Source organism: Acidovorax sp. 22279 (assembly GCF_052045435.1).
Lineage (GTDB): Bacteria > Pseudomonadota > Gammaproteobacteria > Burkholderiales > Burkholderiaceae_C > Acidovorax > Acidovorax delafieldii.
The window spans coordinates 283,324-392,056 of sequence record NZ_JBQEOV010000002.1; the positions used below are offsets into that span (position 1 = coordinate 283,324).

The window sequence follows — 108,733 nt, forward strand, 5'->3', positions numbered from 1 at the left end:
CGACGGGCTATGTCGATGTTGCCGCCGAGGTCTTTGACAACTGAGCGCCAGATGGCGCGGATGACCTCGAAGCTTTTGACCTTGGAGAACACGCCCATAGCGTTAGGGCGCATGAAGGAGGTAGGGACGCCAGCGGTAGCGATGTGCCAGTGCAGGGCGCCGCGCTGTTGAGTCTCATAGACGGCGACAGCACGGAAATCAGGCATGACACGACGGACCCGGCGCACGAACTCTTTCAGGTGCCTTTTTGAAGCGGCAAGATCGGTGAAATTAGCCCGATAGGTGAGCGTGAGCAGGGTATCCGCACCCATGGCCTTGCAGAGCTTGCGAACCTTGGATTTAGCCCGGTTTGCTGCAATCGTGAGGGACTTTTCGCGCAGCTCGTCTGCGTTGTCCTCACGATGCTTGATAACGGTTTCGAGGTACATCTCCAGCGCCATGGGGGACCAATCCAGCTCGACCCACTTTGTGGGAGCAGCCCCTACGACCTCGATATGGCCATTACCCAGATCATGAGCCTTGACATTGATGCCGTCGCCCATCTTGCCCTCAAAAGCAACAAGCGGGACGCCGCGGCGGTGCATATCGAGCAGCTCAGCAGGGGTGAATTTTGCAGTTGGGCGGGTTTCGTCGAAAATGCGAATCATGTTGACCAGTCGTAGTGGTTGACATCACGAACCCCGGACAGTTGGCGCTGTTGCGGGGTTCACCTTTTTTCAGGCTCCGTGGCCTGATGTTCCAAAGTGTTTATGGGATAAATCTAGGCCGCGCTCCGCGCGGCCCCGCTGGCGCGCTTCGCTTGCGCCTGCAGTGCCGCTGCGGTGCTGCCGCCTACCTCTTCGAACAGATCCATTTGAATGAGCAGGAGAGGGGCCTTAACGCGGGTACGGGTAGCACAACGGTTGACCATGGGGCCTGTCGCCCCATACCCCAACCCCCGAGCCTGCGGCGCGTGGCTATTCGCCACTTCGGGGCCCCCGGTTTGTCTCTCAGTCACAGAGCAGCCCCCCACGCACGAAACGCAGCGCGCTTAGCTGCAGCCCGTGCCGTTGCAGCCTGGTCGCTGTAACAGCGGCCCTGGCCAGCGGTAACAGTGGACGGCGCGCAGCTGGCTGTAACTGCGGCCGGCCGCTGTAACAGTGAGCCGGCGCACTTGGCTGCTACATCAACAAGGAAACGGGCGAACGCTGGGGGCGTGCGCTCGCGATCTGCAGGCGAGAGGTGGAGCGTGCGGCCTTCAGCTCGGTGTAACTGGACGGGCAGCTCGCCCAACTCTTCACGGGTGCAGCCGACGATATAGAGATACGTGGGCTTGGGTGCAGCGTGGCCCCACCAGCCCTGATCGACAAGCAATGTCCACCCACCCCATGCATCCACCTTGCCAGGGTGTGGAAGCTCTGCAGCGTGCCAAAGGGTGCTGCCCCATGGGTGTTCCAGTACGCCGCCACACCGGCGCACCTGTTCAACGGCGAACAGGGCGAGGGCTTTTTCATCGGGGCGAGGTTTGGCCCAGTGACGAAGACGGCCCCAAGCACGGCAAGGAGGATGGCACACAACGGGATTGGAGCCTGTGTAGCCGCGTGCATCGCGCTGGGCGTCCCACACATCATCAACCAGGTCGAAGTAACAGGAATCGGAGCGGGCGAAGAGAACCGACACACCAGGTCTGTGTAACTGCATAAAGTCACTGAATTAACGACGAACGAACTTGGGCGTTGCGAGCAGCAAGGCCCTGCAGGTATTGGCTTTGCGGAGTCTCAGGGCGCGCGGCAGGCATTGGAGCTGGGACAGTGCGCACCGGGTCCACCTGGGCGACTTGCTGGGCTTGCTGGGCTTGCTGGGGCACTTCCCGGGCCTGCCGATAGTCACCCCTATCCCTTGGGCTGAATTCGCCGCGCTGGGACGTTTTCCAATCCATGAAGAAGCCCTGTTGCACGATCTGCACGCAGACAGCGCCGGACACCTGCAGTAGCGTCGCCTGCTGGGTGTAGCACTTGCAGGTTTTGCCCATCTGGACGCAGGCAGCAGGGTATGGAGCCTCTGTCGGCTTGGTGACGTCGTCATAAGCTGGCGCGGTGTGCGGGAAGTCTTTCAGGCGAGCGGTGCGGGCATCCACGTACTCTGCAGCGGTCATGACCTGGCTGACCTGGCGGGCGTTTTGACCTGGCGCACCTGGCGCGTTTGTGCCTGGCACAGGCTCAGCGGTTTTGGCCTGCTTTGTGGCGTTGCTGTACACGCCGGTGATTGCAAAGTACATCGCGGAGGGAACAGCGATAGCGCACGCAGCCAGGACGTACACGGCGCGCGGGATTTTCTTTTTCCCGGTGTGAAGGCTGGCAGAGCGGTACCAGCTGTAGACCTCTTTGGGATAGGCCACCATCGAGACTTCGCCGCGTGCACCTGCGCCGGGTTCCTCGCATTTCATGTCTGGAGCGGAGAAGCGCAGGACGCTGACCACATCAGCACCGAAGGCGCGTTTTAGGTGGCGGTGCCATGACGGCTTATCGATCAGGCGACGCACGAACACATCGATCAACGATGGGTGCGGGCAGATCATCCAGAAGTCGAAACCACGTTTGCGCCGGAACTGGGCAATCGCTTGGATGTACTCGGGGACCTCCGAGCCTGAGCGACGCAATGGAAATTCGTTCTGGCACTCGTCCATGATGCAGATGGACCCATCTGGCAGGCTTTGCCAATCCTTGGGGTCGAACTTCTGCCAGCCGAATTCGGCTGCTTTGGCCTCGTCCATTTCGAAGCCGTGATAGTAGACCGGGCGGTTCTCTTTGAGCTGCTGAGCGCGTACGTCTTTGAGGGTCAGCAGCGTTTTGCCTGCACCGTTGGCGCCTGTCGTGAGGTAGATCATTTGAGAACCCACTTCTTGAAGCTGTCGCCGCTGATGCCGTTGATGATGGCGCGGGCAGCGATGGCGCTGGTGATGATGCTGATGCAGACGCCGACCTTCATGAAGGCGATCAGCGAGAGCATGTCGGCAGGCAGGCCGCCGAGGGCGGAGACTGCACCGGACTTCAACCAGTCCAAGGACGTAGACACGCCGGTGTAGGTCACAACACCGATGCCCAGAGCGATCAGGATGCGACCGGCAAGGGTACCTACGAGGTTGATGAGCATGCCGCCGATGGCAGCAACAAACATTGGCATGGATTACCCCCTTGTGACGATGCGGGCAGCCATGAGCATCGAAACAGCGACCAGAATGTTGCCGAGCATGGCGAGGTATTGACAGAGGCTGGACAACGGCAGAGTCACTGCCTGATTCCAAACGGTGATGTTCAGGTCACCGAAGCACGAGCCACCGCCGAGGGCGTCTGATGTGTCAATGCGGCCCGAAAGGCTGATGGTTTCGTTACCGGGCAAATCAGTAGTGCGATTGCCCTCCTTGCCCTTGTTGGCAGCGTAGAGCTGAGACTCAGTGCTTTCCTTGTCCATGAGCTGACAGGAACGGCGATACTGATCGCGAGCTATGGCGCACTGGATGGCGTCGCCGTCGCAGGTCACTGCCTCACATTGACCACCGAACGTAGAGGGGTCCTTATCCTCGGGGTCCTTGTCCTCAGGCGGCATCAATGGAACGCACTCAGAGCCAACCTTGACATAACCGTTAGGACACTTGCCGTCATTGTCCGGTGGCTGCTTTGGCGGGTCCTTCGGATAGCAGCCACCGTTTGATTTATAGGTGCCATCAGGGCACTTTCCATCAGGACCGGGAGGCGTTGGATTGTTGCCGGGTCCACCCGGCTGCCCACCGGGTTTGTCACCGGGCTTGGGGTCATTTGGACCGGGCGGCTTAGTGCCCTTGTCAGGATCACCATCAGGCTTGTCGGGGTCAACTGGAGTCGGTTTTCCAGGCTCAGAAGGGCCACAGGTGCCGCCTGTGTAGACGCCGTAACCACCCATATACGTAGTGCGACCGCCAGAGGTTGCAATGACGCTGGGCGTAACGCTCATAGTGCAGTAACTACCGTCCTGGCTGTTGTAGAGACAGGTAGCACTGGTAGAAGGGGATGTGACTTCATACCACTGGTCAGACACTGTTCCTTTAGATGGGCATTTGCTGGGCACGCACTTGCCATTGACGCGGGTTTGGCCAGTAGGGCAAGGAGGCTCGGGGACACACACACCATTGACGCGGGTTTCGTTGGGCTTGCATGAATCAGGAACACAAGCGCCGCCTTCCTCATGCTGTCCAACAGGGCAAGAAGGGACCTTGCACTCACCGCCAACCTCGACCAAGGGGGATAGACACTGACAGGTTCCACCGGATAGCGCGGCCCCAAGCGGGCAGGCCGAACCAGCAGCCGTAGGGCTCTGGACATAGGTGTTGTACGTACCCTGATCGTTGCAATAAGAGCCAACTTTGTAGAGGTCAAATTGCTGCGCAGTGACGTTTCGAGCCTGCCATGTCGCAGCCTTATCCAAAGAGCCGCCGCCGCATGCAAATTTAGGGTCATAGGCTTGCCACCATGCGACCAAGCCACTGACAGTATCGACACGACCCAAGCTGTCGCGATACTGGACAACGGGCGTGATGACTGCGGATGCCTGCAACGAGACGAACGCAAGAACAAAGGCAAGTATCAGGCGGTGAAGATGAACCATGCTGCACCGAGGATTGCGAGGATGACGAAAAGGCCCATTTGTTTGCACCTTGGAGAAGCCCACCACGTGAGCTTTTGCAAGGCCCCTGCCGGCCGGTCAGGGAGCGCTTGGGGCGTGGCTTAGGACAGAGCCTTACGCACCCACTTGAAAGCCTTGATGCCCACGTACAGCAGCAGCACAGCGGCGCCGATAGCGGCCACGGGAGCAGCCTGAGCGGCGATGTCAGTGGTAACGGCGGCAACGTCGATTGCAGCGGCATTGGCAGAGCCCACAACGGTCAGGACACCAGCGGCAACGAGGCCGCGCTTGATTGCTTGAGTCATTTCAGTTTTCCTCAGATTGAGTGGATGAATTGCCGTCGATGTTCAAGGCGCGTATGGCCATGCGGAAGGCATAGCCAACGGCCCAGCTCGCGAGGACGGCGCCCGCGATGGCTGCTCCTTCCTCTGCTGTGAGCTGCAGAGGCGGGAGGCTCAATTCGTGCACCACCGTGACCGTGCAGGCGGTGGCGCATTCGATGACTGTTGGGTCAGCCACGTGGCATGGCCCGGAGAATTGCCTGCTGGCGAATGCGTGCCTGCGCGACCCGTTGAAGGGTGCTGGCACGTGCACGGAGGCGGTCAGAGATGGCGACTACTGCGCCATGCACGAGCGTGAACAGCAGGCCGCCGACGAAGCCGCCAAGGATGGCGATCATCGCGACGCGCTGGGCGAATAGCGACAGATCGAGTTCCATCACGCACCCTTAGGAGTGACAGGAGCTGGAGCGGCAGGGCGGGCAGGAGGGACAGGCACAAGGCTTGTGAGAACGCTCACCACATCGCCCTTATCTGGCCCGTAGTCGGGCACGCGGAGAGCGAAGCCAGCCCGATAGGTGCCCACCTTAGCAACGTCCACCAGATCGCGAGGGACACGCAAGCGGCCCACGGTTTCGAGTTCGCCGTCATCATTGATGAGCGCCGTGCGGGCGATGTGCGAGACGTAGGGCTTGCCCGTTTCGGGGTTCAGCTTCTTGCTGAGTTCTTCGGAGACTTTGAGGATTTGGATGGTGCTGGTCAGTTGCATGGCGTGCCTCTATTGGCTGTGTTGATGAATGCCACTGACTCCCAAGCGCGCCGCGTTCGGTCGCAAAGCCTTGCTATTCCAAGCAAAGTTACCGAGGTGTACAGTGGAGTACCCCGTTTGGGTTATTTAATCCAAACGGGATAAATCGACTTTAACTCAGTTGGGATAAAGGATGCAACACACCGACACACACCTGGACGAGCTAAATGAACTACTCACAAGAGCCGCGAAAGCACTTGGAGGCAATGACACGAAGCTGGCGAAGACGCTAGGCGTGAGCCCGCAACGCATATCCAACTGGAGGCACGGACACAAGACATGCCAGCCAGAAGACCAAGCACTTTTGGCAAGCATTGCGGGCATGGACGCTATAGAAGTCCTAGCACGCGCAACAGTAAAACAGCACGAAGGGACGGCCAAGGGCGATTTGCTGATGCGTGCCTTGGGAAAGAGTTTGCTAGTGACTGGAGGGGTACTAGGTTCCGCTGGAGCAAGCGCAGCGGCGATCTTTTCATCGATTCCGACAACTAGCCACATGGCCGAGTGGATGCTGTTCGGACTAAATACGATGTATATTATGTTAACTATCAAATACACACTCTGTGCGGTGTCGAACAGACACTCCACGACCCCCAACCGCACCATGCGTCGGCCTTGGGGGCACCTGCTGTGGCGGCGTTCTCCCAAGTCTTCCTTCCGAAAAGTCCGTCTGGACTGGTTCCAACGCCTCCCACCAAAACGCGAGCGCCGCTGCGTTGAAAGAACCCATGACCACTTACCTTGCGTGTTTAGGCACCCGCCCTGAGATCATCAAGATGGCACCGTTGCATCGCGAGCTAAAGCTGCGTGGCCACCGCGTGGTGGTGCTCCACACCGGGCAGCACGCCGAGGTTGGGCGACCTCACGGCGCTGTTGCTGGAGGGAGTGGACAGGCTGGTGGACGAAACCCAGCCTGATGTGGTGCTGGTGCAGGGCGACACGACGTCTGCGCTGGTCGGAGCGCTGAGTGGCTACTACAACGACAAGCCGGTCGCCCACATCGAGGCGGGTTTGCGCACAGGCACACGCGAGCCGTTTCCGGAGGAAAAAAACCGGGAGCTGATTGCACGGCTCGCCCACTGGCACTTCGCACCGACGGCGCGGACCCGGGACAACCTTTTGCGCGAAGGCATAGCAGACGCCTGTATCTCCGTCGTCGGCAATACGGTGATTGACGCGGCGCGCTGGACGCAGGAGCGCCTGCAGACCAATGCATCGTCCGCGCCTTCTGTCTTGTCGTCCGGTTTGTCTTCAGTGGTACCAGCCATGGTCGCAGAGTTTCTAGATCAGCAAATAAACCAACGGCTTCTGTTGGTGACCGCCCACCGCCGAGAGAACTGGGGCGACCCCATACGCAATATCGCCACTGCCATCGGGCAGTTGCTGGCGGCCCATGGCGATCTGATTGTGGTCTGGCCGCTTCACCCCAACCCAGCCGTCAGTCAGGCGGTGAGGCCGGTGATCGACGCATTGCCGGACGACCTGCGCCAACGGGTGTGTCTGACCGAACCCATGGACTACCCTGCCCTCATCAGCCTGCTGCAACGCTGTTACTTCACGCTGACGGACTCGGGCGGCATTCAGGAAGAAGCCTCTGCGCTGAGGCGGCCAGTGCTGATTGCGCGCGACAGCACCGAGCGGCAGGAGCTGGTGGAAGCTGGTGGTGCGGTACTGGTTGGCACAGACATCCGCCGCATGGTGACTGAGGCGGCACGCCTGCTGCGCGACGATGGGGCGTACCGCAGCATGCAGCTGGAAAGCAGCCCGTTTGGCGATGGCCACACCGCGCAGCACATTGCAGACCGGCTCTGCACGGTGGACTGACAGCGCTTGCGGCCCCACCGCCATCCAGAATGGTGCGGGGACGACGGCCGGTCAGGCGGTAACTGTATCCCGCGCCGCGGGTGCGGTCAGCAGTTGGCTGACCTCTTTGGCAAACCGGCTGGCCATCCGCTGCGCCCTGAGTGCAGTACGGCACTCCACCAGCACCCGCACAACAGGCTCGGTGCCCGAGGCACGCAGCAGCACCCGCCCATCGTCGCCCAGCAACTTTTCGGCCCGCAGCTGGAAGTGGGGCATCCAGGTGTTGTCGGCCATCCCCGCACCACGGGTCACGGGCACATTGACCAGGCACTGAGCGTTCATGCGCAGATCGCTGCACAGCTGCGACAAGCTGCGCTGCGAGCGCTTCATGGCAGCCACCACCCGCAAGGCTGACATCACGCCGTCGCCGGTGCTGTGCCAGTCTAGCCCGATCAGGTGGCCCGAGCCCTCGCCGCCCAAGCGCCAACCCCGCTGCTTGAGCAGCTCCAGCACATGCCTGTCACCCACGGCAGACCTTGCAAAGTCCAGCCCACGGCGCAGCAGCGCTTGCTCCAGCCCCTGGTTGCTCATCACCGTGCCCACCACCCCACCCTGCAAGCCATCGTTGGTCTGGGCATCCACGGCCAGCACGTACAGCAGCTCGTCACCCGCATAGATGCGGCCCTCGCTGTCCACCATCACCAACCGGTCTCCATCGCCGTCCAGCGCCACGCCGACATCTGCCTGGTGAGCCAGCACGGCCTCGCTCAGGTGCTTGGGCGACGTGGCGCCCACGTTGTCGTTGATGTTCTGCCCATCAGGCGTGGCGCCCACCGCAACCACCTCCGCGCCCAACTGTCGGAACACCTCGGGGGCGATGCGGTGGCAGGCGCCATGGGCGGCGTCGATGACGATCTTCATACCCTGCAGGTGCAAACCTGCCGGCAATGCCTGCCTGCAAAACTGGATGTACAGATCGGAGGCCTCCGGCAGCAGGGACACGCGGCCCAACCGTGACGATGGCAAACAGACCATGGGCTGGACCATGGTGCGTTCGATCTCGGCCTCCATGCCGTCGGGCAGCTTGTCACCTGTGGCCGAAAATAACTTCACCCCGTTGTCCTCACAAGGGTTGTGCGATGCACTCACCACCACACCCGCCTGGTAGCCGCGCAAGCGCGTCAGGTAGGCCACGCCGGGTGTGGGCAACTCGCCGCACATCACCGTGTCCACACCGGCCGCAGAAAACCCCGCCTGCAAGGCCGCCTCAAACATGGGGGCCGACCCGCGCGTGTCGGTGCCCACTGCCACCACAGGTCGCGGGTTCAGTCCCGTGTGCTGACGGCTAAGCAGCTGGCCGCAGGCGTGTGCCAGCCGCATGATGGTCTGGGGGGTCATGGGCTCCATACCCACTGGGGCGCGCACGCCGTCGGTTCCGAACATCTTTTGCGTTGTCATGGGTAGTCCTGTTGAATGAGATTCGCCAGATAACCCGCACCCCAGGCCAAGGCGAACACCGACGGTGGGGCCTTGGACCGAAACGGTCTGTGCGCTATCGAACCCGCCACGTTATGTACGGTATCGAACAGGCAGCGCTGTGCCTACACGCTGACCATGGCTTTTCATGCCACGGATCACCCATTGACACCAGACTCTCTAGCTCCCAAGTGCCTTCATCTGTCACAGACCCACTCTGGCCTGAAGCGCTGGATAGGCAACGCTCTGGCGTGCTTCGTTCTTGCAGCACCACTTTGTACGTCGGCGGCTGTGCTCGATCTGGAGGGGTATGCCGATACCTCGGGCGCCATCTCGGTGCAGCACCAGGGCGACACGGTAGATCCCTACTTTGCCTTGCAGGCACTGTTGCTGGCTCACAGCCATGGGCTGGATATTTCCACGCCTGCCAAGGCCTGGGGCGCCTGGCTGGTACAGCGGCAAAAGCCCGACGCGACCTTTGACCGTTTTTGCCGCAACGGCCCTGTGTGGGCCCCATGTAAAACCGCCGATGCCGACGACTCTGTACTCGGCCTGTGGCTGGCGTTCATGGACAGCATGCCTGCCTCACAACGCAGCCAGGCCAGTTGGGTGCGCAGCCGCATGGCTACCAGTGCGGCGCTGGCCAAGTTGGTAGACCCCAACCGGGGAATTTACCTGGTCTCACCGGTGTACCAACATGGGTTGCTCATGGACAACCTGGAGCTGTGGGCCTACCCGCTCACCCACAAGGCGGCACAAAACGCGCGCCACCCCAACTTCACCAAAACTCTGGCGGTCGTGTTCTGGGACGATCAGCGCAAGCGCTACCTGGTTTCCACCCAGCCCGGACAGCGTGAGACCGCACATGCCTTCTACCCCGACGCCGTGGCGCAGATCTTTCCGCTGTTGGTGCGTTTTCCGCTGATCCCTGGTGGGGCGCCCGCGCATTACCGCCGCTGGATGGCTGAGCACCGCAACGAATGGCTGGCCCAGGTGAAGGACGACTTTGCCTGGGGTCTGGTGGCTGTGGTGGCACTGCAGCAAGGCGACATCCCCTCTGCCCGCTGTTGGCTTCGTACCGCCCTGCCCCATCGGCACGGCGCCCACTGGACGGTGACGGACGAAGTCGCCGCGCAAATCCTGCAGTCCAAGGCCATCACTGCCGCCGTGGACACAACTAACTGCACCAGTCCTCGTCACACCCCCGCACGGTCACCATGAACACCCATTACATCCACCGCCCTGCCCCGTCCCTTGTTCTGGCACTGGGGTTGCTGGCCAATGCCTTACCCGCAGCCCGTGCGCAAGACGTTGCAGACCTGCCGGCCCCGGTCCGGGGCATTGAGGCCTACACCAGCCGCCACACCCTCACCAACGGGTATGGCAACTGGCATGAAGCTGGCGTGCGCGGCCAATGGGGTGTGAACAACCAGCTGCTCGGCATGGAAATCGCCACCATGCGGCGGTTTGGAGAGTCGGGCCGGTTCATCGGGCTGTCCGACACCATGACCTGGAACGAAGACTGGTTCTCCATGCTATCGGTGGGCGCAGGCGATGGTGCTGCTTACCTGCCGCGCTACCGTGTGGACGGGTTCATCAACCGCAAGTTGCTGCCCACACGCCAATGGGTGGCCACCCTGGGGGCAGGTTACTACCGAGCGCCAGACGGCCACATCGACCGCAACATCAGCCTCGGGTCCACTTACTATTTCGATCTGCCGTGGGTGGTACAGGCAGAAATACGCTTCAACAACAGCTCCCCCGGTGGCGTGCGTACCCATCAGCAGTTTGTGGCGGCCACCTGGGGGCGCGCGCACCACACGCAGATCATTGCCCGCCACGGCTGGGGAGCCGAGGGCTACCAGGCCATTGGCAATGGGGTATCTCTGGTCAACTTTGACAGTCGCCAGTCACAGCTCACACTGCGGCAGTGGCTGGGCCCACAGTGGGGCATTACTGCGGGCTTAGAGCGCTACCGCAACCCCTACTATTCTCGCAACGGCGCCAAGCTGTCGCTGTTTTGGGAACTGCCCTAGGTTGTCCGAGCCTGCAGCGTCTAAGCGACAGCGCCTGACATGACCCGTTCATAGGTCTCCAGATCCTGGTCAAAGCACCCACAGCTTTGCGCCAGCAATGCCTCCCGGTCCAGCACAAGGATATGCCCGCGCGTGTACTGGATTACACCGCTCTCTTGCAGCTTGCCGGCCGCCAGCGTCACACCAGCCCGGCGTACCCCCAGCAGGTGCGCCAGCGTCTCGTGCGTCATCTGAATGTCGGGGGTGCGCAGCCGCGTTTCGCTCATCAGCAGAAACCGCGCCAGACGCTGCTCCAGCGAATGAAAGTGCCCGCAGGCCACCATCGTGCCCATTTGCGATAGCTCGACATACAGATAGCGGGTGGTCAGCAGGCTAAGCGTCCGGTTGGCCAAACAATGGCTGCGCCAGGCATCCAGCTGGATTCGCCATGCCTGGCCTGCCCCCGAAACCACCGCATCAAAGGCCGAGGCCGTCACCCCCAGCCCTGCGCTGGCACCCAACATGCCCTCAAAGCCGATCTGTCCGGCCTCAAAGTGCCGCGCGCCCTCCAGGTTGGAGAGCAAAGAGATCATGCTGTTGGTGGGAAAGTACACATGGCTGAGTCGTTCACCCGCTCGCCCCAATACTTGCTGGCTTTCCAGTTCGACCCACTCGGCAACGGACAGCAGGCGCGACCGCTCTGTAGGCCGCAAAAGGGCCAGCAGTCGGTTCGCGAGGGATTGGTCGATGTGTGGCTTCTTGACAGCAGGACGGGATCGTTTTGAATTCTCGGAGGAGACGCCGTCTCTGTCTGTCTGCTGGCGTACATGGAGCTTACGCAAGCCAGCCCTCATGCCGCCGTGCTCCCGCCCAACACGGCTTTGGTGCGCAGATAGAAACCCAATTCATTGATGGTGACCAGGCTGCGGTTGGCCGCAAAGGTTTTTTCCATGGCCGCCAGTTGTGTACGCGCGTGGCTGCCCTGCCCTCGAAGCGCGGCAACGTACCCGAGGATGGCCCACGGGAAAGGGTCATAGCGCCCGGTTTCCCAGCCTGGTGAGCGCGTGTTGAGACAGTTCCACCCTGCTGCAAACAGCCCGGTCAGCTCGCGCAATCCAAAGGCCTGCGGGTACACCTGACAAGTGGTGCCAGGATAAAACTCTGCGCTGGGTGCCAGCGCGGCGTCGCTGGCCAAAAATGACTGCTCTGGGACCTTGTAGAGCTGGCGCGCAATGCCTTCTGCGGTATTGGTCGCCAGCAGGTCATAGTAGTTGGCTTCAGACAGTTCGCTGCGCGACCGCAGCACCGCCGCAAAGTCGCGCAGACCTCGGTAACCTTCGCAGTTGTCCATGAGGTAGCCGCTGGCGTTGGTCTGGCTGCGCGGCGCCTGAAACACTGCAGTCAGCCCCGAAGGCTTGGCAGTCAATGCCAGGTTGCGGTAAGCGATATTTTTGAGGGCCGCTTTGCGCGCCTCCCACCAGGCCCAATTGCCACTGGCCGCCACATAGCGCGACGCCAGGGACAGAAAGGTGGATGCATAGGCGTCGTCCGAGTCAGCCAGCACCTTCTTGACCACCGAGGTATTGGCCCGGCCATAGGGGAACTCAATATCCGAAATGGTGCTGGTGGCAGGATCGGTGCTGGCCAGGTACAGATTCAGATACGGGAGGACGTATGTTTCCAGATCCGGCGCACTGAGCATGGGCACCAAGGGCAACAATCCCAGGTTGGCGAAGTACCAGTTCAGGCGTCCATTGGGCGCCAGCTCGTAGCCACCGGCATAGGGACCCGACAGGATGCGCAACGCCTTGATCTCCGCTACAGCATCGATGGGCGCGCGAGCTTCTGACGCCCAGCTGGCCGAACACAAAAGCAACCCAGCCCCCAAGGCTGGCACCTTTTCTAGCAATGAACGACGCCGCATGTGCACGATCTCCGAACGCAAGCCCGGACACCGCTTTCAACATCTGGAGAGCAACAGCGCAAAAAGAAGCGCACTGCCAGGAAGGCCGACACCCCCGGGTGAAGGGTGGCGTACTTATTTTGCAGAAGATGCCTTCGATTTCTTCACTGCGTACGCAGGCGTACAGACAGGTGAACCTGGCAGCGCCGCAGACGGTACGGCTGAACAGACCCGACAGGGGAATGAGCGCCCTAATGTGTAGCGGACAAGGGGGCCGTGCTGGCCGCCCATGCATACAGAGCCACAAACACCATCATGTCGAAAAGCGCCCCGAAACACAGGTACAGCACGAGCATGAATACCACCGACAAGTGCTGCAGAACCAGCAGGTGCACCATGGCTTGCTGCGGCACCATGACCCCAAAGAACAACAGGATAAGCAAGGTATGCACGACCTTGGCCTGCCAGCTGATTTGCAGCGGGTAGTAGCCGAGCGCCATCAGCACCGGTATGGCCAGAATGAGCAAATAGCCAGCATCCAGCAGGTCCATGACATGGTTCAGCACCAAGTGCGGGAACGGCATCGGCGCAAACCAGAAGTACAGCAGCGCCAGCGCCTGCACCACGCACAGCACCCGCACCAGATACTGCGCGGGAAGCCATCGCCCTCGCAGGCGCAGTGCCAGCCCCCAGGCCACCACAGTCAGCACGGCAGCCAGGGCAGCACCAGTGGTGATGGACAGCCCCAGGTCACCCGCGCCTGGCAACCAGCTCATCCCCAACAGGTCCTGGCGTGATGACACTGCCGCTGGCTGCAGCGGCATATGCAGCCACCGCGCCCAGGTGAGCAGGTAGCTGCGCCAAAAACCGTACAGAGGCTCCCGCAAAGCGTAGATCAAAGACAACCACACCACCGGCAGCCCCACCATTTGCAAAAGCAGCCATGGGTTGAGCCGGATGCGGCTGAGAGCGCGGTGGGGCAACTGGTGCCTGTGGGTTTGTTGGGCCTGCGCCAACAGGCCGCGCGCAGCATTGAAAGCCAGCTCGCGGTCTTGGCGGCTGTGGGGAGTAACGGTGGGATGTGGCAAGGGGAAGCCCTCTGTGGCGGTTCAGCGGATGGAACAATGCGAGGGCGCAGGCCACCGACCAGCCATGCAATGCGGGTGCGCCGCGTTCACGCCGACCACACAATGCCCAGTTGGCGGGCCCACACGGTGCCATGCGCCCGGGCGCCCGCCTCCGCCATGATGGTTTCTGCGCTGACGGTGGTGAGGGCCTGCGGCGAGCCCACCTGTACCCCAGCGCCGAGCAGGATGCCCGATTCGGACACCACGGGTCCGGCCACCTGGGCATGGTCCAGGAGCTGGATCTGCTTTTCACTACATAGCGAGCCCTGCACCCGCGCGTGGCCGCCCATGACGATGCCTCCACGGGCTTTCACGTCGCCTTCAATCACGGTGCCAGCCCCAATGAGCAAACGCCCCGTGACCACCAGCGAGCCGTGATACCGGTGCATGCGTGGCAGCTTACAGTCGCCGCGCACGAGCGTCACATGCTCGCTCTGGCGAAGAGCACCCTCCAACCGATCAAAGCTGGCCTCGATCAAAGGTGCATGCTCGCGTTCAGGTTGCAGGGCCGCATCACCACCAAAGCGGATGTGTGGCGCCTGGATCCGCTCAAAACAGCAATCGGCCTCCAGCTCCACGGCGGTCGATGAAGACAGGCGCCGCAGCCCCGAACAGCCCCGGGCCAGATGCATGGACGCGTCGGCATGTGCCCACTGCCCCACATCGCTACCCGCACCCAGCCGCATACGACCCTGCGCCAACAGGCCCACAAAGCGGCTGCGGGCCGGTGCTTCGAAGTCACCATGCACGAACAGCGGTGCAGCACATTGGATCGCTGTCTGCGGCTTGACCGAGCCCAGGCACACCAGGGGTCGCAGCATGCCGGCCCAGTTCACGCCCTCCAGTGACACCGGCGCAAAATCAAACTCGTTGGCATAAGGACCCGGCACTTGCGCCTGGTGGGCCTGCACCAGCGCGCGGAACCGGTCAGCGAAATGGTCGATGTCGGTGGTGTAGTGCGGCAACACCTGCAATGCCTCGGTATCGGTGGGGTGCCGCCACTCGCGCCAGGTGGGACCAAAGGCAATCAACATCAATCCCGAGCTGATCAATACGAAGGCCAGGTAGAACAAGGCGGTGTTCATTGTTCGACGCTCGGTTGCCGGTAGCGCACGGTCTTGTCCCACACCATGTCGCGGCGCAGCAGCTTGTCCATCAACTGCCCCCACACCGATGACGATATGGCAAACAGGCTGATCACGAAGCCCAGCAAGCTGAGCGGCAGCAGCCGTAACCGCCTGCGTTTGCCGTCCAGCAGCACCGCTACGGCGATCTCAAAGAACGCGGCAAAGTTGCCCAGCGTGCCATAGGCCATGAGCGCAAACAAGGAGATCAGCCCCGTCAGCATGTCCCCGGCATTGAAAAAATACAGGCCCAGCGCCAGCAGCCAACCCACCAGCAGCAACGGCGGCAGCACAAATACCCACAAAAGCAGCAGCCCGTCCAGGCGTTCTCGCCAGCTCAGGTAAGGACTGAATGCAAAGCGCAAGCCATAGCGCACCATCACCTGGTTGTGCCCCTTGGCCCAGCGCTTGATCTGTTTGATGCGCACCTGCCAGTCCTGAGGCACCTCTTCATAGCACTCGGACCTATTGGTGTAGACAGTCTTCCAGCCGTTGAGCAACAGCCGATAGGTAATGTCCGTGTCTTCGGCCAGCGTATCGTCGTGCCAGCCGCCCACCGCAGCCACAGCCGAGCAGCGCACGCCACCCACGGTGCCTCCGTACTGGGGCACCAGGCGAAGGTTCATACGGGCCTGCTGGTCCACCTGGTAGCCGCCGCTTCGCTCCAGATCCAGCATGCGTGTGAGCAGGTTCACCCCCGTATTGACCGGCACCACACGGCCCATCACTGCCCCCACCTCTGGGTCGAAAAATGGCGCCACTAGCTGCTTGAGCAGCCCACGGCCGGGCACATAGTCGGCATCGAAGATGATCACAATGTCGCCCTGCGCGTGCTGCAGGGCATCCTTGAGCGCTGCCGCCTTGCCTGGCTTGCCCTTGGTACGGTGAAACGGCACGATTCGCCCAGGGTAACGGCCTACCCAGTCATCGATGATGGCGCGCGTGCCATCGGTAGACCGGTCGTTGACCGGCACCACCTTCAGCCGGTCGAGCGGGTAATTGGTGTCCAGCAGGGCCTGCAAGCATCCGGCGATCACCTGTTCTTCGTTGTGGGCAGCGATGAACACCGTGATCAGCGGCCAGTCCGCCTGATCGATGTCCAGGTACGGATGGCGCTGGTGCCCTAGCAGCCGGTTCAGTGTGAGCACTCCATGCCGGGTGGCATACACCATCATCACCACGATGATCATGGCCAGCAGCGCCGCCATGGTGGACAGCACCGCATATGCCAGAGGGCCAGGCACCCACCGCTGACTGAGCGCTTCGATGGATTCAAGAGGCTGCGCCATCGGGGCCGCCCACGTACTGGCGCTGCCCAACGTGGTGGCAAATGCCGTCACACACCGCAGCCACCGCGCCGGGTGAATATGGGGTGCAGCGCTGCGCTCGGCATGACCAAGCTGTCGGCTCTCTCGATTCACGTGCATAGAACGCCTTTTGTTCCGACCACTGCTGGACCCTGCGCACAAGACGTGGAGTGGCGGCGTCTTGCGACCCCGTTACGTCACACCCTGCAGGGATGTGAGACGGAATGTAAGCAGCAGGCGGGGCACGGTCTGTTCGATGGCGAACACAGGCAAAGTCCAAACGCAAAAGGGCCGTGGATGGGGCTCAATGCACCCGTGCCGTCAGTCGCCGTCCACCCACTGCACGCTATCGAGTCAGCGATGGCGATGGGTTGGGCGAGACAGTCGCCTCGCGGTTTGCAAATTGGAACGCTGCATGGGTACTCAGAAACACCCTGCCCTCCAAACGCAGCCCCAGCGGCGTGGTCTGCAGGCGGTCCAGCACGGGCCCTTTGACCTCCGCCAGCAGCAATGCCATGCCGCGCTGGGCCAAGCTGCGCTCTAGGTCGGTGAGCACACCCAAGGCTGTGGTGTCGATCTGGTTGATGGCCGAGCACACCAACAGCACATAGTGCGTGTCAGGCTGTGCCGCCACCAGAGACTCCACCTTATCGAGTAACGCGTCCGAATTGGCGAAATACAGGCTTTCGTCGACCCGCACGGCAATCAGGCCGGGTTCGATAGTGACTGCATGGCGGGCGACGTTGCGGAAATGCTCCGTGCCTGGCACGCGCCCCACGACCGCAATGTGCGGATGGCTGCTGCGCCACACCAAAGTGCCCAGCGACAACGCCACCCCCATCAGGATGCCGACTTCCACGCCCAAAGCGATCACTCCCCCTGCGGTGGCCAGCAGGGCCATGGCATCCGCCTTGTCGTAATGCCAGGCCTCGCGCAGTGTCTCTAAGTCAATCAGGGACACCACCGCCACGATGATGGTGGCCGCCAGCACGGCATGGGGCAGATAGTGAAACAGCCCGGTCAGCGCGGCAATCACCACACCCATCAGCACGGCAGAAATGACACCTGCCAGGGGCGTGTTGGCTCCGGCGGCAAAATTGACGACCGAGCGCGCAAAGCCGCCCGTGACGGGGAAACCACCCGACAGCGCGCTGGCAACGTTGGCCGCCCCCAGGCCCAGCAGTTCCCGGTTGGGCTGAATGCGTTGCTGACGCTTGAGCGCAAGCGATTGCGCCACCGACACGCTTTCCACAAAGCCCACCAGCGAGATCAGCAGCGCAGGCAACCACAGCGAGCCCACAGACGCCATCGAAACCGCCGGCAGCCCCAGCTGCGGCAGGCCTTGGGGCACTGTGCCTACGATGCTGACGCCCGCTGTCTGATCCCAGCGCATGGCGGCAACGAGTGCGGTGGACACCATCACCGCCAGCATCGGCGCCAGTTTGGATGCGACGTCTGCCAGCCGCGGACTCGCACCCAGACGGACCAGCCATGGGGAGAGGGATTTGCGCGCCAGCAGCAAAAACAGCACGCTGCTTGCACCAATGCTCAGCGTGACCAGATTGGTTGAGGGAGCTGCGTGTGCTAACTGCACCACGGTGTCAAAGACATCGGTACCGCTCGCCTTTACGCCCAGCAGGTGCTTGACCTGCCCCACAGCGATGAGCACTGCCGAGCCAGAGATAAATCCGCTGATGACCGGATGGCTCAGGAAGTGGGCCAGAAAACCCAGCCGCAACACCCCAAACAGCAGCAACATGCCCCCGGAGAGCAGCGACAGCAACATGGCCAGCGCCACGTAGTCGGGCGAGCCAGCGGCAGCCAGGGGCTGCAGGGCGCTCGCCGTCATGAGCGAAGCCACTGCCACCGGGCCCACAGCCAGCGTCATGCTGGACCCCAGCATGGCATACGCAACGATCGGCAGGATGCTGGCGTACAAGCCCACCTCGGGAGGCAAGCCAGCCAGCAGCGCGTAGGCCAGGCTCTGCGGGATGAGCATCACCGTCACGATCACACCGGCAACCATGTCGCCGGAGAGCCAGGACTTCTGGTAGCTGCGGACCCAGCCGGGAATGAAGTTCATGAGGGTTCCCGGTGATCAGGACGCCTCGGCATCCAGGGTCTGCGTCAGTCCAAACAACTGGGCAGACCTGGCACCCGAACGGCAAAACGCCAACGTGGGCTTGGGGGCCGCGATCAGGACCTTGTGCATGGCCTGCACCTGTTCCGGCGTGATCGAGCCACTGACCACGGGCAGGTACACATAGTGCAGCCCAGCCACTGTGGCAGCGCGCTCCATTTCAGGGCTGGTGGGCTGTGCGCCACCGCCCTCCCCGTCCGGCCGGTTGTTGATGATGGTCTTGAAGCCCTGCTGGGCCAAAAAGGCAAAGTCCGTGGTGGCCAGCTGGGGCGACACTGCGAAGTCGGGGGTCAGGGCAATGATCTGCAGCGGCATGTCAGCGGGCTCCCGTCTGGGCGGGTGGGGCGCGGTGAGACATGCGTTCGGCCAGCTCAAACAGCCACATGCCCGCCAGCATCGCCATCACAAACACGATGGCTTTGGGCTGGCCCGCGCCCGCCGAAACGATGGCGGGCCCCGGGCAAAAGCCTGCAATGCCCCAGCCCGCACCAAAGATGAGGCTCCCGACCACCAGGCGGCGATCGATGTCGCGCGACGTGGGCAGATGCATCGCGCCTCCCAGGAAACTGGTGGTGCGTTTCTTGGCCGCAGCGAACGCAAAGACGCCCACCGCAATCGCACCGCCCATCACGAATGCCAGCGATGGGTCCCACAAGCCAGCCAAGTCCAGGAAGCCCAGCACTTTGCCGGGATCGGTCATGCCCGAGACGATCAGGCCCAGTCCGAAGATCAGACCCACCAGGAACTCTGTAATGCGATTTTTCATAGCGATCAATGCTCCGATGTAGGCTGGGTCAGCCCAGCGCGTGCCGAATCAGAAAGACGGTGACAAACCCGGCCCCCATGAAGGCCAGGGTGGCCACCAGGGACCGGGGCGACATGCGCGAGAGTCCGCACACCCCGTGGCCGCTGGTGCAGCCCGATCCGTAGCGGGTACCGACACCCACCAGCAGGCCAGCGACCACCACCATGCCCCAGCTCGCATCAATGCGCGGCTGTGTGGGGCCGACTACCAGCCAATAGAGACTGGGGGCTACCAGCATGCCCAGCACAAAAGCCAAGCGCCAACCAATGTCCCCAGCGCGGGGGCGCAACAGCCCGCCCACAATGCCGCTGATGCCCAGAACGCGTCCGTTGAGGAGCACAAAAAGCGCCGAGGCAAGGCCCAGCAAAACGCCGCCAGCGAGCGCAGCCCAGGGAGTGAAATGGGTCCAGTCGATCAGCATGGCTTGCTCTCCTGGGCGGGGCCACAAAATTGTTCAAACAGCACGTTCATCACCGCCAAGGCCTGGGGGCTGGCGATCTCGTAATAGATGTTTTTGCCGTCACGGCGCGTGTTGACGAGGCCCTCCTCGCGCAATACGCCCAGCTGCTGCGACAAGGTGGGCTGGGAGATGCCCACCAACTCTTCCAGTTCACCCACACGCTTTTCACCCTGCGTCAGCTGACATAGCAGCAGCAGGCGGTCGGGGTTGGACAACACCTTCATCAAGCGACAAGCGCTGTCGGCGGACCTCCGCAAGGTTTCCAGGTCCATTTGTGCTTCTGCGTGCATGGTCGCGCGCTCCTTTTCAAATTCGATGTTGATATTCTATTGACTAACAATCTATACGTCAATAAACTATCAACATAGAAATTGAATACGGAGCCCTTCGATGAAACCCCAGATAGAAGCCTTCTTTGATGACTCCACCTGGACGGTGAGCTATGTGGTGTTTGATCGGTCTGGCGGCCACTGCGCGGTGGTGGATTCGGTGCTGGACTACGACCCGAAGTCGGGCCGCACCCGCACACGGTCTGCCGACAAGATCGTGGAGTTTGTGCAAAGTCAGGGGCTGACGGTGCAATGGATTCTGGAAACCCATGCCCACGCGGACCATCTGTCGGCCGCGCACTACCTTCGCGACAAGTTGGGTGGAAAAATCGCCATTGGTGCGTCCATCACCCAGGTGCAGGACGTATTCAAGAAGGTATTTCATCTGGAGCCCGGGTTCCACCCCGATGGCAGCCAGTTTGACCAACTGCTGCACGACAACGAGGTGTTCCACATCGGCCAGCTGGAGGCCCAGGCGCTGGCAGTGCCCGGCCATACACCCGCCTGCATGGCCTACCAGGTGGGCGACGCTGTGTTTGTGGGAGACACCCTCTTCATGCCCGACGTGGGCACAGCGCGCTGCGACTTTCCCGGCGGCAATGCCCACACGCTGTACCAGTCGGTGCGCAAATTGCTCAGCCTGCCGGATGAAACCCGCCTGTTCATGTGCCACGACTACCCCCCGGCAGGGCGCGCCGTGGCCTGGCAAACCACCGTTGCCGACCAGCGGGCCAAGAACATCCATGTGCACGACGGGGTAAGCGAGGAAGCCTTTGTGGCGCTGCGCACCCAGCGCGACGCAACGCTGGAAATGCCCGTGCTGATCCTGCCCTCGGTGCAGGTCAACATCCGCGCAGGGGAAATGCCACCGCCGGAAGCCAATGGCGTGACCTATCTCAAGATTCCCGTCAACGCGCTGTGACACGCTGCCGCATCTGTACCACCCTACCCACTGCAGGAACGCCGATATGAAAACAGCCCACGATCTCGTCACCGCCGCCAAGGCCCTGGTGCAAGAGGTCCCAGTGGACCAGGCAGACGAAGCCATCCGCGCCGCCGACGTGCTGATCGATGTGCGAGAGTCGGACGAGTACCAGGCAGGACACATCCCGGGCGCGATTCACGCATCGCGCGGGGTGCTGGAGTTCCGCCTCAGCAGCACGCCCGAACTCAGCGCGCGCGACCTCAAGGTGGTGCTGTACTGCAAGACCAGCGGCCGGGCTGCACTGGCCGCGCGCGCCATGCACGACATGGGCTATCTGCAGGTGCAGTCCATTGCTGGCGGCTTTGACGCCTGGGTGGCTGCAGGCAAGCCTGTCGCGGCGCCTGCGTCTCCCTCATTCGACTGACCGAGCAGCGAGCGCATTCCGCGTTCGCTGCGCTTGTGCAACCAGGGCCCATCCCGGGCCACAACCTCAGAGCAAGGAAATCATCATGAACATCAACGTAGGAACCGTGGACCGCGTGCTGCGCGTCTTGGCAGGCCTGGTCCTGATCGTACTGGCCGCCACCGGCACGGTGGGCTGGTGGGGGTGGCTGGGCGTGGTGCCACTGGCCACCGGCCTGTTCCGCTTCTGCCCGGCTTACACGCTGCTTGGCATCAACACCTGTTCCATGAAGAAATAAACCACCGGCAGGCGCCGGCACACGCAGAGGCCGGTGCCCTCAAGGCCCCAGCAAGGAACCATTCCATGAGTACGTTCGACCACACCAGCCTGATCCAGGGCATCAACGAAAGCCTGGCCACCTTCCGCAAAGCACAGCCTGACGCCATGCGGGGCTTCGCTCAGCTTGCGCAGGCCTCGATGACTGAAGGGGCGTTGACCAGCAAGCACAAGGAGCTGATTGCCCTGGCCATTGGCGTCACCCAGCGCTGCTCCGGGTGCATCGGTTTTCATGTCAAGGCACTGCAAAAGCTTGGTGCCACCCGCGCAGAGCTGGAAGAGATGCTGGCCGTGTGCGTTTACATGGGCGGTGGCCCGGCACTCATGTACACGGCCGAGGCCCTGAAGGCATGGGACACCATGGCCGTCGCCAGCGCCCCAGCTGCTGCCTGAAGCTGCTGTCCCGCCATCCATCCGCTGCCGTCGCACGCTCGACACCCCGGCGGGCGATCCGTCCAACCGGTGGCGATAAATCGGTTTACATTTTGGGCATCTATCCGCGAGACTGTTACCAAAACAGGAGGGGGTGTCCATGCAATCTCATCGTCGTCATGGGTTGAAATTGGCGTTGTCCAAGGCATGGGCGGCATGGGTCATCGGCGCGGCGTTGCTGGCAACGACCAATGTGCAGGCGCTGGAGCCACCCACAGGCCCCGTCGTCCTGACCATCGACGGCGCCATCACGCAGACCAACCGGGGCCCGCAGGCGCAGTTCGACATGAAGATGCTGGAGAAGCTGCCGCAGCACAGCTTCTCCACCCAAACCCCCTGGTACCCCAGCGCCGTCACTTTCACAGGCCCTCTGCTCCGCGATGTGCTGGCGGCGGTGGGTGCCAAGGGCACCAAGATCACGGCGGTGGCCCTCAATGACTACAAAACCGAGATCCCGGCAGACGACGCCACCAAGCACGACGTGATCGTTGCGCGCCTGATGAACAACCGGCCCATGCCCATCCGCGAAAAAGGCCCGCTGTTCATCGTGTACCCGTTTGATACCAAGGCCGAGTTGCGCAGCGAGCTGTACTACAACCGGGCGGCCTGGCAGCTCAACGCACTGCACATCCGGTAGTCGCCCTCCCCGCCCCGGCCCACCCGTATGCTGCGCAGCCAACACATCCTGCGGCTCATCATTGCGGGGCTGGTGCTGGCTTATGTAGCCATTGCAGCGGTGCAATACAGCCAGTACCGCAGCGTGGAGGCCGTCATGCGGCGCGGCGATGTGAATGCGCTGTGGTCGTTCTTGCAGCTCAATGTGGAATATGAAAAGCTGGACCATGCGCTGCACCAGTTCGAGCTGGACCCCACCAGCATCACCATGGACCGGCTGGAGCTGCGGTATGACCTTTTCCTGAGCCGATTCAGCGCCTTGGAAAGCGGCACCTCGCGCACGCTGATGCAGGACGAGCCCATCTACAGCAATGCGCTGGCCGCCCTGCAGCGGTTTGTGGCAGCGGGCGACAGCTACTTTGGCGCCAGTGTGGATGCCCTCTCCAGCCAGACCAACATGCGGCGCCTGCGCACCGAGCTGGACGGCCTGCGTGAGACGGTGCAAGAGCTGTCGCTCAGCGCTTCGCGCGTGTCGGCCCTGCTGGGCGATTCCCGCAACGCCGAGGTCAAACACCAGACTTTGCTGACCACCGGGCTCACTGCATTCCAGGCCCTGCTCACGTTTTTGCTCGCCTTTGCCATGGCGCGGCAGTTCCTTCAGCGCGAAAAGGCCACGGCCCAGGCCATGGCGGCGCAGAACGAGCTGGTCGATGCCCTTAAGCGCAACGAGGAGGTGCTGGAGGCGCGCGTGGCCGAGCGCACGGTGGAACTGCAAAAGGTCAACGCAGCCCTGCGCGAACATGAGGACGAGCTGGAGATTGCCCGCGCCCGTGCGGAGGACGCCTCGCAGATGAAGTCGGACTTCCTGGCCAACATGAGCCACGAGATCCGCACCCCCATGAACGCGGTGATCGGCATGAGCCACCTGGCCCTGGGCACCGACCTCACACCGCGCCAGCGTGACTATGTCGAAAAGATCCAGCGCTCCGGCCAGCATCTGCTCGGCCTGATCAACGACATCCTGGACTTCAGCAAGATCGAGGCGGGCAAGCTCGAAGTGGAGGTGGTGGACTTTGACCTGCGTGGCGTGCTGGACAACGTGGCCAACCTGGTCAGCGACAAATGCGCGCACAAGGGTCTGGAGCTGCTGTTCGATGTGGACCCGGCCCTGCCCGACGACCTGCGCGGCGACCCGTTGCGCCTGGGACAGATCCTGGTGAACTACGCCAACAACGCCGTCAAGTTCACCGACAAGGGCGAAATCATCGTGCGCGTCACCGAAACGTCGCGCGACGACACCGGAGTCCTGCTGCGCTTTGAGGTGCAAGACACCGGCATCGGCCTGACCTCTGAGCAGCAGTTGCGGCTGTTTCGCTCGTTCGAACAGGCCGACACCTCCACCACGCGCAAATACGGCGGCACCGGGCTGGGGCTGGCCATCTCCAAGAAGCTGGCCGGCTTGATGGGCGGCGAAGTGGGGGTAGAAAGCCAGCCTGGGGTGGGAAGCACCTTCTGGTTTACCGCCCGTCTCGGGCTGGGCAACCCCAGCCATGCCCCCCTGCTGCCCACCCCCGATCTGCGCGGGCGGCATGTCTTGGTAGTGGACGACAGCGAGCAGGCCCGGCATATCCTGGGCGAGATGCTGGCCCGCATGAGCTTTGCGGTCACCACGGCCTCTTCCGGCGAGGAGGCGGTGGCCCAGGCCCGCGCCGCCGAACAGGCCGGTCGCCCCTGCGAGATCGCATTCGTGGACTGGAAGATGCCCGGCATGGACGGGTTTGACACCCACCGCGCACTTGCTCGCCTGCAGCACCCGCCACTCACGGTCATCGTGACCGCAGCAGGCCGCGACGATGTGCAAAGCGAACTGGAACGCGCCGGGCTGCAGCTGATGCTGTCCAAACCCGTCAGCCCCTCGCAACTTTTTGATGCCGCCATGCAGGCGCTGGGCGGGCAGGTCCGGTCGTCCGACGGGCGTGGCACACAAACACCCCGGCGCGCTGCGCACCTTTCCGCCATTGCTGGCGCACGGGTGCTGCTGGTGGATGACAACGACCTGAACCAGCAGGTGGGCGCCGAGCTGCTGAGCGGCGCTGGCTTGGTGGTGGATGTGGCCCAGAACGGGCAGGTGGCGCTGGACATGCTCGCCCAAGCCCCTTATGACCTGGTGCTGATGGACATGCAAATGCCCGTGATGGACGGCCTGACCGCTACCAGGCACCTGCGCCAGAACCCGTCCTGGGCCCAGCTGCCCGTGGTGGCCATGACGGCCAACGCCATGAGCCGCGACCGTGACCTGTGCCTGGAGGCGGGCATGAACGGCCACTTGGCCAAACCCATCGACCCGGACGAACTGTTTGCTGCCCTGCTGCAATGGATTGCACCCCGAGCCACCGGTGCGGACGAGGCTGACCGCGAAGGCGGAGACCCTCAGGGGCAGCCAGCTGGCGCCCCTTCCAACTCCGACACAGCGCCCCACTCCACAGCCGCGCTTCCCGCCGATGACGCCCTGCGCCGCGTCCCAGGGCTCGACGCGACTGCCGGCCTGCGGCGTGTGCTGGACAAACGGCCTGCCTACGAAGGCCTGCTGCGCAAGTTTGTGGCGGGGCAAGCGCAGGCGGTCCAAGCCACCCGTACTGCCCTGGCTGCCGGGCTACACGACGAGGCCCAGCGCGCCATGCACACGCTCAAAGGCACGGCCGGCACCATTGGCGCCACCGCGCTGGCAGCCCTGGCACAGCGTGCGGAAGAAGCCATCGCCCAGAAGGCCTCGCCCGAGCTGGCAGAGCCACTGCTGGAGCCCGTGGAAGCGGCTTGCCAGGCGCTGGTCATGGCGCTGCAGCAGGCCCTGCCCGCAGAGGAGGTTGCGGGCGCGGACGCTGCGCCTGGCCTGCAGATCGACGCCTCCGCTGCGCGTGCACTGGTGGCGCAGCTTGACGCACTGCTGTCCGACGACGATTCCGACGCCATTGAAATCTTCAGGCAATCCACGCCCACCCTGCAGGCCCTGCTGGGGCCGGCATATGGCCAGATGAAGCGATCGCTGGACAGCTACGACTTTGTGGAGGCACTGGCCATACTGCGCCAGGCCCCCGAGGCGCACAATGACAACAAGGAGGACCCGGTCCATGAATAGCCCATTCGCACCCAGCGGCAAATGCACGGTGCTGGTCGTAGACGACACGCCCGACAACCTCTCGCTGATGAGCGACCTCCTGCGCACCGACTACAAGGTCAAGCTTGCGCCCAGTGGCGAGCGCGCCCTGCAGATCGTGGCGGGCGACAGCAAGCCCGACCTGATCCTGCTGGACATCATGATGCCGGACATGGATGGCTACGAGGTGCTGCGCCGCCTGCAGTTCAACCCCGACACCGAAGACATCCCTGTCATCTTCCTCACCGCCATGAGCGCGGCCGATGACGAAAGCGTTGGCCTGGAGCTGGGCGCGGTGGACTACATCACCAAACCCATCAACCCGGCCATCGTGATGGCCCGGGTGCGCAACCACCTGCAGCTCAAGCGCGCGCGCGACTTCCTGGCCCAGCACAACCACTTTCTGGAGCAAGAGGTCGCCAACCGCACCCGGGCGATGGCCGAGCTGCAGGACGCCACGATCCGCGCCATGGCCTCGCTGGCCGAAACGCGCGACAACGAAACGGGCAACCACATCCGGCGCACGCAGCACTACATGGAAGCGCTGGCCCGCCACCTGCAAAACCACCCGCGCTTCAAGGACGAGCTGACCGACACCGCCATCGAGACCATCTTCAAGTCCGCCCCGCTGCACGACATCGGGAAGGTGGGCATCCCCGACCGCATCCTGCTCAAGCCCGGCAAGCTCACGCCGGAAGAGTTCGAGATCATGAAGACGCACACCACGCTGGGGCGCGACGCCATCATCGCGGCCGAGACGGGGACCACACAGGACAACCCGTTTTTCCGGTATGCCAAGGAGATCGCCTATAGCCACCAGGAGAAATGGGACGGCTCGGGCTACCCCGAAAGCCTGGTGGGCAACACCATTCCACTGTCAGCGCGGCTGATGGCCGTGGCAGACGTGTACGACGCACTGATTTCCGAACGCGTCTACAAGCCCGCGTACTCCCACGAGCAGGCGGTAGAGATCATTCGCGACGGCCGGGGCAGCCACTTCGACCCCGACATGGTCGATGCCTTCCTTACCCTGTCCGAGGAGTTCCGGCGCATTGCCCAGCAGTTTGCCGATGCCGAGCCTGCACGGCTGGCCCAGGTGGACCGCCTGGCCGCCGATCTGCCCATGGAGCGCATCGAACTGACCTCCCGCGAAGAGCCGCTCTGAATGGCTGTGTCCCGCGCATTACCGTAGCGCAGCACGGAGGCACGGCATTCGGTGACGTCGCAGCGGACTCCAGCAGAAGCACGCCGCCGCGTCGGGGGACATCAAGCGCTGTGGCTGTGCCCGTCGAGGGTGGTGGTCGTGGTGCGGTGGCCGTTCAGCCCCAGCTTGGCCAGCAGTTGCACGTCGGCTTCCACATCTGGGTTGCCAGTCACCAGCAGCTTGTCACCATAAAAGATCGAATTGGCCCCTGCCATGAAGCACAGCGCCTGCACCGCTTCACCCATTTGCTGGCGCCCGGCAGAGAGGCGTACCCGGGCCTTGGGCATGGTGATGCGGGCCACGGCAATCACGCGCACAAAGTCAAACGGGTCGATGGGCTCGCTGTCGGCCAAAGGCGTTCCAGGCACGCGCACCAGGCTGTTGATGGGCACCGACTCAGGGTACGGCTGCAGGTTGGCCAGCTGCGCAATCAGGCCCGCACGGTGCACGGGCGCTTCGCCCATGCCCACGATGCCGCCGCAGCACACGCTGATGCCTGCGCTGCGCACATGCTGCAGCGTGTCCAGCCGGTCCTGGTAGGCGCGGGTGCTGACCACATCGGTGTAGTACTCGGGGGCCGTGTCCAGGTTGTGGTTGTAGTAGTCCAGCCCGGCTTCTTTCAGCGCCTGCGCCTGGTGCGATTCGAGCATTCCCAGCGTGGCGCAGGTCTGCAGGCCCAGGCCCTTCACCGCGCCAATCAGGGCGCTGACTTTTTCAATGTCACGGTCTTTGGGCGCACGCCAGGCGGCACCCATGCAAAAGCGCGTGGCGCCCGCGTCCTTGGCGGCCTGGGCGGCGCGCACCACCTCATCCACCTCCATGAGCTTGTCGGCCTTGACCCCGGTGTCGAACTCGGCCGCCTGCGGGCAATAGCCGCAGTTTTCTGGGCAGCCGCCGGTCTTGACCGACAGCAGCGTGGCCAGCTCGATGTCGCCCGCAGGCCAATGCTGGCGGTGCACGGTTTGTGCCTCGAACAGCAGGTCCATCAGGGGCTTGTCGAGCAGCGCCTGGATGGCCTCCACCGACCATTGTCCCTGCACGACCTGCGCAGGGACGGGGCGATGGACCTGGATGGGCTGCGGGGCGGAGAGGGTTGCGTTGGCCATGGGTGGGGTCCTTTCAAGAGCCTGCTGCTGCAAGCACCAGGCATTGCGTCGGTGATCACACAAGGCGCCACTCCAGAGTCTTCCGGAGCACCGCCCTGCATCGCTATCACCATGATTTTGAAGGAGATTTCGGCACAACTGCTCTCAACATGGTCACAAAAGGTGCCACTATTTCCCCGTGCTCAACAGCCGCCATCTCACTGTGCGAGAACGGTAAAAAAGCCGACTGTTGACCACTTTAGAGAGCATGTTGAAACCACCACCAAAACCGCCAAAGCAACGGGCTGACAACCGGCGGCTTTGGCTTCTATCTTTCAGCCCGTGCCACCTCGCAGGCTCCGACGTTCATGAAAGTTAGCCGCTCGTTGCACCCCGGCCAGACCAGCTCAAGGCCCCAGCGCCCGCCACCAGGCACGCCAGGGCCAGGCCATCAGCCACCACCACGCGCTGCAAATGCGCATTGAAGCCGCCGGTGAGCCATGCAAGCAGCAAGAAAGAAAGGGTGCTGACCGCGCCAACGAAAAGGCCCAACCACTGGTAGCCGGGCTTGAACGCCGCCATCATGCAGAGCCCACCCACGATGCTGAACAGCACAGCGCGGTGCCGCAGCAGGATGAGCGTGTTCGGATCGGAAGGGGCCACGCCGTAGAGTCTGGCCAAGTGCTCTGCGCCGAGCACGCCGATCAAGGGAATCAGGTGAATGGCACCTGCGAGCAGCAAGGCCAGAGAAGCAATTTTTTGCATGGGCAGGCGACACCAAAGACAAGGTGCCGCCGTTGTAGCCCCCGCCGGGCCCGGTGACCATGACGCCCCAGGTCATGGACGCCGCGCTGTTCAGCGCCCCAGCATCTGCTCCAGCGCCTCGCGGATGGCGCGGGGCTTGTTGTCTGCGTCGTCGATGGCAGAACAGCTCGGACTGTGCTCCACCTCAGCGCCGCTACTGCCGACGCGACCGAACAGGCGCTCGCAGTCACATCGCAGGGAGGCCAGGGTCTTGCGGGACCGCTGGTGTTTCACTTCCGCCACCCAGCAGCGGTCCGCGCAGCCGCAGGACCGGTACTGCAGGGTTTCCCCCGCCCGGCCCCAGTCGAGCGGATATGCACCCGTGCCACCTGCAGCCCCACCGCCCTGCCCTGCCAGTGCGAGGACCAGCAGGGCGCTCACCTTGGCGCCGGCCTGCAACGTACGCTGGAGCGAAACCATGGGTGCGACAGCGGGCTGTGGTGTTGGGGTTCAGCCCAGCGCGGCGATCACATCCGCCGGTGCCTGCACCAGTTCGATCAACACGCCTTCGCCCGCAATGGGAAACTCGTCATTGCTCTTGGGGTGCAAAAACGTGATGTCGTAGCCCGCCGCCCCCTTGCGGATACCGCCGGGCGCAAAGCGCACTCCTTTGGCCGTGAGCCATTCCACCGCCTTGGGCAAGTCATCGATCCACAGGCCGATGTGGTTGAGCGGCGTGGTGTGCACGGCGGGCTTCTTGTCGATGTCCAGCGGTTGCATGATGTCCACCTCCACCTTGAAGGCGCCTTTGCCCATGGCCAGGATGTCTTCATCGACGTTCTCGCGCTCGCTCTGGAAAGTGCCGGTCTGCTCCAGCCCCAGCATGTCCACCCACAGCGTCTTCATCCGCTGCTTGTCGGTGCCGCCAATGGCCACCTGCTGGATGCCCAGGACCTTGAAGGGGCGTGGGGTTGTGCTCATGATTACTCCTGATTTGATAGCTACCAGCGCATATTCTTCTAGCGCTAGCGGCTAAAAAGACTAAAAAAGGGGCGCAAGGCCCCTCTGGATGGGTTGTGGGACCCTTGGGATCACTGGAATTCCAGGATCACCTGGTCCACCGCCAGCGATTCACCCTTGCCCGCCGTGATCTTGCCCACCACGCCATCTTGCGCGGCAAAGAGGATGTTCTCCATCTTCATGGCCTCGATCACCGCCAGCTTTTCACCAGCCTGCACCTTCTGGCCCGGCTGCACCGCCACATCGACCAGCAGGCCGGGCATGGGAGAGAGCAGGAACTTGGACAGATCTGGCGGCGCCTTGAAGGGCATCAGCTTGTGCAGCTTGGCACCCAGCGGCGACAGCACCAGCGCATCGATCTGCGTACCGTTGTGCGCAATGCGCAGCGCCAGCGGGTTCTTGCCCACGCCGCGCTCCACCTGGGCCGTGAAGCCCTGGCCGTTGCATGCGCCCTGCACGCGGATCTGGCCCAGCGTGGCGGTGCTACTGATCTGATAGCTATTGCAGCCCACGCTGATTGCGCTGGAGCCCGATTTGTCTTCAAAGTCGGACACCGTCACCTCGTGGTGCTGGTTCTGCCCTTCGGCGCCCAGCGTGACCACCACAAACTGCTCCCCCACCTTCACCTCGTGGCCGGCCAGTTGGCCGCTGATACCGGAGGCGCGTGCACGGTAGCGGCGGTTCATGAACGCGGCCAGCGCCACCAGGAACAGCGGGTCGCTGTGCGGCACGTCTTCGGCATGGAAGCCCTTGCCGTAGTTCTCGGCGATGAAGCCGGTGTTGAAGTCGCCCGTCACGAACTTGGGGTGCGCCAGCAACGCGGCCTGGAACGGGATGTTGCTGCTGATACCGCGAATCACAAAGCCGTTCAGCGCCGCGCGCATCTTGGCAATCGCATCGTTGCGGTCCGTGCCGTGCACGATGAGCTTGGCGATCATCGAGTCGTAGTACATGGGGATCTCGCCGCCCTCATACACGCCCGTGTCCACCCGCACGCCCAATTTTTTGGTCGTATCGGACTGGAACATCGACTCCTCCGGCGGCTGGAAGCGCACCAGGCGGCCGGTGGACGGCAGGAAGTTGCGGAAAGGGTCTTCGGCGTTGATGCGGCACTCAATGGCCCAGCCGTCGCGCTTCACATCGGCTTGCGTGAGGGGCAGCTTCTCACCCGCCGCCACGCGGATCATCAGCTCCACCAGGTCGAGGCCGGTGATGCACTCCGTCACCGGGTGCTCCACCTGCAGGCGGGTGTTCATTTCGAGGAAGTAGAAGTCCTGGTCCTTGCCGACCACGAACTCCACCGTGCCCGCGCTCTGGTACTTGACTGCCTTGGCCAGCTGCACGGCCTGCTCGCCCATGGCCTTGCGGGTGGCGTCGCTGATGAAGGGCGATGGCGCCTCTTCAATCACCTTCTGGTGGCGGCGCTGGATGGAGCACTCGCGCTCGTTCAGGTAGATCACGTTGCCGTGGCTGTCGCCCAGCACCTGGATCTCGATGTGGCGCGGCTCCTGCACAAACTTCTCGATGAAGATGCGGTCGTCGCCAAAGCTGTTGCGGGCCTCGTTCTGGCAGCTGGCAAAGCCTTCAAACGCTTCCTTGTCGTTGAACGCCACGCGCAGGCCCTTGCCGCCGCCCCCGGCCGAGGCCTTGATCATCACGGGGTAGCCAATGCCTTTGGCGATCTCCACCGCCTGCTCGGGGCCCGAGATGGCGTCGTTGTAGCCAGGAATCGTGTTGACCTTGGCTTCGTTGGCCAGCTTCTTGGACGCGATCTTGTCACCCATGGCCGCAATGGAATGCGCCTTGGGGCCGATGAAGGCAATGCCTTCGTCCTCGCAGCGTTTGGCGAAGGCTTCGTTCTCGGAGAGGAAGCCATAGCCGGGGTGTACCGCTTGCGCGCCCGTCTGCTTGCAGGCCGCAATGATCTTGTCGACCAGCAGGTACGACTCGCGGCTGGGCGCGGCACCAATGTGCACGGCCTCGTCGGCCAGCTTGACGTGGCGGGCTTCCTTGTCGGCGTCGGAGTAGACGGCGACGGTGGCGATGCCCATTTTCTTGGCCGTTGCAATCACTCGGCAGGCGATTTCGCCACGGTTGGCGATGAGAATTTTTGTAAACATTGCTTTGCCCTACTCAACTTGGAGGTCCCGCGAAGCGGCGGCTTCGCGGTGGTTGATACACATATTGCTTGGGTATTGAGGAATCACCAGAACTTGCTCCACCGAGCATTCTGGATAGATCCATCGTCCCCAATTCGCCCTGAGCCATTCAACAGACAAAGAGCTTGCGTCAGGCTGAAACTTCGCTTCCAGAGGAAGTTCGATCAGCGTAAGCCCAGCTTTTTGCCCCGTACAGACAATCAAACTCAAACCGCAATCGGAGACCCGTGACTCCAGACACATCAAATCAACGACTGGCTCGTATGGCCACTGAGCAGCCGTAATTCGAAGCACAGTTCCGCGCCAAAGCCCTGGCACCACCAACTGCGACAGCGGCTGCCAATCGGCACGAATTTGAGGCTGAAGATCAGCGGTGTCCATGCTCAAGCTCTCAGATCACAGCGGAATGTTGCCGTGCTTGCGCCATGGGTTTTCCAGCTTCTTATCGCGCAGCATCACCAGCGAGCGGCAGATGCGCTTGCGTGTCTCGTGCGGCAGGATCACGTCGTCGATAAAGCCGCGTGCACCGGCCACAAACGGGTTGGCAAAACGCTGCTTGTATTCGGCCTCGCGCGCAGCCAGCTTCACGGGGTCGTTCTTGTCCTCGCGGAAGATGATTTCCACCGCGCCCTTGGCGCCCATCACGGCGATTTCTGCGTTGGGCCAGGCCAGGTTCACGTCGCCGCGCAGGTGCTTGGAGCTCATCACGTCGTACGCACCGCCGTAGGCCTTGCGGGTGATGACGGTGATCTTGGGCACGGTGCACTCGGCATACGCGTACAGCAGCTTGGCGCCGTGCTTGATGATGCCGCCGTACTCCTGGCTGGTGCCGGGCATGAAGCCGGGCACGTCCACGAACGTGACCACGGGGATGTTGAACGCATCGCAAAAGCGCACAAAACGCGCGGCCTTGATGGAACTCTTGATGTCCAGGCAGCCCGCCAACACCAGCGGCTGGTTGGCCACGATGCCCACGGTCTGGCCTTCCATGCGGGCAAAGCCGATCAGGATGTTCTTGGCGTACTCGGGCTGTAGCTCGAAGAAGTCCCCATCGTCCACGGTCTTGAGGATCAGTTCCTTCATGTCGTAGGGCTTGTTGGGGTTCTCGGGCACCAGGGTGTCCAGGCTCAGGTCCATGCGGTCGGCCGGGTCGTTACTGGGGCGCACCGGGGCTTTTTCGCGGTTGTTGAGCGGCAGGTAGTTGTACAGGCGGCGCAGCATCATCAGCGCCTCCACATCGTTCTCGAACGCCATGTCGGCCACACCGCTCTTGGTGGTGTGCGTCACGGCGCCGCCCAGTTCCTCGGCGGTGACTTCCTCGTGCGTCACGGTCTTCACCACTTCGGGGCCTGTCACGAACATGTACGAGCTGTCTTTCACCATGAAGATGAAGTCCGTCATGGCGGGCGAGTACACGGCGCCCCCAGCGCTGGGGCCCATGATCATGCTGATCTGCGGAATCACGCCGCTGGCCAGCACGTTCTTCTGGAACACATCGGCATAGCCGCCCAGCGACGCCACGCCTTCCTGGATGCGCGCGCCGCCGGAGTCGTTGAGGCCGATGACCGGTGCACCGACCTTCATGGCCTGGTCCATCACCTTGCAGATCTTTTCGGCGTGGGTTTCGCTGAGTGCGCCGCCGAACACCGTGAAGTCCTGGCTGAACACGAACACCAGGCGGCCATTGATCATGCCGTAGCCCGTCACCACACCGTCGCCGGGGATCTTGTTGTCCTCCATGCCAAAGTCGGTGCAGCGGTGCTCGACAAACATGTCCCATTCCTCGAACGTGCCGTCGTCCAGCAGCAGCTCGATGCGCTCGCGCGCCGTGAGCTTGCCCTTGGCGTGCTGCGCATCGATGCGCTTTTGCCCGCCGCCCAGGCGTGCCAGCGCACGCTTTTTCTCCAGTTGATCCAGGATGTCTTGCATGGTCGTCCTTTGGTGAATGGGTTGGTGTCTACTATTTATTTGATAGCTGCCAGCGCATGATTGGATTGCGCTAGCAGCAGATTTCGTGCTGCAGTGGATGCTGCGATGCGTCCGGCGGCCACGTCGGCCTGCATCTGGGGCAGCAGCTCGCGCACCTGCGGGTGCTGGCGAAAAGCGAGCTTGAGGCCCGCGTCGATGCGCTCCCACATCCAGGACAGCGCCTGTTTCTCGCGCCGCGTGGCCAGGCGGCCGTTGGCGGATTGCAGCTGGCGGAATTGCGTGACAGCGGCCCAGAAGCTGTCTACGCCCTGCCCCAGCAGCGCGCTGATTTGCACTACCTTCGGGTGCCACAGCGTTTCGTCGTGGTGCGCGTTCTCGGGGTTGCCGTGTTGGCTGAGCAGACGCAGGCTCGATGTGATCTGCGCCTCGGCGCGCGTGGCAGCGTTCTTGTCGATGTCGGCCTTGTTGATGACCACCAGATCGGCAATCTCCATCACACCCTTCTTGATCGCCTGCAGGTCGTCGCCCGCGTTGGGCAGCTGCATCAGCACAAACATGTCCGTCATTCCAGCCACCGCGATCTCGCTCTGGCCCACGCCCACGGTCTCGACGATGACCACGTCGTAACCCGCCGCCTCGCAGACCAGCATGGCTTCGCGGGTCTTCTCTGCGACTCCGCCCAGCGTGCCGCTCGACGGGCTGGGGCGGATGTAGGCCTTTTCGTGCACCGACAGGTGTTCCATGCGCGTCTTGTCGCCCAGGATAGAACCACCCGAGACGGTGCTGGAGGGGTCGATGGTGAGCACGGCCACGCGGTGGCCCTGGCCGATCAGGTACAAGCCCAGGGCTTCGATGAAGGTGGATTTGCCCACGCCGGGCACGCCGCTGATGCCGAGGCGGAAAGCTTTGCCGGTGTGCGGGAGCAGCGCGGTGAGCAGCTCGTCCGCCTGCGCGCGGTGGTCAGTGCGGGTGGATTCGAGCAGCGTGATGGCTTTGGACATGGCCCTGCGTTGCACCGCCGCTGTGCCCTGCACCACCCCGTCAAGAAGCGCCGCAGGTGTCACGCCACCGCCTTGCGAATCTGCTCCAGCACATCCTTGGCGCTGGCGGGAATGGGTGTGCCGGGGCCGTACACGCCCTTGACGCCCGACTCATACAAGAAATCGTAGTCCTGCGCCGGAATCACCCCGCCCACGAACACGATGATGTCGTCCGCACCCTGGTCCTTGAGCGACTGAATGATGGCTGGCACCAGCGTCTTGTGGCCTGCAGCCAGCGTGCTCACACCCACGGCGTGCACGTCGTTTTCGATGGCCTGGCGGGCACATTCCTCGGGGGTCTGGAACAGCGGGCCCATGTCCACGTCAAAGCCCAGGTCGGCAAACGCGGTGGCCACCACCTTGGCGCCCCGGTCGTGTCCGTCCTGGCCCAATTTTGCAATCATGACCCGAGGGCGGCGGCCTTGTTCTTCGGCAAAGGCGTTGATTTCGGTCTTGAGTTTGTCCCAGCCTTCGGCCGAGTCATAGGCAGCTGCGTACACGCCGGTCACCTTTTGCGTATCGGCGCGGTGGCGCCCAAAAACCTTCTCCAGCGCATCGCTGATCTCGCCCACTGTGGCACGCAGACGCACAGCCTGGATGGACAAATCGAGCAGGTTGCCCTCGCCACTCTCTGCGGCGGCGGTCAGCGCATCCAGCGCTGCCTGCACCTTGGCGGCATCGCGCGTTGCACGGATCTTTTGCAGACGAGCGATCTGGCCGTCGCGCACCTTCATGTTGTCGATCTGCAGGATGTCGACCGGGTCTTCCTTCGCCAGCTTGTACTTGTTGACGCCCACGATCACGTCCTTGCCACTGTCGATGCGCGCCTGCTTCTCGGCGGCAGCAGCTTCGATCTTGAGCTTGGCCCAGCCGCTGTCCACGGCCTGGGTCATGCCACCCATGGCCTCGACCTCTTCGATGATCTTCCAGGCCGCGTCGGCCATGTCCTGGGTCAGCTTCTCCATCATGTAGCTGCCGGCCCAGGGGTCGATCACATTGGTGATGTGGGTCTCTTCCTGGATGATGAGCTGCGTGTTGCGCGCAATGCGGGCGCTGAACTCGGTGGGCAGCGCAATGGCTTCGTCAAAGCTGTTGGTGTGCAGGCTCTGGGTGCCGCCAAACACGGCCGCCATGGCTTCGATGGTGGTGCGCACCACGTTGTTGTAGGGATCCTGCTCGGTGAGGCTCCAGCCCGAGGTCTGGCAGTGCGTGCGCAGCATGAGGCTCTTGGGGTTCTTGGCGCCCGTGGCCTTCATGATGCGGCACCACAGCAGGCGCGCGGCGCGCATCTTGGCGACTTCGAGATAGAAGTTCATGCCAATCGCCCAGAAGAACGACAGACGCCCGGCGAACTCGTCCACGTCCATGCCCTTGGCGATGGCAGTCTTCACATACTCCTTGCCGTCGGCCAGGGTGAAGGCCAGCTCCAGTGCCTGGTTGGCCCCAGCTTCCTGCATGTGGTAGCCGCTGATCGAGATCGAGTTGAACTTCGGCATGTTCTTGGCCGTGTATTCGATGATGTCGCCAATGATCTTCATCGACGGCTTGGGCGGGTAGATGTAGGTATTGCGCACCATGAACTCTTTCAGAATGTCGTTCTGAATGGTTCCGGAGAGCTTGTCTTGCGAGACGCCCTGCTCTTCTGCCGCCACCACATAGCCCGCCAGCACGGGCAACACCGCGCCGTTCATGGTCATCGATACGCTGACCTTGTCCAGCGGGATCTGGTCGAACAGGATCTTCATGTCCTCGACCGAGTCGATCGCCACCCCGGCCTTGCCCACATCGCCCGTCACGCGGGGGTGGTCGCTGTCGTAACCCCGGTGGGTGGCCAGGTCGAACGCCACCGACACGCCCTGCCCGCCCGCAGCCAGGGCCTTGCGGTAGAAGGCGTTGGATTCTTCAGCGGTCGAAAAGCCTGCGTATTGGCGAATGGTCCAGGGGCGCACCGCATACATGGTGGCCTGGGGGCCGCGCAGATAGGGTTCAAAACCCGGCAGCGTGTTGGCGTACGGCAGGCTGGCCGTGTCTTCGGCGGTGTACAGCGGCTTGACGGTGATGCCATCGGGCGTGACCCAGTTGAGGGCGCTGACATCGCCCCCCGGCGCCGACTTGGCTGCGGCCTTGGCCCAGGCTTCCAGCGAAGACGCGGCGAACTCTGGGGCGTTGTTGGTGGGGTTGTCACTCATGGCAAAAGCTACTCCGAAGATGGCGTTGGGGCGTCCAACACAGCGCACAGGCGGTGACCGCACAGGTGCAGTGGTGTGGCGGCGAGTTTACATCATTCATAATTATTGATTCAAAATATTCCGCCCAGCTTACAATCCACCCCATGTCTGCCCTCACCCTTACTCCCCGCGCGCTCTACGAAGAAGTGGCCGAGCAATTGCGCCAGCGCATCTTCCGGCGCGAACTGGAGCCGGGCAGCTGGATTGACGAACTCAAGATTGCCGAGGAATTCGGCATCAGCCGTACGCCCCTGCGCGAGGCGCTGAAGGTGCTGGCCGCTGAAGGCCTGGTCACGATGAAGGTGCGCCGTGGCGCCTATGTGACGGAGATGAGCGAAAAAGACCTGCGCGATGTTTACCACCTGCTCAGCCTGCTCGAGAGCGACGCCGCCGGTGTGGTGGCCGAACACGCCACCGAGGCGCAGTTGAAAACGCTGCAGGACCTGCACGCCGAGCTGGAAGCCGCCGTGGCTGATCGCGAAAAATTCTTTGCCGTCAACGAACGCTTTCACATGCATCTGCTGGAGATGGCCGACAACCGCTGGCGCAGCCAGATGGTGGCCGACCTGCGCAAGGTGATGAAGCTCAACCGCCACAACTCCTTGTTCAAACAAGGGCGCATCGAGGATTCGCTGGGCGAACACCGCGCCATCCTGGCTGCGATGGTGGGGCGCGATGCCAAGGGCACGGTGAAGGCCATGCAGGCGCATTTTGCGCAGGGGCTGGAAGCGGCGACCTGATTGGAAGCCGCCAGCACAAGCCCGCTTGTCGCGGGCTTAAGCTGTGTCGGCTCAGTTCTTGGCCTGCTCCACGCGGTTGCGCCCACCGGCCTTGGCGGCATAGAGCGCCTCGTCGGCCCGGCGCAGCAGGTCGTGAAAACTCCGGTCCCCTGCGTTTGCCGCGGCCACCCCCATGGAAATGGTCATGGGGATGAACACCCCGCCCGCATTCAGAGGCTCCCCGGCCACCAGTGCACGCAGGCGCTCACCGGCCATCAGGGCGGCTGTAGTGTCCAGCCCCTCCCACAGCACCACAAACTCCTCGCCACCATGGCGTGCCGCCAGATCGCTGCCTCGGCATGCTGTGCGCAGGTGCACGGCCACATGCCGCAGCGCCACATCCCCCACTTCATGTCCATGGCAGTCGTTGATGGCCTTGAAGTGATCGATATCGATCACAGCCAGGGCCAGACCGCTTGCCTGTTGCGGCCTCTCGGCAAATCGCCGCTCCCCCACCGTGACCAGCGTGCGGCGGTTGGGAAGGCCGGTGAGGTAGTCGGTGGAGGCTGCCAGCTCCCACTGGCGGCCAATGCGTTCGGAGCACATGAGCAAAAAGGCCGTCGTCCCCACCACGGGCAGCAATGCGGTGATCATGGGGCTGGCCATGTTGATCCAGGCCCCATCGCCCGTGATGTCAAAGGACGGACTGATGCCACGCCCCAAAAAATAAGCCGCCCGAAACACTGTGAACCCCGCCACAAAGGCAAACAGGCTCGCCATCACGCGGCGGCTGTGCGCACCATCGGGTGATTTCTGCGACACCAGCAACACAAAGCTTGCCAGCAGCAAGAACACGCAGCAGGTCGAAAGAATGACCACACGCATGCGCGTGTCCGGCCGGAGAACCGCGAACCAGAGTATTCCCAGGATGCCCACCGCAGCCGGGGCCAACATCCAGCGCAGATCCGGCAGGCCATAAAACTGCCTTAGCGCACGCCAGTAACCCGTGCACCCCAACAGCACCAGCCCGTTGGCCAGCGGCGACGCCAGCCCCAGAGGCATCTGGTCGCGCGACGCGTACATCACGGCACTGCCGGCCAGCAGCAGCGTAGCGATGCGCCAGGTTTCGGTGCAGTTGCGCAAGGCCACAGGGAAGCTCTTGCGCATCAGGCCCAGCACCCACCCGTTGGCCAGCATCATCAGCGTGGCAACAATGAAGATGGTGACGGGATCCATGGCGGCGGGGGCGAAATGGCGGTTTGCGGCGGGGTGGTGAACGACGAGGTGGCCTCCCCTTTTCATATCGGCGGAAGGTGGGACATTGTGGCCGACCCGGCTTGCAATCAGCCCGCGCATCGTGCGAATGCTCTTCGGCAGCCCGGCTCCGGGGGTCGACCGAACCCCTTGGCGTCACCCAACGCACTGCGGAGAAAGCACAGCGACCCGCCCCACAGCGCGCCAATGTACGGGCTCTGGCAGAGGGCTGCGCCAAAACACAGGCGCGGAGCATTCCGAAAATCGGAACGCACCATTTGCAACACAAGAGGTCTCGGCACCGGCGTTTCCAGCAGGTTCGATCGGTATGATTCTGCGGGTTTTCACTGAGGCTTTGCGCCTTTGGCGCGCACAGCCTTCACCGCAGGTTCCATGTCTCCCATCCCCTCCGATATCGCCAGCGTGCAAACGCTGCCCCAGCTCCTCGCCTACCGCGCTGCCTGCACCCCAAATGCCGAGGCGTACCGCGCCTTCGACCCCACCACCCAATCCTGGATGAGCCTGACCTGGGAGCAAGCCGCAGGGCGCATCGCCACCTGGACGCAAGCCCTGGCTGCGCTGCAACTGCCCCCTGCCGCCCGCGTGGCCATCCTGCTGCCCAATGGCCTGCACGCCATGTGCGCCGACCAGGCCACGCTGGCCACGGGCTGCGCGCCCGTGCCCCTGCACGCCATCGACAACCCCGGCAGCATTGCCTACATCCTGGCCGACTGCGAAGCCTCGATGCTCATCGTGGGCCAGGCCGAGCAGTGGGAAAAGATCCGCGCCGTGGGCACGCCGTTCCCGGCCCTGCGGGCGGTGGTGATCACCGACGACGACACTTCAACCTTCGCGCCCACCGCCGCTTCGGGCGATGGCCCCGCCGTGGGCTCGCTAACGCAGTGGCTGGCGGGGGCCGGTGCAGCCCCAGCGCCCACACCACCCGGTGCAGACGACCTGGCGGCCATCGTCTACACCTCGGGCACCACGGGCAAGCCCAAGGGCGTGATGCTCACGCACCGCAACGTGGTCAGCGATGTGAAGGCGGTGCTCGACCGCATCGCCCCCACGGTGGACGACGTGTTCCTGTCGTTCCTTCCGCTGTCGCACACCTTCGAGCGCACGGGCGGCTACTACCTGCCGATTGCGGCGGGCAGTTGCGTGGCCTATGCACGCTCGGTGGCGCAACTGGCCGATGACCTGAAGACCGTGCGACCCACCGTACTGGTGTCGGTGCCGCGCATCTACGAACGTATCCACGCCAAGCTGCTCGAAAAACTCTCGCCCAAGCCCTGGAAGATGCAGCTGTACGAGGCCGCGCAGAACAAGGGCTGGGCCCGCTTCTGTGCCGCGCAAGGCCTGCCCGCCCCGGCAGCCAGCGAAGGCCAGGCCGCAGGCTGGATGGCCGCCCTGCCCTGGCCCCTGCTGCAGGCGCTGGTCGCCAAGCCGCTGCTGGCCCAGTTTGGTGGCCGCGTGCGGGTGGCGGTGAGCGGCGGCGCGCCGCTATCGCCCACCATTGCCAAGTGCTTCTTGGGCCTGGGCCTGCCGCTGGTGCAGGGCTACGGCATGACTGAGACCGCACCGGTGGTGTCGGTCAACGCACTGGACGACAACGACCCCGCCTGCGTGGGCAAGGCCCTGCCCGGTGTGGAAGTGCGTATCGGCGACAACCACGAGCTGCAGGTGCGCGGCCCCATCGTGATGAAGGGCTACTGGAAGCGCCCCGAAGACACCGCACGCATCCTGAGCACCGACGGCTGGCTGGGCACCGGCGACCAGGCCGACATCGTGAATGGCCGCATCCACATCAAGGGCCGCATCAAGGAAATCATTGTCACATCCACCGGCGAAAAGATCCCGCCGGGCGACCTGGAACTGGCCCTGCTGGCCGACCCGCTGCTGGAGCAGGCGTTTGTGGTGGGCGAAAACCGCCCCTTCATCGCCTGTGTGGCCGTGCTGAACCCGGGCGAGTGGCAGCGCCTGGCGGCCGACCTGGGCCTGAACCCCCAGGCCGCTGACAGCCTGAACCACCCCAGCGTGCACCGTGCTGTGCTGGCGCGCATCGAAAAGAACACCGCCAGCTTTGCCCGCTATGCCGTGCCGCGCACGGTGCACCTGACGCTCACGCCTTGGACGATTGAAAACACCTTCATGACGCCCACGCTCAAGCTCAAGCGCAACAACCTGATGGCGCACTTTGCCGAGGCCATTGAGGGCATGTACCAGAAGCCGGGGCGCTGAACCCCGGTCTGCCCAGGCTCCCTCAAAGCACCAGCTCGCCCTCCCGGGCGTAGGCGGAACCAAAGCGGTTGGCCAGAAAGTCCGCAAGCGCCACGGACTCCTGCCCGACAAAGCCCTGCTGCGGCAACTTGCCTTGCGCCACCAGGTCCAGCGCCGTGCAGATGCCTGCGGCCGTGGTGAGCTGGATGGCGCTCAGCGTGCGCCCAGCCACCTGCGTGCCCACGATATGGGCCGAGTACGAGTCCTGCACCAGCCGCCCGCCCTTGAGGCCTGATGCGGTGGCAAACACCACGATCACGTCCTGGTCCGTGGTGGGAATGGCGGTTTCCAGAATGTCCTTGAGCAGATCGCGCCGGTCCCGCAGGCGCAGGTCATTGAGCAGCAGCTTGAGGATGGCGTTGTGGCCCGGGTAGCGGATGGACTGGTAGTCCACCTGCCGCGCCTTGCCCGCCAAGGTTTCTGTCAGCGTGCCCAGCCCGCCCGAGGTGTTGAAGGCCTCGTACTCCACGCCGTCCAGCGCAAAGGTTTCCAGCCCCTCCAGCGCGGGCACCGTGGTGCGCACGCCGTCCACAATGGCTTCGCAGGGGTTGCAGTACTCGTTGATGAGGCCCTCGGTACTCCAGGTCAGGTTGTAGCGCAGGGCACCCTGTGGGTAGCGGGGCAGCGCCCCCACGCGCATGCGCAGCGTGTGCAGGGTGTCAAAACGCCGGGCCAGGTCATTGCCCACGATGCCGATGAAGCCCGGGGCGAGGCCACATTGCGGCATGAGCACGCTGTGGGCCTTGGCTGCCAGGGCGCGGATGGCCTGGGTGCTGGCCACGTCCTCGGTCAGGTCAAAGTAATGCACACCTGCGCGTGCGCACAACGTGGCCACGGGCACGGCGCGATGGAACGGCAATGCGTTCAGCACGGCGAAGCGGCCGTCGATGGCGGCCTGCAGGCTCGCGTCATCTGTGGTCAATCGGGTGGAAATACCCAAAGTTGCCACCTCGGCCAGCCGCACCGGGTCGCGGTCCACCACCAGGATGTCGTAGTCGCCCGACCGCTGCAGCAAGAGCGCCATGGCAAAGCCGATGTGGCCCGCCCCCAGGATGGTGATGGGGCGGCGGGAGGTGGAGTGCGAGGAAATGTCAAAGGTGGTCATGGCAGTGCTCCCGGTAGTGCTCTCCGCACATGACGGAGAGGTGTTGTGGATGCCTTGATGCTAGGCAACAGCGCTGTCAATGTGTAGCGTTCAAAACGTCGAAAGCGGTTCTTTGTTTTGCCATAACGGCGAATATGATGGGCGTTATGACTTTTTGAGGAAATGCGCATGACCCAGGCCCTGGATGACACCGACCGGCAATTGCTCAGCCTGCTGCAGGCCAATGCGCGTGAGGGCACGGCCACGCTGGCGCGCAAGCTTGGCCTGGCCCGCACCACCGTGGTGGCGCGCATCGCGCGGCTGGAACGTTCGGGTGTGGTGGCTGGCTACGGGGTGCGGCTGGGTACACGGCTTGACGCCACCACCGTGCGGGCCTGGTGCAGCATCAGCGTGCTGCCCAAGGCAGCACCCGCCGTGCTGCGCGCGCTGGAGGCCATGGCAGAGGTTGAAGAGGTGTCGGCCGTGAGCGGGCCGTTTGACTACCTGGTGTTCTTGCGCTGCGCCAGCCACGAGCAGCTCGACACCTTGCTCGACAAGGTCGGCCAGCTGGAGGGCGTGCACCAGACGCAGACCAGCATCGTGCTCAGCCGCAAGATCGACCGACGACAGGTAGGGTGACATCCCCCTGAGCGGCTTACGCCGCTTCCCCCTTTTCTCGGCTCGCTGCGCGATTCGGGACGGGGGACGCTGCGCCAATAGCCACCAGCGCGCTCAAAATCAAGCGCTGAACGCTATGGATACTGAAGCTACCAGCCCTTATCTATCAAGCGATAGTGGCTATTTTTACAACCAGTGAATCAGGCCTCGAACTGCGTCGGATTCTTGCCCCGGATCGGCGCATAAAACGCCTTGATGCGCGCCATGTCACGATCCACATCGCCCGTGGGCTCAAACACCGGGCCCAAGCCGCCGACCTTGCGGCCGTAGTCCACAAAGGCCAGCACGATGGGCACGCCGGCCTGCTGGGCGATGTAATAAAAGCCTGTCTTCCAGTGCCGCGTCTTGCCGCGCGTGCCTTCGGGCGGCACGATGAGCTGCATGGGGCCTTCGGCCTCCCGCATGGCCTGGGCCGAGCTGGCCACCAAATTGTTCGCCTGCTCCCGGTTCACCGGGATGCCGCCCAGCCAGCGCATCACCCCGCCAAAAGGCGCCTTGAACAGGCTGTGCTTGCCCATCCAGTACACCCGCAGGCGCAGCGAAAACGCCAGCATCAGCGTGTACGGCAAGTCCCAGTTGCTGGTGTGGGGTGCGGCGATCAGCACGCTTTTGGCGGCATGGGCTGGCAAGACGCCCTCGACCTTCCAGCCGGTGATGCGCAGGGTGAAGCGGGAAAAAGCGCGCAGGAGCGTGTTGACAACCGGCGTGTCAAAAATGGTGTGGTGCATGGGAAAAGGGGTGACAGAACGGAGCCCGGGGCGCTGAAACAGGCAGTGGGCGCTTGGCTCCACAGGCATCGAGAGCGCCGCGAGTATCGCTGATCGTGCCAATGTCCCGCCTTGACGCAAGGCAAAGTGGAGCCGCCGCAGCTTGCATGCGCCCCTGCAGATTACTCCCAATTTCATAGCGCCCAGGACAATCAACACTAGCGCTACCAGCCATTTTTGCTCCAATTGCCGGAGTAAAGGCGCCATGCCAAATAAAACTGGCGTTGGATCTCTACCGGTCCAGAATGCACCACCAGCAGGTCCGCGTTGTCGCTGCCGCCCCATGCTGCAATCACCTTTGCCCACCACCCCGCCCTACCGCGACCGCAAGCGGTACGCATGGCTGCTGTCCCTGGTGGTGCCCTGCACCGTGGGCGTAGGCCCGGCACTGATGGCATGGACCGGCGAACCGCTGGTGCTGTGGGCGCCGGTGGCGTTTTTCTACCTCGTCGCCCCGTTGCTCGACGGGATGCTGAGCGTGGACCAGAGCAACCCGCCCGAATCCGCCGTGCCTGCGCTCGAAGACGACCGCTACTACCGCCGCATCACCTTCCTGCTGGTGCCGGTGCTGTGGGCGGCCTTCATCTTCAGCGCCTGGTGGGTGGCCACGCAGCCCCTGCCCTGGCATGGCGTGCTGGCGATGGTGCTGACCACGGGCACGGTGGGCGGGTTCTGCATCAATCTGGGGCACGAGCTGGGCCACAAGAACACGCCGCTGGAGCGCTGGCTGGCCAAGCTGGTGCTGGCGCCCACGGCGTACGGGCACTTCTTCATCGAACACAACCGGGGCCACCACCGCGATGTGGCCACACCGGCCGACCCGGCTTCGTCGCGCATGGGCGAGTCCATCTACCGCTTTGTGCTGCGCGAGATGCCCGGCGCCGCACGCCGCGCCTGGGCGCTGGAAATAGACCGCCTGGCCCGCCAGCACCTGCCGCTGCTGTCGTGGCACAACGAGATCCTGCAGCCCGCGCTCATCACGGTGCTGCTGTGGGCAGGGCTGGCGCTGTGGCTGGGCGTGGTCATCCTGCCGTTTTTGCTGGTGGCGTCTTTCTGGGCCAACTTTCAGCTCACCTCGGCCAACTATGTCGAGCACTATGGGCTGCTGCGGCAAAAGGACGCCAGCGGCCGCTACGAACCCTGCCGCCCGCAGCATTCATGGAACAGCAACCACGTGTTCTCCAACTGGGCCCTGTTCCATCTGCAGCGGCACTCCGACCACCACGCGCACCCGCTGCGCCGCTACCAATCTCTGCGGCACTTTGACGATGTGCCGCAGCTGCCCATCGGCTACTTCGGCATGTTCACGCTGGCCTATGTGCCGCCCCTGTGGCGCCGGGTGATGGACCCGCGCCTGCTGGCCCAGGTGGGGCGCGACGCCGCCCACATCAACATCGACCCGCGCCAGCGGGCCGCGATCGTGCGGAAATACGGGTTGCAGGACCTGGGATAGAACGAGTGTGAATGCGCTGGCGACTGGGCTCGGGCACCCTGCGGGCCGACAACCGCCCCTCCAGCACTCCTCTATTGATAGCACCCAGAACAATCGGCACTAGCACCTGCGACCGTTCTGACCCAAAACCCTCCTCTGGCGCCCCTCACGCAGCCAGTGGGATAATGCGGGTTTCGCACCTGCAGCCCCGCAGCGCCCCCGACCAGAGGGGCGTTCTGCTGCAGAACATTCCCCTCCCCGCCTTCGCTGTTTGCCCGTGGAAACCACCCTGAGCCCCTGGCGCATGTCCGTCGCCCCCATGATGGACTGGACTGACCGCCACTGCCGTTACTTTCACCGGCTGCTGACGCGCCAGACCCTGCTGTACACCGAGATGGTGAACGCGGGCGGCATCCTGTATGGCGGCACCGAGCGCCACCTGCGCTTCAACGCCGAAGAGCACCCCGTAGCCCTGCAGCTGGGCGGCAACGAGCCCGACAAGCTCGCCCAGGCCGCCAGGCTGGGTGAGGAATGGGGCTACGACGAAATCAACCTCAATTGCGGTTGCCCCAGCGACCGCGTGCAGCGCGGTGCCTTCGGCGCCAGCCTGATGAAGGCCCCCCAGCTGGTGGCCGACAGCGTCAAGGCCATGAAGGACGTGGTCAGCGTGCCCGTCACCGTCAAGCACCGCATCGGCATCGACAAGGTGGAGGACTACGGCTTCGTGCGCGACTTCGTCGGCACTGTGGCCGAGGCCGGGTGCACCGTGTTCATCGTGCATGCGCGCAACGCGTGGCTGCAGGGCCTCTCCCCCAAGGAAAACCGCGACATCCCGCCGCTGCGCTACGAGGTGGTCCACCGCCTCAAGGCCGAGTTTCCGCAGTTCACCATCGCCATCAACGGCGGTATCACCGCCGACGCGGTGGTGCAGGAGCAGCTGCAACACCTGGACGGCGTGATGATCGGCCGCGAGGCGTACCACAACCCCTGGTGGCTGGCGCGCTGGGACCAGCTCTACTACGGCGGCGCCCCCTGCCCCCTGACCCGAGAGGAAGTGGAGATGGCGATGGTGGAATACATGGAGCGCGAGGCCGCACAGCACGGCACCCCCTGGCCCCACATCGCCCGCCACATGCTGGGCCTGCGCCACAGCCTGCCCGGCGCCCGTATCTGGCGCCAGGTGTGGAGCAACCATCTGCTCAAGGACCGCCCCGCGCGGGAAGTGCATGCGCTGGCTATGCAGGCCTATGCCAGTGGAGCGTCGGAGCCGGAGACCACCCACGCGCAACCGGCGTTGTCGGTCTGATCTGAATCAGTGGCTGGTCTGAACTGTGACGCAGGCGGCCATGCAAACGCGCGCGAAAAATTCGTCCACGGTGCCGGTATGTTTACGCCCGCCCGTCGCGGCCGATGCCGCGAGGTTTGTTGCACTGGCCCGGCGCAGCCGCACGCTGCACGTGCCCTGGACTTCTGCCCCTTCAACCCCAGAAGCGTTTGCCAGCTATCTCGCACAAATGAACCTGCCCATGCACAGGGCGATGCTGGTGTGTACGCCGAACCAGCATGATGGCAGTGAGCAGATCGCAGGGGTCTTCAACCTTTCCCAGATCGTGATGGGCGACTTTCGCAGCGCCTACCTGGGCTACTACGTCTTTGCAGGCTTTGAGCGCCAGGGGCTGATGGGCATTGGCTTGCGGCATCTGTTGCGCTATACCTTTGGCACACTGAAGCTGCACCGGTTAGAGGCCAATATCCAGCCTGGAAATGAGGCATCCATCGCACTGGTCCGCAGCTGCGGATTTCAGCAAGAAGGGTTTTCGCCCCGCTACCTCAAGATCAACGGTCGGTGGCGCGACCATGAACGTTGGGCCATCGTGGCCAGCTGAGTCTGAAAAGTTGTCTGCGCTCGCCAGACCTCTTGCACGTTGGGCTCGCTGTCAGCCTGAGGCGCGGGACTCCAGCCGCCCCACCCAGGCCGCCAGCGGCTCGGGCCGTCCGAAGAGGTAGCCCTGCAGGCACTCGCACTGGCTTTCGACCAGAAAGTCGGCCTGTGCGCGGGTCTCCACCCCCTCGGCCACCACGCGCAGGTTGAGATGGCGGGCCACCGAGATGATGGACTGCACGATGGCCGTGTCATTGGGGTCGTCGGGCGTGTCGTCCACAAAGCTCTTGTCGATCTTGAGCTCGTAGAGCGGGAGCCGCTTGAGGTAGGCCAGGCTCGAATAGCCGGTGCCAAAGTCGTCAATGGAGAACCGCACGCCCAGGCCCACGATTTCGGTCATGCGGGCGATGGTGTCGTCCAGGTCTTCGATGAGCAGGCTTTCGGTCACCTCCAGGATCAGGTGGGCCGGGTTGGCGCCGGTGTGGGCCAGGATGTGGCGCACGCGCTCCACAAAGTCGTCCTGGCGGAACTGCCGCTCGCTTACGTTGACGGACAGCGACAGCGCTTGCCCTGCCACCTGCAAGCGTGCCAGGGTCTCACAGGCCTGCTGGATCATCCAGTCGCCCATGCGCAGGATGAGGCCCGAGGCCTCGGCGATGGGGATGAAGCGGCTGGGCGGGACGTTGCCGCGCACGGGGTGGTCCCAGCGCATCAGCAGCTCGCCGCCCACGACGTTGCCCGCAGCGTCCACCTGGTTTTGCACAAAGGCGGCCAACTGGCCCAGGGTTTGCGCTTTTTTCAGGTCCTGCTCCAGCGCCAGGCGCTCCTGCACGTCGGCCTGCATCGCGGCTTCGTAAAAGCGGATGCGGTTGCGACCCAGGTCCTTGGCGCGGTACATGGCCGTGTCGGCCTCCCGCAGAAGGTCTTCCACACCCTCGCCCCGCTTGGGGAAGAGCGTGATGCCGATGCTGCCGGTGGTGCTGTAGAGGTGGGTGTCGATGGTGTAAGGCGCTTCCAGTGCGGCGCGCATCTCCTCGGCCACCAGCAGCGCAGCGCGCCCGGCGGACTCCATGTCCGACGCCACGTTGTGCACCAGCACCACAAACTCGTCCCCACCCAGGCGCGCCACGGTGTCGCCCGGGCGTTGCAGCTGGGTGAGCCGCTGGGCCACCTGCATGAGCAGCATGTCGCCCACCGTGTGGCCCCGTGCATCGTTGATCTGCTTGAAGTTGTCCAGGTCGATGTAGAGCACCGCCCCCACCTGGGCGGCCTTCAGAGCGTTGGCCAGCGCATGTTCCATGCGGTCCAGCAGCATGCGCCGGTTGGGCAGGCCGGTGAGCGCGTCAAAGTACGCCAGCTGGTGCGACCGCGCCTCGGCCTGCTTGCGCTCGGTGATGTCGCGCGACAGCGCGATGAACCGGGGTTCGTCGCCCGGGGCGGCGCGCTCCTTGCGCGCAATCGACAACTCAAACCAGTGGGCCACCCCGCCCAGCTCCAGCCGGAACTGGTGGCCTGACGAGTACCCGGTCTGGTGGGCCGCTTGCAGCGCCGCATGGCAGCCGGCGGCGGCTTCGGGGGGGACCACATCGCGCAGCAGGCGGCCCAGAAACATCTCTGGAGGCACAGCCAGCTCTCCCGATCGTGCCGACCGGTAGTGGTGGATGCAGCCGTCCAGCCCCAGTTCGAACAACAAATCAGGAATGGCGCTGAGCGTGCTCTCCAGGTCATCCCTGGTGGCGCGCAGTTCGGCCGTCATGTCGCGCGCCAGTGCCACCGCACGCTCGCGCCCCGTGGCCAGCAGCCAGGTGAACCAGGCCAGGATCAGGCTCAGCACCGTGCCCAGAAGTGCCACCGGGTGGTGTCCATCGTCCTGAAAGCGCTGCGCAAAGCCCGGTAGTGGGGCCATGTGCAAGGTCCAGCGGCGCCCGCCCAGCTCCAGCTCGCGCCGCGCTTGCAACGCCGGGGCGCCAGCGCCTTGGGCCGGTGTCTTCAGGTTGCTGAACAGCAGCGCACCCGCTCCGGCACCGGCATCTCCTGGTCCGGTGCCGGAGGATGCCGCACCCGCGCCCGGGGTGCTGTCGGTGATCTGCAGGCCGATGTCGGCGTCAAATTCACGGGACATGCCGTTGATCACGTCCTCCATCAGAAACGGCGCCGACACCCAGCCCGCCAGCCCTTGCCGCCTGCCCTCCACCGTGCCGTTGTCGGCGTCGGCGCGGTACAGGGGCATGTACATCACCAGCCCAGGGGCACCGTTTTGCATGAGGGTCAGTCGCCCGGACAACGCCAGCGCTCCGGTGTCACGGGCCCGGTCCAGCGCCTCCTTGGCAGGGGGAATGGTCAACACATCCAGTCCCAGCGCCTTGAGGTTGGGGCCCTCCAGCGGCTCGATGTGGGTGATGGGTGCCAGCCACTCGCGCTCGCCGGGCGGGCGCACTGCATACTGGTCAAAACCGCGCTGGCGCATGTCCTCCAGATGGGCAGCGAGCGCCTTGCCAGGAAACTGCAGAATCAGCGACACCCCCTGCAGCCCGGGACGGGTTGCCTGCAGCTGCAGCGCGCTCACATAGGCCTGAAACTCCTCGCGGTCGATGCGCTCCGAGCCCTCAAAGTAGCCCTTGACGCCGCGCAACACCACCTCGTAGGTCGCCATGCGGTCCTTGAGGTTGTAGGCAATCTGGTCGGCCGCCACCTCAAAGTTCTGCTCGCGCTTGGTCCTCGTGTTCTTTTCTTCGCTCTGCCAGTACAGGAAGGTCAGCCCCAGGGTCAGCAGCGCGATCAGTGGGGGCAGCACCACGGGCAACCAGCGGTGGTTGCTGGTGCCCGCAACCCCTTCAGACACCCATGCCGCCTGCCCTGGCGCGGCGAGGTCATCGTTGTCGGGGGCTGGGTGGGGTGTCATGGTGGATGGTGTCACTTTGATGCACCGGCATCGTGCACCGGCGGTGCTGCCCCATTATGAGCATCTGTCCTGCGCCGAAAAGGGGCATTTGCGCGCAAACTGCACAGGCTGGCTCCCAACATGCCGTTTATGCTCACACCCGCTGGGCCAAGGGCTATGCGCCCGCACCCACTTCCCGTATCAACCCTGGCAATACCCATCACAAAGGCCTGGCATGGCATCGCTCGATTTCGACCTGGAGGAATCCCAATTTCGCAGCTGGTACACCGCGCAGGCGGTTGCGCTGGAAGACGCCTGCGCAGCGCTGACCGCGCGGGTGGCGGCGGTGGTGACCCAGGCGGGCGGCGTGGACATCACCAAGGTGGAGGGCCGCGTGAAGGATGTGGACGAGTGCGTGCGCAAGTTCGTGCGCAAATACCGTCCGGCGCTGGAAGAGAGCAACACCCCCTACGACATAGAGGCTTACATCACCGACCTGATTGGCGTGCGGGTGGTGTGCCTGTATGAAGACGAGCTGGAGAAGATTGCCCAGATCGTGCGCGCCCATTTCGCTGTGATCGACGTGACCGACAAGGTCTCGGCGGTGGAAAGCACCGAGGCGTCCTTCGGCTACAAAGGGCTGCACCTGGACCTGCGGCTGAGCGTGGCCGAACGCGACCTGCCGGAGCACGCGGCCTATGCCGAGTGGCCCTTCGAGCTGCAGGTGCGCACCATCATCCAGGACTCGTGGAGCGTGCTGGACCACAAGATCAAGTACAAAAAATCCATCCCGGGCCAGCTCAAGCGGCGCATCAACGTGCTGTCCGCCCTGTTCGAGCTGGCCGACCGCGAGTTCCGCCAGATCCGCGATGCCACGGCGGCCGAGCTGCTGCAGGCCCCCGACGAAACCGCCGAACCCGCAACCGATGTCGCCGCCGATTTGCAGGCTCCCACCCGCGCAGCCGCCACCAGCAGCGAACTGAACGCGTTCACGTTCTTGAAGATCGCCACGCATTTTTTCAAGGACTTCGAATTCGAGCCGTCCAAGGTCGATGGGTTTGTGGACGACATCCAGGCCTGGTCAGCCGGCATGACACGTGCGCGCTTTAACAGTTTGATGCGCGAGACGATCGGAGTGGTCAAGCGCTACAAGCAGCACTTTGAAGAGCAAAACCCGCAAGGCAGCTTCAACCCGTACACCGTGATCCGGCATTGCCTGTATCTGAGTAACAAGACGGCGTTCCGCCCCGCATTGCGCAACTCGGCCCGCGAGTCGTTCGAGGCCTGGCTGAGCGACAACGCGGAGCCCAAAGTGCAGGGTTGAGGCAAAAATCGGCGCAAGCGCTAGTGCCAATTGTCTGAGTAGCTATCATTTTGATAGCTTCGCAGCCTTCGTCGCCGAAGCGGCCCTCCGCCCCTGGGGTCACGTCAATTTGTCGCATAGGCGACTGGACATTGGTGGTTTTACTCCATGCGCTTGTTACCAAGTGCTGCTATATTGCACTGCAACAAAACGGAGTTTCGCCCCATGCTGTACCACCTCTACGAAACCCAGCGCTCCTTGATGGAGCCCTTCACAGATTTTGCGCAGGCGGCTTCCAAGTTGTTCAGCAACCCCGTCTCGCCGCTGAGCCAGACCTCAGCAGCACAGCGCATGGCTGCCGGTTACGACCTGCTCTACCGCCTGGGCAAGGACTACGAAAAGCCCGCCTTCGACATCCACACGGTCGATGTGGACGGCATCGGTGTCGCCATCCATGAACGCATTGAGGTCGACAAGCCGTTTTGCGAGCTGCGCCGCTTCAAGCGCTTTTCGGACGACCCTGCCACGCTGACCAAGCTCAAGGGCCAGCCCGTGGTGCTGATCGTCGCACCGCTGTCCGGTCATTACGCCACGCTGCTGCGCGACACTGTGCGCACCATGCTCAAGGACCACAAGGTCTACATCACCGACTGGAAGAACGCCCGCCTGGTGCCGCTGTCGGAAGGGGAGTTCCATCTCGACGACTACGTCAACTACGTGCAGGACTTCATCCGCCACCTGCAGGGCATCTACGGCAACTGCCACGTGATCAGTGTGTGCCAACCGACGGTGCCCGTGTTGGCAGCCGTGTCGCTGATGGCCAGCCGCGGCGAGAAAACGCCCCTGACGATGACCATGATGGGTGGCCCGATCGACGCTCGCAAGTCGCCCACGGCAGTGAACAATCTGGCGACCAACCGCAGCTACGAGTGGTTTGAGAACAACGTGATCTACCGCGTGCCGGAGAAATTCCCCGGCGCGGGCCGCCGCGTGTACCCGGGGTTTTTGCAGTACACCGGTTTTGTGGCCATGAACCCGGACCGCCATGCGACCAGCCACTACGATTATTTCAAGGACCTGATCAAGGGCGACGACGCAAGTGCCGAGGCGCACCGCAAGTTCTACGACGAGTACAACGCCGTGCTGGACATGGATGCGGACTACTACCTCGAAACCATCCAGACCGTGTTCCAGGATTACAAGCTGGTGAACGGCACCTGGGATGTGCGCTCACCCGCTGGCAAGCTGGAGCGCGTGCGTCCGCAAGACATCAAGACAACAGCGCTCTTCACGGTGGAAGGCGAGCTGGACGACATCTCTGGCTCGGGCCAGACCGAAGCGGCCCACGACCTGTGCAGCGGCATCGTGCGCAAGGAGCAACGCCACCTGGAAGCCAAGGGCGCAGGCCACTACGGTATCTTCAGCGGCCGCCGCTGGCGCGACATCGTGTACCCCAAGGTGCGCGCATTCATCCTGGAACACGAGTTGCCTGCCAAGCGCGCCACTGTGGCCACAGCCCCCACACCGGCCCCCAGGCTCGCCAGCCCTGCACCAGCCCCTGCCAAGGTGGTCAGCAAGCCCGCACCGGCAGCCAAACCCGCCGCCACCAAGGTGATCAAGGCGACCAAGGCGCCTACGGCAGCAGCCAAGCCTGCTCCAGTCCGCGCTGCGGCCAAGCCCGTGGCGGCCACCGCTGTGGCCACCCGCTGGGTGCAGCCCGCCGCGGCGCCCACAGGTGCAGCGCAGGCGCCCACCGCTGATCTGGCCACGGCCCAGACCAGCGCCACTGCAGCGCCGTCCACCCGCAGCGGCAGCAAGAGCAAGGCGCGCAAGGCTTGAGCCACCCCGCCTCCGCCAGCACGACCCCATCCCACGCTGCCCTCACCGACTTGGCAGCGCGGATTGATGCCGCCCTGCCCCAGACGCAGTGCACGCGCTGCGGCTATCCAGACTGCGCCAGCTATGCGCAGGCCATCGCCAAGGGGGAGGCGGCCATCACCCAGTGCCCTCCGGGCGGTGCTGAGGGCGTGGCCCGCTTGGCCGCCATCACGGGCCATGCCGTGGCGCCCTTGAGCGCCGACCATGGGGAGGAGGCACCGCGCCGCGTGGCCTTCATCGACGAGGCGTGGTGCATTGGCTGCACCTTGTGCATCAAGGCCTGCCCCACCGATGCCATCGTGGGCTCCAACAAGAAAATGCACACCGTCATCGAGCCTTACTGCACAGGGTGCGAGCTGTGCATCCCGGTCTGCCCGGTAGATTGCATCCAGCTCGACAGCGCCAGCGGCATGGCCACCGGATGGGCTGCGTGGTCTGATGCGCTCGCGCTCCAAGCCAAACAGCGGTATCAGCAACACCGTCAGCGGGTGCCGCTGGAGGATGTAGAGGACGAAGGCTCCGGAGCGCAGGCCGATTCGACATCGGCCGCCACCCACAGCCCAGCCGCCGCTGCGGTGGCCGCCGAGGGCATGGAGGCACGCAAGGCGGCCATTGCCGCCGCCATGGAGCGCGCGCGCCAACTGCGCGAAAAAGGGTCGCGCTGAGAGCGACACCCAGGTCGCTGGACGAGAAACCGCTTGTCTGCGGATTACCGCGCGGCCAGTGACTTGTACACGCCGCAGCCCACGTACCAGTCCCCCACCCGGCTAACGTAGGACATCTTGGTTTGCACCGCGCCGGTGGCCGGGTTGTTGATGTCGTACTCCACCCACCCCGGGGCGCGGTCGGCCTGGGTCACGATGTCGCTCACCAGCCGGTCACCTGCAATGCCGGGGATGTCTTGCACCCGCGTGCCCACCTTGGCCGGGTTGCCACCAAAGGCCAGATAGGTCCCGCCGGCGTCCAGCACAAACACATACATGTCACGGTCATGGTAGGGCTGGGTTTTGTCGGTGATGCTGCGCAGGAATTGATCACGCGAACTGGTCTTGTGCAGCGCCACCGCCTTGTTCACCAGAGCCACTGCCTCATCGGCTGTGCCCTGCTGCAGGCGAAACGCCGCCACCGCTTGCGACAGGGTGGACGCGCGGTGCTCCAGCGCCTCGGCCTGGGAGACCGCGTGGCCCACCATCTGGGCGTTGTGCTGCGTGATCTGGTCGAGTTGCTGCACGGCGGAGCTGACTTCGCTCAGGCCCGTGCTTTGCTCGGCGCTGGAGCCGGATATCTCGGTCATGCTCGCCGCCACACTGCGGATGCCGCTGGCCATGTTGGCAATGCCCTCTCCCGCCGACCGGATCAACCCGGCGCTGGCCTCCACCTGGCTAACCGAGGCGCTGATCAGCTCGCGGATCTCCCGCGCCGCGTCGCCCGAGCGCTTGGCCAGCGTGCGCACCTCGCCCGCCACCACGGCAAAGCCGCGGCCCTGCTCACCCGCACGGGCGGCCTCCACCGCAGCGTTCAGGGCCAGGATGTTGGTCTGAAACGCAATGCTGTCGATGACACCAATGATCTCGGTCATGCGGCGCGCGCTTTGCTGGATGGCCTCCACCGACTGCACGGCGCGGGCCATGGCCTCGGCTCCGGTGTCGGCTGCCTTGCGTACTTCTGCGGCGCGGGCATCGGCGCTGCGCGCGGTCTGTGCGTTGTTCTGCACGGCCGACGACAGCTGCTCCACGCTGGCAGCCGTCTGCTCCAGGTTGGCCGCCTGCTGTTCGGTGCGATCGGCCAGCGATCGGTTACCTTGCGCCAGGCTCTGTCCCGCATGGGCCACCAACGCAGCATTGCTGCGGATATCGGCCACCATGGCCGACAGTGCGAGCACCATGCGGTCCAGCGACTGGGCCATGGACCCGACCTCGTCCCGCCCATAAACACCCGCCCTGGCACACAAATCACCGCGTGTGGTCTGCTCCATCGCATGCGCCAGGCCTTGCAGGTCCGATGCCAGACCCGCATACAACGCGCACAGTGCATACAGAACCACGGCGGCTGCCAATGCCACCGCCCACCACGGAGCATCCACGGCGGACATCGCCAGGGCGCCACCCATCACCACGCCCAGTGTCACCAGTTTGCCCGGCAGGTGCCACCTGCGCATCCACCAGAGCCCGGGGCGCAGCGGTAGGAATCCAGACATCTTGTCTCCGTTATCGTTTTTGAATGTGGGCCATGCTATGTGCCCGCTCTTACGTCGGATTGACAACTCGGCATGGGGTAAACAGTGCTTGACTCCGCACCTGGCCCCGCCCCTCGCCATGGACGGCGCGACACCCTGCACCGTGCCGTGGGCGTATGCCCTTCGCCCATAATGTCGCTCCATGAATCCCCTGCTCTCCCAACTCCAGCCTTACCCCTTCGAGCGGCTGCGGCAACTCTTTGCGGGAGTCACACTCCCGGCGGCTTACAGCCCCATCAGCCTGGGCATGGGTGAGCCGCGCCATCCTACACCGCAGTTCATCAAAGATGCACTCAGTAACAACCTGGGCGGACTGGCCAGTTACCCCGCCACCGCAGGCGAACCCAAGCTGCGCGAGGCCTTCACCCAGTGGATACAACAGCGCTATGCGCTGAACCTGGACCCGGGCACCCAGGTGCTGCCCGTCAACGGCTCGCGTGAGGCACTGTTTGCGTTTGCGCAGACCATCATCGATCCCTCGCAAGGCCAGCCGCTGGTCGTCTGCCCCAATCCGTTTTATCAAATCTATGAAGGTGCCGCCTTGCTGGCGGGAGCCCAGCCGTACTACGCGGCCAGCGACCCCGGCCGCAACTTTGCGGTGAACTGGGACGCGGTGCCCGAGGCTGTGTGGCAACGCACCCAGCTGCTCTTCGTCTGCTCCCCTGGCAACCCCACGGGCGCCGTGATGCCGCTCAGCGAGTGGAAGAAGCTGTTTGAGCTGAGCGACCGCTACGGTTTTGTGATCGCCTCGGACGAGTGCTACAGCGAGATCTATTTCCGCGACGAGCCGCCCCTGGGCGGCCTGCAGGCTGCGGCGCAGCTGGGGCGCGGCGACTTCAAGAACCTGATCTCCTTCACCAGTCTGTCCAAACGCAGCAATGTGCCCGGCATGCGCAGCGGCTTCGTGGCTGGCGACGCAGCGCTGATCAAGTCGTTCTTGCTCTACCGCACCTACCACGGCAGCGCCATGAGCCCCATCGTGCAGGCCGCCAGTATCGCTGCCTGGGGGGATGAAAAGCACGTGGTGGACAACCGGGCGCTGTACCGCAAGAAGTTTGCCCAGGTCACACCGCTGCTGGCTGGTGTGATGGAAGTCGCCCTGCCGGATGCCGGTTTTTACCTGTGGGCCAAAGTACCGGAAGCCCTGGGGATGGACGATGCCGAGTTCGCGCGCGCCCTGCTGGCTCAATACAATGTCACGGTGCTGCCCGGCAGCTACCTGGCCCGCGAGGCCCAGGGGAGCAACCCCGGCGCCCAGCGCGTGCGCATGGCCCTGGTGGCCGAAGCCGAAGAATGCGTGGAAGCTGCGCTGCGCATCGTGCAATTCATCCAATCCCGTACTGCCTGATCTGATCGACAACAACATGACACAACAACTCCAAACCCTCATCGACAACGCCTGGGACAACCGCGCCAGCCTCTCGCCCGCCGCCGCCCCTAAGGAGATCCAGGACGCCGTCGAGCACGTGATTGCCGAGCTGAACAACGGCAAGCTGCGCGTGGCCACCCGCGAAGGCGTGGGCCAGTGGACCGTGCACCAGTGGATCAAGAAGGCCGTGCTGCTGTCGTTCCGCCTCAAGGACAACGAGGTCGTCAAGGCTGGCGACCTGGGCTTTTACGACAAGGTGCAGACCAAGTTTGCCCACCTGTCCGAAGAAGAAATGAAAGCCACCGGCGTGCGCGTGGTGCCACCCGCCGTGGCCCGCCGTGGCAGCTTCATCGCCAAGGGCGCGATCCTGATGCCCTCTTACGTGAACATCGGCGCCTACGTGGGCGAAGGCACCATGGTCGACACCTGGGCCACCGTGGGTTCGTGCGCGCAGATTGGCTCCAACGTGCACCTGTCGGGTGGCGTGGGCATTGGCGGTGTGTTGGAGCCTCTGCAGGCCGGCCCCACCATCATCGAAGACAACTGCTTCATCGGCGCCCGCTCCGAGGTGGTCGAAGGCGTGGTGGTCGAAGAAAACTCCGTACTGGGCATGGGTGTCTACCTGGGCCAGAGCACCCCGATCTTCAACCGTGCCACGGGCGAAATCAGCTACGGCCGCGTGCCTTCGGGCTCGGTGGTGGTGAGCGGCAACCTGCCCAAAACGGCCGCCAACGGCACGCCCTACAGCATGTACGCCGCCATCATCGTCAAGCAGGTCGATGCGCAAACGCGCTCCAAGACCAGCATCAACGACCTGCTGCGCGACTGATCGCGTTGCATGAGAGCGGCTCGATGGGCCGCTTTGCCGACAGAGACTGACAACAAGAGGGAAACACCATGAGCACGATGGAACGAATTCTTCGCCTGATGGCAGAGAAAAAGGCCTCCGACGTCTATCTGTCGGCCAACGCGCCCGCGCTGATCAAGATCAACGGCGAGTGCGTGCCCATCAACAACCAGATCCTGCCGCCCGATGCGCCACGCAACCTGCTGTCCGAAGTGGTCCCCCCGGACCGTATCGAAGAGCTGGAAGAAACCGGCGAACTCAACATGGGTGTGCCGCTCAGTGGCGTGGGCCGCTTCCGGGTCAGCGCCATGCGCCAGCGTGGCAGCTATGCGGTGGTGATCCGCTTCATCTCGCAGCAGATTCCCGAGTTCGACACCTTGGGCCTGCCCCCGGTGATGCGCGAGCTCATCATGGAAAAGCGCGGCCTCATCCTGATGGTGGGCGCCACGGGCTCGGGCAAGAGCACCTCGCTGGCGTCAATGATCGACACCCGCAACGAGGCGCTCACCGGCCACATCCTCACCATCGAGGACCCGGTCGAATACCAGTTCAAGAACAAGAAATCCATCGTCAACCAGCGCGAGATCGGCAGCGACACCCAGTCCCTGCAGACGGCCCTGAAAAACGCGCTGCGCCAGGCGCCCGACGTGATCCTGATCGGCGAAATCCGCGACCGCGAAACCATGTCGGCCGCCATCGCCTATGCGCAGTCGGGTCACCTGTGCCTGGCCACGCTGCACGGCAACAACAGCTACCACGCGCTCAACCGCATCCTGTCGTTCTACCCCGTCGAAGTACGACCCACCATGCTGGGCGACCTGGCATCGGCACTCAAAGCCGTGGTTTCCCAGCGCCTGGTGCGCAAGACCGACGGCGGCCGGGTGCCGGCAGTTGAAGTCATGCTCAACACCAAGCTGGTGTCCGATCTCATCGAAAAAGGCGACTTCTCGGGCGTACGCGAGGCCATGGAAAAATCCATGGCCGAAGGATCGCAGACCTTTGAAGAAGCGCTGGCCCGCCTCATCATGGATGCGCAGATCGACCGCAAGGAAGGCATGGCCTACGCCGATTCGCCCACCAACCTGATGTGGCGCCTGCAAAATGACTTTTCCTTGGCCGCCAACGCCGCCAAGGCCCAGAAAGAAGCACGCGATGCACCCGACGATGCACCGTCGTTCACCGAGATCGTGCTGGACGTCAAGCCGGCGGCGTGATGTGACGCCCCTTGAGCGGCCTGCGGAGTCCTCCCTCAGGGGAACGACGCGCTCGGTGCCTGGCATCCCCTGCTTGGCGGCTCTGGGCTGGGCCACGCAGCGCCAATGCCTGTATCCATGATCGCAGCCCGGCTGCCTGTCTCCATTCCCTGACCCCATCCCATGTCCCGAACCCTGCACCTGGCTGAACAGCTCATTTCCCTGCCCTCCATCACGCCGGAGGACGCCGGCTGCCTGGATCTGCTGGCCACACGGCTCGCTCCGCTCGGGTTTGTGTGCGAACGACTGGACAGTGGCCCCACAGACTTCCGTGTCAGCAATTTGTGGGCAAAGCGACCGGTAGCGTTAGTGAATCATGCCTCATCTGCTATCAAAACAGTAGTATTCGCAGGCCATACCGATGTTGTCCCCACCGGGCCTCTGGCCCAGTGGAGCAGCGACCCGTTCGTGCCCACCCACAAGGATGGCAAGCTCTATGGCCGGGGTGCGAGCGACATGAAGACCTCCATCGCAGCCTTTGTGGTCGCGGTGGAAGAGTTCCTGGCCGCCACGCCCGCACCGCTGATCGAGCTGGCCTTTTTGCTGACCAGTGACGAGGAAGGTCCTTCCGTTGACGGCACCAAGGTCGTGGTCGAGCAGCTCCAGGCACGTGGCGAAAAGCTTGATTACTGCATCGTGGGCGAACCGACCTCGGTCGAGAAAACCGGTGACATGATCAAGAATGGACGTCGTGGCACCTTGAGTGGCAAGCTCAGCGTACGCGGTGTCCAAGGCCACATCGCCTACCCACAACTGGCCCGCAACCCCATCCACCAGGCCCTGCCCGCTCTGGCAGAACTGGCCTCCACTATGTGGGACAACGGCGATGCGTTCTTTCCGCCCACTAGTTGGCAGATCAGCAACATCCATGGCGGCACCGGCGCCACCAACGTGATCCCGGGCGAGGTGGTGATCGACTTCAACTTCCGCTTCTCGACCGAATCGACGGCAGAGGGGCTGCAGCAGCGCGTGCACGCCGTGCTTGACCGCCACGGCCTCGAATATGACCTGCGCTGGACGCTGGGCGGCCAGCCCTTCCTCACCACGCCCGGTGAACTGGTGGGCGCCGTGCAGCAGGCCATCGCCTCCGAGACAGGCATCACCACCGAACTCTCCACCACCGGTGGTACCAGCGACGGGCGTTTCATTGCGCAGATCTGCCCCCAGGTGATCGAACTGGGCCCGTCCAATGCAACGATCCACAAGATCGACGAGCATGTGGTGGTGGCCGATATCGAGCCGCTCAAGAACATCTACCGCCGCACGCTGGAGAACCTGCATGCACAGGCCCTGGCGGCCCAGGCGGTGGCCGCATGAGCAAGGCAACCAGCCACCACCCACCGGCAGTTGCAGGTGACACCGTTGGCGCACTGATCGAATGGGGCACTCAGCAGCTGGAGTCGGCCGGCGTCTCGTTCGGCCATGGCACCACCAATGCGCACGACGAAGCTGCATGGCTCGTGTTGTGGCGCCTGGGCCTGCCGCTGGATAGCGACCTCTCCGATGCACCAGAGTCCATCAAAAACAAACCGGTAGCGCCCGCAGAAAAAGCGTTGGTTGCTACACTTTTTGAAGAACGCATTGCCAGTCGCAAGCCTGCCGCCTACCTCACGCGCGAGGCCTGGCTCCAGGGCGTGCCGTTCTATGTGGACGAGCGCGCCATCGTGCCGCGCAGCTTCATTGCAGAGCTGCTGGTGGACGGCAGCGTGGACGATTTCCTGAGCGACCGTACCCATCGGGTGCTGGACCTTTGCACGGGCAATGGCAGCCTGGCTGTGCTGGCGGCGATGGCCTGGCCCGAAGTCGAAGTGACCGGTGCAGATATTTCGCCCGACGCCTTGGCCGTGGCACGCATCAATGTGGACAAACATGGGCTGCAGGACCGTATCACCTTGCAGTTGTCCGATGGACTGAGTGCGCTGCCCGGCCCCTGGGACCTGATCCTGTGCAACCCGCCCTACGTCAACGCCGACAGCATGGCCGTGCTACCTAGCGAATACCGCGCAGAGCCCGAACTGGCCCTCGCCGGTGGCAAGGACGGCATGGACTTTGTGCGCCAGCTGTTTGCCGCCGCGCCCGCTTGCATGAGCGAAGACGCTGTGATCATTCTGGAGATCGGCAACGAGCGCGCCTATTTCGAGGCGGCCTTTCCGCAATTGCCGGTTTTCTGGCTCGATACCAGTGCAGGAGAAGACCAGGTTTTGCTGGTCACCCGGCAGGCGCTGGCTGCCCAAACCCGGCTCACGGCACAATAGAGCCCTTTACGCCACCTTTGGCAGCTGCAGCGGCTGTGCCGTTGGCAGTTGCGCTGGCCCCCAGAGTTTTGCATGCCACCCGCCTCGTGCGGGTGCGCTTTTTTCTGATTCCCGGATGATCACCCTCAAGAACGTTACCCTGCGCCGAGGCACGAAAGTCGTGCTCGACAGCGTGTCCACCACCATCAACCCCGGCGAAAGCGTCGGGCTTGTGGGCCGCAATGGCGCGGGCAAGTCCAGCCTGTTTGCGCTGCTCAGCGGCAAGCTCCATGAAGATGGCGGGGATTTTCACATCCCGTCGAGCTGGCGGATGGCCGAGGTCGCGCAGAACATGCCCGAGACCGACCAGTCGGCCACCGATTTTGTGCTCGAAGGCGACACGCGTCTGGCCGAGGTGCAACGCCAGTTGGCCGAAGCCGAGGCCAGCGACGATGGGATGGCCATTGCCCATGCCTATTCGGACCTGCATGACGCCGGCGCGCACGATGCCGTGGCGCGTGCCCAGGCGCTGATCCTGGGCCTGGGTTTTCGCGTGAGCGAACTTGACCAGCCCGTCAACAGCTTCTCCGGTGGCTGGCGCATGCGACTGCAACTGGCTCGCGCGCTGATGTGCCCCAGCGACCTCCTGCTGCTGGACGAGCCCACCAATCACTTGGATTTGGACGCCCTGGTCTGGCTCGAAGCCTGGCTCAAGCGCTACGCGGGCACCATGATCGTGATCAGCCACGACCGCGAGTTCCTGGACGCCATCACCAACGTCACCCTGCAAATCCAGCAAGGCGAGTTGAACCGCTACGGCGGCAACTACAGCAAGTTTGAAGAGCTGCGCGCCCAGCAGCTCGAACTGCAACAGGCCAGCTTTGCCAAGCAGCAGGAGAAGATGGCCCACCTGCAGAAATTCATCGACCGCTTCAAGGCCAAGGCCAGCAAGGCCAAGCAGGCGCAGAGCCGGGTCAAGCAACTCGAACGCATGGAGAAAATCGGGCCTGTGCTCGCCGAGGCGGACTTCACTTTCGAGTTCAAGGAACCGGCCAACTTGCCCAACCCGATGCTGGCCATCAGCGACGCCTCGTTCGGCTATGTGGACGACGAGGGCACGCCCACCACCATTCTTACGGGCGTCAACCGTTCGGTGCTGGCGGGGCAGCGCATCGGCATCCTGGGCGCTAACGGTCAGGGCAAGTCCACGCTGGTCAAGACCATTGCGCGCACCATGAAAGCACTGGGCGGCAGCATCACCGAGGGCAAGGGCCTGAACATTGGCTACTTTGCCCAGCAGGAACTCGACGTGCTGCGCCCCAGCGAACACCCGCTGGAGCACATGATCCGCTTGGCCAAGGAGCTGGGGCCTGATGCCAAGCAACCCAGCCGGGAGCAGGATCTGCGCAGCTACCTGGGCAGCTTCAACTTCACCGGGGACATGGTCAAGCAGGCCGTTGGCACCATGAGCGGCGGTGAAAAAGCGCGCCTGGTGCTGGCCATGATCGTATGGCAGCGCCCCAACCTGCTGCTGCTGGACGAGCCTACCAACCACCTGGACCTGGCCACCCGCGAGGCCCTGGCGATGGCGCTCAACGACTTCGATGGCACTGTGATGCTGGTCAGCCACGACCGCGCCCTGCTGCGCTCGGTCTGCGAGGACTTCTGGATGGTGGGCCGGGGGGTGGTCGGCCCATTCGATGGCGACCTGGACGACTATCAACGTTACCTGCTCGAAGAGTCCAAGCGCCTGCGCGAAGAAGCACGCCTTGCCGAGCAGGCGCTGGCCTCACAAGCTCCTGCAGCAGCGCCCGCCGCAACACCGACACCGGTGGTCGCTCTGGCCTCCGTTGCCGCGCCAGCTCCGGCTCCCGCTCTGTCCCCTTCGCGGGATGGGCGCGAGCAGCGCAAGCTTGACGCTCAAACGCGCCAGCAGCTGGCCGAAAAGACCCGGCCACTCAAAAAAGAGCTGGAACAGATAGATAAACGCTTGACGGTCCTGAGCGTAGAACGCACCCAATTGGAGCAAAAACTGACGGAAGCCTTGCCTCCTGCAGAGATCGCCGAGTGCGGCCGGCGATTGAAAGCCGGAAATGATGAAACGGAAAAACTGGAAGAGCGTTGGCTGGAAATTTCTTCAGAACTCGAAGAAATTTCAGCGGCCTCGGTGGGCTAGAGATGTAAAGTCCTGTAAATTCTTTCCAGAATTTTCCGGACTTTCCATTGACCCATCTCGCTTTTATGCTACCAAATGTGTAGCTATTTTTAGTGTGAACCTACAGGCTATTGCGGTTGCATTTTTTTGCGAAAGGTTGTCAACGGACTGTGGACCGCCCGCGTTGTTGGTACATCACAGGAGTTTTCCACCATGAATACCACCGCAATCTTGTCCGCTTGGCCCGAAGACGAACGCGACCGCAAGCGCGCACCGGCCCGCTTCTGAAAGCGCTGCGGCCTTGCCTCTGTTGTGTAGCCACACAGCGCACATCAAGCATAAACCATACCAAGGCATGAGAAATGTGGCCACATTAGCTCCATATTTCGCAGGTGGACCATAGCAAGGTCGGAGTTAACCTCCGCGATTCTTGCAAGTCCCAACAAAAAACCCCGCAGATGCGGGGTTTTTTGTTGGTCCAAGAGGACGGAACAGCCTTTAGCCCATGTGCAGGCCGCCATTGACCGAAAAGTCTGCACCGGTGGCGTATCCGCCCTCTTCCGAGGCCAGCCAGGCGATGATCGATGCAATCTCGCTGGGCTCACCCAGGCGTTTGACAGGCACCGTGGCGACAATCTTTTCCAGAACATCCGGACGGATTGCCTTGACCATGTCAGTGCCGATGTAGCCTGGGCTTACCGTATTGACGGTGACGCCCTTGGTGGCCAGTTCCTGCGCCAGGGCCATGGAGAAGCCATGCATGCCCGCCTTGGCGGCGGAATAGTTGGTTTGCCCCGCCTGACCTTTTTCGCCGTTGACAGAGCTGATGTTGATGATGCGGCCCCAGCCCTTTTCCACCATGTCAGACACCACCTGTTTGGTGACATTGAACATGCTGTTGAGGTTGGTTTCGATCACGGCGTCCCAGTCTTCGCGCGACATCTTGAGGAACATGCGGTCGCGTGTGATGCCAGCGTTGTTCACCAGCACGTCAATGGTGCCGTGCTCTGCCTTGGTCTTGCCAAAGGCTTCCACGGTGGAATCCCAATCACCCACGTTACCGACCGACGCATAAAACGTGTAGCCCAGGGCCTTTTGCTCTGCCAGCCATTTGGCGTGGTCCCGTGTCGGGCCGCAACCAGCGATGACTTTGAAACCTTCCTTGTGCAGGCGCTGGCAAATGGCGGTACCGATGCCTCCCATGCCACCGGTGACATACGCGACTTTCTGGCTCATGTGATTTCTCCTTGTTAGTGATTGGCTCAGGACCCACTCTACCGAAGAAATTGGGCACTGCCGTGAAGGAAAACACTGAAGCCCTTTCCTTTTTGACATATCCACATGCGTCACACAGCTGACGCGAGGCACGCTTAGCGACGCGTCACCGGCGTAGCGCCTTCAGATGCACCAAATGGAGGCAGCGGATTGGCTGCTGTGGACTGCGGCAGCCCCCAAGGACTGGCTTGAAATGCAGGCGCTGTGTTGCGCTAGACGTGCCGTGGCGCAAGCGGCAAGGATTCCCATCCCGGCTTGGCGAACAGATAACCTTGCTGGTAGCGAACGCCCACCGAACTCAGGTAGGCGGACTCAGCGGAGGTTTCAATGCCCTCCGCCACAATGTCGATGGACAGCCGTTGGCAGACCAGCGCAATGCCGCACACGATCGCCTGTCGCACGGGGTCCTGATCGATGTTGCGAATCAGCTCCATGTCGATCTTGAGCACATGGGGCTGAAATTGCACCAGCATGTTCAGCCCCGCGTAGCCCGCACCAAAGTCGTCGATGGCCGTAATGAGGCCCTGGCGCCGGTATTCATTGAAGATGGACTTCAGGTGTGCACCATTGCTGACCTGCTCGCCCTCCGTCACCTCGAACATGATCCGGTTGTGCGGAAAATCGAACTCTTCAGCCGCCTCCATGGTGGCGCGGATGCAGGTCTCGGGCCGATACACCGCATTGGGCAGGAAGTTGATGCTCAGTCGGCAGTCTGGCAGGCTGGCGAGCCCCAGGCGCGACGCTAGTTCAATGGCCTTGACGCGGCACGCCTGGTCAAACCGGTAGCGGTTGGTGTCATCCACCCACGACAGCACCGTACCAGCCGACTCGCCATCTGCACCGCGCACCAACGCTTCGTAGGCGAATGGGCGATCCAACTCCAGGTCCATGATGGGCTGGAACGCCATCGTGAAATCGAACGGAAGCTGCGTCTTGTCACGACAGGATTGGCAGCCCACAGGTTCGAAGGGTTGGGCAAAAATGGTCACTGTCATGGACAAACATCGTAACGCATCAGTACAAAATTGCGCTCTCCCAGCACCAGTGCAAAGCAAAGCCTTTCGCTTGTCGCAAAGCTATCTGGGTTAAAAGGTTGCGATCCGGACACAACACTCGCAGAGGCTGCCAATCCGCTCTCTGTCCCGTCCGTTCAGCAAAACCAATAAAAAAGGCCGCATGGAAATGCGGCCTTTTGACTGAGACTGGCAGTGACTTCGATCAACGCGTCGTTGGCACCACGCCAGTTGCCCCAAGCTGAAGCTGAAGCTGAGGCTCAGCGCTCCAAAGCCAGCGACACACCCATGCCACCACCGATACACAGCGCGGCCAGGCCCTTCTTCGCGTCACGGCGCTGCATTTCGTGCAAGAGCGTGACCAGAATGCGGCAGCCCGACGCGCCGATGGGGTGGCCGATGGCGATGGCGCCTCCGTTCACGTTGACCTTGGCGGGGTCAATGGCCAGTTCCTTGTTCACAGCGCAGGCCTGTGCGGCGAAGGCTTCGTTCAGCTCGAACAGGTCCACATCGGCGGCGTTCCAGCCTGCGCGCTGCAAGGCCTTGCGCGAGGCCGGCACGGGGCCCATGCCCATGGTGGCAGGGTCAAGGCCGCTGGTGCCAAACGCGGCGATGCGCGCCAGGGGCTTGAGGCCAAGGGCGGCAGCCTTCTTGGCGCTCATCACCACCACAGCAGCGGCGCCATCGTTCAGGCCCGATGCATTGCCGGCGGTCACGCTGCCCGCCTTGTCAAAGGCGGGGCGCAGGCCGGCCAGGGCTTCAGCGTTGGTCTTGCGGTTGAGGTACTCATCGGTGTTGAACAGGATGGGGTCACCCTTCTTCTGCGCCAGGCTCACGCCGACGATTTCATCGGCGAACTTGCCAGCATCTTGTGCAGCAGCTGCCTTTTGCTGGCTGGCCAGGGCCAGTGCGTCCTGCATGTCGCGGGTGATGCCGTACTGCTTGGCCACGTTTTCAGCCGTGATGCCCATGTGGTACTGGTTGTACACGTCCCACAAGCCGTCCACGATCATGGTGTCGATCAGCTTCCAGTCGCCCATGCGCTGGCCGTCGCGCGAGTTGGGCAGCACGTGCGGCGCCAGGCTCATGCTCTCCTGGCCGCCGGCCACGACGATCTCGCTGTCGCCCCAGGCCACAGCCTGGGCGGCCAGCATGATCGCCTTCAAACCGGAGCCGCACACTGCGTTGATGGTGAGTGCAGGGGTTTCCTTGGCCACGCCCGCCTTCATGGAGGCCTGACGCGCGGGGTTCTGGCCCACGCCAGCTGCCAGCACCTGGCCCATGATGACTTCGCCGATCTGGTCGGACGAGAGACCTGCGCGCGCGATCGCTTCACGGATCACGATAGCGCCGAGTTCGGTCGCAGGCGTCTTGGCCAGCGAGCCACCAAACTTGCCCACAGCAGTGCGAGCGGCAGAAACGATGACGATGTCTTCCATGGAATGTCCTTGTAGTGGTAAGTGGTGGTTCAGTGATTCTCGCAGCGCCAAAAGTCAGGACTTTTGCGTATCAGGCTTTCTGCTTGACATAGCGGCCGGGCGCGGGCTCGATGGCCTTGAACTTGGTGCCTTTGCCATAGGCCTTGGGCGCAGCAATCTGTTTGCCCGCATGGCTCTTGAGCCAGCCTGACCAGTCGGTCCACCAGCTGCCGGGGTGCTCGGTAGCGCCTTCCAGCCATTGGTCCAGCGTGCCTGGGAACTTGCCGTCGGCGCGGATCCAGTGGCTGCGCTTGCCCTTGGCGGGTGGGTTAATCACGCCCGCGATGTGGCCTGAGGCGCCCATCACAAAACGCTTCTTGCCCGGCAGCACCTGGGTGGACGCATAAGCGGCCGTGGCGGGCACGATGTGGTCTTCGCGCGAGCCGTAGATGTAGACAGGCAGGTCGAGGCTGCCCAGGTCCAGCTTTTCGCCGCACACGGTGAGCTTGCCCGGCTTGACCAGGTTGTTTTCTAGGTAGAAATTGCGCAGGTACCAGGCGTAGAACGGGCCGGGAAGATTGGTGCTGTCGCTGTTCCAGTACAGCAGGTCAAACGGCGGCGGCGTTTCGCCCTTGAGGTAGTTGCCCACCACGTAGTTCCAGACCAGATCGTTGGGTCGCAAGAAGCTGAAGGTGGACGCCAGGTCCTGCCCCTTCATCAGCCCGCCATGGCCCATCTGCATCTCGCGGAACTTCACGAACGCCTCGTCGATGAACACATCGAGGATGCCGGTGTCGGAGAAATCAATCAGTGTGGTGAGGAAGGTGGCGCTGGCCACGGGCTCGTCGCCGCGCGCTGCCAGCACGGCCAGCGCATTGGACAGGATGGTGCCACCTACGCAAAAACCCAGCGCGTTGATCTGATCGGCACCGGTGATGTTCTGCACTACGTCGATGGCGGCCATGGCGCCATCTTCCACGTAGTCGTCCCAGGTCTTGTGGGCCAGGCTGTCATCAGGGTTGCGCCAGCTCACCACGAAGGTGCGGAGGCCTTGTTCCACCGCATAGCGGATCAGCGAGTTCTCGGGCTGCAGGTCAAGGATGTAGAACTTGTTGATGCAGGGCGGCACCAGCAGGAACGGGCGCTCGTACACCTTGGCCGTGAGGGGCTTGTATTCGAGCAGCTGGAACAGCTCGTTTTCGAACACCACAGCGCCTTCGGTGGTGGCCACATTGCGGCCCACCTCGAACAGGCTTTCGTCGGTCATCGACACATGGCCCTGCGTGATGTCGTGCAGCAGGTTCTGCATGCCCTTGGCAATGCTCTCGCCCTTGGTCTCGATGGCTTTCTTCTGCGCTTCGGCATTGAAGGCGAGGAAGTTGCTGGGTGCCATGGCTGCCATCCACTGCTCCACGCCAAATCGGATTCGGGCCTTGGTCTTTTCGTCGGCCTCGACCGCCTCGGCCAGCCCCATCAGGGTGCGGGCATTGAGCAGGTAGGCGGCGGCTGAAAACGCTGCCACAGGGTTGCTGGCCCAGCCCTCTCCGGCAAAACGCTTGTCCTTGACCTCGGGGGTGCCCTGCAGGCCCTGCGCCCAGAGGTCCTGCGCTTCTTTGAGGTATTGCTGCTGCAATGCCTGCAGCTTGGTTTGCGACAGCTTCAGGGGTGCGGCGGCGGGTACCTGCGCCCCCAGGTCCAGTTTCTGGAACGATTGCAGCGCCTGCGACCAGCTTTGCCCGAAAATCTGCTGGAACTGCTGGGCGCTCTCGGCCCAGGGTGATTCAGAAGTCATGCTCATTCCTCGATGGTTGGTCGCTCACAGCGGCTGGGGCCTGATTTTTGTTTCGCGGGTTCATTGTTGCCCACCGCCATGGTGCATGGCAACGAATTCAACGCTTTCAGTGCACACAAACCAATGTACCTCATCGTCATCGCCTGGACCTACGTCACTCTCATGATGGCGGTGGCCGAGGCCACCAGTCCGCAGGGCACCGTGCTGGGCGCCATCATCACGTTTGCGCTGTATGGCCTGCTGCCAATGGGCATCCTGGTGTACATCCTGGGCACGCCTTCGCGCAAGCGCAAGATCAAGGAACGGGAGGCGGCCGAACAGGCTGCGTATGACGCGGAGCAGGCTGCGGCCCGCGTGGCCGATGCGGGAGCCGAGCCGGCAGCGTCAGCCGCGCCAGATGCAGGCGGCAAAGCGCCCGCTGCCGCCGAGGGCGGCGCTGTCGCGGCGGTGCGAAAAGAACCTTGAGGCCTGCGTGACAGTGCACCACGGCGGGGTGCTGTCGTTGCCGTATATGTGCGTGATGCCCATGGCACGCAGCCGCAGCCGGGCCAGCCCTGCCAGATCGCACAGGTACTTGCCCGGTGCGTCGGGACGGGCCACAAAACATGGAGCAGCCGCAGCGCCCAATGCGCCCGGCGCGTCGCAGAACGCTGCGCGCACCTCAGCCCCTACCTCGAAAGCTGTGGGGCCTATGCAGGGGCCCAACCAGGCCAGCGTGTGGGCAGCAAGCTCTGAAACGGCCGGAGAGTCTGGCGCAGATGCTCCTTTTTTGATAGCTAATGAGGCATGATGCACTAGCGCTTCATGGCAAAAATGCTTGAAAACCGATTCCAGCACGCCCTGCCCTGCGTGCCCGGCCAGTCCGCGCCAGCCGGCGTGGGCCGCAGCCACCACCTGGCCTGAGCGGTGGGCCAGCAGCACGGGCAGGCAGTCGGCCACCATGATGGTGCAGACAGCGCCGGGTGCGCTGGCTACGCAGGCGTCGGCCTCTGTGCCGTCGGGGGTGCTCGCATCCAGCAATACAACGCCATCGCCGTGCACCTGGTTCAGGAACACCGCGCGGGCGTCCGGCGTGGTGAATTGCAAGGCGGACTGCAAGGTCTGCCGGTTGGCAGCCACTGCCAGCGGATCGTCGCCCACATGGGTGCCCAGGTTGAACTGGTCGTACGGTGTGCGGCTCACGCCGCCCGTTCGCGTGGTGCACAGCGCATGCACACCGGGCGGTGCGGGCCAGTCGGGCACCAGCCAGTCTGCGTGCCGGCTTGGGACCGACGATGACACAGGCGTCACGTTTCGTTGTCCGGGCAGGCCGAGGGCTGCGCCTGCTGGAATGCAGGCAGTGCCATACAGGCGTCAAACACCCCCATGGTGAGCGGCAGGCCGTCCAGACTGACCTTGAAGCGCTGGGCGTTGAAAATCTGCGGCACCAGGCAGCAGTCGGCCAGCGTGGGCGTATCGCCCCAGCACAGCACCGAGGGCGCCATGCCCTGCGCTGCGCGTTCTTGCGCCAGCAGCTCCAGCTGCCGCTCAAACGCCTCCAGACCGCCACGCACCCAGTGGTGGTACCAGGCGTTCTTGGCATCCTCATCCACCTTCAGGTCGCGCACCAGGTACTTGAGCACGCGCAGGTTGTTGAGCGGATGGATCTCGCACGCCACCATCTGCGCCAGCGCCCGCACCCGGGCCCGGGCCAGCGGCGTGGCGGGCAGCAGGGCGGGCGTCGGGTGGGTTTCGTCCAGGTATTCGATGATGGCCATGGACTGGGACAGCGCCGTCCCTCCGTCGGTCACCAGCGTGGGCACCAGTGCGTCGCCGATGCGGCGCAGGTACTCGGGGTCCTTGTGTTCGCCCTTGACGAGGTGCACGGGCAGGTAGTCATAGTCCAGGCCCTTGATCTGCAGCGCGATGCGCACGCGGAACGAGGCAGAGGAGCGGAAGTAGTTGTACAGCTGCATGGAAGAACGGTGCCTGTGATGGGGTCTGTGGGATACGGAACCGGCGCAGCGTGGTGCCAGCACGCCGCAGATGGCAAGCCTCTGGGGCCTGAGAGCGCGGGACGTGCCGATCAGGCGCCCGAAGTGCCTGCCGGGTCCTGGTGGTTGTATACGACTTTGGAGAGCAGCACCATCAAGTCGGCGCTTTCCTGGGCGGTGAGCGGTGCGGTCAGGCGTTCCTGCACCCGCTGGGCGGCGTCGCGCATCTGCAGGGCGGCTACTTCTCCTTCGGGGGTGATCCACAGCAGCTTGCGGCGGCGGTCGCGGGTGTCGGGCTCGCGGCGGATCCAGCCGCGTTTCTCCAGGCGCCCGATCACCGAGCCGGAAGTGGCTGCATCAAACGCCACGCGGGCCGCCAGGGTCACCTGGTCTTCGCCCGGCTGGGCCAGCAGCTCGTGCAGGATGGCGAACTGCACCGGCGTCACGTCAAATCCGGCCGTCTCTTCCATGAAAAGTGCCACGGTCCGCTGGTGGGCGCGGCGCACCAGGTGGCCCGGCGTATTGTGGAAATCGAAGCTCTTTGCCATGGGCGCGAGTGTAGCGCCCCCCCAGCAGAGGGTCTGCGCCCATGGCACACTGCCACACTGCGGCGCACACGGTACTGCGCCCGGCTTTTTGACAGCATTCCCAGAACCATTGAAAGGCAGACATGAGCTACGTGTTTCCTCCAGCCCCCGTGGTCAGCGTGCCCGTGGTGGGCAGCGGCGAACGGTTTCCGGTGCACCGCATCTACTGCGTGGGCCGCAACTACGAAGAACACGCCAAGGAGATGGGTTTCACCGGCCGCGAGCCACCGTTCTTCTTCCTCAAGCCTGCGGATGCCATCGTGGTCGTCAACGCGGGCGAAACCGGGCAACTGCCCTACCCCAGGCTGACCGCCAACCTGCACCACGAGATCGAGCTGGTGCTGGCCATTGGCAAGGGCGGCAAGAACATCCAGGCTGCCGACGCTTTCAGCCACATTTATGGCTACGCCGTGGGCCTCGACATGACCCGCCGCGACCTGCAAAACGACATGAAGAAACAGGGCCGCCCCTGGTGCATTGGCAAGGGCTTCGACGCCAGCGCGCCCATCGGTCCCATCACGCCGGCAGCCCAGGCAGGTGATGTGGCCAATGCGCCCATCTGGCTGCAGGTCAACGGAGCGGACCGCCAGCGCAGCACCGTGACCCAGTTGATCTGGAACATTGCCGAGACCATCGAGCACCTGTCGGCCGCGTGGGAGCTGCAGCCCGGCGACCTGATCTACACCGGCACCCCCGAAGGCGTGGGCGCCGTGGTGCGTGGCGATACGCTCGAAGGCGGTGTGGACGGCCTCACGCCTTTGCGCTTGACCGTAGTCTGAAGACCACCGGGCTGCCCTGCTGCCCGGCCAGGCGAACGCTGAAAACGCTACGATTTTTATAGCTGGTAGCGCATGTTTCACTAGCGCCATCAGCCATTCTTACCCTCAAGCCCCTGCATGACCTACCGCAGCCCCATCAAACATTGCCGCGCCTGTGGCACCGCCGTGGTGTACCGCCTGCCGGACGACGGCGACACCAAACAGCGTGCGGTCTGCCCCGCCTGCAACACGGTGCACTACGAGAACCCGCTCAATGTGGTGGGCACGTTGCCCGCGCTGCCCGATGGCCGCATCCTGCTGTGCAAACGAAACATCGAACCCCGCTGGGGCAAATGGACGCTGCCCGCAGGCTTCATGGAGCTGGGCGAAACCACGGCACAGGGTGCGGCGCGCGAGACCGATGAGGAAGCCGGAGCGCAGATCGAGATCGGCCCCCTGTTCAGCCTGCTGAACGTGCGCCGCGTGGGCCAAGTGCACCTGTTCTACCGGGCCACGCTGCTCAGCGACCAGTTCAACCCGGGCTACGAAACCATCGAGGCGCGGCTGTTTGCCGAAGACGAGGTACCCTGGGACGAGTTGGCCTTCCGCACTGTGAAAGAAACACTGGAGTGCTACTTTGCCGACCGCAAGGCGGGCACCATGGGCATGCACTTCATCGACATTGAGTAGGCCCTGCCATGACAGTTGCCACCCCCGCAGCATCACCCGTGACCACCCCGCAGGCCAGTGTGCCGCCCGATGGCCTGCCCGCCTACCGCCTGCTCACAGGCCCCGACGACGCCAGCTTCTGCCGCCGCGTGAGCGACGCGCTGGCGCTGGGTTATCGGCTGTATGGCTCTCCTGCGGCCACCTTCAATGGGCAGACCGTGATCGTGGCCCAGGCCATCGTTTGGCCCGGTACGGTGGCCTGACTGCGCGGCCAACCCATCAGGCCGTGGTCTTATCGCACCTGCCGCGCGCAGCGCATCAAGGCTTGGCTGGAATCACGATGACGGTATTGCCGTCGCCCGAGCTACCGGCACTGCCGGTGTTTCCGGTGTTGCCCTTGCTGCCGGTGTTGCCCGTATTTCCCTTTGCGCCCGTGGCCCCCGTGTCACCCTGGTAGCCGGTAGCCCCCTGCATGCCGGTGGCCCCGGTGCTGCCCTGTCCTCCGGTGGCCCCTGTCGAGCCCATACTGCCTGTGGCACCGGTGTAGCCCGTATTGCCCTGGTTGCCCGTGGCTCCCGTCGCGCCGGTGTAGCCGGTATCGCCAGTCTTGCCGGTGTAACCCGTGTTGCCGGTGTAACCCGTGTTGCCGGTGTAACCCGTGTTGCCGGTATTGCCTTGCGCGCCCGGAGGGCCCATGGGGCCGGTGCAGGCGCCCAGGGTCAGGGTGGCCAGTACCAGCAAGGTGGTGGTGATTGTTTTCATGGTGAGTCCTTTGGCGTTGCATGCAGTCCAACGACTGCATGCGCCACTGTGCGGGGCACCTCTGGCAGGGTCTGTTCGCTTGCGCGCTTAGTGCGGGCGACAAACGCTGGACGCAGACTTTGGCGACAACGTCCTACACCTCGCAAAGCCCCCTACCCAGGCGGCCTTGCTGGAAGGACCCAAGGCAACACCCACCCCATCGCGCCGAAGGCGCTGGCGCCACAGAAGCCCAGAAGACGCAACGGCCTATTCGCCCCCCACCCGGTCTTCCGCAGGCACAGGCGGCGAGACAGAACCCGGTGGGTCAATGGTGACCGGCGGCAAGCCTCCCGCACCGGCAGGCCGAGGCGGCATGGCAGGCACCGGGGGTTGCTGGGGGTCGGTACGGAACAGCCCCCGGATCCAGTCGCGCATGGTGCTGAGCGAGCTGTCGGGCGGTGGCGGCGGGCTGGTGTCAAACTCGTCCACAAACCGGTCGTTGCCGTCGATCACCTTGTTGCGGATGGCCTGCTGCATGAACTCGCCCACCATGGGCAACGCACTGCGCGCGCCCTGCCCCCAGTAGTCGCTGCGCAGCGTGATGCGCCCGTCGTTGAAGCCGGCCCACGCGCCCGCCACCACGCGGGTGTGCATCAGGATGAACCAGCCATCGGTGTTGTCTTGCGTGGTGCCGGTCTTGCCCGCCACGTCGGCCTGGATGCCATACCGCGTGCGGATGGCCGTGGCCGTGCCCCGGTCCACGGCACCGCGCATGGTGTTGCGCAGGGTCTGGGCAGCCCGGGGCTGGAAGACCTCTTCGGGAACAGACTTGGCAAATGTCTCCAGCACCTTGCCGTGGCGGTCTTCGATGCTGGTGATGAGCACGGGCTCCACATAGCGGCCCAGGTTCACGATGCTGCTGTAGGCCGAGATCATCTCCTTGAGCGTGACCGGGCTGGTGCCCAGCGCGAGGGACGGAACCTCCTCCAGCTTGGACTGCCGCACGCCCAGGGCGCGTGCCACTTCGGCCACGCGGGCCGGGCCCACCTGCTGCATCACCTGCGCGGTGATGGTGTTCTTCGACAGCGCGAGGCCATCGGCCAGCGTCATGGGCTGGTCGCTGGGCGGGCCGCCATCGGTGGGACGCCAGACGCGGCCACCGCCCAGCGGGATTTCGACGGCGGTATCCATCAGCGTGTCTTCGGGCGTGGCGCCGTTGGCAAACGCAGCGCCATACACAAATGGCTTGAAGGTGGAGCCCGGCTGGCGGCGCGCAGCCTGCACATGGTCAAACGGGTCTTGCGCAAAGTCGCGGCTGCCCACCCAGGCCAGCACATGGCCGGTGACCGGGTCTTGCGCCAGAAAGCCCGCCTGCACACGCGTTTTTTCGGCGCGCAGCTTGGCCATGAAGGAGGCGTCATCCATCAGCGCCTTCAGGGCGTCGTCAGGGGTGTCGCCCTTGTCCACGGCCGCGCGGTATTCGGCGCTCTCGCGCACCAGGGTCTGCACAAGCTCGTTCTTGGGGCCCCAGCCATTGCGCTGCGACCAGGCGGTGTCCGCCACGCCTTGCAATTGGCGGCCCTGCCGTGCCACCGCCTGATTGGCATAGGCCTGCAGGCGCGAATCAATGGTGGTGCGAATCACCAGACCGTCCGAATACAGGCTGTAGCCCTTGCTATCGGCCCAGTCGATGAGCTGCTTGCGCAGCTGGATCGCGAAGTGCGGCGCCGGGCCCATCACCTCCGTCTGGCGTTCGAAGTTGATGCGCAGCGGGCGTTTTTGCAGGGTCTCGAACTGCTTGGCATCGAGCTTGCCCCGCTTGACCATCTGCGACAGCACCGTGTTGCGGCGGGCCTGCGCGCGCTCGGGGTTGAGCACCGGGTTGTAGTAGGCCGTGCCCTTGAGCATGCCAATCAGGGTGGCGCTTTCCAGCACATTGAGCTTGTCGGCCGACTTGTCGAAATAGGTGCGCGCGGCCATCTCGATACCATAGGCGTTGTACAGAAACGGCACGGTGTTGAGGTAGGTCTCCAGGATTTCGTCCTTGGAATACGACGCCTCGATCTTGAGCGCGGTGATCGCCTCCTTGAGCTTGCGCGTGAGCGTGCGCGAGCGCCCGATTTCCTCTGGGAACAGATTGCGCGCCAGCTGCTGGGTGATGGTGGAGCCGCCCTGCGGGTCCCCGCGCAGCGTCAGCACCACCGACGACGCCGTGCGCCGCCAGTCCAGTCCGAAGTGCTTGTAGAAACGGTGGTCCTCGGTCGCTATCAGCGCGTCCACCACGTTGGGCGAAATCTGGTTCAGCTCCACCCATTCGCGGTTGGCCCAGCGGTATTCGGCCAGCAGCTTGCCGTCGGCAGACATGAGCTGCGCCGGCAGCTCGCTCTTGGCCTTGCGGATGTCGCTGATGCCGGGAGTAAAAGGCACCAGCGCCAGCGTGAACACCAGCAGCGCAGCGGGCACCGCCACCACCGTCCACAGCAGCAGGCGCCGCACGGGCCAGGGAACCCAGGCCAACAGGCTCGCCATGCGGGCCCGAAAAGAAAGCAGCCAGTTGTGCATCAATGAATCGCCGGGAGATTGGGGGTCGCTTCAGGACCGCCCCACCAGGGGCCGGTCAGCAAGGAGAAAGGGGAATGAGAACGCGAAAAGAGAGTCGGGCATGGTGCACCGTGCTCCGTCAGACACCCTGGCCTGACAACAGTTCCAGCATGCCGGCTTCGTCGAGCACGGGCACACCCAGTTCCTGGGCCTTGGCCAGCTTGCTGCCAGCTTCTTCGCCCGCCACCACATAGCTGGTCTTTTTGCTGACGGAGCCCGCCACCTTGGCGCCAGCGGCCTCCAGCAGGTCTTTGGCGGCGTCGCGGCTCAGGGTGGGCAAGGTACCGGTCAGCACCACCGTCTTGCCCGCCAGGATCTGCGGAGCGCGCTCGGCCACCGGCCCCTCGGGCCAGGTCACGCCGCAGGCGCGCAGTTGCTCGACCACCTCGCGGTTGTGCGGTTGCTGGAAGAAAGTGTGCAGGCTCTGCGCCACCACGGGGCCCACGTCGTTCACCTCCAGCAACTGCTCAACGCTGGCGTCCATGATGGCGTCCAGCGTGCCAAAGTGCCGCGCCAGGTCCTTGGCCGTGGCCTCCCCCACATGGCGCAGTCCCAGGCCGAACAAAAAGCGTGGCAAGGTGGTCTGCTTGGATTTTTCCAGCGCAGCCAGCACGTTCTGGGCCGATTTTTCGGCCATGCGCTCCAGCGCAATCAGCGATGTGAGGCCCAGCCGGTACAGGTCGGGCAGCGTGCGGATCACGTTGGCATCCACCAGCTGGTCCACCAGCTTGTCGCCCAGGCCCTCGATGTCCATGGCGCGGCGCGCGGCAAAGTGCAGGATGGCCTCCTTGCGCTGCGCGGCACAGAACAGGCCGCCCGTGCAGCGGTGGTTAGCCTCGCCCTTTTCGCGCACCACGGCGCTGCCACACACGGGGCAGGCCTTGGGCATCTGAAAATTGGGTACATAGCCCGTGCGGTTGCCCGGCATCACGCCTACCACTTCGGGGATCACATCGCCCGCACGGCGCACGATGACGGTGTCGCCCACGCGCACGCCCTTCTTGCGGATCTCGAACAGGTTGTGCAGCGTGGCGTTGGTGACGGTGACGCCGCCCACAAACACCGGCGCCAGGCGTGCGACCGGCGTGATCTTGCCGGTGCGCCCCACCTGCACGTCGATGCCTTCGATCTTGGTGGCCATCTCCTGCGCGGGATATTTGTGCGCCACGGCCCAGCGCGGCTCGCGGGTCTTGAAGCCCAGGTCGCGCTGCAGCTGCAGCGAGTTGACCTTGTAGACGACGCCGTCAATGTCGTACGGCAGCGCATCGCGGCTGGCACCCACCTGCTGGTGAAATGCTACCAATTCAGTAGCGCCCACCGCAATTTGTACCTGCGCTGCCACCGGGAAACCCCAGGATTTCAACGTCTGCAGCATCTCGAAATGCGTGCGGAACACGGGCCCACCCTCGGCAGGCGGCGTGATGGCGCCCAGGCCATAGGCAAAAAAGCTCAAGGGCCGCTGGGCGGTGATGTTGGAGTCCAGCTGGCGCACCGCACCCGCAGCCGCATTGCGCGGGTTCACAAAGGTCTTGCCGCCCTGCTCCCGCTGGCGCTCGTTCAGCGCGTCGAAGTCGGCGCGGCGCATGTAGACCTCGCCGCGCACTTCGAGCAAAGAAGGCACGCCGTCGGGCAGGGTCAGCGGAATCTGGCGGATGGTGCGGATGTTGTGCGTCACGTCCTCGCCCACCTCGCCATCACCGCGCGTGGCGGCCTGCACCAGGCGGCCGTTTTCGTAACGCAGGCTCATGGCCAGGCCGTCAAACTTGGGCTCGGCCACGTATTCAATGGCAGGGTCAGCATCGGTCAGGCCCAGCTCGCGCCGCACGCGCGCATCAAACGCCTGGGCGCCCGTGGCCTCGGTGTCGGTTTCGGTGTGGATGCTGAGCATGGGCACCGTATGGCGCACGGGGGCCAGGCCCTCCATCACCGCGCCAATCACGCGCTGCGTGGGCGAGTCGGGGGTGACCAGGTCAGGGTGCGCGGCTTCCAGCGCCTGCAGCTCGCGGAACACGCGGTCGTATTCGGCGTCGGGCACGGTGGGCTCGTCCAGCACGTAGTACTGGTGCGCCCACTGGTTGAGCTGGTCGCGCAGTGCTTTGATTTTGATAGCAGGCTGCGCTTGATCCACTAGCGCTGGAGCCGAAAAAAGATCCAGATTGTCGGTCATGGCCGCACCGGCGCTCAGCTGAAAAGGCGCCGCGCCAACACCGACCCCGCCGACAGATCGCGTCCATCGAGCTGGTCATACAGCAGCTCCAGGTCCGCAGCGATCGGGTCCATGGCCATGGCGGGCAGCGGCGTGCCGTTCTGGTCGCACAGCACGCCATCCATGGCCTGGCACAGGGCGGCGGCCACGTCGCGCAGGCGGGCAAAGGGCTGCTCGGTGCGGTGCACCTGGGCGACGTCCAGGCTCAGCGTGATGTCGCGGATGGCGGACTGGTCCGGATCGTCGGCCAAGGCGGCCTGGGTGTCGTAGCCCAGCGTGAGCAAGGGCGGCAGGCCCTGGGTGCTGGCGGGCAGCACCAGGCGGCCGGGCATTGCGCCGGGCACAAAACCCAGGCGGGCAGCGTTCTGCTGCACGTAGCCAGGGCTCCAGGCGGCCTGGCGGGCGCGCAGCATGAACATCAGCTGAGCGTCGTGGTCGCTGGCGAACTGGTCCAGCTCGCGGGCGCGGGCCACTTCCTGCAGCATGTCGGGGAAGTCGGGGGCGGCGTTGATCGTGTCGGCAAAGGCCTGGGCCTTGACCACGAACTCGGAGAACTCGATCTCGTTGAGCGCGCCCATGCGGTTGGCCAGCTGCACCCCCGCCTGGAAGGACTGGTAGCGCTGGCCAGGGGCCGGGGTTTCCCACTGCTGGGTGGCTTCGTTCAGGCCTTCGATGGCAAAGGGCTTGCTGCCTGCGCGGCGGGTGGGCGGCAACGCGGCCAGCGCCGCATCGCCCGACACCACATGCTCGGGCTGCAGCGAGGCGATCACGTCGATGAGCGGGTCCAGCCCGGGGCGGCGCTCGGACGAAAACGGTGGCACGGGCAGTTGCAGGGCGTCGCCCGCATCCACGGTGTGTTCAGACGGCTCCGGCCCCCGGTCCAGGCCATGGAACTCCCTGGGCGGCATTGCCCCCGCCGCAGCGGCATCAAAACCCGGCTCCAGGCGCTGCGCGGGCTCTGCCGCTGGGTCGTGCTCCGTGGGCAAGGCGCGCTTGGGCGCGTTGCGGCGCGAGGTCCAGGTGTTGTAGGCCACGATCAGGGCCAGCACCAGGCCACCGATGATGGCGAGACTCAGTTGCAATGTGCTCATGTTTGAATCAATGGGTTCAAGCGTCCACCATCGTCAGGGCCGACTCCATGTCCACGGCCACGATGCGCGACACGCCCTGCTCCTGCATGGTCACGCCGATCAGTTGCTCGGCCATTTCCATCGCGATCTTGTTGTGGCTGATGAACAGGAACTGTGTGCCCTTGCTCATGCTGGACACCAGCTTGGCATAACGTTCGGTGTTGGCGTCGTCCAGCGGCGCGTCCACCTCGTCCAGCAGGCAGAACGGCGCGGGGTTGAGCTGGAAGATGGCAAACACCAGCGCGATGGCCGTGAGGGCCTTTTCGCCCCCCGACAGCAGGTGAATGGTCTGGTTCTTCTTGCCGGGTGGCTGGGCCATCACCTGCACACCGGAGTCGAGAATTTCGTCGCCCGTGATGATGAGCTTGGCCTGGCCGCCCCCGAACAGCTCGGGGAACATGCGGCCGAAGTGCGCGTTCACGGTGTCGAACGTGCCCGAGAGCAGCTGGCGCGTTTCGCCGTCGATCTTGCGGATCGCGTCTTCCAGCGTGTTCATGGCCTCGGTCAGGTCGGCGGTCTGCGCATCGAGGAACACCTTGCGCTCGCTGGCCAGCTTCAATTCATCCAGCGCGGCCAGGTTGACGGCGCCCAGTGCCGCGATCTCGCGGTGCAGGCGGTCGATTTCGCTCTGCAGGCCGCCCATGCGCACATTGCCTTCCTCGATGGAGCGGGCCACGGCTTCCAGATCGGCCTGGGCGTCTTGCAGCAAGGTGGTGTACTGCTCCAGGCCCAGGCGCGCGGCCTGTTCCTTGAGCTGGAACTCAGTAATGCGCTGGCGCAGCGGGTCGAGCGCGCGCTCCAGCTGCATGCGGCGCTCGTCGCTGGCGCGCAGCTTGGTGGTCAGGTCGTCGTATTCGCTGCGCTGGGCGGCCAGGGCCTTTTCGCGCTCCATCTTCACTTCCAGCGCGGCCTGCAGGCCGCCTTGGGCGGCGGCGTCAGAGAGACGGGTGAGTTCATCGCGCGCACGCTGCTCTTCGTCGGCCAGGGCCTTGGCCTGTTGTGTGGCGGTTTCGATGGAGCGGTTGAGTTCGCCCCGGCGCGCCTCCAGGCTGCGCTGGGAGAAGGTGGCCTCCTGCGCCTGGCGCTCCAGCGTGCGCTGCTGTTCGCGGCAGGCGGTGAGCTTGCGTTCGGCCTCGATGACCTTGTCGCCCAGCTGGGCCTCACGCTCCTGGCTGTCGGCCAGTTGCATGTCCAGCTCTTCAAAGCGCGCCTCGGCGGCCACGCGGCGCTCCTGCAGGTCGGCCAGCTGGGCCTCGACCTCGGCCAGGTCGCCGTCGATCTGCGCGCTGCGGGCACGGGTCTGCTCGGCCAGCTGGGTCAGGCGCAGGGTTTCGACCTGCAGCTCGTGGGCGCGGCTTTGTGTTTCGGTCGCTTCGCGGCGTGCGGCCACGAGGCGCTGCGAGGCATCGGCATAGGCCGCTTCCGCACGGACCAAAGCGGTGCGTGATTCTTCGGCGATCAGTGCCTGCGCGCGCAATTCCTTTTCGAGGTGCTCGATCTCCTGGGCGCGGGCCAGCATGCCGGACTGCTCGGAGTCCTGCGCGTAAAAGCTCACGCTGTGGGCGCTGACGGCATGGCCTGTGGGCACAAACACCACTTCGCCGGGCTGCAGCGTGCTGCGGCGGGCCAAAGCGTCGTCCAGCGTGGGCGCGGTGTAGCAGCCCTGCAGCCAGTCCACCAACACGGCACGCAGGCCCGCGTCGTTCAGGCGCAGCAGGTCCGACAGGCGGGCATGGGGCGACGATGTTTCGGGGTGGCCCGCCGCAGGGGCGCTGTAGAAGGCCAGGCGTGCGGGCGGCGCATCGTTGCCGCCGGAGCCCAGGAAGCCGCGCACCATGTCCAGGCGCCCTACTTCCAACGCAGCCAGGCGCTCGCGCAGGGCCGCTTCGAGCGCGTTTTCCCAGCCGGGTTCGATGTGGATACGGCTCCACAGGCCCTGCAGGCCATCGAGGCCGTGCTTGGCGAGCCAGGGGCGCAGCTTGCCGTCGGTCTTGACCTTTTCCTGCAGCGCCTTGAGTGCCTCCATGCGGGCCGACAGCTCAGCCTGGCGTGCGCTTTCGCTGTTGACGGCCTGCTGGCGGGCGCGGCGGTCGTCGTCCAGCTGGGGCACGGACCCCTGCAGCTCGTGCAGGCGGGCTGCGGTGGTTTCCGCGATCTCTTGCGCTTCTTCGAGCTGCTCGCGCAAGTTGGTCAGGCGGGCTTCGTCGGGCGCGGCCAGTGCATTGCGGTCGGTGCGCAGGCGCTCGAAGCGGGCGTCCAGCTGGCGGCTTTGCTCGTCAAAGCTGCGCTGCTCGGCAGCGAGCACGCCAATCTGCTGCTGCACCTGCACCACGGCAGTCCGTTGCTCGGCCGTGCGGCTTTGCGTCTGGCGCAGGGCCTCTTCCAGGTCGGGCATCTGCATGGCCTGCTCTTCGACCTGGGCGGCCAGCAGCTCGGCGCGTTCTTCGGCGTCTACCCCCGCACCGGCCAGGTTCTCCAGCTCGATGTCGGCCTCTTCCTTGCGGGTCTGCCACTGCGCGATCTGCTCGGCCAGTTGCACCAGGCGCTGCTCCACGCGCTGGCGGCCCTCGACCACGTAGCGGATCTCGGCTTCGAGCTTGCCGACCTCGGCCGTAGCTTCGTAGAGCTTACCCTGGGCCTGGTTGACCTGGTCGCCCGCGGCGTAGTGGGCCTGGCGGATGGTTTCAAGGTCCGACTCGACCGCGCGCAGGTCGGCCATGCGCGATTCCAGGTCGTTCACGGCCTGCAGGCCGTCCAGGCGCACCTTGTTCTGCTGCTCCTCGGCCTCAGCCCGCTTCAGGAACCACAGCTGGTGCTGCTTGAGCGTCGCATCGGCGTGCAACGTGTTGTATTTGGCGGCCACCTCGGCCTGCTTTTCGAGCTTTTCGAGGTTGGCGTTCAGCTCGCGCAGGATGTCTTCGACCCGCGTGAGGTTCTCGCGCGTGTCCGACAGGCGGTTTTCGGTCTCGCGGCGGCGCTCCTTGTATTTGGAGACGCCCGCAGCCTCTTCGAGGAACAGGCGCAGTTCCTCAGGGCGGCTTTCGATGATGCGGCTGATGGTGCCCTGGCCGATGATGGCGTAGGCACGGGGCCCCAGGCCCGTCCCCAGGAACACGTCCTGCACGTCGCGCCGACGCACGGGCTGGTTGTTCAGAAAGTAGCTGCTGGTGCCGTCACGCGTGAGCACGCGGCGCACGGCCACCTCGCCGTACTGGCCCCACTGGCCGCCCGCGCGGTGATCGGAGTTGTCGAAGACCAGCTCCACACTCGCGCGGCTCGCCTGCTTGCGGGTGGTGGTGCCGCTGAAGATCACGTCCTGCATGCTCTCGCCGCGCAGCTCGCTGGCCTTGCTCTCGCCCAGCACCCAGCGCACCGCGTCCATGATGTTGGACTTGCCGCAGCCGTTGGGGCCCACCACGCCCACCAGTTGCCCGGGCAGCATGAAGTTGGTGGGTTCAGCGAACGACTTGAAGCCAGAGAGCTTGATCGAGGTAAGACGCACGGATCAGAAGGCGGATAAATGCAGGAGGGACGCGGGGGTCAACCAGGGCGCCGGTGCGCAGTCCCGGCGTAAAGCACACCGGCAGGGCCGGGTGTGGGCAAGGCCGGAATGATACCGCGCCGCCTGCCCGCCCCCCGGCCTCCGGGGCCGTCGGTGGCGCCTGGGGGCTCTGCGCAGGCGAAAAATCGGCGAAAATGGCCTGATGCGCTAGTGTGATATGGCTTGTTTGCTATCAAATTTGATAGACAAAAGCGAGCAACGTCAATGCAGCACACACACCTGGTTACGCCCACCCGACTTGGCCTGGAACAGGGCTTCGTCTGCGCGGGCCACCGCCTGGGGCAGGTGCTGCAGTGCAGAGATTTCGCACGCGCCAATCGACACGGTGAGCTGCTCGGGATCGGTAATGCTCTCCACCGCGCGGCGCAGTTTCTCGGCCACCTTCAGCGCGTCGGGCAGCGCGGTCTGCGGCAGGCAGACCAGAAACTCCTCGCCGCCCCAGCGAATGATCTCGTCGCCACGCCGCAAGGTGTCGGTCAGCACCCGGGCCACCGCCTGCAGGGCCTTGTCGCCCGCGTCGTGGCCAAAACGGTCATTGATGCTCTTGAACCGGTCCAGGTCCATCAACAGGATGGACGAGACGGGCTCAAACAGCGAGGCGCGGTACACGCGCCGGTCGATCAGGTCCACCGCATGGCGGTTGAGCAGCCCGGTGAGCGCATCGTGGTAGGCGGCGCGCTGCAACTCCTGGCGTTCGGCGGCCACGGTCATGAGGGAGCCGAACAGCTCGGCCAGCCCTGCAAACAGGCTGACACCGACTTCATCAAAGTAGCCATCACGGTCGGCATACAGCACAAAGATCCCGCTGTAGCCGTTGAAGGTGGAGGCGATGGGCAAGGCCAGCACGTGGTGGATGTCGTGGTGGCGGGCTGCGTCGCGCCAGGGCCCAAACGGCGAAAACTGCGACACCGTGAAAGGGCCTGCAGACTTACCGTCCAGCGTGGTGAAGGCAGGGCCAATGCGGGTGAGCAGGTTGCGTTCGATGTTCAGCGATTCGGCATATGCCGCCGCTGGGCCTGCAAACACCTGCGGGCGGATGGTGTGCGTGTCGGTCGGACCGAACCAGGTCCAGGCCAGGCGGATGTGGCTGGAGACATCCACAATGGCCTGGCATACCCCGCGAATGATCTCCAGCTCGCTGCGCCCCAGGATCAGCTTGGCCGAGCGCTTGAGCAGCATCTCGGCAATCACCGAGCGTTCGCGCTGCGCGTCAAAGCCCTGCGTCAATGGCGAGGGTGCGGGCGGCGAAGGCTTTTTGAAGAACATGAAGGCGGCAGCGGTGGAGCGCCTGCATCATAGGTGGCGCAGCCAGACTGCGGTTGCAAAGGGTTTCACGCTGCGGTTTGCCACCTGCACCCCGCGCAACGCACGCCACCCTGCGCCCGCCGCACGCCGCAGGCCCCGCGTCATCCAAGGCGCCCGTCCAGGGCGCCATTGGTTCGGCGCACCAGCGCCTCAAACTCCGCCACTGCCACGGGGGGGCTGAGCAGGTAGCCCTGCCAGGCGTGGCAGTGGTGGCGCTCCAGAAACTCGCGCTGCGCCTCGGTCTCCACGCCCTCCGCAATCACGCGCAGGCCCAGGCTGGTGCCCAGCGCCACCACCGTGCGCGCAATCGCCGCGTCATTGGGGTCGGTCAGCACGTCGCGCACAAAGCTCTGGTCGATCTTGAGCTGGTCCAGCGGCAAGCGCTTGAGGTAGCTCAGCGACGAATAGCCCGTGCCAAAGTCGTCCAGCGAAAAGCCCACGCCGTAGCCCTTGAGCTGGCCCATTTTGTCGATGGTGTCTTCCACGTCTTGCAGCAGCAGGCCTTCGGTCATCTCCAGCTTGAGCTGGTGGCCGTCGGCCCCCGCACCCGCCAGCGCCGCGAGCACCTGGGCAACAAAACCGCTTTGGTGGAACTGCCGTGGGCTCACGTTCACGGCCAGGCTCAATAAGGCAAGGTCGGGCTGCTGGGCCCATGCGGCCAGCCGCCGACAGGCTGCCTGCAGCACCCACTCGCCGAGCGGCAGGATCAGGCCGGTTTCTTCGGCCAGCGGGATGAAATGCGCGGGCGAGATGAATCCATCGCGCGGGTGCCGCCAGCGCAGCAACGCCTCGGCCCCGGTAATGCGGCCGTGGTCGATCTGGGGTTGGTAGTACAGCTCGAACTGGCCCTGGGCCAGGCCCACCCGCATGTCCAGCTCCAGCGTGGCGCGGGCGCTGACCGCAGCCTGCATCTGGGGGTCATAAAAGCGCAAGGTGTCACGCCCCGCGTTCTTGGCCTGGTACAGCGCCAGGTCGGCACGCTTGAGCAGCTCATCCACGGTCTCGCGCGTGCCACTGTAGATGGTGACGCCCATGCTCAGCGAGCTGTGGTGCGCAGCGCCGTCGATCTGGTAAGGCTCGCGCAGCACACCCAGGATACGCTGACCTACGTCCTCGGCGCGTGCAGCGGCGTCCTCGGGGCTGTCGCCCAGGTCTTCCAGCACCACCACAAATTCGTCGCCGCCCTGTCGGGCCACGGTGTCGTCTTCATGCACGCAGCCGCGCAAACGGTGCGCCACCTGCAACAGCAAGGCATCGCCCCGGTCGTGGCCCCGGGTTTCATTCACCGTCTTGAAGTTGTCCAGGTCCAACATCAACAGTGCACCACTGCGCTGGTGGCGCGCGCTGGTGGCCAGCGCCTGCTGCAGCCGGTCCATCAGCAGGCGGCGGTTGGGCAGGCGGGTGAGCGGGTCGTAGTAGGCCAGCTGGTTGATCTCTTCCTCGGCGGCTTTGCGCTCGCTCAAGTCCTGCATGGTGATCAGGCGCCCCCCCTCGACAAAAATGCCGGAAATCTCCACCGGCTTGTACTTGCCATCCGCACAGCGGATCGTGTACTCGGCCAGCGGGATCACGCCCAGGTGCCTGGTGTCCAGCAGCCTCTGGCGGATCGCATCGCGCTCCGCAGCGTCGGGGTAGGCGCGCTGCCACCAGGTGTCGGTGTCGGGCACCTCCTCCTGCGTGTAGCCGCAGATCTGGACATACCGCTGGTTGCGAAAGCTGATGAGCCCATCGTCCTGCACCAGGCACAGGCCCATGGGCAGGCGCTCCAGAATGCTGCGCAGGCGTTGTTCATTGGCCCGCAGGTTTTCTTCCATGCGCTTGCGCGCAGTGATGTCCTGCACCACGGCAATGTGGTGGCCGGGCGCGGAGCCTGACGCCCACATCGACGACACGGTCAGGTCGCCCCAGACCTCGTGCCCGTCCTTGTGGATGTAGCGTTTTTCCAGCCGGTACTCGGGCACATCACCGCTCTGCAGCCGCCTCACTTGCGCCATGTCCGCTGCCAGGTCATCGGGGTGAGTGAGGCTCTGAAAGGTCATGCCCACCATTTCCTCCGGGCTGTACCCCAGGATGTCGGCGTAGCGCTGGTTGACGCGCACAAACTGGCCCGTGGCCGAGTCCACCTGTGCGACACCCACGGTGGCCTGGTTGAAGAGCGCACGGAACCGCTCCTCACTCTCGCGCCGGGCATCGTCGGACAGCTGGGCGCGCACCAGCGCCAGGGTGCGCTGGCGCACCAGCAGGGCCACGACGGAAGCCAGCAACAACGACACCACCGCGGCCGCCAGCCCGGCCAGCCACGGCAAGCGCGTTTCCGACGCCGTCAGGAACGACCGGGTCGGGTAGAAGGTCAGCTGCCAGCGCCGGTCATGCACCCCCAGCTCACGCACCAGGGGCCGCACACCGGGCAGGCCCGGGGCCGTCTGCTCCAGCAGGGGGCGCACCATGGCATCGCCCGAATCCGGGCGCACCGGTCCGAGATCCGCCATGGCGACAGCGATGCCGTTCAGAAACCCCTGGCTGCCCAGCCCCTGCACCAGGTCATAGACCCGCAGGGTGGACGCCACCGCTCCCACAAAACGCTGCTCGGCCGTGCCGGCGGTGGGGTCGAACACCGGCACGCGGATGACGATGCCTGCGCGATGTGTTGTCTCCTGAAGCAGATCGAACGGGGCAGACACCACGGTCTGCCCGCTGTCGCGGCTGTAGCGCATGGCGGCCAGGTTGGCGGGCTGGGCACTGATATCCAGGCCCAGCACCCCTTCATTGCCGAACATGGGCCAGAGATACTCGGCCACGAAGTACTCGGCACGCTCGCCGGGTGGGTGGATCTTGAACTGGGGCAAGCCGTCGGGTGACAACGAAGTGTCCGCCCTCACCCTGGCCTCGTAGGCCTCGCGCTCACGCCCAGGCACCCAGCGCGTGAAAGACAGGTTGCGAACACCGGGGTAGCGCTGGCCCACCTCCATCTCGCTGGCGGCCCGTTCAAAGTCCAGGCGCGACAAGCGGGGGTTGGCCGTGAACAGACCCCGCAGGCCGTTGACCACCTCGGTGTGACCGGCAATGCGCTGGCTCAGCGCCTCGGCAAACGCCCGCGTCTCCTGGGTGAAGCGCGCTTCTTCGATCTGCGCCATCGACGCGGCCTGGTGTTGCGCCAGCCACAGGCTCACCACCAACCCCAGAACGGCCACACCCATGCCCGCCACCCAATGCCGATAGCGGCTTGGGGGTGCCAGGGCAGCCAGCGGGGAAGACGTGGAAGAAGTCAGAGACGTGCCTTTGCTTTGCTGGCCGGGGAGCCGACCAGACACCATGCAAATTGCGCAGGATAGCGGCAATCCAGCCACTGTGGAGCCAACATTTGGTTACGGCGAAAAATTTAAGAAAAAAGTGCCTCTAGCGCCACAGCGACTTACCTCACAAGCTATGAAATGATGAGCATATTTCGCCACCAGAACGCCCACGGGTTTACCCGACAACCGCCCCTGGCGCCACGGGGTACGGCGCGAAACGGCTGTGGTTTTCATTCACATCCAACGCCCGCCCGATGGGCGGAAACGCGCGTTGCGGACAGGCATCGCGCTCGCACACCTTGCAGCCCATGCCAATCGGCACGGCGGCCTCGGGGTTGGCCAGGTCCAGCCCGCGTGAATACACCAGCTGCGGCGCGTGGCGGATGTCACAACCCAGGGCTACGGAGAACTCCTTGCCGGGCACGCCCCAGCCGCCGCCGCTGCGCGATACCACACGCGCCACCCACAGGTAGGCGCGGCCATCGGGCATGCGCGCCACCTGCGGCACGATGCGGCCTGGCTGTGCGAAGGCCTCGTACACATTCCACAGCGGGCACGTGCCGCCGATCTTGCTGAAGTGAAAGTGTGTGGCCGACTGCCGCTTGCTGATGTTGCCCGCGCGGTCCACGCGGATGAAGAAGAACGGCACGCCGCGCGCACTGGGCCGCTGCAGCGTGGACAAGCGATGGCACACGGTCTCGAAGCCCACACCAAACTGCTGGCCGAGCCGGTCGATGTCGTAGTGCGCCGCTTCGGCCGCCTGCAAAAAGGCCGTGTAGGGCAGCACCAGCGCCCCCGCAAAGTAGTTGGCCAGACCGATGCGCGCCAGCGCCCGGGCCTGGTCGCTAGACAGCCCGGCGCCAGCGGCCAGACGTTGCAGCTCGGCGCCCTGCTCCAGAAACGCCAGCTGCGTCGCCATCTGAAACGCCCGCTGCCCTCGCTCCAGGCCCGCCGCCAGCTGCAGCAGCCCGGCCTCGGCCTGGAACACGCGCTGCGCCTGGCCAGGCAGGTCGGCCACATCCACCACGCGCACCCCGTGGGCCACGAGCAGGCGTCGGGCCAGCGCCTCATCGGCCCGGCCGGGCAGCATGCCCCATTCAGCGGCACAGCGTTCGGCAGCATCGTCCAGCTCGGCAATGTGGTTCTGGCGTGCAAAAAAGAAGTCGCGCACTTCTTCATAAGCCATGGGCGGATGGTGGGCCACAGTGCCCTCGCCGTCCCGGTCATTGCCCAGGGCGGCCAGGCGCTCTAGCGCCTGACGGTGCCGCTGGTGCAACGCCAGCAGCGTGCGCGCCACAGCGGGCATGCCTGCGGCCAGCTCGCGGATCTCTGCCAGAGACACGGCGTCGCCCGCGCCCTCCCCGCCCACCCCGGCAGGCAAGTCGGCCAACACCTCGCGCAGGCCCGTGATGAGGCGCGCCTCATCGTCGTCTGAGAAGCGCTGCACATCCACGCCGAACACCGCGTTGATCTTGAGCAGCACAGGCACGGTGAGCGGGCGCTGGTTTTGCTCCAGCTGGTTCAGGTAACTGGCCGACAGGTCCAGCGCCCGCGCCAACGCAATCTGGGTCATGCCGCGCTCTTCGCGCAGGCGGCGCAGGCGCACACCCATGAAGGTTTTTTTCATTCCATCTTTCTCGCTGCTCTTTGGCCGCACCCCGATCGTCATTCGCAATATTCGCAAATCGACGGGTTTTCGTTCGCAATCATTCGCCAATTCAGGGCTTATAGCGGGATGCCATTGTGCGTAAATTGCGAAGCATGACAACCCCCACTGGCACCGTCGAACTGACGGAAATCGTCTTCCCCGCAGAAGCCAACCACTACGGCACGCTGTTCGGAGGCAACGCCCTGCAGCTCATGGCCAAGGCGGCGTTTCTGGCAGCGCGCGGCGCCGCACAGCGCGATGTGGTGATGGCGGGCGTGACCGACGTGCGTTTTCTGGCCCCCGTGCCCGTGGGCCATGTGCTCACGCTGCGCGCCTGGGTCACCCGTGTCGGTCGCAGCTCGCTCACCGTGTGCGTGACCGGTCTGGCCGCCACGCTGGGTTCGCCCCAGGACGAAGTGCTGAAGGGGATTTTTGAAATGGTGGCGGTGGATGGCAAAGGCCGCCCCGCTGCCATCACCAACACATATGTAAACCAGGAGACCGCATGACTGCCACCGTTGAAACCCCGGGCTTCAAGCCCAAGAAGTCCGTCGCGCTCTCAGGCGTGACGGCGGGCAACACCGCCCTGTGCACCGTAGGCCGCACGGGCAACGACCTGCACTACCGGGGCTACGACATCCTCGACATTGCCGAGGTCTGCGAATTCGAAGAAATCGCCCACCTGCTGGTACACGGCAAGCTGCCCACGCGCGCCGAACTGCGCGCCTACAAGTCCAAGCTCAAGGCCCTGCGCGGCCTGCCGATGAGTGTGAAGCAGGCGCTGGAGCAACTGCCCGCCGCCAGCCACCCCATGGACGTGATGCGCACGGGCGTCTCTGCCCTGGGCTGTGCCCTGCCCGAAAAGGACGACCACAACCTGCCGGGCGCGCGCGACATTGCCGACCGGTTGATGGCGTCGCTGGGCTCCATGCTGCTGTACTGGTACCACTGGGCCAGCTCGGGCCGCCGCATCGAGGTGGAGACGGATGACGACTCCATCGGCGCGCACTTCTTGCACCTGCTGCACGGCACCCAACCCAGCGCCGCCTGGGAGCGTGCGATGCACACCTCGCTCAACCTCTATGCCGAGCACGAGTTCAACGCCAGCACCTTCACCGCCCGCGTGGTGGCCGGCACGGGCAGCGACATGTATTCGGCCATCACCGGCGCCATCGGCGCGCTGCGCGGACCCAAGCATGGTGGTGCCAACGAGGTGGCTTTCGAGATCCAGAAACGCTACGACAGCCCGGACGAAGCCGAGGCCGACATCCGCCGCCGCGTGGAGGCCAAGGAAGTGGTGATCGGATTCGGCCACCCGGTCTACACCGTGAGCGACCCGCGCAATGTGGTCATCAAAGGCGTTGCGCACAACTTGTCGCAAGAGGCTGGCAGCACCAAGATGTATGACATTGCCGAGCGGCTGGAGACCGTGATGTGGGAGGTGAAAAAGATGTTCCCCAACCTCGACTGGTTCAGCGCCGTGAGCTACCACATGATGGGCGTGCCCACCGCCATGTTCACTCCGCTGTTCGTCATCGCACGCACCAGCGGCTGGGCGGCGCACATCATCGAGCAGCGGCAGGACAACAAGATCATCCGGCCGAGTGCGAACTACACCGGGCCGGAAGACCTGGCGTTCGTACCAATCCAGGACCGCAAATAAAAATCAAGACGACCCAGTACCCAGCCCCATGGCCATGAACACCCTGTACCGCAAGCAACTGCCCGGCACGCAGCTGGACTACTTCGACGCCAGCGAGGCCGTCAACGCCCTGCAACCCGCCGCCTGGGCCACCCTGCCCTACACCGCCCGCGTGTTTGCCGAAAACATCGTGCGCCGCGCCGATCCGGCCACCGTCAACAACTGCCTGCGCCAGCTCGTCGAGCGCCGCAGCGACCGCGACTTCCCCTGGTACCCGGCGCGCGTGGTGTGCCACGACATCCTGGGTCAGACAGCCCTGGTGGACCTGGCGGGCCTGCGCGACGCGATTGCCAAAGAGGGCGGCGACCCGGCCCAGGTGAACCCCGTGGTGTCAGTGCAGCTCATCGTGGACCACTCGCTGGCCGTGGAGTGTGGCGGGTTCGACCCCGATGCCTTCGCCAAGAACCGCGCCATCGAAGACCGCCGCAACGAAGACCGCTTTCACTTCATCGAGTGGACCAAAAAGGCCTTTGCCAACGTGGATGTGATCCCCGCGGGGAACGGGATCATGCACCAGATCAATCTGGAAAAGATGTCACCCGTGGTCCATGCCGACCGGGGCGTGGCCTACCCCGATACCTGCGTGGGCACCGACAGCCACACCCCCCATGTGGATGCCCTGGGCGTGATCGCCATCGGCGTGGGCGGACTGGAGGCCGAGAACGTGATGTTGGGGCGCGCATCGATGATGCGGCTGCCCGAAATCGTGGGCGTGGAGCTTACCGGCCATCGCCAGGACGGCATCACCGCCACTGACGTGGTGCTGGCGCTCACCGAGTTTTTGCGCAAGGCCAGGGTGGTCGGCGCCTACCTGGAGTTCTTTGGCGAAGGCGCAGCCAAGCTCACGGTTGGTGACCGCGCCACCATCTCCAACATGGCGCCCGAATACGGCGCCACGGCGGCCCTGTTCAGCATCGACGAACAGACGCTGGAATATTTGACGCTGACGGGCCGCGAGGCGGAACAAGTGAAGCTGGTCGAGGCCTATGCCAAGGCAGCGGGATTGTGGTCCGACACCCTCCAGGACGCTGTCTATGCGCGCAACCTGGTGTTCGACCTGTCGAGCGTGGTCCGCAACCTGGCCGGCCCCTCCAACCCGCATGCGCGCGTGGCCACGTCCGACCTGGCCGCCCAAGGCATCGCGGGCACCTGGGCCATGCCCGCATCACAGGACGGCACGATGCCCGATGGCGCGGTAGTCATCGCCGCCATCACCAGCTGCACCAACACGTCCAACCCGCGCAACGTGATCGCCGCCGCGCTGCTGGCGCGCAACGCCAACCGGCTGGGCCTCACGCGCAAGCCCTGGGTCAAGACCTCGCTCGCGCCCGGCTCCAAGGCGGTGGAGCTGTATCTGAAGGAAGCGGGTTTGCTGGCCGACCTGGAAAAGCTCGGCTTTGGCATCGTGGCCTTTGCCTGCACCACGTGCAACGGCATGTCGGGTGCGCTCGACCCTGCCATCCAGCAGGAGATCATTGACCGCGACCTGTACGCCACCGCCGTGCTCTCGGGCAACCGCAATTTCGACGGGCGCATCCACCCCTATGCCAAGCAGGCGTTTCTGGCCTCGCCCCCGCTGGTCGTGGCCTATGCGATTGCGGGCACGGTGCGTTTTGACATCGAAAAGGACGTGCTGGCGGTGGTGGACGGCCAGGCGATTCGCCTCAAAGACCTGTGGCCCAGCGACGCAGAAATCGACGCTGTGGTGAAAACTGCCGTGAAGCCCGCGCAATACCGCGCTGTGTACGAACCCATGTTCGCCCTGCGGCATGACAAAGACCCCCGCGTGTCGCCCCAGTACGACTGGCGTCCACAGTCCACCTACATCCGCCGCCCGCCCTACTGGGACACCGAGGGCATCGGCGCGCTGGCCGCCCACCCGCGCACGTTGAAAGGCATGCGTCCGCTGGCCCTCCTGCCCGACAACATCACCACCGACCACCTCTCGCCATCCAACGCCATCCTGCGGGACAGCGCTGCGGGCGAATACCTGGCCCACATGGGCCTGCCCGAGGAGGACTTCAACTCCTACGCCACGCACCGGGGCGACCACCTCACCGCCATGCGCGCCACGTTTGCCAACCCGCAGCTCGTCAACGAGATGGCCGTGGTGGATGGCCAGGTGAAAAAGGGATCGCTCGCCCGCGTGGAGCCCGAAGGCCAGGTCATGCGCATGTGGGAGGCCATGGAAACGTACCTGAACCGCCGCCAGCCGCTCATCATCATTGCTGGCGCCGACTACGGCCAGGGGTCGAGCCGCGACTGGGCCGCCAAGGGCGTCCGGCTGGCGGGTGTGGAGGTGGTGGTGGCCGAGGGGTTCGAGCGCATCCACCGCACCAACCTGATTGGCATGGGGGTGTTGCCGCTGGAGTTTGAGGCGGGGGTCAACCGCATCACGCTGGGGCTGGATGGGACGGAGACCTACGACGTGGAAGGCCACCGCGCGCCAGGCGCCTGCCTCACGCTGGTCATCCGCCGTCAAAATGTGGGATGCGCCAAAGTACCTGTGACTTGCCGCCTGGATACGGCCGAAGAGGTTTCCATCTACGAAGCCGGTGGCGTCCTGCAGCGCTTTGCGCAGGACTTCCTGGCGACCAGCCATGCGGAGCGAGGCACAGGCCATGAAAGGCCCCCGATTGATCTTCGTGGCCAAGCCACCGCCTGAAGTGGCCGCAGCGATGTGGAGGACCGTTGCACGCAATGGGCTGGACAGCAGCACCCTGTCCCCCCAGGACAACTGGCACCAGACCCTGTCAGACCGCTATGGAGACACCCCGGAGGTGCGCCAGAAAATGCTGCGCGCGGGCGCACGCGTGAAGGCGCAGGCCTGCACATTGGTGCTCAACCGGATCCGCGACGGGGTGCACAAAGAACAGGGCAAAAACACAATCCACTGGGCCTTTAGGGCTCGTGGAAGGCCGCACTGCTTCGATGCTTTGCTTGTTGCCGTCCGACAAGCGTTGTACGAAGAAGGACTGGCAACGGAAACGGGCCACACACCACACAGCACGATCAGCTACTGGGCGACAACCCGCCTGGGCCCCACCCGGATGGACTCGATTGCCTGGACCCTCGATGAACTTCTGCTGGTCGTGGGCGGCAACGGCAAAAGCTACAGCTACGAAACCATTGGCCGTTGGCCATTGCAGCCCGTACCGCCAGATCCTTCCAACACACAACTGCGGCTGTTTTGAACCGCCGTCACCCACCATCCGGCTGCACCGGCCTGCTCCTTCTTTCCCCCAATGTTTCCATCTCCTCAAATTCGAGTCCCGGCCACCTACCTGCGTGGCGGCACCAGCAAAGGCGTGTTCTTCCAACTGCAGGACTTGCCCGCCCCCGCCCAACAACCCGGCCCCGCCCGCGACGCCTTGCTGCTGCGCGTGCTGGGCAGCCCGGACCCGTATGGCAAGCAGATCGACGGAATGGGCAATGCCTCGTCGAGCACCAGCAAGGCCGTGATCCTGAGCCGCAGCACGCGGCCGGGGCATGACGTGGACTATCTGTTTGGCCAGGTGTCCATCGACCAGCCCTTCGTGGACTGGAGCGGCAATTGCGGCAACCTCTCGGCCGCCGTGGGGCCGTGCGCCATCCACATGGGGCTGATCGATGCCGCACGCATTCCGCTGAATGGCAACCTCACCGTGCGGATTTGGCAGGCCAACATTGGCAAGACCATCGTGGCGCACGTGCCGATCACCCATGGGCAGGTGCAGGAGACGGGCGACTTTGAGCTGGACGGCGTGACCTTTGCTGCCGCCGAGGTGGCGCTGGAGTTCCTGGACCCTGCCGATGAAGGAGACGCGGGCGGATCGATGTTCCCGACCGGCAACGTGGTGGATACGCTGGAGGTTCCCGGCGTAGGCAGTTTTGCCGCCACGCTGATCCATGCGGGCATCCCTACCATCTTCCTGAATGCCCAGGACACTGGCTACGCAGGCACCGAACTGCAAGGCGACCTCAACGAGGACAAGGTGGCGCTTGCACGCTTTGAAGCCATCCGCGCCCACGGAGCCCTGCGCATGGGCCTGATCCAGAACTTGGGCGAAGCCGCCACCCGCCAGCACACCCCCAAGATCGCCTTCGTCGCGCCGCCCGCCAGCTACACGGCCTCCAGCGGCAAAGCCATTGACGCCAAGGACATCGACCTGCTGGTGCGCGCGCTCTCCATGGGCCAGCTGCACCACGCCATGATGGGCACGGCGGCCGTGGCCATTGGCACGGCCGCAGCCATCCCCGGCACGCTGGTCAACTTGGCAGCGGGCGGTGGCGTGCGCAGCAGCGTGCGGTTTGGCCACCCCTCGGGCACCCTGCGCGTGGGGGCCGAAGCAGCGCAGATCAACGGCCAGTGGAAGGTGACCAAGGCCCTGTTGAGCCGCAGCGCCCGCATTCTGATGGAAGGCTGGGTGCGGGTGCCGGGCGACATCTTTTGAAGCAAAAATGGCTTGATGCGCTAGTGAATCATTCGCCAATAGCTATCAAAAATATAGCAACCCAATTCACCACTCCAACCATGAACACCAGACAACAACTCAAAGCCCTGGCCCAGGCTCGCCGAGGCGTCATCGTGCCCGGCGCTTTCAACGCCCTCTCCGCCCGCGTGGTGGCCGACCTGGGCTTTGAAGCCCTCTACGTCACCGGCGCTGGCGTGACCAACATGTGGTTTGGCCTGCCCGACCAGGCCTTCATGGGCCTGACCGACATTGCCGATCACACCGCCCGCATCCGCGACGCGGTGGAACTGCCGCTCATCGTGGATGCCGACACGGGGTTTGGCAACGCCCTCAACACCTACCATGCGGTGCGTGTGCTGGAGCGCGCGGGGGCCGACTGCATCCAGCTCGAAGACCAGGTCAGCCCCAAGCGCTGCGGGCATTTCAACGGCAAGGACGTGATCAGTACCGACGAGATGCTGGGCAAGATCAAAGCCGCCGTGGATGCGCGCCGCGACGCAGGCACCCTCATCCTGGCCCGCACCGACGCCTGCGCCACCCAGGGCTTCGAGGCTGCCGTGGAGCGCGCCCAGCGCTATCAGGAGGCGGGCGCAGACATCCTGTTTGTGGAGGCCGTCACCACGCTGGAAGAGATCCGCGCCCTGCCCCAGCGGCTGGCGGCGCCACAGTTGATGAACATGGTGATCGGAGGCAAGACCCCCATCACCAGCGCCGAAGAACTCGCCGGCTTGGGCTATGGCCTGGTGCTGTACGCCAACGCAGCGCTGCAGGGCGCGGTGGCTGGCATGCAAAAGGCCTTGACCGTGCTGCGCGACGCGCAGCGCATTGACGAAGACCCCGCACTGGTCGCGCCGTTTGCAGAGCGCCAGCGGCTGGTGCGCAAAGCTGACTGGGATACGCTGCAAGCGAAGTACGCCAGGCCTTAGTGTCACCCTCGGGGCAAGAACCCGTCGCGTTTTTGCCTTCAAGGCCGCACAAGCCACCGGTGCCGGGCACAATGGGTCTTTCCAGCACACCGTGCGCGCTGCACCATGCAAAGCATTTCTTCGTTGAACCTGGTGGACCTGTTGCTCGACGCCGTCTGCATCGTGCGGGGAGACAGCTCGATTGTGTTTGTCAGTTCAGCGTTCGAGCGCATCTTTGGGTACACCCCCGACGAAGTGGTCGGCAAGCGCATGCTGGACATGGTGCACCCCGACGACCTGCCCGCCACCCAACGGCAGGCCCACAACGTGACGCAGGGCGAGCTGCAGCTGCAGTTTGAAAACCGCTACGTGCGCAAGGATGGCTCCATCGCCCACATCCGCTGGACGGCCCGCTGGCTGCCCGACAAGCAGGTGCGGCTGGCCGTGGCCCACGACATCACCGCGCGCAAGGCCACCGAGTCGATGCAGGCGGTGATCTACGCCATCTCCGAAGCCGCGCACACCACACACAACCTGCAGGCCCTGTTCCAGCACATTCACCAGATCGTGGGCGGCCTGTTGCCCGCCACCAATTTTGCGGTGGCCCTGTACAACCCGCACGATGACCAGCTGAGCTTTCCGTACCACGTCAACGAGCACCTGCCCGCGCCCGAACCCATGGCGCTGGCCGAGGACCCGCGCTATGCGGAGGTGATCCGTGGCGGTGCCACCTTGCTGCTCACGCCGGACTCGTCGGTAGCAAAGGCCACGCACTGGCGCGCTGCAGCGCATGCCACGCAGGCGCCGCTGTATTGGCTGGGTGTGCCCTTGCAGACGCAGCGTGGCCCCCTGGGAGCACTGGTGCTGCAAAGCTACACCGAACAAGGCCGCTACACCGACAAGGACAAGGAGCTGCTGCAGTTCGTCTCCACCCAGGTAGCGGCCGCCATTGAACGCAAGCAGATGTATGAGCGCCTTGAACATATGGCGCAGTACGACCAGCTCACGCACCTGCCCAACCGCCAGCTGTTTCTGGACCGGCTCAAGACCGCCCTGGCCCGCGCGCGGCGCGACCAGACGCTGCTGTCTCTGCTGTTCATTGACCTCGACCGGTTCAAGGAAGTGAACGACACCCTGGGCCATGCCATGGGCGATCTGCTGCTGCAGCGGGTAGCGCAGCGGCTGCTCGAATGCGTGCGCGCATCCGACACGGTGGCGCGGCTGGGCGGAGATGAATTTGTGGTGCTGCTCGAAGGCGGCCAGGCCCGCGAGCACGCCTGTGCGGTGGCCGACAAGATACTCGCGGCCTTTGGTCAGGATTTCGACCTCGAAGGCCAGCGTCTGTACATCCAGCCCAGCATTGGCGTGGCCATCTACCCCGAGCATGGTGGCGAAGAGCACCGCCTGCTGGGCCACGCCGACGAAGCCATGTACCTGTCCAAGCGCAACGGCGGCAACCAGGTGCGGGTGGCGCTGGCGCCCCTGCATTCCTGATGTCCGTGATGCCAGCCCGTCTTGCACACGTCCGTCCCTGGCTCTGAGGCGACTTCTGTGGGGGCATACAAAGGGACCAAGCCGCTTGTACTGCAGTGCGTGGTGCGGTTGGGTCTGGCTGTGGCGGCCTTGCCGGTGGCCCTTGCCGTCACGCTGATGCTCTATCCGGTGTGGTCATGGGTGGAGCGCACGACAGGCATTGAAAGCGTGGGCCACAGCGGGCCGGCCAGCTGGTGCTATCTGGCCGTGTGGGTGCCCATGGTCACGGCCCTGCTGCTGCCCGCAATGTGGCGCCTGGCCAAGGCACTCTTGCGCAAGCCACATGGCCACGCAGGCACATAGGGGTTCTTGGGTCGAGGTTCACCGCCGCAGGCATATCACCGCACAATGCGGCCTGGCATTCGCAACCCCCCGGCCGGCTGCTCTGACCCACCCCTGGGTCACTTCACCACACTCGGCGCCCAGCGCCACGCACCCATGCTCTACAACGCCTTGAAGCTTGTCCATGTCCTGTCCATCATCGTGTGGGTGGGGGGCATGGTGTTCGCCCATTTTTTTCTGCGGCCTGCCGCGCAGGCACTGGAGCCCCCGCAGCGCGTGCGGCTGATGCATGACGTGCTGCAGCGCTTCTTTGTGGCAGTCACTGCCGCCGTGGTGCTGGTGCTGGGCAGCGGCCTGTGGATGATCGGCCGCGCGGCCAAGCAGGCCGTTCAGACGGGCGGTGTGTTCTCCATGCCACTGGACTGGACCATCATGGCCACGCTGGGCCTGGTGATGATGGCCATCTTCGGCCATATCCGCTTTGCGTTGTTCCGGCGCCTGCAGCGTGCCGTGGCAGCGTCGGACTGGCCCAGCGGCGCCAAGGCCCTGGGCAGCATCCGCAGCTGGGTGGGCGTGAACCTGGCGCTGGGTGTGGTGATCGTCGTGGTCACGCTGCTGGTCTAGGGTCTATTGATTGGATGGGCCCGCAGGCTGCTGCCCCGCGCGGCAGCACGCACCGCGTGGCCCCAGGAGTTTTGACGTTGTTCCGTTTCTTCGAAAGCCGGCTTCCCCCCTACCCCGCTGCAGAGCCGCACTTGCCTCCCAAGGCCTTTTTGGCTTTTGTGTGGGACGGCACCCGTGGCCTGCGTGGCTACGTGGCCGCCATGGCAGGTTTGTCCGCAGCCATTGCCATTTACGAAGCCCTGCTGTTTGCCGTGTTGGGCGTGGTGGTGGACTGGATCTCCACGTCCGCGTCTCCGGGCACGCTATGGGCCGAACGCAAAGCGGCGCTGATCGGCATCACTGCGCTGCTGCTGGTATCGGTGGTGCTGGTCGCCTTGCAGACCAGCATCAAGCACCAGGTGCTGGCCATCAACTTTCCGCTGCGGCTGCGCTGGAACTTTCACCGGCTGATGCTGGGCCAGAGCATGGCGTTCTACGCCGACGAGTTTGCGGGCCGCATCACCACCAAGATCATGCAGACCGCGCTGGCCGTGCGCGACATGATCTTCACGACCACCGACGTGGTGATTGGCATGGGCATCTACCTGGTGACCATCCTTGTGCTGCTGGCCGGGTTTGACGCGCGGCTGCTGCTGCCGTTTGCCGCGTGGATGGGGGCCTATGGCCTGGCCTGCTGGTACTTTGTGCCGCGCCTGGGCCAGGTGGGCAAGGCACAGGCCGACGCGCGCTCGGTGATGACCGGGCGCATCACCGACGCATACACCAACATTGCCACCGTCAAGCTGTTCTCGCACACGCGGCGCGAATCCGAATTCGCCCGTGCCGCCATGGACGCGTTCAAGCTGACCGGCTATGCGCAGATGCGCCTGGTGAGCCTGTTCGAGATCGTCAACCAGCTGCTGGTGGTGGCCATGATTCTCGGCGCGTGCGGCACGGCCCTGTGGCTATGGTCGGCCGGCGAGGTGGGGGCGGGTGCCGTGGCGGCTGTCACCGCGATGACGCTGCGCGTATCGGGCCACGCGCACTGGGTGATGTGGGAGATGACCACCCTGTTTGAAAGCGTGGGCACCATTCAGGACGGCATCAACACGCTGACCCGACCGCGTGCCGTGATCGATGCCCCCGACGCCAAGCCCCTGGTCGTGACCCAGGGCGAGGTACGCTTTGAGGACATGAGCTTTGCCTACGGCAGCGGCCCCGATGCCCGTCCGGTCATCGACCGCCTCAACCTCACCATCCGCCCCGGCGAGAAGATCGGCCTGATTGGCCGCTCGGGCGCGGGCAAGTCCACGCTGGTCAACCTGCTGCTGCGCTTTCACGATGTGCAGTCGGGCCGCATTCTCATCGATGGGCAGGACATTGCCCAAGTCACCCAGGACAGCCTGCGCCGCCACATCGGCATGGTCACGCAGGACACCTCGCTGCTGCACCGCTCCATGCGCGACAACATCCTGTACGGCCGCCCCGATGCCAGCGAGGCCGACCTGCACCAGGCGGCCGCGCGTGCAGAGGCCGCAGACTTCATCGCCACACTCACCGACCTGCAGGGCCGCACCGGCTACGACGCCCATGTGGGCGAACGCGGCGTCAAGCTCTCGGGTGGCCAGCGCCAGCGTGTGGCCATTGCACGCGTGATGCTGAAAGACGCGCCCATCCTGCTGCTGGACGAAGCCACCAGCGCGCTCGACTCCGAGGTGGAAGCGGCCATCCAGCAAAGCCTGGACGGCTTGATGCAGGGCAAGACGGTGATCGCCATTGCCCACCGCCTGTCCACCATTGCCGCCATGGACCGCCTCATCGTGATGGACGCGGGCCGCATTGTGGAAGAAGGCACACACGCCCAGCTGCTGGGCCAGGGCGGCGTGTATGCCCGGCTGTGGGGCCACCAGAGCGGCGGGTTCCTGGGCGAATCGGAAGAAGACTGAATCGGCGAGGACGGATACGAGCCGCCTGGGCGACACGCTGTCGCGCACGCGGCTGTGCGGCGGGTGTGTTGCCCCTACGGTGGTGGGTTTCAACCACCGGATGGAATCGCACCGATGATCAAAGTCACCGCCGTTTACCGCTGGCGTGAAGGCGCCACCTTCAACCACGACTACTACCACTCCGAGCACATGCGCATCGCCCGCGCAGCATTGCAGCCGCTGGGCCTGGTGCGGCTGGAGAGCGACCGTGTTCTCTACCCTGGCGAGCCGCGCCCGGGCCAGATCGTGGCGCTGACCAACGCATTTTTCAGCGACCTGAAGCAGGCCCAGACGGCCGCCAAAGCGACGATGGCCGAACTGTCGGCCGACATTCCCAACTACACCAACATCCAGCCCGAGTCATACTTTGCGCAGGCGTTGGAGCACCCTGTAACCGCCTGACGGCCTCGTGGGTTTGCGGTGGGCGACCCACCCCTACCCACGTTCACGCAAGGCCTTGAACAGCAGGCCCAGGCACACGCCCATGCCCAGCAAGGGGATGGCGGCCAGCACCGCCACCACGGCACGCGCCAGGGGCGACCAGTCAAAGTCGCGCGCCGTGCGCCACGCGCCCAACGCGGCGATCAGGCCCAGAACCAGCATGCCCATGCGGAAGCTGGCTCCGGGTTTGAAGAAAGCCATCAGCAATGCCCCGTTGGCCACACCAATGCCCAGCGCCGCATGGCCCAGGTGCCATGCAAACGTGGAGGTGGAGCGTCCATAGCGGGCATCTTCATGGGCATCGCCCTCGTCGCCCTCTTCGCTGCGATGCGTCGGGCCTGTGCGGCTGCGCGATGGGCTGGGCGCCTGCGAACGCGGAATCTGTGGCTCTGGCGGCCTGGCTGTACCTGGCGACGGCGGGGCGCCATCACCCCGCCCCCATTCGCCTGCGGACAGGCCGGCCGCTGCCGCGATACCCGCCGCCCCGATGGCCGCCCCAACCGGCGCCGGCAGGTTCGGTGCGAGTCCCCGCTCTTGCAGCACGGCACGCAGCCGCCCCGGCTCGCGCAGTGCCATCACCAGCGCCCGCACGGGCCCCTGCTCTTGCGGCTTGATGCGCAGGTCGGCCACCTGCATGGTGGTACCCCGCGTGTTGGCCAGCATGAACAACGCCTTGGCCACCAGGGCATCTTTGGGGCCGCCCTTGCCGCTTTCGATGAAGGTGCCCAGGTTGTAGGTGGCGTCGGCGTGGCCTGCCTCGGCCGCCTGGGCATACCAGGCGCGGGCCTGGGCCAGGTTCACGGGGCCGCCATAGCGGCCATGCTCGTCGCTGGTGCCCAGGTGGAACGCGGCGTGCGGATCGCCCTCGCGGGCGTACCAGCCCGGCAGGTCGCGCAGGGGGTTGCCAGTCCACACCAGGGGTGCTGCGGCACCTGGTGCGGACGAATCCGCAGCCATGGGCGCCAGGCTGAGGCCGCCGGGCGATTCAGAGGCTTCCTGGGCCTGTTTCTTTTGCTGCGCCCGCTGCCGCTGCTCTTGCGCAGCGGCGTTCCACTTGGCGGCTTGCTGCGCGTCCGCCGGTCCACCCCAGCCGCGCTCGAACATCACGGCCAAAAGGCGTTTGGCAGGTTCATGGTCCCAGTCCGCCGCGCGCTGGCACCAGGAGCGTGCGTTCTCGTAGTTGGGCTGCTCCCAGCCGATCACGGTCTCCAGCGCCTGCAGAAACGCGGCCACCTCGTGGCCCTGGGCCGCTGCGGGCTCGAGTGCGTCTGCCGCTTCGATGCGCTTGCGCGAGTACAAAGCCAGTTGCTCGCTGCGGGCCACGGTGTCATCCACCGCCTTGCGCTCTTCGTCCACGATCTGCAGCAGTGGCTCGCCCGGGGCGGCCTTCAGCCGGACCATCAGGGCCTGGATGCGGGCCTTGGCCTTGTCCAGAAAGCGCTCGTAGAAGGCTTGGGCGTCCTTGCGGGTCTCTGCATCGTGCGCACCCATGAGCTGCAGGGCAGCCGCCAGATCGAAATGCCTGCGCTGGCCCATGGTCCCAAATCGCAAGGCCCGGCCCAGCGCGTACAGCGCATGCGGGTTACCCCGCGCGGCCCAGCGCCGGTACTCGGCCCAGGCCCTGGCGTCATCGCCCGCCTGCGGCGCCCGTGCTGCGTGGCGCACCTGCAGATCGGGCTCTTCCGGGGCATCGCCGTTGGCCAGGTAGTGCACGCCGCTTTGCGGGTCATACAGGTTCAGGCCCAGGCGGGCCGCCTGCTCCCAGCCATCGTCAAACGGAGGCCCCCAGTCCGGAAAGCGGGTGTTGATGCCCACGCCAAAGGTCGGATCGGTGATGTCTGGGCCGCCCAAGTAGATGTCCCAGAACCCGGGAAAGCGCGGCTCGACGGCCTGGGCCCACGCTGCGTACTTGGGGTTCATCGGCACCTGGGGGCCTGCCTCCACGCGCTCGTACTGCGCGTCCGCCTCGGCCTTGGTCGTGGGCCACGGCCAATCGGCGGGCTTTTCCCAGATCTGGATGGTGTAGCTCACGAATCCCTCCTCAGATGCCGCTCGGATGCGGCTTGTTGTGGGTGTTGACGTTCGTCAATTGCGAGCGAATTCTAGAAGCGCACCCCGCTCGCCTGCATCGCAGGCACTTCTCTGTTTTGTCCAGTGATGTGCCAGCACCACAGCCGGATAACTCTCCCGCTTTTTGGGTAAAAATGGGCTGTAGCGCCCGTAATTCATGCCCAATTAGCTCTTTTTTTTATAGCAAATCATGTCCACACCACCCCTTTCTGCCATGGCCCTCGCCATGCCTGTGCCCAATGGCGAGCAGCTCAAGGCCGCGCGCGTTGCGGCCGGGCTCAGCCAGGCGCAAGCCGCCGAACTCATGGGCTACCCGCTGCAGACCGGCAGCCGGGGCGGCGTGCAATCGCGCACCTGGCAGGCGCTGGAGAGCATGACCGACGAGCGCAACATGCAGGGGCCGGTGTTTGCGATGTTTTTGTTGCTCACCGGGCAGCATCCAGATCTCGTGCTCGCACATCGCTCGCCATCGACGGACGCCCCCGCGAGCGCGCCAGCGCCCAACCCGCAATAAAAAAGGCGGAACGGCCCAAAGGCAGTTCCGCCAAGTCTCTACAGGAAGAAAACAGGATCGGCCGGGCGATCAGTCCACCTTGATATTGGCCGCCTTGATGACCTGCGCCCATTTGTCCACTTCGGCCTTCTGGAACGTGGCGATCTGGGCCACGCTCATGTCGGCAGGCTCCATGCCAAAACCTTTGAGGCGGGTCTGCATGTCGGGCTGGGCGAGGATCTTGCGGATCTCGTCGTGCAGGCGGCTCACCACCGGGGTGGGCGTGCCCGCCGGCACAAAAATCGCCTGCCAGGACTGCACCTCAAAGTCCTTGAGTTCGGCCACGCCGGACTCCGCCACCGTGGGCACGTCGGGCATGGAGGCCAGGCGCTTGGGCGACGTGACGGCAATGGCGCGCAGCTTGCCGCTCTGGATGTGGGGGGCAGCGACCACGGTGGTATCGAACATCATGTCCACCTGGCCGCTGATCACGTCCTGGATGGCGGGGCCGCTGCCCTTGTAGGGGATGTGCGTAAACTTCACGCCCGACTTGTAGGCCAGCAGTTCCACCGCCAGATGCTGTGAGCTGCCCGTCCCGGCGGACGCAGACGACAGGCCGCCCTGCTTGCCCTTGGCGGCCGTCAGCACGTCTTTCAGGGTTTTATAAGGGCTGTTGGCCGACACCACCAGCACCACCGGGTTGGTGCCGATCAGCGTGACGGGGCTGAACGACTTGATGGGGTCGTAGCCCAGCTTGGGGTACAGGCTGATGTTGATGGCATGCGAGCTGACCGTGCCACCCAGCAGCGTGAAGCCATCCGGGGCCGAGCGCGCGGCAGCCTCCGAGCCGATGCTGCCTGCCGCACCGCCCTTGTTCTCCACCACCACCGTCGTGCCCAGGGCTGTGCCGAGTTGCTGGCCGATCAGACGGGCCAGGGTGTCGGTGGTGCCACCGGCGGCAAAGGGCACCACGTAGCTGATGGCCTTGCCGGTGGGCCAGGTGGTCTGGGCCATGGCGGGCAGCGCCATCAGCGCGCCTGCAGCTGCCAGCGCTGCGGATTGGACCAGGGTTCTGCGTTGCATGTGTTTGTCTCCTAGGGGCAATGAAAAAAGGGGGCAAGGAGCGAGGGCGCATGCGGAGGCCGTGTTGTCGGTGCAGCCTGTGAACGCACGCCCTTACCCGCTCAGGGCATATCGACGATCTCGATCCAGTTGGGGTTCTTGCCCACCGGAACGCGGGTGGGCGCACCGGGAAGGCCTGTCGCGGGGTCAATGGGGTGCAGTGCGACGTGGTGCGACTCCTGTCCAGCAGCGATCAGGAAGCGGCCAGACGCGTCCACTGCAAAACCGCGCGGCGTCTTTTCGGTGGGCACATGCCCCAGGGGCTGCAGCTGCCCGGTGGCGACATCGACGCGAAATGCGCTCAGCGTGCTGGACGTGCGCTCCGACGCATACAGCGTGCGGCCATCGGGCGATAGGTGAATGTCGGCGGCCCAGGGCTTGCCCGCAAAACCTGCGGGCAACGCCGTGGTGCGCTGCAGCGGGCGCAGCGTGCCACGCTCCTTGTCGTAGGCCATCACATGCACGGCTGCATCCAGTTCGTCCAGCAGATACAGGTGGCGCTGGTCGCCGCTCCAGACAAAGTGGCGGGGGCCGGACTTTTCGGGCGCCACGGGGGTCAGCGCGGGCTCGTGGGCGGTGAGCTTGCCGGTCTCTGCATCAAACTTCCAGGCCGAGAGGTGGTCGCCACCCAGGCTGGTAGCAAAGACATAGCGGTTGGCTGCGTCCGCGTGGATGGCGTGCGCGTTGGGCGCAGTGGGGATGAGCTGCTGCACCGCTCCCACGACACCGTCCTTGCCAATGCTGTTGACCGTGATCTTGTGTCCGGGGTAGGAGGCTGCGAACAGCCAGCGCCCGGTGGCGTCGGTGTCGATATTGGCCATGCTGTCGGCCAACGGCGCCTCGCCCAGCTTGCGCAGCTTGCCGCTCACTGGGTCAATGGCCAGGCTGACCACCCGAAACGGCTGTGAGCGCAATGCCACGTAGAGCACGCGCTTGTCCGGGCTGACGGCCATGGGCATGGCAGCGCCGCCCAGTGCCGTGGTGTCCACGGTCTTGAGCGTCCCGGCGGCGCGGTCCAGCTCCAGCACCGACACATCCTGGCTGTCTGCATTGGCCACGTACACCCAGGTGGCTGCCTGTACCGCCTGTACGCCCAGCGCGGTTGCAGCGGCCAGCATCACGGGCGCGACGCGGTGATGGATACGAAATGGGATGGTCATGCTCGGTCCCCTGGTAGTGCCTTCGGCTGGACTGCGACTCTGAAGCGCGCCCGCCAGTGAGGCTGTGGTGGTTCTGCTGCGCCCGGAGACGCCATTCGCAGGGCGTTCCATTGCTGCAGCATCGTGTGATTGTGATATGTCGTCATACAACAAGTAGTGCATTCTGACCCATCTTTAGCGCTGACGGAGAAAGGGATTACCCGAGGTCAAGCACAACCTTGAAGCACCCGCCAGTCAACAATCTCTGGATTTTTTTGGGCCAGAAATCTCAGTACAAACCCTGAAATTCCCCTAAACATGCACTGAATGACACCGGCATGGATTGCATATTTTTCGATCTAGTTGTACGATGACTAACAACACAAACACACGGAGACATTCCATGAGCCTGCAACGTCGCGCAATTCTTCTGGCCTGCACTGCCGCTCTGGCGGCAGCTTCTGCCACGGCCCAGACCGCTGAATGGCCTGCCAAGACACTGCGCATCGTGGTGCCCTACCCACCAGGCGGCAGCTCGGACATCATTGCGCGCTCGATCAGCCAGGCGCTGTCCGAATCGCTCAAGCAGAGCGTGATCGTCGAGAACAAGCCCGGCGCCAATGGCAACCTGGGTGCCGACTTTGTGGCCAAAGCCGAGCCCGATGGCTACACCATGCTGCTGTGTGATGTGGGCGCGCTGGCGATCAGCCCCTCGGTCTACACCAAGCTGTCTTTCGACCCCTCCAAAGACCTGCGCGGTGTGACCATGCTGGCCTACTCACCCCACCTGCTGGTGGTGCACCCCTCGGTGCCGGTCAACAACCTCAAGGAGCTGATCGCCTACTCCAAGAAGAACGAGCTGAACTTTGCCGTGACGGCCACCGGCAGCGCTCCCCACCTTGCCGGCGTGGCGCTGGAGCGCGCTAGCGGCGCACGCTGGCAGTACATCCCCTACAAGGGCGGCGTCACCGCGATTCAGGACACCGTGGCGGGCCAGACCCAGGTGCTGATGAACGGCATGCTGGCCACCCTGCCCCAGGTACAAAACGGCAAGCTCAAGGTGCTGGGCGTTTCCAAGTCCACCCGCATGCCGCTGATCGGTGACGTGCCCACGATTGCCGAGCAAGGTGTGGCCGGCTACGAGTCGGGCACCTGGCAAGGCGTGCTGCTGCCACGCGGCACACCCGATGCGGTCGTGCAAAAGCTCAACAAGGCGCTCATCACTGCCATCCGCGCACCCGAGATCCGCTCGCGCCTGGCCGGCCAGGGCGCCGAAGTGGTGACCATGACCTCCACCGAACAGGACCAGTTCTTCGCCAAAGAACGCGCGCGCTGGGCCAGCGTGGTGAAGGCCGCCAACATCAAGCTCGACTGAGCGCCACAGACACCCGTTTCATTCACCATCCTCTCCCGCTGCAATGACCATGACCCCGCAAGAACTCAAAACCATCATGGGCTCCGGCCTGCTCTCGTTCCCCATCACCGACTTCGACGAGCAGGGCAACTTCCGCCCCAAGACCTACATCGAGCGCCTGGAGTGGCTCGCCCCCTACGGCGCCAGCGCCCTGTTTGCCGCCGGTGGCACGGGTGAGTACTTCTCGCTCTCGGGCCCCGAATACAGCGAGGTCATCAAGACGGCCGTGGATACCTGCCGGGGCAAGGTGCCGATCATTGCCGGGGCCGGTGGCCCCACCCGCACGGCCATTGCCCATGCCCAGGAGGCCGAGCGCCTGGGCGCCCATGGCATCCTGCTGTTGCCGCATTACCTGACCGAAGCTGGCCAGGAAGGCCTGATCGCCCATGTGGAGCAGGTCTGCAAGAGCGTGAAGTTCGGTGTGATCGTCTACAACCGCGACCGCACCAAGCTGACGGCCGAGTCCCTGGCCATCCTGGCCGAGCGTTGTCCGAACCTGGTGGGGTTCAAGGACGGTGTGGGCAACATCGAGACCATGTCTTCCATCTACATGAAGATGGGGGACCGCTTCTCGTACCTGGGCGGTCTGCCCACGGCGGAGGTGTATGCCGCTGCCTACAAGGCGCTGGGCACCCCGGTGTATTCGTCGGCGGTGTTCAACTTCATCCCCAAGACGGCGATGGAGTTCTACCAGGCGGTGGCCAGCGATGACACGGCCACGCAGCACCGGCTGCTCAAGTCGTTCTTCATGCCGTACCTGGCCATCCGCAACCGGGTGGAGGGCTATGGCGTGTCGATCATCAAGGCGGGGGCGCGCATCGTGGGCCATGACGGCGGGCCGGTGCGGGCGCCGCTGACGGACCTCAAGCCCCATGAGATG

At 64.4% G+C, this 108,733-nt stretch carries 93 protein-coding genes (1 of these 93 cut by a window edge); 43 read left to right on the forward strand and 50 right to left on the reverse strand.

The annotated features are described in order from the left end of the window. The 7 genes from ACTJKQ_RS04080 to ACTJKQ_RS04110 all read right to left on the reverse strand — a co-directional run. A protein-coding gene (locus tag ACTJKQ_RS04080; RefSeq protein ID WP_440596091.1) for a rolling circle replication-associated protein crosses the window boundary here: on the reverse strand, positions 1–647 show its 5' portion. 307 nt of this gene lie to the left of the window's left edge; only the first 647 of its 954 coding nucleotides appear in the window; it begins with the start codon at positions 645–647; its stop codon lies off the left edge, out of view. Between the two features lie 1,037 nt (positions 648–1,684). Continuing rightward, the gene (locus ACTJKQ_RS04085; RefSeq protein ID WP_440596092.1) at positions 1,685–2,866 is read right to left on the reverse strand and encodes a zonular occludens toxin domain-containing protein; all 1,182 of its coding nucleotides are present in this window, start codon (positions 2,864–2,866) and stop codon (positions 1,685–1,687) included. Further along, positions 2,863–3,162 carry a DUF2523 domain-containing protein gene (locus ACTJKQ_RS04090; RefSeq protein ID WP_056060153.1) on the reverse strand — a complete coding sequence of 100 codons (300 nt, stop codon included), beginning with the start codon at positions 3,160–3,162 and terminating at the stop codon, positions 2,863–2,865. The genes ACTJKQ_RS04085 and ACTJKQ_RS04090 overlap by 4 nt, the downstream gene beginning before the upstream one ends. Before the next feature lie 3 nt (positions 3,163–3,165). Beyond that, entirely contained in the window at positions 3,166–4,620 is a 1,455-nt protein-coding gene (locus tag ACTJKQ_RS04095; protein ID WP_440596093.1) for a virulence factor TspB C-terminal domain-related protein, read from the reverse strand. Positions 4,621–4,739: 119 nt separating this feature from the next. Next, positions 4,740–4,943, reverse strand: a complete 204-nt coding sequence (locus ACTJKQ_RS04100) for a major capsid protein (protein WP_440596094.1) — start codon at positions 4,941–4,943, stop codon at positions 4,740–4,742. 206 nt (positions 4,944–5,149) lie between these two features. Next, a complete protein-coding gene (locus ACTJKQ_RS04105) occupies positions 5,150–5,356 on the reverse strand; it encodes a hypothetical protein (RefSeq protein WP_440596095.1) in 207 nt (68 codons plus the stop codon). Next, positions 5,356–5,685, reverse strand: a complete 330-nt coding sequence (locus tag ACTJKQ_RS04110) for a hypothetical protein (RefSeq protein WP_440596096.1) — start codon at positions 5,683–5,685, stop codon at positions 5,356–5,358. Before ACTJKQ_RS04110 ends, ACTJKQ_RS04105 begins: the two co-directional genes overlap by 1 nt. A gap of 936 nt (positions 5,686–6,621) precedes the next feature. On the opposite strand from ACTJKQ_RS04110, the gene wecB reads away from it, so the two are divergent. Next, on the forward strand, positions 6,622–7,548 hold the full coding sequence (wecB, locus tag ACTJKQ_RS04115) for a non-hydrolyzing UDP-N-acetylglucosamine 2-epimerase (protein ID WP_440596097.1): 927 nt from the start codon (positions 6,622–6,624) through the stop codon (positions 7,546–7,548). A gap of 51 nt (positions 7,549–7,599) precedes the next feature. On the opposite strand, the gene glmM is transcribed toward wecB, so the two are convergent. Continuing rightward, positions 7,600–8,985: a phosphoglucosamine mutase gene (gene glmM / locus ACTJKQ_RS04120; protein WP_440596098.1), complete on the reverse strand. Its 1,386-nt coding sequence runs from the start codon at positions 8,983–8,985 to the stop codon at positions 7,600–7,602. Between the two features lie 309 nt (positions 8,986–9,294). Here glmM and ACTJKQ_RS04125 point away from each other — a divergent pair, with 309 nt between their 5' ends. Both ACTJKQ_RS04125 and ACTJKQ_RS04130 read left to right on the forward strand, forming a co-directional pair. Next, on the forward strand, positions 9,295–10,224 hold the full coding sequence (locus ACTJKQ_RS04125; RefSeq protein WP_146870913.1) for a hypothetical protein: 930 nt from the start codon (positions 9,295–9,297) through the stop codon (positions 10,222–10,224). Continuing rightward, complete coding sequence (locus tag ACTJKQ_RS04130; RefSeq protein WP_108498621.1) at positions 10,221–11,039, forward strand: YaiO family outer membrane beta-barrel protein; 819 nt, start codon at positions 10,221–10,223, stop codon at positions 11,037–11,039. Before ACTJKQ_RS04125 ends, ACTJKQ_RS04130 begins: the two co-directional genes overlap by 4 nt. A gap of 20 nt (positions 11,040–11,059) precedes the next feature. On the opposite strand, the gene ACTJKQ_RS04135 is transcribed toward ACTJKQ_RS04130, so the two are convergent. The 10 genes from ACTJKQ_RS04135 to ACTJKQ_RS04180 form a co-directional block, all read right to left on the reverse strand. Further along, a complete protein-coding gene (locus ACTJKQ_RS04135) occupies positions 11,060–11,860 on the reverse strand; it encodes a Crp/Fnr family transcriptional regulator (RefSeq protein ID WP_440596099.1) in 801 nt (266 codons plus the stop codon). Positions 11,861–11,868: 8 nt separating this feature from the next. Beyond that, the gene (locus tag ACTJKQ_RS04140) at positions 11,869–12,942 is read right to left on the reverse strand and encodes a hypothetical protein (protein WP_440596100.1); all 1,074 of its coding nucleotides are present in this window, start codon (positions 12,940–12,942) and stop codon (positions 11,869–11,871) included. Positions 12,943–13,172: 230 nt separating this feature from the next. Beyond that, a complete protein-coding gene (locus ACTJKQ_RS04145; RefSeq protein ID WP_440596101.1) occupies positions 13,173–14,009 on the reverse strand; it encodes a hypothetical protein in 837 nt (278 codons plus the stop codon). 86 nt (positions 14,010–14,095) lie between these two features. Beyond that, complete coding sequence (locus ACTJKQ_RS04150; protein WP_440596102.1) at positions 14,096–15,133, reverse strand: polymer-forming cytoskeletal protein; 1,038 nt, start codon at positions 15,131–15,133, stop codon at positions 14,096–14,098. Then, the gene (locus tag ACTJKQ_RS04155; protein ID WP_440596103.1) at positions 15,130–16,461 is read right to left on the reverse strand and encodes a glycosyltransferase family 2 protein; all 1,332 of its coding nucleotides are present in this window, start codon (positions 16,459–16,461) and stop codon (positions 15,130–15,132) included. The genes ACTJKQ_RS04150 and ACTJKQ_RS04155 overlap by 4 nt, the downstream gene beginning before the upstream one ends. A gap of 364 nt (positions 16,462–16,825) precedes the next feature. Next, on the reverse strand, positions 16,826–18,562 hold the full coding sequence (locus ACTJKQ_RS04160; protein ID WP_436077323.1) for a SulP family inorganic anion transporter: 1,737 nt from the start codon (positions 18,560–18,562) through the stop codon (positions 16,826–16,828). A gap of 15 nt (positions 18,563–18,577) precedes the next feature. Further along, entirely contained in the window at positions 18,578–18,934 is a 357-nt protein-coding gene (locus tag ACTJKQ_RS04165) for a TIGR01244 family sulfur transferase (RefSeq protein WP_440596104.1), read from the reverse strand. A gap of 1 nt (position 18,935) precedes the next feature. Continuing rightward, positions 18,936–19,385, reverse strand: coding sequence for a DUF6691 family protein (locus ACTJKQ_RS04170; protein WP_436077325.1), 450 nt, complete (start codon positions 19,383–19,385; stop codon positions 18,936–18,938). Positions 19,386–19,413: 28 nt separating this feature from the next. After that, positions 19,414–19,845, reverse strand: a complete 432-nt coding sequence (locus ACTJKQ_RS04175) for a YeeE/YedE family protein (RefSeq protein WP_436077326.1) — start codon at positions 19,843–19,845, stop codon at positions 19,414–19,416. Further along, entirely contained in the window at positions 19,839–20,174 is a 336-nt protein-coding gene (locus ACTJKQ_RS04180) for an ArsR/SmtB family transcription factor (protein WP_056062726.1), read from the reverse strand. The genes ACTJKQ_RS04175 and ACTJKQ_RS04180 overlap by 7 nt, the downstream gene beginning before the upstream one ends. Before the next feature lie 100 nt (positions 20,175–20,274). Here ACTJKQ_RS04180 and ACTJKQ_RS04185 point away from each other — a divergent pair, with 100 nt between their 5' ends. From ACTJKQ_RS04185 to ACTJKQ_RS04215, 7 genes are all read left to right on the forward strand, one after another. Further along, the gene (locus ACTJKQ_RS04185) at positions 20,275–21,135 is read left to right on the forward strand and encodes an MBL fold metallo-hydrolase (RefSeq protein ID WP_436075198.1); all 861 of its coding nucleotides are present in this window, start codon (positions 20,275–20,277) and stop codon (positions 21,133–21,135) included. 46 nt (positions 21,136–21,181) lie between these two features. Then, complete coding sequence (locus ACTJKQ_RS04190; RefSeq protein WP_436077327.1) at positions 21,182–21,562, forward strand: rhodanese-like domain-containing protein; 381 nt, start codon at positions 21,182–21,184, stop codon at positions 21,560–21,562. A gap of 85 nt (positions 21,563–21,647) precedes the next feature. Beyond that, complete coding sequence (locus tag ACTJKQ_RS04195; protein WP_440596105.1) at positions 21,648–21,839, forward strand: YgaP family membrane protein; 192 nt, start codon at positions 21,648–21,650, stop codon at positions 21,837–21,839. 65 nt (positions 21,840–21,904) lie between these two features. Next, positions 21,905–22,270: a carboxymuconolactone decarboxylase family protein gene (locus ACTJKQ_RS04200; RefSeq protein ID WP_436075199.1), complete on the forward strand. Its 366-nt coding sequence runs from the start codon at positions 21,905–21,907 to the stop codon at positions 22,268–22,270. Positions 22,271–22,409: 139 nt separating this feature from the next. Continuing rightward, positions 22,410–22,946: a molybdopterin-dependent oxidoreductase gene (locus ACTJKQ_RS04205; RefSeq protein ID WP_436075200.1), complete on the forward strand. Its 537-nt coding sequence runs from the start codon at positions 22,410–22,412 to the stop codon at positions 22,944–22,946. Positions 22,947–22,973: 27 nt separating this feature from the next. Next, on the forward strand, positions 22,974–26,060 hold the full coding sequence (locus ACTJKQ_RS04210) for a response regulator (protein ID WP_440596106.1): 3,087 nt from the start codon (positions 22,974–22,976) through the stop codon (positions 26,058–26,060). After that, the gene (locus ACTJKQ_RS04215) at positions 26,053–27,243 is read left to right on the forward strand and encodes a response regulator (protein WP_436077330.1); all 1,191 of its coding nucleotides are present in this window, start codon (positions 26,053–26,055) and stop codon (positions 27,241–27,243) included. Before ACTJKQ_RS04210 ends, ACTJKQ_RS04215 begins: the two co-directional genes overlap by 8 nt. Positions 27,244–27,344: 101 nt before the next feature. On the opposite strand, the gene bioB is transcribed toward ACTJKQ_RS04215, so the two are convergent. From bioB to scpA, 9 genes are all read right to left on the reverse strand, one after another. Further along, a complete protein-coding gene (bioB, locus tag ACTJKQ_RS04220) occupies positions 27,345–28,388 on the reverse strand; it encodes a biotin synthase BioB (RefSeq protein ID WP_288852089.1) in 1,044 nt (347 codons plus the stop codon). A gap of 354 nt (positions 28,389–28,742) precedes the next feature. Beyond that, positions 28,743–29,132, reverse strand: a complete 390-nt coding sequence (locus ACTJKQ_RS04225) for a phosphopantetheine adenylyltransferase (protein ID WP_440596107.1) — start codon at positions 29,130–29,132, stop codon at positions 28,743–28,745. Positions 29,133–29,222: 90 nt separating this feature from the next. Further along, on the reverse strand, positions 29,223–29,591 hold the full coding sequence (locus tag ACTJKQ_RS04230; RefSeq protein WP_440596108.1) for a hypothetical protein: 369 nt from the start codon (positions 29,589–29,591) through the stop codon (positions 29,223–29,225). A 30-nt stretch (positions 29,592–29,621) separates the two neighbouring features. Further along, complete coding sequence (locus ACTJKQ_RS04235; RefSeq protein WP_056744910.1) at positions 29,622–30,092, reverse strand: VOC family protein; 471 nt, start codon at positions 30,090–30,092, stop codon at positions 29,622–29,624. Between the two features lie 110 nt (positions 30,093–30,202). Then, a complete protein-coding gene (locus tag ACTJKQ_RS04240) occupies positions 30,203–32,251 on the reverse strand; it encodes an acetyl-CoA carboxylase biotin carboxylase subunit (protein WP_440596109.1) in 2,049 nt (682 codons plus the stop codon). Positions 32,252–32,260: 9 nt separating this feature from the next. Then, the gene (gene imm45 / locus ACTJKQ_RS04245) at positions 32,261–32,671 is read right to left on the reverse strand and encodes an Imm45 family immunity protein (protein ID WP_116749834.1); all 411 of its coding nucleotides are present in this window, start codon (positions 32,669–32,671) and stop codon (positions 32,261–32,263) included. A 15-nt stretch (positions 32,672–32,686) separates the two neighbouring features. After that, complete coding sequence (locus ACTJKQ_RS04250; protein WP_056062687.1) at positions 32,687–34,219, reverse strand: acyl-CoA carboxylase subunit beta; 1,533 nt, start codon at positions 34,217–34,219, stop codon at positions 32,687–32,689. A 35-nt stretch (positions 34,220–34,254) separates the two neighbouring features. Then, positions 34,255–35,283: a methylmalonyl Co-A mutase-associated GTPase MeaB gene (meaB, locus tag ACTJKQ_RS04255; RefSeq protein ID WP_440596110.1), complete on the reverse strand. Its 1,029-nt coding sequence runs from the start codon at positions 35,281–35,283 to the stop codon at positions 34,255–34,257. Further along, a complete protein-coding gene (scpA, locus tag ACTJKQ_RS04260) occupies positions 35,280–37,448 on the reverse strand; it encodes a methylmalonyl-CoA mutase (RefSeq protein ID WP_056062678.1) in 2,169 nt (722 codons plus the stop codon). The genes meaB and scpA overlap by 4 nt, the downstream gene beginning before the upstream one ends. A 143-nt stretch (positions 37,449–37,591) precedes the next feature. Here scpA and ACTJKQ_RS04265 point away from each other — a divergent pair, with 143 nt between their 5' ends. Next, positions 37,592–38,227: a GntR family transcriptional regulator gene (locus tag ACTJKQ_RS04265; RefSeq protein WP_440596111.1), complete on the forward strand. Its 636-nt coding sequence runs from the start codon at positions 37,592–37,594 to the stop codon at positions 38,225–38,227. Positions 38,228–38,278: 51 nt separating this feature from the next. Here the strand turns inward: ACTJKQ_RS04265 and ACTJKQ_RS04270 are convergent, their stop codons facing one another. Continuing rightward, positions 38,279–39,442 (reverse strand): diguanylate cyclase, encoded by a 1,164-nt coding sequence (locus tag ACTJKQ_RS04270; protein ID WP_440596112.1) that lies wholly within the window; start codon positions 39,440–39,442, stop codon positions 38,279–38,281. A gap of 411 nt (positions 39,443–39,853) precedes the next feature. On the opposite strand from ACTJKQ_RS04270, the gene ACTJKQ_RS04275 reads away from it, so the two are divergent. Next, entirely contained in the window at positions 39,854–41,701 is a 1,848-nt protein-coding gene (locus ACTJKQ_RS04275; RefSeq protein ID WP_440596113.1) for an AMP-dependent synthetase/ligase, read from the forward strand. A gap of 22 nt (positions 41,702–41,723) precedes the next feature. On the opposite strand, the gene ACTJKQ_RS04280 is transcribed toward ACTJKQ_RS04275, so the two are convergent. Then, a complete protein-coding gene (locus ACTJKQ_RS04280) occupies positions 41,724–42,845 on the reverse strand; it encodes a saccharopine dehydrogenase family protein (protein WP_440596114.1) in 1,122 nt (373 codons plus the stop codon). 168 nt (positions 42,846–43,013) lie between these two features. Between ACTJKQ_RS04280 and ACTJKQ_RS04285 the strand changes: the two genes are divergently transcribed. Further along, the gene (locus tag ACTJKQ_RS04285) at positions 43,014–43,463 is read left to right on the forward strand and encodes an Lrp/AsnC family transcriptional regulator (RefSeq protein WP_056744925.1); all 450 of its coding nucleotides are present in this window, start codon (positions 43,014–43,016) and stop codon (positions 43,461–43,463) included. 179 nt (positions 43,464–43,642) lie between these two features. On the opposite strand, the gene ACTJKQ_RS04290 is transcribed toward ACTJKQ_RS04285, so the two are convergent. Further along, entirely contained in the window at positions 43,643–44,230 is a 588-nt protein-coding gene (locus tag ACTJKQ_RS04290; protein WP_440596115.1) for a lysophospholipid acyltransferase family protein, read from the reverse strand. A gap of 322 nt (positions 44,231–44,552) precedes the next feature. Between ACTJKQ_RS04290 and ACTJKQ_RS04295 the strand changes: the two genes are divergently transcribed. The 3 genes from ACTJKQ_RS04295 (at position 44,553) to ACTJKQ_RS04305 (ending at position 47,587) form a co-directional block, all read left to right on the forward strand. Next, a complete protein-coding gene (locus ACTJKQ_RS04295; RefSeq protein WP_440596116.1) occupies positions 44,553–45,722 on the forward strand; it encodes an alkane 1-monooxygenase in 1,170 nt (389 codons plus the stop codon). 283 nt (positions 45,723–46,005) lie between these two features. After that, positions 46,006–47,007 carry a tRNA dihydrouridine(20/20a) synthase DusA gene (dusA, locus tag ACTJKQ_RS04300; RefSeq protein WP_440596117.1) on the forward strand — a complete coding sequence of 334 codons (1,002 nt, stop codon included), beginning with the start codon at positions 46,006–46,008 and terminating at the stop codon, positions 47,005–47,007. A 25-nt stretch (positions 47,008–47,032) separates the two neighbouring features. Then, positions 47,033–47,587 (forward strand): GNAT family N-acetyltransferase, encoded by a 555-nt coding sequence (locus tag ACTJKQ_RS04305; protein WP_440596118.1) that lies wholly within the window; start codon positions 47,033–47,035, stop codon positions 47,585–47,587. Between the two features lie 51 nt (positions 47,588–47,638). Here the strand turns inward: ACTJKQ_RS04305 and ACTJKQ_RS04310 are convergent, their stop codons facing one another. Then, a complete protein-coding gene (locus ACTJKQ_RS04310) occupies positions 47,639–50,485 on the reverse strand; it encodes a bifunctional diguanylate cyclase/phosphodiesterase (protein WP_440596119.1) in 2,847 nt (948 codons plus the stop codon). Between the two features lie 214 nt (positions 50,486–50,699). Between ACTJKQ_RS04310 and ACTJKQ_RS04315 the strand changes: the two genes are divergently transcribed. The 3 genes from ACTJKQ_RS04315 (at position 50,700) to rsxB (ending at position 54,310) form a co-directional block, all read left to right on the forward strand. Further along, positions 50,700–51,788 carry a GTP pyrophosphokinase gene (locus tag ACTJKQ_RS04315; protein ID WP_436077406.1) on the forward strand — a complete coding sequence of 363 codons (1,089 nt, stop codon included), beginning with the start codon at positions 50,700–50,702 and terminating at the stop codon, positions 51,786–51,788. 204 nt (positions 51,789–51,992) lie between these two features. Then, positions 51,993–53,606, forward strand: coding sequence for a polyhydroxyalkanoate depolymerase (locus ACTJKQ_RS04320; RefSeq protein ID WP_440596120.1), 1,614 nt, complete (start codon positions 51,993–51,995; stop codon positions 53,604–53,606). Further along, positions 53,603–54,310, forward strand: coding sequence for an electron transport complex subunit RsxB (gene rsxB / locus ACTJKQ_RS04325; RefSeq protein ID WP_440596121.1), 708 nt, complete (start codon positions 53,603–53,605; stop codon positions 54,308–54,310). Before ACTJKQ_RS04320 ends, rsxB begins: the two co-directional genes overlap by 4 nt. A gap of 44 nt (positions 54,311–54,354) precedes the next feature. Here the strand turns inward: rsxB and ACTJKQ_RS04330 are convergent, their stop codons facing one another. Continuing rightward, positions 54,355–55,842 (reverse strand): methyl-accepting chemotaxis protein, encoded by a 1,488-nt coding sequence (locus ACTJKQ_RS04330; RefSeq protein ID WP_440596122.1) that lies wholly within the window; start codon positions 55,840–55,842, stop codon positions 54,355–54,357. A 181-nt stretch (positions 55,843–56,023) separates the two neighbouring features. Between ACTJKQ_RS04330 and dapC the strand changes: the two genes are divergently transcribed. The 6 genes from dapC (at position 56,024) to ACTJKQ_RS04360 (ending at position 63,760) form a co-directional block, all read left to right on the forward strand. Next, positions 56,024–57,229, forward strand: coding sequence for a succinyldiaminopimelate transaminase (gene dapC / locus ACTJKQ_RS04335; RefSeq protein ID WP_440596123.1), 1,206 nt, complete (start codon positions 56,024–56,026; stop codon positions 57,227–57,229). 16 nt (positions 57,230–57,245) lie between these two features. Further along, positions 57,246–58,079 carry a 2,3,4,5-tetrahydropyridine-2,6-dicarboxylate N-succinyltransferase gene (gene dapD, locus ACTJKQ_RS04340; RefSeq protein WP_056062639.1) on the forward strand — a complete coding sequence of 278 codons (834 nt, stop codon included), beginning with the start codon at positions 57,246–57,248 and terminating at the stop codon, positions 58,077–58,079. A gap of 68 nt (positions 58,080–58,147) precedes the next feature. Beyond that, positions 58,148–59,311, forward strand: coding sequence for a PilT/PilU family type 4a pilus ATPase (locus ACTJKQ_RS04345; protein WP_440596124.1), 1,164 nt, complete (start codon positions 58,148–58,150; stop codon positions 59,309–59,311). Positions 59,312–59,473: 162 nt separating this feature from the next. Further along, positions 59,474–60,667 (forward strand): succinyl-diaminopimelate desuccinylase, encoded by a 1,194-nt coding sequence (gene dapE, locus ACTJKQ_RS04350; RefSeq protein ID WP_440596125.1) that lies wholly within the window; start codon positions 59,474–59,476, stop codon positions 60,665–60,667. Beyond that, on the forward strand, positions 60,664–61,605 hold the full coding sequence (gene prmB / locus ACTJKQ_RS04355; protein WP_440596126.1) for a 50S ribosomal protein L3 N(5)-glutamine methyltransferase: 942 nt from the start codon (positions 60,664–60,666) through the stop codon (positions 61,603–61,605). The genes dapE and prmB overlap by 4 nt, the downstream gene beginning before the upstream one ends. A gap of 115 nt (positions 61,606–61,720) precedes the next feature. Further along, positions 61,721–63,760: an ABC-F family ATP-binding cassette domain-containing protein gene (locus ACTJKQ_RS04360; RefSeq protein ID WP_440596127.1), complete on the forward strand. Its 2,040-nt coding sequence runs from the start codon at positions 61,721–61,723 to the stop codon at positions 63,758–63,760. A 477-nt stretch (positions 63,761–64,237) separates the two neighbouring features. Here the strand turns inward: ACTJKQ_RS04360 and phbB are convergent, their stop codons facing one another. The 4 genes from phbB to ACTJKQ_RS04380 form a co-directional block, all read right to left on the reverse strand. Then, entirely contained in the window at positions 64,238–64,975 is a 738-nt protein-coding gene (gene phbB, locus ACTJKQ_RS04365) for an acetoacetyl-CoA reductase (protein WP_056062618.1), read from the reverse strand. Positions 64,976–65,226: 251 nt separating this feature from the next. Further along, positions 65,227–66,009 (reverse strand): EAL domain-containing protein, encoded by a 783-nt coding sequence (locus ACTJKQ_RS04370; RefSeq protein ID WP_056744951.1) that lies wholly within the window; start codon positions 66,007–66,009, stop codon positions 65,227–65,229. A 278-nt stretch (positions 66,010–66,287) separates the two neighbouring features. After that, positions 66,288–67,466 (reverse strand): acetyl-CoA C-acetyltransferase, encoded by a 1,179-nt coding sequence (locus ACTJKQ_RS04375; RefSeq protein ID WP_440596128.1) that lies wholly within the window; start codon positions 67,464–67,466, stop codon positions 66,288–66,290. Positions 67,467–67,536: 70 nt separating this feature from the next. Continuing rightward, positions 67,537–69,237 (reverse strand): PHA/PHB synthase family protein, encoded by a 1,701-nt coding sequence (locus tag ACTJKQ_RS04380; RefSeq protein WP_440596129.1) that lies wholly within the window; start codon positions 69,235–69,237, stop codon positions 67,537–67,539. A gap of 123 nt (positions 69,238–69,360) precedes the next feature. On the opposite strand from ACTJKQ_RS04380, the gene ACTJKQ_RS04385 reads away from it, so the two are divergent. Further along, positions 69,361–69,702: a hypothetical protein gene (locus tag ACTJKQ_RS04385; protein WP_056745193.1), complete on the forward strand. Its 342-nt coding sequence runs from the start codon at positions 69,361–69,363 to the stop codon at positions 69,700–69,702. Here ACTJKQ_RS04385 and ACTJKQ_RS04390 read toward each other — a convergent pair. The 3 genes from ACTJKQ_RS04390 to ACTJKQ_RS04400 form a co-directional block, all read right to left on the reverse strand. Then, positions 69,622–70,527 carry a polyphenol oxidase family protein gene (locus ACTJKQ_RS04390; RefSeq protein WP_440596130.1) on the reverse strand — a complete coding sequence of 302 codons (906 nt, stop codon included), beginning with the start codon at positions 70,525–70,527 and terminating at the stop codon, positions 69,622–69,624. The two genes, ACTJKQ_RS04385 and ACTJKQ_RS04390, sit on opposite strands and share 81 nt — an antisense overlap. Continuing rightward, positions 70,524–71,192, reverse strand: a complete 669-nt coding sequence (gene maiA, locus ACTJKQ_RS04395; protein WP_440596131.1) for a maleylacetoacetate isomerase — start codon at positions 71,190–71,192, stop codon at positions 70,524–70,526. Before maiA ends, ACTJKQ_RS04390 begins: the two co-directional genes overlap by 4 nt. A 110-nt stretch (positions 71,193–71,302) precedes the next feature. Further along, positions 71,303–71,758: a MarR family winged helix-turn-helix transcriptional regulator gene (locus tag ACTJKQ_RS04400; protein ID WP_043566498.1), complete on the reverse strand. Its 456-nt coding sequence runs from the start codon at positions 71,756–71,758 to the stop codon at positions 71,303–71,305. Positions 71,759–71,880: 122 nt separating this feature from the next. Between ACTJKQ_RS04400 and ACTJKQ_RS04405 the strand changes: the two genes are divergently transcribed. The 3 genes from ACTJKQ_RS04405 to ACTJKQ_RS04415 all read left to right on the forward strand — a co-directional run bounded on the left by ACTJKQ_RS04405 (position 71,881) and on the right by ACTJKQ_RS04415 (position 73,487). Continuing rightward, positions 71,881–72,576 (forward strand): fumarylacetoacetate hydrolase family protein, encoded by a 696-nt coding sequence (locus ACTJKQ_RS04405; RefSeq protein WP_440596132.1) that lies wholly within the window; start codon positions 71,881–71,883, stop codon positions 72,574–72,576. A gap of 117 nt (positions 72,577–72,693) precedes the next feature. After that, entirely contained in the window at positions 72,694–73,245 is a 552-nt protein-coding gene (locus tag ACTJKQ_RS04410) for an NUDIX hydrolase (protein WP_440596133.1), read from the forward strand. Between the two features lie 8 nt (positions 73,246–73,253). After that, complete coding sequence (locus ACTJKQ_RS04415) at positions 73,254–73,487, forward strand: DUF1737 domain-containing protein (RefSeq protein ID WP_440596134.1); 234 nt, start codon at positions 73,254–73,256, stop codon at positions 73,485–73,487. Positions 73,488–73,542: 55 nt separating this feature from the next. Here ACTJKQ_RS04415 and ACTJKQ_RS04420 read toward each other — a convergent pair whose 3' ends face one another. The 8 genes from ACTJKQ_RS04420 to ACTJKQ_RS04455 all read right to left on the reverse strand — a co-directional run bounded on the left by ACTJKQ_RS04420 (position 73,543) and on the right by ACTJKQ_RS04455 (position 89,689). Then, entirely contained in the window at positions 73,543–73,986 is a 444-nt protein-coding gene (locus ACTJKQ_RS04420; RefSeq protein WP_440596135.1) for a collagen-like protein, read from the reverse strand. 246 nt (positions 73,987–74,232) lie between these two features. Further along, positions 74,233–76,527, reverse strand: a complete 2,295-nt coding sequence (locus tag ACTJKQ_RS04425; RefSeq protein ID WP_440596136.1) for a penicillin-binding protein 1A — start codon at positions 76,525–76,527, stop codon at positions 74,233–74,235. A gap of 118 nt (positions 76,528–76,645) precedes the next feature. Then, positions 76,646–78,733 (reverse strand): NAD-dependent DNA ligase LigA, encoded by a 2,088-nt coding sequence (gene ligA / locus ACTJKQ_RS04430; protein WP_440596137.1) that lies wholly within the window; start codon positions 78,731–78,733, stop codon positions 76,646–76,648. 14 nt (positions 78,734–78,747) lie between these two features. Next, positions 78,748–79,863: a cell division protein FtsZ gene (locus ACTJKQ_RS04435; RefSeq protein WP_440596138.1), complete on the reverse strand. Its 1,116-nt coding sequence runs from the start codon at positions 79,861–79,863 to the stop codon at positions 78,748–78,750. Positions 79,864–79,879: 16 nt separating this feature from the next. Then, positions 79,880–83,404 (reverse strand): chromosome segregation protein SMC, encoded by a 3,525-nt coding sequence (gene smc / locus ACTJKQ_RS04440; RefSeq protein WP_440596139.1) that lies wholly within the window; start codon positions 83,402–83,404, stop codon positions 79,880–79,882. 261 nt (positions 83,405–83,665) lie between these two features. Then, positions 83,666–84,730, reverse strand: coding sequence for a GGDEF domain-containing protein (locus ACTJKQ_RS04445; protein WP_108499451.1), 1,065 nt, complete (start codon positions 84,728–84,730; stop codon positions 83,666–83,668). 140 nt (positions 84,731–84,870) lie between these two features. Further along, positions 84,871–87,966 carry a bifunctional diguanylate cyclase/phosphodiesterase gene (locus ACTJKQ_RS04450; protein ID WP_440596140.1) on the reverse strand — a complete coding sequence of 1,032 codons (3,096 nt, stop codon included), beginning with the start codon at positions 87,964–87,966 and terminating at the stop codon, positions 84,871–84,873. A 271-nt stretch (positions 87,967–88,237) separates the two neighbouring features. After that, positions 88,238–89,689 (reverse strand): short-chain fatty acyl-CoA regulator family protein, encoded by a 1,452-nt coding sequence (locus tag ACTJKQ_RS04455; protein ID WP_440596141.1) that lies wholly within the window; start codon positions 89,687–89,689, stop codon positions 88,238–88,240. Positions 89,690–89,823: 134 nt separating this feature from the next. Between ACTJKQ_RS04455 and ACTJKQ_RS04460 the strand changes: the two genes are divergently transcribed. From ACTJKQ_RS04460 to ACTJKQ_RS04510, 11 genes are all read left to right on the forward strand, one after another. Further along, positions 89,824–90,219: an acyl-CoA thioesterase gene (locus tag ACTJKQ_RS04460; protein WP_056745058.1), complete on the forward strand. Its 396-nt coding sequence runs from the start codon at positions 89,824–89,826 to the stop codon at positions 90,217–90,219. Further along, a complete protein-coding gene (gene prpC, locus ACTJKQ_RS04465; protein WP_440596142.1) occupies positions 90,216–91,373 on the forward strand; it encodes a bifunctional 2-methylcitrate synthase/citrate synthase in 1,158 nt (385 codons plus the stop codon). The genes ACTJKQ_RS04460 and prpC overlap by 4 nt, the downstream gene beginning before the upstream one ends. A gap of 34 nt (positions 91,374–91,407) precedes the next feature. Continuing rightward, complete coding sequence (acnD, locus tag ACTJKQ_RS04470; protein ID WP_440596159.1) at positions 91,408–94,077, forward strand: Fe/S-dependent 2-methylisocitrate dehydratase AcnD; 2,670 nt, start codon at positions 91,408–91,410, stop codon at positions 94,075–94,077. Then, positions 94,049–94,606: a hypothetical protein gene (locus ACTJKQ_RS04475; RefSeq protein ID WP_440596143.1), complete on the forward strand. Its 558-nt coding sequence runs from the start codon at positions 94,049–94,051 to the stop codon at positions 94,604–94,606. Before acnD ends, ACTJKQ_RS04475 begins: the two co-directional genes overlap by 29 nt. Positions 94,607–94,657: 51 nt before the next feature. Then, entirely contained in the window at positions 94,658–95,845 is a 1,188-nt protein-coding gene (prpF, locus tag ACTJKQ_RS04480; RefSeq protein WP_440596144.1) for a 2-methylaconitate cis-trans isomerase PrpF, read from the forward strand. An 80-nt stretch (positions 95,846–95,925) separates the two neighbouring features. Then, the gene (locus tag ACTJKQ_RS04485; protein ID WP_440596145.1) at positions 95,926–96,792 is read left to right on the forward strand and encodes an isocitrate lyase/PEP mutase family protein; all 867 of its coding nucleotides are present in this window, start codon (positions 95,926–95,928) and stop codon (positions 96,790–96,792) included. Between the two features lie 105 nt (positions 96,793–96,897). Next, positions 96,898–98,265, forward strand: coding sequence for a sensor domain-containing protein (locus ACTJKQ_RS04490; RefSeq protein WP_121942976.1), 1,368 nt, complete (start codon positions 96,898–96,900; stop codon positions 98,263–98,265). 102 nt (positions 98,266–98,367) lie between these two features. Beyond that, positions 98,368–98,607, forward strand: a complete 240-nt coding sequence (locus tag ACTJKQ_RS04495) for a hypothetical protein (RefSeq protein ID WP_440596146.1) — start codon at positions 98,368–98,370, stop codon at positions 98,605–98,607. 135 nt (positions 98,608–98,742) lie between these two features. After that, positions 98,743–99,210: a CopD family protein gene (locus ACTJKQ_RS04500; protein ID WP_440596147.1), complete on the forward strand. Its 468-nt coding sequence runs from the start codon at positions 98,743–98,745 to the stop codon at positions 99,208–99,210. Positions 99,211–99,287: 77 nt separating this feature from the next. Next, a complete protein-coding gene (locus ACTJKQ_RS04505) occupies positions 99,288–101,135 on the forward strand; it encodes an ABC transporter ATP-binding protein (RefSeq protein WP_440596148.1) in 1,848 nt (615 codons plus the stop codon). 114 nt (positions 101,136–101,249) lie between these two features. Continuing rightward, positions 101,250–101,576, forward strand: coding sequence for an EthD family reductase (locus ACTJKQ_RS04510; protein WP_436075232.1), 327 nt, complete (start codon positions 101,250–101,252; stop codon positions 101,574–101,576). Between the two features lie 33 nt (positions 101,577–101,609). On the opposite strand, the gene ACTJKQ_RS04515 is transcribed toward ACTJKQ_RS04510, so the two are convergent. Next, on the reverse strand, positions 101,610–103,646 hold the full coding sequence (locus tag ACTJKQ_RS04515) for a tetratricopeptide repeat protein (RefSeq protein WP_440596149.1): 2,037 nt from the start codon (positions 103,644–103,646) through the stop codon (positions 101,610–101,612). Between the two features lie 229 nt (positions 103,647–103,875). On the opposite strand from ACTJKQ_RS04515, the gene ACTJKQ_RS04520 reads away from it, so the two are divergent. After that, positions 103,876–104,199: a helix-turn-helix domain-containing protein gene (locus ACTJKQ_RS04520; RefSeq protein WP_108497760.1), complete on the forward strand. Its 324-nt coding sequence runs from the start codon at positions 103,876–103,878 to the stop codon at positions 104,197–104,199. A 69-nt stretch (positions 104,200–104,268) separates the two neighbouring features. Here the strand turns inward: ACTJKQ_RS04520 and ACTJKQ_RS04525 are convergent, their stop codons facing one another. Further along, positions 104,269–105,261, reverse strand: coding sequence for a Bug family tripartite tricarboxylate transporter substrate binding protein (locus ACTJKQ_RS04525; protein WP_056644750.1), 993 nt, complete (start codon positions 105,259–105,261; stop codon positions 104,269–104,271). 101 nt (positions 105,262–105,362) lie between these two features. Continuing rightward, positions 105,363–106,460: a lactonase family protein gene (locus ACTJKQ_RS04530; protein ID WP_440596150.1), complete on the reverse strand. Its 1,098-nt coding sequence runs from the start codon at positions 106,458–106,460 to the stop codon at positions 105,363–105,365. 382 nt (positions 106,461–106,842) lie between these two features. Here ACTJKQ_RS04530 and ACTJKQ_RS04535 point away from each other — a divergent pair, with 382 nt between their 5' ends. After that, entirely contained in the window at positions 106,843–107,814 is a 972-nt protein-coding gene (locus ACTJKQ_RS04535; protein WP_056062533.1) for a Bug family tripartite tricarboxylate transporter substrate binding protein, read from the forward strand. 49 nt (positions 107,815–107,863) lie between these two features. Continuing rightward, positions 107,864–108,733, forward strand: an 870-nt coding sequence (gene kdgD / locus ACTJKQ_RS04540) for a 5-dehydro-4-deoxyglucarate dehydratase (protein ID WP_440596151.1), incomplete at its 3' end; no start/stop codon positions are given.

What these genes read in the sequence shown, in the direction of transcription:
- ACTJKQ_RS04085 (WP_440596092.1), bottom strand. Translation starts at nt 2,866, where the DNA reads ATGATCTACCTCACGACAGGCGCCAACGGTGCAGGCAAAACGCTGCTG.
- ACTJKQ_RS04090 (WP_056060153.1), bottom strand. Translation starts at nt 3,162, where the DNA reads ATGCCAATGTTTGTTGCTGCCATCGGCGGCATGCTCATCAACCTCGTA.
- ACTJKQ_RS04095 (WP_440596093.1), bottom strand. Translation starts at nt 4,620, where the DNA reads ATGGTTCATCTTCACCGCCTGATACTTGCCTTTGTTCTTGCGTTCGTC.
- ACTJKQ_RS04100 (WP_440596094.1), bottom strand. Translation starts at nt 4,943, where the DNA reads ATGACTCAAGCAATCAAGCGCGGCCTCGTTGCCGCTGGTGTCCTGACC.
- ACTJKQ_RS04105 (WP_440596095.1), bottom strand. Translation starts at nt 5,356, where the DNA reads ATGGAACTCGATCTGTCGCTATTCGCCCAGCGCGTCGCGATGATCGCC.
- ACTJKQ_RS04110 (WP_440596096.1), bottom strand. Translation starts at nt 5,685, where the DNA reads ATGCAACTGACCAGCACCATCCAAATCCTCAAAGTCTCCGAAGAACTC.
- glmM (WP_440596098.1), bottom strand. Translation starts at nt 8,985, where the DNA reads ATGACAACGCAAAAGATGTTCGGAACCGACGGCGTGCGCGCCCCAGTG.
- ACTJKQ_RS04130 (WP_108498621.1), top strand. Translation starts at nt 10,221, where the DNA reads ATGAACACCCATTACATCCACCGCCCTGCCCCGTCCCTTGTTCTGGCA.
- ACTJKQ_RS04140 (WP_440596100.1), bottom strand. Translation starts at nt 12,942, where the DNA reads ATGCGGCGTCGTTCATTGCTAGAAAAGGTGCCAGCCTTGGGGGCTGGG.
- ACTJKQ_RS04150 (WP_440596102.1), bottom strand. Translation starts at nt 15,133, where the DNA reads ATGAACACCGCCTTGTTCTACCTGGCCTTCGTATTGATCAGCTCGGGA.
- ACTJKQ_RS04155 (WP_440596103.1), bottom strand. Translation starts at nt 16,461, where the DNA reads ATGGCGCAGCCTCTTGAATCCATCGAAGCGCTCAGTCAGCGGTGGGTG.
- ACTJKQ_RS04160 (WP_436077323.1), bottom strand. Translation starts at nt 18,562, where the DNA reads ATGAACTTCATTCCCGGCTGGGTCCGCAGCTACCAGAAGTCCTGGCTC.
- ACTJKQ_RS04165 (WP_440596104.1), bottom strand. Translation starts at nt 18,934, where the DNA reads ATGCCGCTGCAGATCATTGCCCTGACCCCCGACTTCGCAGTGTCGCCC.
- ACTJKQ_RS04170 (WP_436077325.1), bottom strand. Translation starts at nt 19,385, where the DNA reads ATGAAAAATCGCATTACAGAGTTCCTGGTGGGTCTGATCTTCGGACTG.
- ACTJKQ_RS04175 (WP_436077326.1), bottom strand. Translation starts at nt 19,845, where the DNA reads ATGCTGATCGACTGGACCCATTTCACTCCCTGGGCTGCGCTCGCTGGC.
- ACTJKQ_RS04180 (WP_056062726.1), bottom strand. Translation starts at nt 20,174, where the DNA reads ATGCACGCAGAAGCACAAATGGACCTGGAAACCTTGCGGAGGTCCGCC.
- ACTJKQ_RS04185 (WP_436075198.1), top strand. Translation starts at nt 20,275, where the DNA reads ATGAAACCCCAGATAGAAGCCTTCTTTGATGACTCCACCTGGACGGTG.
- ACTJKQ_RS04190 (WP_436077327.1), top strand. Translation starts at nt 21,182, where the DNA reads ATGAAAACAGCCCACGATCTCGTCACCGCCGCCAAGGCCCTGGTGCAA.
- ACTJKQ_RS04195 (WP_440596105.1), top strand. Translation starts at nt 21,648, where the DNA reads ATGAACATCAACGTAGGAACCGTGGACCGCGTGCTGCGCGTCTTGGCA.
- ACTJKQ_RS04200 (WP_436075199.1), top strand. Translation starts at nt 21,905, where the DNA reads ATGAGTACGTTCGACCACACCAGCCTGATCCAGGGCATCAACGAAAGC.
- ACTJKQ_RS04205 (WP_436075200.1), top strand. Translation starts at nt 22,410, where the DNA reads ATGCAATCTCATCGTCGTCATGGGTTGAAATTGGCGTTGTCCAAGGCA.
- ACTJKQ_RS04210 (WP_440596106.1), top strand. Translation starts at nt 22,974, where the DNA reads ATGCTGCGCAGCCAACACATCCTGCGGCTCATCATTGCGGGGCTGGTG.
- ACTJKQ_RS04215 (WP_436077330.1), top strand. Translation starts at nt 26,053, where the DNA reads ATGAATAGCCCATTCGCACCCAGCGGCAAATGCACGGTGCTGGTCGTA.
- bioB (WP_288852089.1), bottom strand. Translation starts at nt 28,388, where the DNA reads ATGGCCAACGCAACCCTCTCCGCCCCGCAGCCCATCCAGGTCCATCGC.
- ACTJKQ_RS04225 (WP_440596107.1), bottom strand. Translation starts at nt 29,132, where the DNA reads ATGCAAAAAATTGCTTCTCTGGCCTTGCTGCTCGCAGGTGCCATTCAC.
- ACTJKQ_RS04230 (WP_440596108.1), bottom strand. Translation starts at nt 29,591, where the DNA reads ATGGTTTCGCTCCAGCGTACGTTGCAGGCCGGCGCCAAGGTGAGCGCC.
- ACTJKQ_RS04235 (WP_056744910.1), bottom strand. Translation starts at nt 30,092, where the DNA reads ATGAGCACAACCCCACGCCCCTTCAAGGTCCTGGGCATCCAGCAGGTG.
- ACTJKQ_RS04240 (WP_440596109.1), bottom strand. Translation starts at nt 32,251, where the DNA reads ATGTTTACAAAAATTCTCATCGCCAACCGTGGCGAAATCGCCTGCCGA.
- imm45 (WP_116749834.1), bottom strand. Translation starts at nt 32,671, where the DNA reads ATGGACACCGCTGATCTTCAGCCTCAAATTCGTGCCGATTGGCAGCCG.
- ACTJKQ_RS04250 (WP_056062687.1), bottom strand. Translation starts at nt 34,219, where the DNA reads ATGCAAGACATCCTGGATCAACTGGAGAAAAAGCGTGCGCTGGCACGC.
- scpA (WP_056062678.1), bottom strand. Translation starts at nt 37,448, where the DNA reads ATGAGTGACAACCCCACCAACAACGCCCCAGAGTTCGCCGCGTCTTCG.
- ACTJKQ_RS04265 (WP_440596111.1), top strand. Translation starts at nt 37,592, where the DNA reads ATGTCTGCCCTCACCCTTACTCCCCGCGCGCTCTACGAAGAAGTGGCC.
- ACTJKQ_RS04270 (WP_440596112.1), bottom strand. Translation starts at nt 39,442, where the DNA reads ATGGATCCCGTCACCATCTTCATTGTTGCCACGCTGATGATGCTGGCC.
- ACTJKQ_RS04275 (WP_440596113.1), top strand. Translation starts at nt 39,854, where the DNA reads ATGTCTCCCATCCCCTCCGATATCGCCAGCGTGCAAACGCTGCCCCAG.
- ACTJKQ_RS04280 (WP_440596114.1), bottom strand. Translation starts at nt 42,845, where the DNA reads ATGACCACCTTTGACATTTCCTCGCACTCCACCTCCCGCCGCCCCATC.
- ACTJKQ_RS04285 (WP_056744925.1), top strand. Translation starts at nt 43,014, where the DNA reads ATGACCCAGGCCCTGGATGACACCGACCGGCAATTGCTCAGCCTGCTG.
- ACTJKQ_RS04290 (WP_440596115.1), bottom strand. Translation starts at nt 44,230, where the DNA reads ATGCACCACACCATTTTTGACACGCCGGTTGTCAACACGCTCCTGCGC.
- ACTJKQ_RS04295 (WP_440596116.1), top strand. Translation starts at nt 44,553, where the DNA reads ATGCTGCAATCACCTTTGCCCACCACCCCGCCCTACCGCGACCGCAAG.
- dusA (WP_440596117.1), top strand. Translation starts at nt 46,006, where the DNA reads ATGTCCGTCGCCCCCATGATGGACTGGACTGACCGCCACTGCCGTTAC.
- ACTJKQ_RS04310 (WP_440596119.1), bottom strand. Translation starts at nt 50,485, where the DNA reads ATGACACCCCACCCAGCCCCCGACAACGATGACCTCGCCGCGCCAGGG.
- ACTJKQ_RS04315 (WP_436077406.1), top strand. Translation starts at nt 50,700, where the DNA reads ATGGCATCGCTCGATTTCGACCTGGAGGAATCCCAATTTCGCAGCTGG.
- ACTJKQ_RS04320 (WP_440596120.1), top strand. Translation starts at nt 51,993, where the DNA reads ATGCTGTACCACCTCTACGAAACCCAGCGCTCCTTGATGGAGCCCTTC.
- ACTJKQ_RS04330 (WP_440596122.1), bottom strand. Translation starts at nt 55,842, where the DNA reads ATGTCTGGATTCCTACCGCTGCGCCCCGGGCTCTGGTGGATGCGCAGG.
- dapC (WP_440596123.1), top strand. Translation starts at nt 56,024, where the DNA reads ATGAATCCCCTGCTCTCCCAACTCCAGCCTTACCCCTTCGAGCGGCTG.
- dapD (WP_056062639.1), top strand. Translation starts at nt 57,246, where the DNA reads ATGACACAACAACTCCAAACCCTCATCGACAACGCCTGGGACAACCGC.
- ACTJKQ_RS04345 (WP_440596124.1), top strand. Translation starts at nt 58,148, where the DNA reads ATGAGCACGATGGAACGAATTCTTCGCCTGATGGCAGAGAAAAAGGCC.
- dapE (WP_440596125.1), top strand. Translation starts at nt 59,474, where the DNA reads ATGTCCCGAACCCTGCACCTGGCTGAACAGCTCATTTCCCTGCCCTCC.
- prmB (WP_440596126.1), top strand. Translation starts at nt 60,664, where the DNA reads ATGAGCAAGGCAACCAGCCACCACCCACCGGCAGTTGCAGGTGACACC.
- ACTJKQ_RS04360 (WP_440596127.1), top strand. Translation starts at nt 61,721, where the DNA reads ATGATCACCCTCAAGAACGTTACCCTGCGCCGAGGCACGAAAGTCGTG.
- phbB (WP_056062618.1), bottom strand. Translation starts at nt 64,975, where the DNA reads ATGAGCCAGAAAGTCGCGTATGTCACCGGTGGCATGGGAGGCATCGGT.
- ACTJKQ_RS04370 (WP_056744951.1), bottom strand. Translation starts at nt 66,009, where the DNA reads ATGACAGTGACCATTTTTGCCCAACCCTTCGAACCTGTGGGCTGCCAA.
- ACTJKQ_RS04375 (WP_440596128.1), bottom strand. Translation starts at nt 67,466, where the DNA reads ATGGAAGACATCGTCATCGTTTCTGCCGCTCGCACTGCTGTGGGCAAG.
- ACTJKQ_RS04380 (WP_440596129.1), bottom strand. Translation starts at nt 69,237, where the DNA reads ATGACTTCTGAATCACCCTGGGCCGAGAGCGCCCAGCAGTTCCAGCAG.
- ACTJKQ_RS04385 (WP_056745193.1), top strand. Translation starts at nt 69,361, where the DNA reads ATGTACCTCATCGTCATCGCCTGGACCTACGTCACTCTCATGATGGCG.
- maiA (WP_440596131.1), bottom strand. Translation starts at nt 71,192, where the DNA reads ATGCAGCTGTACAACTACTTCCGCTCCTCTGCCTCGTTCCGCGTGCGC.
- ACTJKQ_RS04400 (WP_043566498.1), bottom strand. Translation starts at nt 71,758, where the DNA reads ATGGCAAAGAGCTTCGATTTCCACAATACGCCGGGCCACCTGGTGCGC.
- ACTJKQ_RS04405 (WP_440596132.1), top strand. Translation starts at nt 71,881, where the DNA reads ATGAGCTACGTGTTTCCTCCAGCCCCCGTGGTCAGCGTGCCCGTGGTG.
- ACTJKQ_RS04410 (WP_440596133.1), top strand. Translation starts at nt 72,694, where the DNA reads ATGACCTACCGCAGCCCCATCAAACATTGCCGCGCCTGTGGCACCGCC.
- ACTJKQ_RS04415 (WP_440596134.1), top strand. Translation starts at nt 73,254, where the DNA reads ATGACAGTTGCCACCCCCGCAGCATCACCCGTGACCACCCCGCAGGCC.
- ACTJKQ_RS04420 (WP_440596135.1), bottom strand. Translation starts at nt 73,986, where the DNA reads ATGAAAACAATCACCACCACCTTGCTGGTACTGGCCACCCTGACCCTG.
- ACTJKQ_RS04425 (WP_440596136.1), bottom strand. Translation starts at nt 76,527, where the DNA reads ATGCACAACTGGCTGCTTTCTTTTCGGGCCCGCATGGCGAGCCTGTTG.
- ligA (WP_440596137.1), bottom strand. Translation starts at nt 78,733, where the DNA reads ATGACCGACAATCTGGATCTTTTTTCGGCTCCAGCGCTAGTGGATCAA.
- ACTJKQ_RS04435 (WP_440596138.1), bottom strand. Translation starts at nt 79,863, where the DNA reads ATGAGCACATTGCAACTGAGTCTCGCCATCATCGGTGGCCTGGTGCTG.
- ACTJKQ_RS04445 (WP_108499451.1), bottom strand. Translation starts at nt 84,730, where the DNA reads ATGTTCTTCAAAAAGCCTTCGCCGCCCGCACCCTCGCCATTGACGCAG.
- ACTJKQ_RS04450 (WP_440596140.1), bottom strand. Translation starts at nt 87,966, where the DNA reads ATGGGTGTGGCCGTTCTGGGGTTGGTGGTGAGCCTGTGGCTGGCGCAA.
- ACTJKQ_RS04455 (WP_440596141.1), bottom strand. Translation starts at nt 89,689, where the DNA reads ATGAAAAAAACCTTCATGGGTGTGCGCCTGCGCCGCCTGCGCGAAGAG.
- ACTJKQ_RS04460 (WP_056745058.1), top strand. Translation starts at nt 89,824, where the DNA reads ATGACAACCCCCACTGGCACCGTCGAACTGACGGAAATCGTCTTCCCC.
- prpC (WP_440596142.1), top strand. Translation starts at nt 90,216, where the DNA reads ATGACTGCCACCGTTGAAACCCCGGGCTTCAAGCCCAAGAAGTCCGTC.
- acnD (WP_440596159.1), top strand. Translation starts at nt 91,408, where the DNA reads ATGAACACCCTGTACCGCAAGCAACTGCCCGGCACGCAGCTGGACTAC.
- prpF (WP_440596144.1), top strand. Translation starts at nt 94,658, where the DNA reads ATGTTTCCATCTCCTCAAATTCGAGTCCCGGCCACCTACCTGCGTGGC.
- ACTJKQ_RS04485 (WP_440596145.1), top strand. Translation starts at nt 95,926, where the DNA reads ATGAACACCAGACAACAACTCAAAGCCCTGGCCCAGGCTCGCCGAGGC.
- ACTJKQ_RS04490 (WP_121942976.1), top strand. Translation starts at nt 96,898, where the DNA reads ATGCAAAGCATTTCTTCGTTGAACCTGGTGGACCTGTTGCTCGACGCC.
- ACTJKQ_RS04500 (WP_440596147.1), top strand. Translation starts at nt 98,743, where the DNA reads ATGCTCTACAACGCCTTGAAGCTTGTCCATGTCCTGTCCATCATCGTG.
- ACTJKQ_RS04510 (WP_436075232.1), top strand. Translation starts at nt 101,250, where the DNA reads ATGATCAAAGTCACCGCCGTTTACCGCTGGCGTGAAGGCGCCACCTTC.
- ACTJKQ_RS04520 (WP_108497760.1), top strand. Translation starts at nt 103,876, where the DNA reads ATGTCCACACCACCCCTTTCTGCCATGGCCCTCGCCATGCCTGTGCCC.
- ACTJKQ_RS04525 (WP_056644750.1), bottom strand. Translation starts at nt 105,261, where the DNA reads ATGCAACGCAGAACCCTGGTCCAATCCGCAGCGCTGGCAGCTGCAGGC.
- ACTJKQ_RS04530 (WP_440596150.1), bottom strand. Translation starts at nt 106,460, where the DNA reads ATGACCATCCCATTTCGTATCCATCACCGCGTCGCGCCCGTGATGCTG.
- ACTJKQ_RS04535 (WP_056062533.1), top strand. Translation starts at nt 106,843, where the DNA reads ATGAGCCTGCAACGTCGCGCAATTCTTCTGGCCTGCACTGCCGCTCTG.